The sequence below is a fragment of the Methanolobus sediminis genome, from assembly GCF_031312595.1.
Classification (GTDB): domain Archaea; phylum Halobacteriota; class Methanosarcinia; order Methanosarcinales; family Methanosarcinaceae; genus Methanolobus; species Methanolobus sediminis.
In genome coordinates this window covers 1,672,474-1,787,816 of record NZ_CP133592.1, presented here as the reverse complement: position 1 = coordinate 1,787,816, position 115,343 = coordinate 1,672,474, and the positions used below count along the sequence as shown (strand labels likewise).

Here is a 115,343-nt window from a genome sequence, read left to right as displayed (position 1 = left end):
TCCTAAAAAGATCACAAGTAGTGTGATCCACATTTTCAAAGAGGTTATCAATGAATATGCCAGCATGGCACCTGTTGATGCTGACTACAAGATAATATTCATTGACAATGCAGAATCACTTAACTCTGATTCCCAGCATGCACTGAGGAGAATAATGGAGAAATACACGACTACCTGCCGTTTCATCCTCTCTACCACGCAGCCTTCTAAACTCATTACTCCTTTGAGATCCAGAGGATTGCAATTGTTCTTCACGCACATATCGGATGATAAGATGACAAAGTTCATCTCAGAAGTTGTGGAGAACGAAGGACTAACTATCAGTACGGATGGAATAGCAGCACTTGTATATCATGCAAAGGGCAATGTTGCCAGAGCACTGAATACATTGCAGACAGCATCCATACTACCCGATTGCAGTGAGATAGGCACCCAGCAGATATTTGAGGCAACTCTGGGCGAGCAATCAGAAAATATAAACAAGCTCTTTGAATCCATGATTGCAAAAGACATCCTTGAAGCCAGGAAGTATATTGACGAACTTATTCTCGGCGAGGGATTATCCGGCCAGGAAATCCTGTTGCAACTACACCAGGCTACTGTAAATTCCAACGAACCGGACGATATTATTGCCGATTGGGTCACAAAGATAGCGAATACTGACCTCTATCTTACAGAGAGTGCGAACGAGAGAATACAGCTGGAGGCACTGGTTGCAGGATTCTGCCAGAAGTGCTAAAGATATAGCCTGATTGTTCATGACTGACAACGATAATACTAACTTTAAAGCAGCATGTCGTATGATACTTGACATGGTGCTGGATGGCAGCATCAAAGATGAGAAAGAGCTCAATAATACCAAGAAAAAAATAGCAAAGGATTTTCGTCTTTCTACCCTGCCCAAGAATGCTGACATCATTATATCAGGAAACGATGAAGAGCAGGAAATTGTCAGGGCCGTTCTGCAGCGCAAACCTGTTCGCACAATTTCAGGTGTAGCGGTTATCGCTGCAATGACTTCACCTGCACCATGCCCTCACGGAATATGCGTCCCATGTCCCGGAGGACCTAATTCTGAATTCCATTCACCCCAGAGCTACATGGGGAGAGAACCCTCCACCATGAGAGCTATACAGTTCGAATACGACCCTTATAAGATCGTAACAAACAGACTGACCCAGTTAAAGCAGATAGGGCATGAGGTTAAAAAAGCCGAACTGATAGTCATGGGAGGTACTTTTTCCGCCAGGTCAATAGACTATCAGGAATGGTATACAAAACGCTGCCTTGAAGCTATGAACGACTTTTATGGAGATTCATGGAGACTGGATGCAACCCCGATTGGCAGGACAATTCCATATTACACTATTGAAGACGTGCAGAAAGCCAATGAGACTGCAGAGGTGAGAAATACCGGAATTACCTTTGAAACACGACCAGACTGGGCTAAAACACACCATATTGACAAGATGCTTGAACTTGGTGCCACCAAGGTAGAGATAGGTGTCCAGAGTACCTATGATTTCATACTTGAAAGGATGAAACGTGGACACACTGTTGCTGAAAGCATTGAAGCTAACAGAATACTGAGAGACAGTGCCCTAAAAGTAGGTTTCCATATGATGCCGGGACTTCCCGGAACCGATATGGAAATGGATATCAGAAATTTTAAACGCCTTTTTGAGGAAACTGGATTCAGACCCGATTACCTGAAGATATATCCTACACTGGTCACCGAAGGTACTGAGCTTCACCAGATGTGGAAGGAAGGAAAATATCAGGCTATCGGAGACGACGAAGCAACACTGCTGCTTTCTGAAATTAAATCCTTCATCCCAAAATGGGTCAGGTTACAGCGCATACAGAGAGATATTCCTTCCCCCCAAATACTTGCAGGTGTCAGGAAAAGCAACATACGACAGCTTGCACATGAACATCTGGAAGAACATGGTGGTAAATGCCGTTGTATCAGATGCCGGGAAGTTGGACACAATTTACTAAAAGGAAATGAACCTGACACAGACAACATAGAGCTAACTGTTGAGTCATACGAGTGTTGTGAAGGGCAGGAACACTTCGTTGCCTTTGAAGACGTTAAAAAGGATATACTGATAGGATTTTTAAGGTTGAGGTTCCCGGCAAGACCCCACCGTGAAGAACTTTCTGGTGCAGCTCTTGTCAGAGAGCTACATATATATGGTTCAACCGTAGCTGTAGGAAAGGAAGCCGGCAGGAATGACTGGCAACACAAGGGTTATGGAAGAGAATTGATTATGCGTGCAGAAGAACTTGCAAGTGATGCAGGCTGCACTAAACTTGCCATAATAAGTGGTATCGGAGTTCGTGGCTACTATAGGAAGATGGGGTACGAACTGGAAAAAGCATACATGGTAAAAAACTTGTAATATAACTTGACCAGAAAGTTTTATTAGTGAGTATGACGGTTAGTTGTATATACAAACAGATATAGAATATGCTGAGATTTCTGATGATGAAATACAGGAGACAAAATATTGGACTCTGAACTCCTTGAACAAATTGTCACCAATTTAAAAGAGATAAATTCCAAACTTGACAAGCTTATAGTGCAGGTTGAGAACAGGGACGAACAGATCAGTGAAAAAGAAAGGATTATGGCTGATTCACTTGATGTTATCACATTATTATCCCTTCCTGACCATTTGAGGACAACTGCAACAACACTATTTGAGATTGGGCCTGCAACGGCAGATGAGATTTCAAAGATCACAAATAAAGAGAGAGCAGTTGAAAGTAATTATCTTAACCAACTCGTCAGGATGAACCATGTCCGGAAATACAGAGAAGGACGGAAAGTCTATTTCCGTATTAACGACAGCTTAAAGAAAAAATAATATATGATGACATAGATGCTTCTTTCTACTATTTGAAACATAGACATACCCTAATTGAACTAATCAATGATTGAACATGACACTCACATTAGCAATCCATTCTTCTAAAGGCGGTACAGGGAAAACCAGCATTGCGATGAACCTGGCAGTCGCTTTTGCATCTGCCGGGAAAAACACGTGTCTTATAGATCTTGATCTAAGAGGACCGTCACTCCACTCTATGTTTGAGCCTAAAAGCCATTTCTGGATAAATGACTTTCTTTCAGGTAAATGCAGCATAAAGGATACACTTACCGATTTCAAGAAAGAAATGAACACAAAAGCTCACCTATACATGAGTTTTTCAAACCCGGATATTCGAGAAATACGGGATCTTGTAAGCAAAGATCGCGACTGGCAAGCCAGTGCCCTGAAAGCCCTCATGAACGGAAAGAGAGAGCTCTCTGAAAAGGACCTGGATGTAATTATATTCGACACCAGCCCGGGAGTGGAATACGAGTCAATTAATGCAGTAGCAGCATCCGACATGGTAATCATAGTACACAACGATACAAATGCATGTAACAGTTGTACAGAGCAGTTGATCAACGGTGTTTATTCCCTTCTTGATAAGAAATGTGGTATTATTGAAAATATGTCCCATAATAACTGTCTTGACATAATTGACAAAAAAAGATATGGTGTTCCTGTTCTTTCAACAATTCCATGTATGTGCGAGATAGCAACCAGAGGTAAGGATGAAATCCTTGTCCATACAGACCCTGAACATCTTTTCTCCAAGAGCATAGTATCCATCAAAGAAAAGATCGAAGCAATGAAGTAATCATTACTTAATATCTTTATGTCTCTTCTTTTTTCAGAATATCAAGGACATCATTTTTGATATATTCATCCAGATCGCGAGACTTACGACTACTAATGTCTTGTTCAATACTCTCTGATGAAAGAATTATGTCTTTGAAAACAACTACCAGTACATACATCAGAAAGGCCGGGAAAAATGCAAGAATAGTTCGTTCCACCGGATACACCAATATTACGGATTCATATGCACTGGCAGGAAGATTATACAATAGATAGTATGCTATACTTCCAGCCATATGATCGGTCAGAACCCCTAATAACGATGCAAAAAACAATGAGATGAATATATATAATTTTGATGTGAGACTTTTTTTAATGATCAAACTGTGGAAATAAATGAATGCACCCAGAACCAGCAAGTGATACCATGGATATAAATATGCAGTCCTGCCCACATCTAATAAGTACCAGATACAAATAAGAGAAAAGAAAATTGTCTTTGTAGCTTTATACTCCCTGTTAACAACCAGACCTGAAACTATTGAAGTCATAGCATTGAAAATAAGAGAGAGTAATGAAAAGGCACTCATTGTAAAAAAAGTCCCTGCACTTAGTTTGTATAAAGAGACACCAGATAAAGTTATTATAGATCCCCAAAATGGACCGAATAGCATACCATTCAGTGCACTAAAAGACACTGTGGAACTTATCTGGACATTATCAATACCAGCCACGTTCATAAAGTCAGGCATATATACCGAAAAATAAGTTAAAACTATGCCAAATGCGATGTAAACTGCTTTTACATCATTTTTCACCCTTAATTTTGGCAACAGTTTCGGATACACGTCTCTTAAAAGGGATGCGTATTTATATAAACGTTTACATCCGAATAAAACTGAGCAATTAAAAAGAAGTCGATTCGTGTTTCTTTTTGATGTATGGAAAAATAAATAGGAATGCGAGTTGTATATACATCGAAAAAGAACCACATATGTATCTGTATAATACATATACACATATTACTGATTGTCCATGGACAAAACAAATTTTTATAACGGGCAACTGAATAATAGCCATATTAAGTGCAAAATATAAAAAAGCTATTTTTTGATGTGCCATAAAAAAATGCAGATTAAATATTAAAAAAACAATAATAAACAATAATCAAAAAAGAGATAAGAATCTAAGCATAGTGTTTTTGAACTGCCCCCCACAGTAGAAATAAATACAAACATTATACTATTAAACTACTTTAGATTAGTAATATAACATTATATCAGCAACCTTTAAATAAAAGTTTGTATATACACTAATTTTTAGAGAGTAAAATTCTCAGATATCAGCAATAAAATTTGCTAAAAACGCAAAAAAAAGGAAGGTAAAACATGAAAATCAGAGTTGTAAGTTCAAAGGAAGAGATCAATTCACTTGGTCCAAACGAAGAGATAATTCACCTCGCATTCAGACCATCAAACACGGATATCTTTTCACTTATTATGAAATGTCCAAACGTAAAAGCACTCCATATCCCAAGCTCATACAAGAGGACCATTTCAAACTCCGCAAAGATGTACCTTGAGATGCAGGGAATCGAGCTCCTTGAAGGAGACGTATGGGGACACAGAAAAGATATCAATGAGTACTCTGAAGTTTCACAGAGCGTATATGACCGTATTGCACAGTACAAGCAGGACGGAATGTCAGACGAAGAAGTAGAAGACAAGATGATCAGGGAAACAAGACTCAGCCCGGACTTTGTCAAGTTCCTCGTAAAACAGGGATAAATACTCACTTACTTCCGGCAATAGCCGGAAAAACTCTTTTCTTTATTCTTCTTAATACACATAACATCGCAGTAATGAACTGTTAGCTGTAACTTTATTCACCAACAATCTGAACAAATACTTTTCTGGAACGGGGTCTGTTATCCATATCCACAAGAATCACCTGTTGCCAGGTTCCAAGAAGCAGCTTCCCGTCCATCAAAGGGAATGACTCACCCTGACCAATAAAAGAAGCACGGATGTGAGAATGACCGTTTCCATCATGCCACTTCTCATTATGCTGATAAACCAATCCCTCGGGAGCCAGCCTTTCAAGAGCTGCCTTCAGGTCATGGATAAGTCCGGGTTCATATTCTATTGTAGTTATAGCAGAAGTAGAGCCAGGAACGTAAACAAGGACAATGCCATCGCTGAGACCCGATGAAACTACAAGCTCTGATACCTCGGGCGTAATATCGATTATATCTGCATTCCCTTTTGTGTCAATACCAAAGCTTCCGCTGTAAACTGCCACCTACCAAGCCTCAATTCATTTCGTTCAGCTTTAAGCCAATAACGGACATGACAAGTATGAACACCACAAGCGATACGATAAATCCATATTCCTGATTGATGGAATTCCTCATCATGTGTGAAAGAGCAAACATTATGATCAATAGTATTACTGAGCCTATTGAAGATATGATTTCCAGGTTTTTCTTAGTCATCATTGCTAATTGAGTTAAGATATACATGAATCTATCGAACAAAGGAAATTTCATTTGACATGGCATAATGCAACGTGAATACTTTCACCCTACAGTGCAATATTAAATATAACATTAAAAATAATATAATTCAAAAACGTGATCAACCAATGACAGAATTTGAAAGGGAACTTGTCAAGTCATTCAACACATTCTTTGAAGAGAAGAAAATGAAAGGTATAGCCTACCGCCTGAAACAACACAGGTTCACTTCACAATTCCTGGACGTTCTTGTAGATTCGCTTGATCCTGACCATTACATGGGAATCGAATGCAAAAGCATATCAGTGGACAAAGGAGCGAAAGCACTCTATTTCACACAGCATTTCACAACAGATAAGAACGGTGTGCACCAGATAGACAGAATATCAGATTTCCTGTTAAAATCCGGGAGAACAGGATTCCTTGCAGTTGAACTTAGAATGGGTGTGGGACGTACACGAGAAGCATATATGGTCCCGTGGACAGAATTATGCCGTAGATATCATGAAGAAGGAACTGCAAAAGTTACAGTCGAAGAAATACAGGGATACCCACGGATAGAGAGAGAGAGCAATAAATACCTGATAGATCCGAAAGGATGGAAGAAACTCAGGTTGATACAATAAGAGGATAAAATGTCTGAAACCATGGTGATGATGGCGGAAAGAGCCAGGGAATGTGCTGAAGAGATAAAAAAATATGACGAGGTACAACTGGTATCACATATTGATGCTGACGGCATTACCTCAGGAGCCATCATTGCAAAAGCCCTGGAACGAGCAGGCATCGGATATGAAATGATGTTTGTCAAACAGCTTGATGAGGCTATTGTAAAAGACATTGCAGATATTAATCCGGAACTTACCATATTCACAGACCTTGGAAGCGGTCAACTGGAACACATCACGAACTACGGAGTTCATGCAATCGTTTCAGACCACCACAGACCTCAGGGAGATACAAAATTCCACCTCAACCCTCATCTTTTCGGAGCCAACGGCTCATATGAGATCAGTGGCTCAGGTACTACATTCATACTTGCAACCCAACTTGGAAATAACCGTGACCTTGCAGACCTTGCCATAGTAGGATGTGTTGGAGATATGCAATACAGAAAGTATGGCAAACTTGTGAGCCTTAACAGAATGATACTGGATGCAAATCCCAGAGTTATCTCATCTGTGAAGGATATTTCCCTTTTTGGAAAACAGACAAGGCCGGTATATAAGATGCTGCAATTCTCGTCCGACCCATTCATCCCGGGACTAACAGGCAACGAAGATGCATGTATTGACTTCCTGGCAAGAGTAGGGCTGCAGTTCTCAAATGATGAGAAGTGGAGGCGATGGATAGACCTCTCAGAAGATGAGAAGAAAAAAGTTACATCGTCCCTCCTGCAGCATGCAATGCAAAGTGGAATGTCTTCTTATAATATTGGAAGACTTGTATCAGAAGGATATATTCTGCTTTCAGAACAGGAAGGCACTGAGATGAGAGATGCAACAGAGTATTCAACACTCCTGAATGCCACGGGAAGATACATGCAGGCTGAGATCGGAATGCAGGTCTGCATGGGAGACAGAGCCGAAGCTTACGGAGAAGCACAGGACTTGCTACATAACCACCGTAAGAACCTGGTTGACGGACTTAATTTTGTCAAGGATAACGGAATAATTGAACTCTCACATCTCCAGTACTTTGATGCCGGAAGCACAATCCCTGAGACGATCGTAGGAATTGTGGCAGGAATGAGTCATTCTTCTGCAGGTAACCGAAAACTTCCGATAATAGCATTTGCAGATAAGGATGATGGCTACAAGGTTTCAGCAAGAGGTACCCAGGAACTCGTTAACAGAGGACTTAATCTTGCAGAAGCGCTGAGTGTCGTTTGCCAGGAACTTGGCGGAGCAGGTGGCGGACATGATATTGCTGCCGGAGCTACAGTCCCATTTGGCAAAAAAGAAGAGTTCATTCAGAAACTTAACTCAGCAATCGCCACCCAGTTAAGCTAAAATTATGAATGCAAACTGTAATTAAAACTATTTTTTAAACCACATCAAACAAAGTCGTTGATGTGGGACAACTTGTTAATGTCGATAAGAGTGGACATTGCATTTGTCGTGATAGGAATTCCGTGCTCCTGCACAATAGCCATCGGATTAGTACCGCCTATTACCACGATACCCAGGTGGTCACGCTCAACCGGAACGTCAAGAATTCTGGTATTTGGTTCTCCTACCTCCAAGATTCCATTGATTCCGGCATCTACCATGTCAGCCAGTGTACTGTCTATGATATCCCTTGCAACCATGGGCGCCTCACGCAGGTTTGCAAGAATCTTACCGGAACCGGTCTTGAGCATACTCATCACAGAGGTCAGTTCCTGTGACATGAGAACCTCAAGAGGGTCTATTGTAGTACTCTTATATGTTAACACATTTGTAAAACGTACAGGCTCACCATCGCGTATCTCAACAAGACCTCCAAAGCGTGGCTTTACCATAACACCGGCTTTGAGGAGAAGACCATCGATAGTAATGCTGCATACAGTTGCAAAACCAATTTCGCCTTCACCGATTTTCCTGTCACCTATTGAATCACCTTCGTGAAGAATCTTAAGCAACGGACTTACGGCAAGCCCGCTATTAATGGCCATGCTGAAGATCTTGAGAACATCATCATAGTCCTGTTTATTAATAAGTGAAAGGTTCACGATAACGTCACCCTCCATTGTTTTAGGATTGAAGGTGGTCCTGAACATCAGGTCTTCTATTTTAGACGATGTGAACTGAATGCGCTGGTTCCTTTGCAAAGACATACCTCTACCGTTTTGTAACTGCTTTATTTCTAAGACTAGTACCTGCCAGACATTTATAGTTTCGCATAAAGAGCAATAAAAAATAGAGATTCAGACAGATGCCATACGTCCGAATACCTCTGGATGATCCTGTGGATGCACAAGGAAATCAAGTTTTTCAATCTCCTTTACCATGACGTACATATCAGTTCCACAGAACAAATTGACCTCCGGATAATCATGTGGTTTCTCATACCTTATCTCAGGCACCGATGGATAATCCGGATTCTTTACAAAACCACCTTTTAACAGATAGTAAGCTCCACCCGACATTTTTTTAACAGGCTCATACTGGGAGGAGAAATCCCGGCACACCCAGTTAGCCATTTTAAGTGTTTCCTGTGAAGCATTGATAGTTATATGCCCATAGTCAGGGGGCACCAGAACAAGATCTCCTGCCGTTGCCTCACAGACAATTACATCAACAACCTTTCCATTTTCAGCTTTCTGGAGAAAATAAGTTGCTTTGCCTTCAAGCACCTGATAAATTTCAGCGTACGAAAGGTGATGACCTTCCACTGCAGGATGATAATGACCTGCTGTCTTGACATACTCATCACCCAACATTGCAGGTGGAATTATTGTGATGTCATACCTGAGCCTATTATCGACTATTCTTTTGTGGTCTTTTTCATCTGCCGAGAGATCACGATACATGTAATAAAGTTCAATATTGTCCTGTGAACGCAGCCACGGCTGATCGTGTACTACCTCATCCATATCATGCAACATCCTGATATCAGGACTATATGTTTTCCCGTAAAACTCCAATTCATTTCCCATTTAATCACACTATACTGTTTACCAAAATTATTCCAAACCAATATTGGAACCCACAGTATTTATTTTTGCCGCAAATAATTCAATTAGATTTAATTATTTGTTTAGATGATCCAGTATCTTCCGGGCAAGATTTTTGCTTATCCCATCAAGAGACGAAAGTTCATCTACGGATGACATTTTTATCCTGTCTATTGAATCGAAATTCTCAAGCAGAATTTTCTTTCGTGAAGAACCAACACCTGGAATAGAATCCAGCTCTGAATGAGTCAGGCTTGCAGAACGTCTGCGGCGATGGGAACTCACCGCAAACCTGTGGGCTTCATCGCGAATATGCATCAGCATTTTTAATGCAGGTGAACTGTGAGGGAGAATTATAACCTCATCCGGTCCTTTCTTTGTGGTGATTATATGTTCAAACCTCTTGGCTAAACCAATCATAGGAATTTCAAGTCCCAGAGCATCAAGAGAGGATTTTGCAGCACCAACCTGCCCCGGACCTCCATCTATGAGAATCAAATCCGGCAGAGGTTCTTTATTCTTCAGTAACCGTGAATATCTTCTGTGAACCACTTCAGCCATCATGGCAAAATCATCAATTCCCTTTACAGTCTTGATATTATGCTGTCTGTATTTGCTGTTTGCAGGTCTTCCGTTTTCAAAATAAACCATTGAACCTACAGGATTTGTTCCGGAAATATTGGAAATATCAAATCCTTCTATATGTAGAGGAAGCGTTTCCAAAGAAAGAACATCCTTCAATGATTCCAGCGCTTCTATAGCAGATTCTGATGGTGTTGATTTCAAACCGGCCATCCTTTTTGACATCTCAGCATTCCTTGCAGCCATTTCCACCAGTTTTTTCTTGTCCCCCCGCTGTGGAACATTAACACGCACATCCCTTCCGGAACGCTGGCAGAGCCATTTTACTATGAGTTCAATATCGGGAAGCTCATACTGCACAAGGATCTCAGGCGGGATCGGCGAATCCTGATAATATTGCTTGACAAACTGAGCCATGGATTCCTCAATACTTTCAGAAGTATTGGCACCCAGAAGAGTAAAATCAGCTTTTCCAACCATGCTTCCCTGACGAACATAGAATACCTGAATGTAGATGGCATTCTCACCTGCAACTGCTGCAATAACATCACGGTCATCCATCCCTGATGTTGCTATCTGCTGCTCGGAGATGGATTTAACAGATTCTATCTGGTCCCTGATAATTGCGGCAGATTCATAGTCCTGCTGTTCTGCAAAGGAACGCATCTTTTTGTCCAGTTCCTTTAAAAGACCTGAAGTCTCACCTTTCAGAAGCCTGACAGCTTCCATGACCCTACCACGATATTCCTCCTTATCAAGACCTTCTTTACATGGAGCCATACATCGTTTAATATGGTAGTTAAGACATGGCCGTGTTTTTCCGGGCTCTATTTTCTTTTTGCATTGCCTGAGCATGAAGATTCGGGAAATTATGTCAAGAGTAGTTCGGATGGCTTTTGCATTAGTGTATGGACCAAAGTAGATTGCTCCATCCATAAGTCGCCTTCTGGTCAGGAATATACGAGGAAATTCCGAATTTATAGTGACCTTGACATAAGGATAGCGTTTGTCATCCTTCAGGCGGACATTGTAACGCGGCTTGTACTTTTTGATGAGATTTGCTTCAAGTACAAGGGCATCTATTTCAGAATCAGTTACAATGTACTCTATGTCATCTATGTGTGTTACAAGAGTGACAGTTTTAGGAGAGAGATTTCTCTTTGACTGAAAGTACTGACGCACCCTTTTATCCAGGGATTTGGCCTTACCCACATAGATCACATCCCCGGAAGCATCTTTCATAAGATACACACCGGGAAGTGCAGGAAGTGTCTTCAGGTCGAACTTCATGTGAAACTTATTCAGAGAACTTGTTTTCTATAAAGCGTGAAAGTGTCATATCAATGATGGTTTTGAGGTTAATGATATCCTCACGGTTGTATTTCAGGAGAAGGTCAAGGGCTTCTTCATCGCCACGCTCGTACTGGTGCCAGAGACGCACAGCATCAAACCCACTGATACCTACGGTTTCCTCTGCCCTTGAAATACCCAGGTCGCATTCAATCTTTTTCAGGCCGCCTGTTAGTTTTATACGGCGCAGCGGATACATCAGGTCAGCATGTAGCTGGTTGAACTTAATCTCAGGGAACTCACGCTTAATGAAAGGTAGATCGAATCTTGCACCGTTGAAGGTTACGAGAAACTCATATTTAGGGAATACGTCCACAATATCGTCAAGATCAATGCCTTTTACAAATGTCCTGGCTTCTTTTCCGTCATATATCCCGACAACTGTGATTGACGAACTTCCGGGAGAAAGGCCAGTGGTTTCTATATCTACATAAGCCACTTTGCCAGAGAATTCCCTGAAAGCTCTCCATTGTTCGGATGAAGGCAGTGATCTTGCAAAGAACTCGAAATCCCGGGCCTCAAGATGTTCTACAGAATCCCGGATTCCTGTTATTATCATGTCTTTTTTGGAAGACGGTATCAAAAGACAATCATGATTATCCATGAATTCTTCCCAGGTTCTGATCCCGTTGGACCATATCTTTTTTTCCACGGTTGCACCGATCCGCGGCATGTGAATGTAAGTACTTGTAAGCATGATGTATTCCCTTTTTCAGTTATAACAGAAGGTATTGATAACTATGATTGCTAGCTGCAAGTGCTAAATAAAATAAGCTCCGATATATACATATTGAATTCAATCCCCACATTTGACGAAGTAATTATACTGTATATACCATACATATATATACATAAATTCAAGCCCATCAGGAGATTTACATGAACAAAGTTGCAGTTATCGGTTCAGGCAATGTAGGTGCCACCACAGTCCAGAGACTTGCAGAACTTAACATCGCAGATGTTGTCATGGTTGACATTGTTGAGGGACTACCACAGGGAAAAGCGCTTGACATACTCCAGGCAGCTCCGCTTATGGGTTACGATGTTGATGTTACAGGGACGAATGACTATGCAGACATCGCGGATTCAGATATTGTCGTGGTAACAGCGGGAATTGCACGCAAGCCAGGGATGGACAGGAGTGACCTGCTGGCAACTAATATCAAGATCACACAGCAGGTCTGTGAGAATATCCAGAAATATGCACCAGATTCTATTATAATGACCGTGACAAATCCCCTTGATATCATTACCTACGCAGCACTTCGCTGCACCCAGTTTGACAGGAACAGAGTGTTCGGAATGAGCGGTCTTCTTGATTCAAGCCGTTTTGCATCCTTCATTGCAAAGGAAATGAACTGTTCAGTCAGGGACGTTGATGCCATGGTACTGGGTGGGCATGGAGATTCAATGGTTCCGCTCCCGGAGTATTCAACTGTTTCGGGAATACCTCTGAGCAAGCTCATGGATAATGAAACCATCAACAGAATAATTGACAGGACTATAAATGCCGGTGCTGAGATCGTGGGTCACCTAAAAAACGGAAGTGCATTCTACGCACCTTCTGCTGCCATCACAATAATGGTTGAAGCCATACTTAAAGATACAAAGAAAATAGTCCCAGCATCTGCATTCCTTAATGGTGAATACGGGCAGCATGATATCTGTCTTGGTGTGCCTGTCAAACTTGGAAGATGCGGAGTTGAAGAAATCATCGAACTGGAGCTCACTGAGAGGGAAGCAAGTGCTCTGCAAAGGTCGGCTGAAGCAGTAAAGAATGGTATTGCAACCATAAGGACATAAGTAAGAGATCAAAAAAAATGTCCTCAAAACAGGACATAAGACACGAAATTTCCGACTTACATACAAATATTCATATATAAGTAAAATAAAAGAGGGTAGGGATATCATGCGTGCAGACATAACTTCACTTTTTGGATTGAACATTTATACCGAAACAGGTACATATGTAGGTAAGGTCGCTGACCTTGTGTTAGATGTTGACGAGAGAAAAGTAAGAGGAATTGCTGTTTCTGACATCAACAGAGATATTTTTGACGTAACTTCAAGAGGAGTTATAATTCCTTACAGGTGGGTTATCACCGCAGGAGATATCGTACTTGTGAGAAATGTTGTAAACAAGTTCAGAAAAGCCAATAAAGTGGTAGAAGAAGACTGAGCCATGAAAAGGCGAGAGATCTATTCGGATCTGCGTTGTATACCGCCTGTAGTCGTGCGCATTGATGGAAGGAATTTTAAGAATGCGCTGTCACGCATGGGTTTTGAGAAACCTTATGATGAAAGGTTCACATCCGCTATTGTAGAGGCAATAGAGGCCTTTTTTAAGAAAAGCGGATTGAGCCCTGTTTTTGCTTATACTTTTTCTGACGAGATTAGTTTCTTTTTCAGGGATGAGGCCTTTGACGGCAGAATCGAGAAAATGGACTCGATAATTCCGTCTTATATCAGCAGTGCTTTTAGCATGGCACTAAATCCTGAAGAACCAGTTTCCTTTGATTCGAGAATTATACCAGTCCATGAAGAAGATGTTCGTGAATATCTCATCTGGAGACAGGATGAAGCATGGCGCAATTGTATCAATTCCTACGCATACTATACCCTGATTTCAGAGGGTATGCAGGAACATGAAGCTGCAAAGATGCTTAAGAACAAGGGAGCATCTGACATGCATGAGTTGCTTTTTGAAAGAGGGATAAACATCTCTAAAGTTCCCACATGGCAAAGGCGTGGGATAATGGTGATGAAAAAAGAGAACGAGATAGAAGGATTCAACCCTCAGCTTAATGTCAAGACCACCAGCATAAGGTCAAAAGTGTTTACGGATTATGACATTCCTTTATTCTCTTCTGAAGAAGGAGAGGCTTTTCTTGAGAAACTCCTTGCTAAAAACGCAGACGAGTAAAAGAAGAAAAAGCATTTAAAGAGAGATGTGTTTATACATTCCACGATTTATAAGGTGAACCTATGGATAAACTTGAGCTTATAAAAAGAAATGTGCAGGAAATAGTGACTGAGGACGAACTTAAACAGCTTCTGGAAACAAAGGAACATCCTACAGCCTATGTCGGATATGAGCCAAGCGGTAAGATCCATATGGGACACGTTCTTACTGTGAACAAGCTTCTCGACCTTCAGAAAGCCGGTTTTAAGATCACTGTACTTCTTGCAGACGTACATGCATACCTCAACAAGAAGGGAACACTTGAAGAGGTACGTGAGATTGCAGATTACAACAAAAGATGCTTCATTGCGCTGGGACTTGATGAGGAGAACACAAGGTTCGTCTATGGTTCCGATTACCAGCTCGGACAGGAGTACATCCTTAACGTGCTGAAACTTACACGTAGCACAACCCTGAACAGGGCAACAAGGAGTATGGATGAAGTCGGAAGAAAGATGGATGACCCGGCAGTATCCCAGATGGTCTACCCAATCATGCAGGCAGTTGACATCGCAATGCTTGGTGTTGACGTTGCAGTTGGTGGAATTGACCAGAGGAAGATCCACATGCTTGGAAGGGAAGGGCTTCCAGGACTTGGTTTTAAAGCACCTCTCTGTATCCACACACCAATACTTCTCGGTCTTGACGGGGAGAAGATGTCCTCATCAAATAACAACTTCATATCAGTGGACGATACTGAAGCTGACCTGACGAAAAAGATGAAGAAAGCATTCTGTCCTATCGGACAGGTTGAAGATAATCCTGTAATGGAGCTTTTCAAATACCATATTTGCCCAAGATATGAAAAAGTTGTCTTTGAAAGACCTGAAAAGTTCGGTGGCAACCTCGTATGCAAGGGTTATGAGGAACTGGAGAGAGTATTCGCATCCGAGGAACTTCATCCAATGGACCTGAAGAACGGTGCTACAAAATACATGAACATGATACTTGAAGTGGTCAGAAGCGTAATTTAAAATATGCTTCATCCCCTGAGTAGTAATTTATATATTATGTCTGCAAGAATATAAGATTAAAAGATTAAAAACAATACGGGGATTAGGATGAAATACACATTTCAGGACTCTACCGAATTACCTTTACAAAGAGATTTTATTCAGGACCTTAACAACTTCATAGAAATGGCAAAGAAGGTCCTGCCACTTGAAAATTCTGCTATTGAGCTCAGCGAGGAGGAAACTGAAGAAATATCCTCCCTTGAAGCAAGGATCAGAGCCATTGGAGAATTCAGCAAGGACATCCAGCAGTATGTTGATGACCGTTCAAAAGGTGCAGAAGATAAGGAAATTCTGGAATGCAGAAACTCAGTTATCGATGCATGTGTTGAGACCGCAGACAAAGGACTCAAGGAACTGAACCTGAAGTTGGAACAGATCAAGAGACAATCCGAAAGCGGCATCTACAAGATAGAGATGGACCTGCTGAACAATCTGAATCCTCTTTTTGAATCCGGCATCTACGGAGCGAACAAAGCATACTCGGTGTCTTCTAAAGAAGGAGCCTTAAAAGGTATTCTTAAAGCATCGTTCTCAGGGATGGAATATTCCTGTGACCTTGTTTATGCTCATGATATACTTATTATCAGGGACGTTTATGGTGAATTATCCCTGCCAACCTGGACAAAAGCAGGTATTTTTTCCAAAGAAAATAAGGTTAAAATGATCGATGTTTCTGATTACGCCGTAACTTCAATGAACTTCGATGGTGACAAACACGTTGATCTGAGCTTTGAAAACAAGAAAGGTGACCAGAAATTCAAGATTATTTCTGATAATGACACATACCAGATATACCAAGGTGAATTTGAAATCACTGGTGATGAAAAACTCTTACAGTCATTGGACATCAATAAAATTGCAGGCATTGTGAACGATGTCAGAAAGTACATGGAACTTTTCATCAAGCACCAGAAACTAACCCAGATACTTCTTGATGGCCAGGATGCTGTTCGCAACAATGAAGTTTTTGACTGCCTGAAGCTCATTGCCGAGCAGTATGGTGAAATTGTAACCGAATCTCTGGAAAAAGGTTATGTCAAGAATGAGATCACGATCAAGATCGAAGCTTCTGACGGAACCAGGACCGAGAAATACATCACCAAGGAAGAGGCATTCGACCAGCTTGCAGAACTAGGAAGCGAAGGCCTGGAACTTGCCAGCATACTTGGCGTAGATTAATGCAGCAATTGCTGCAACCTTTTTTTACTTTTAGCTCATATTTACCTATGCTGGATTGATATTTGCTCTGGCTCTTAGAGTGGGCCATGTTCCAGATATCAATTGAAGCACAACATAATAACCATTTACGAGGGATACTTTTGGAACGTTCAGTAGCTGATATCAGGGAGAAATTAGAGAAGAAAGAAGCTGTTGTTATGACAGCTCAGGAGATATCCGAACTTGTGGACAAAGGAGAAGATGTCCGTAGCATGGATGTGGATGTTGTTACAACTGCAACAAGAGCCATTATGAGCGGGACTTATGCTGTCCTGTCCTTTCCTATTAACTCCCCGATATGCTTCAAGAAAGCATCAAAGGTGTTCTTAAACGGTGTACCTGCCCATGTAGGACCCTGCCCAAATGAAAGCCTTGGAATCCTTGATGTTATTGTTTTTGGAACTGCACATTCGATCCTTATACATAATTATGGTGCAGGCCACCTTTTCAGGGAACTTGCAGAAGGAAAGGAAATTGATGTGGATGTTGTTACAACTGAAGATGAAGCAATTGAAAGTAAGATTAAGCTGGAGGACATGCCTTATGCAAAACTCTACGCTACAAGACATACATTCAAGAATTATGCAGCTTTTGTGAACAGTTCCGATAAACCTGTAAACACGATCTTCCATGCAACCCAGTTCAGTCCTGACATGCACAGTGCAACCCTTTCCGGTTGCGGAGAAATAAATCCGGTGCAGAATGACCCTAAAATGGATACTATCGGAATTGGCACACGCGTACTCATGAACGGAGCAGAAGGCTTTGTTATCGGAGAAGGAACACGCAGCAGTCCAGGAAAACCAAATCTTACAGGAGTTGCCGATATGCACAAGATGGATGCAGCTCTTATGGGTGGATTCAAGACATCTGCCGGACCGGAGTGTATTGCATCATGGGCAGTTGCAATACCAGTCACAAGCCAGTCCGTACTTGATGCTATCCTGCAAACTGACAGCGATATCCCAATGGTTGTGAACGATGTGGATAAAAGGGTCATGATTGGCAGCAGCACCTACGCAGACGCATGGAAGAGTACCGACCGTGCAATAAATTTCAATCCTGATGCATGTCTTGATTGTGAGGTCTGCAAACCTATCAGGGATTGCCCCATGGAAGCAATTCAGCGCAAAGACGATAGAATATTGCTTAACAGATACAAGTGCTTCAATTGCGGTTTCTGCTCAACTGTCTGCCCTGGCGGTGTTTTCACTGCCGAACTTGGAACCCTTCACTTTGAAATTGAAGGAAAACACCAGGATGTTCCTATTGTCCTGCGCCAGTCAGACCGCAAGAGAGCGGAAGAAATGGCAGAAAAATTAAAAGAAAAGATACTGAGCGGAGAATTCAAGCTCAATGAGATGGTTGAGAGGATATATCCTTAACTCAACTTTTTTAGTGACAAGCTTTTTTCGACATGGTAAACATCTATAATAAAAATGTCAGATTAGCTGTAATTCTGCAAGCCTCTGACATATCCATTTTTATTTATCATTGAGTATTCCTTTGAAATCAGTTTTTTAATTGTTTCATTTTGTTCGTCGATTGGTTTTCCATTTGTGCCATAATATATCACATAATACTCGCTTTGATTCTGCATAAATGGCTCAATGATGACTGCAAAATAGCCTGATGTTTCATTACTTTCATAGATGCTTACATTAAGCTCAGTTGGACCATATATGGTATTATCATTACCCACTTCTTCAAGCGTCTCGGTAATGTCTACTGTTCCATCTTGTAAGTTTCCATGTTCTTCCAGATAATTGTATAACTCCTGCTCACCAATTTTCAAATCGACATAATTATCAAAGTACCATACTGTCATCATAGTTCTTCTGGTATAGTTTACCGAACCTGAGTATCTGGAGATTGAAGGGAAATATGGTGATTGGTTTACAGCTTTATTTACTAAATCAGGAGGCATGTACCAGGAAAGCATAACTTCTGGAGGAGTTGGGTCATTAGCAGCGTCTTTTAAATGGACTTCAATATAGACATTAATTTCATCTGATTTTAAATATAGAGCTGTGAGTAAAGTCAAAAGTAATATGCTCAGCAAAATTATTGTTTTACCTTGTTTTGTCAATGACATAATAGACTGAACACCCATCCTAATAATTTCAATACATTATCATAATTTTATTTGCAATGCCATTTAATTATTATGGCCATTAATCAAACTGTACACAAAAAGTGAAATTTGTGGATTCTAGTAATCCAAAATTATCTTTCATGACTACGTAGAAAATCTACTAAAAACAGAACCAATAGCCAATATTCGGAAAAAATATTTATTATCCATGCCAACATAAGAATGTTTTATTGACCTGAATAATCACTGAATTCAGATGAAGCTTACAGAACCGATTTCTCCATAAACCTCTTAATTATTCCCTCAGGTGTCATTTCAATTACCGGTGCATCAGTATTCCCAGGTTCTGCTTTTGCAACAATGATACCTTTGTCCGTGCTTTTCAGCACATCCCTAAGTTCTTCTGGAGTAGAAACCTCAAAAACATCCTTATTACCAGCACCTCTTGCAACTGCTGCAAGGTCAGTGACAATTGAAGTGGCAGTTGGCTGGTTTCCTGTTGAACCGTAAGCACCGTTATCAACTATTACCAGCAGGTAATTTTCAGGACTCTGTGTAGCTATGGTTGCAAGGGTTCCCATATTCATGAGAATGGAGCCGTCACCATCTATTGCGACAACTTTTTTATCAGGTCGTGCAAGTGCAAGACCGAGCCCTATTGAAGATGCAAGTCCCATGGAGCCAAGCATGTAAAAATTCGTCGGAACGTCACATACATGATGGATCTCCTTACATGGGATGCCGATATTGCCTATGAGCAGAGCGCTGCTTTCCTTTACTTTTGCCGCAATCTCATTGATAGCATCTATGCGCTTCATGCCTGTTTCCTCCAGAATGGAATTGGTAACAGTACAGCAACTGGTTTTTTCATCTCCACTGCCGTATTCCATGCTTTTGCAATAAGGTCTGCCGGGTCAACACCACTTTCCGGCATAAAATAGGGAATCTCCATAGTATCAAGTAATTTGGGAGTGAGTTCACCCATTGGAACCTGAGCTACAATTGGTTCGCCTTCAACGCCTCTGTGGCTCATTATCATCAAAAGTGGGATATCATAAAGCTGATTAAGCGATGCTAGAGCATTAATGGAATTTCCAAGACCGGAATTCTGCATAAGCATAGCAGGTTTTTTCCCACCCATATAAGCTCCTGCACAGATTCCCACGCCTTCTTCCTCACGGGTTACCGGAAGATGGAGAATTTCAGGAGCTTTATCAACCATTGGAATGAGTTCCTTGAGATTGGCACAGGGAACACTCACAATGAAATCAATTCCTGCATCTTTTATTCCTTTGAATACAGCCTCGGAAGGAGTGAGGACTTTTGGTAAACCTGTCATAAGAATCACTATTCTTTACCATACTTTAAGATCAATAGCTTCAATACGCACGTTCTTTCCTTCAACTCCGACAACCATGCCGGAGTGGACTTTCTGCATCATGCAGTACTCGGGTATGAAACGTACTGTCTGGCCTACTTTAGGGATCATTCCCTTTGCCACTTTACCGTCAAAGGCCAGTATCATACAGAGACCAACATCCTTGAACTTGAAATCATCATTCCCAAGCCTGTGAAGTGGTCCTACCATGTGAACCGTATATATCCCCGGTATTTTGTCAATGACCTTTGCAAAGTGGGTTACAGGACATCCCAGTGGCCTATAACGAAGTATGTCACCAACCTCTATTTCAATGGAACCGTCAAATGGATGGATATCTTCCCTGCATGAACATTCATCCCTGAGAGGTGCAAGTGTAAAATCAGCTTCATGACCATCAATAATGCCGACGATCATTTCGGCCATCGGGACATCTTTTCCAAGAAGAACAAGGATCTTATCCACATTATCCTTGAAATTGTCACGGGCAAGGAATGGACATTTATGAAGGTCTTCAGCATTTTTCTTCTCCGAAAGTTCCGATGCAAAGTCCCTGCACTGACGGAAGCCACAACTTCCACAGTTGTAACCCGGAAGCAGTTTTTCAATTTCGCTCAAGGGTTATTCCCCCTTGTATTCCATGAAACCGTCAAGGTTTCTCAGGACTCCCATGTGATGCTTTCTTGCAACTCTGGTCTCACCTGTGCAGAGAGAGCATATTGCAAGTGGTGGATTGTAACGCAGAAGCATATTGTCAACAGCATCAGGACCGGAGCGGATAAGTTCTGCAAGTTCGAAAGCACCTTTGCCGGTCAGTCCGTTGGCTTCAACAATGTTACAGCCAGGATTTACCTCAAGTACACGTTCCCTGAATACTTCACGCTCTGCCTGTGAAACAAGGTCGCCTTTTGTCATGACAACTATGTCGGCAGTTGTGAGTAGTGGTCCAACCTTTAGTGGAGTGTTAGGACCTGTTGTAACATCAATTACACATACAGCAAGACATTCGTCAGGATATGGAGCACAGCGCAGGCAAAGCCCGGCGGTTTCACTCAACAGAACATCAGCACCCTCTGCCTCAGCCCATCTGAGCATTTCTTCTGTGTTGTAAATAGTAAAATGGTCAGGACACATATCCCTGGCAAGTCCTACATGCACAGGGATGTCCAGCCTCTTGAAACGCTGGTCATCATCGGTCCAGAGACAGTCTACCTTGACAACTGCAGGACGTTTCTCATTTCTCATGAGAGCTTTTATGGTGTGTAAGAGAACAGAGGTCTTTCCTGAACCCGGCGTACCTGCAAGTACTACCAGTTTCATGCAACCTGCTCCACAATATCGCCGCGCCTGATGGTTTCCCTCAGGGACATGAGCCAGTTATCAACTTCGCTTATCTTACAGCAGACATCCTGCTCTTCCTGGCTTGTGGTAATAATGTCAACCATACCACCGTTCCTGATAACTATCCTGCGTGAGGACATCAGGGCAAGTACCGGGTCGTGTGTGACAACAACAACGATCTTGCCCTCACCCGCAAGTAACTGGAGAGCTTCCTGCTTCTTGATACCTGCATTTTCAACCTCATCAATGAGAACCACAGGTGAATCGCTTATTACTGCAATATCCGCTGTCATAAGTGACCTGGACTGGCCACCGCTGAGAGCTGTGAGGTGATGGTGTGGAGCAATTGGCTCACCTGTGAGCGTATTCGCAAGTTCTATAACCCTTGAGACAAGGCTTTCATCCTTCCCCCTGCTGCGTGCGTGCATCTGCAGAAATTCCTCAACGGTCATATCCGCAAGGAAATGCATGTTCTGGGATAACTGAGCAACAAGTTTCTTACGTGGGTCCACACGGATGTTTGCAGCAGGCTTTTCCCCGTTGACAAGAATTGTCCTTCCTGTTGGGGTGTCACCCTGAGCAAGCTGTTCGATATCATCGATAAGAGTACTCTTCCCGGAGCCTGTGGGACCTACAATGCCCACGATCTCACCACGGGATATCTCGACTGATCTTATAGGCTCGTCAACTCCTTCCTTGTTGACTCCGCCCAGTATAGTAAGATTCATTATTTCACTCATATTGCAACACCAATCATCAAATTCCAAATACTTCTGCTACCTTTTTTACTACCCTGTCTTCGGCATCTTCATCTTCTGCCGACACTTCGAGTGAAACAGGTAATTGTTTTAATTCATAATCTTGAGCCAGGCGTTTTTGTCCGCCGCCTGTTATGTTCAGGACTATTTTTTCATCCGGTTTTACAGTTCCAGCTTCGATAGCCTTCACAAGTGTTGCAACTGCAACCGCAGCAGCAGGGATAAGATCTATTCCCTCTGACCTTTCAAAAAGTTCCTGAGCAGCCGACGCATCCTCATTAGTTACAGCATAGATATTGCCGCCACTTGCTTCAAGTACATCTTTCACGCCGCCTTTCAGAGAATAAGGTGGTTTCCTGTTGAACAGGACATCATCATACATCCTGTCCGGACATGCAGCATCTACTGCATCAACACCTTTCCATAGCGAATACAAAGGCGCACATGGCAGACTCTGACCTAAATGAAGCTTTGGAAGTGTTTCTCCAAACCTGCCGTCATCAAGTAATTTCAGGGATGCTTCCCATACGGATATTCCACCGGTTCCGCTTCCTACAGCCTGGAAATAGTGGTCCGGGATCTTGCCGGATGTCAGTACTGCATCAAGCATTACGGTGCCCATACCATCACGTCTGGCTACGTTCTTGGCACCGCCTTCATTAACAAATCCATCCCTGGCAGCGATCTTGCCTGCAAGGGAAATCGCATTAAAATAATCACCTTCAACTGTTACAAGGCAAATTGAATGATTATCATCACGTATGGTCCATAACCTGTGAACACTTTCCTTAGGGACAAAAAGAAGAAGATGCTGCCCTGTTATACTGCAAACATTGGCAAATGCCCTTGCAGTGTTTCCTGCGGATGCCACAACCATTACTCTCTGCTCATCCTGTTCCTTAAGTCTCTGCATTGTCGGAAATGATTCAAGGTCCTTGAAAGTGCAGGTCATAAGATCTGCCCCTTTTTCCGGCCAGTAGCCATTGAAGGCAATCCACAGATCATCAAGTCCGAGTTCGGAGGCTAAAGCTTCGCTTTTATAAGTTACTGTTCTGCCGGAGCCTTCCTCAATAATACCGTTAACCGGAAGCCAGTTGTAATATTTCCAGATACCTGGCATGTCAGTTGGAATTAACTGTTTTGCTGTGTAATATGTACGAAGAAGAGATTCATCCCCGTTTTTACAATTCAGTGAGTACGGGTCGTGAACTTCGCCACACAGCAGGCATTTCACATTATACTTGTCCATATGACAAATGTGGAAAAAGCAATTATAAACATTACCCTTTTGAGAACTTTGTTGCCCACCATGGGAAAAAATATCAAAACAAATGACACATAAAGGATAATAAAAACCAATGAAACTAATAAAAAAACAGAAGACATAGGCATATTATATGCCTTATTCCTCTTTGTGCAAAATTTCATGGAATATTTCTGTTCCTGCAAAATTGCCCATCATGTAGAAATTGCTGACTTCTGGCCCAAGACCACCCATTATATGATGTATTGAATCAAAGCTTTTGGATAACTTCTCTGCCTGCCCTTCAGTAATCGATTTACCTTTCTCATGGTCAAAATAGTCTTTGAGAAGACCATCTATGACACCTTTGAAATGCCAGTCCTGAGGTGATGAAGGAGTTATGGAAATTGAAGTTTTATATATCTTAAGTACTTCACCATTCCTTCCAAGTCCTATTAGAGCTATCAGTTTCCCGGAAAGTGATTCCAGGGATTTAGGGCTGCTTTCCAGTAATCCATCGTAGATCAAAAGAGCGTCCTCAAACTTTGAACTCTTATTTAAGAGCATACCATGATGGTTCTTTACCTGTGTATCTTCAGGATATTTATCCATAGCCTCTGTAAGATAAGAGAGAGCTTCTTCATTGAGATCCACCATCTCAAAGATCATGGATGTCTGAAGCAGCCTTTCCTTTTCATCCTCTATCTGCATAAGGAAAGCTTCTGCAAAACCAACTCCACGTTCGGTCATTTCAAGTCCATGGTAGGTGGCAACTATCTGGAGTAGATATTCCATGCTGGGAGTTTCATGGAAACTTTCTTTCAGACTTTGCAGGTTATCCTTCATTACAGTTTTCATGTCCTGTTCGCTTTTATCTTCCATGCTAAATAATATAGAACAATGTATTTTAAAAACTTACGAACAGCTTCCAATCTTAGTGTTTTCAGAAATAAAAAAACTATAAAAGAACAAGAATCAGGAATATTATTGTGAACAATTATTGAGATGATTATAGAGATAATCTGTTAATGAGGCATGATCCTTCAACACAATATCTGCCTGTGAAAGTTTATCCGGGGAAATATATGTGGGCACACCCACACAATAAAGACCTGCCCTCTTTGCGGATTCAACACCCATGGGAGCATTTTCAACCACAATGCATTCTTCTTTTTCAATACCAAGCAACTCAACAGCCTTAAGATATGGTTCTGGATATGGTTTTCCGTAATGGACATCCTCACCGGAAACGATCACATCAAAAATCCCGGGGAAGAACTGATCCATAAAGGATTCAACGGTCACACGCTCAGAACCTGTAACCACCGCAAGCCTGAAATTATTTTTCATTGCCTTCAGGCAATCTGCCATTCCATTGAATGGTTTGACATCGGCAATACTGGTGAATATCTCTACCTTCCTCTGCAAAATATTATCATATTGAGCGGGATCGATATTTCCACCTGCTTTCTCAAAAAGCCATTGTAAGCCCAGTCTGTGATTGGCGCCTTCAATTTCATATATGTCCTCAGAAGTAACATTGGCACCTACCTCGCGGGAGACCTGCAGCCATGCCTCGGCATGATAGGGCATGGAATCCACAAGCACACCATCCATATCAAAAATAAGGGAACTGAGCATGGGCTGTAATTGGCTTTATGTACAATAAAGTTTGTGTGATAAGGTCAGACACGGATCATGTACTTGCAGTCGTATTAGCTACTGTACTGCCCGCGGTATCAAAATACCATCGGGACGGCAGTTCATAATCCAGACTATCACTATATGACGTTGGCAGGAAGAACTTAGTACCTCTGTCATCAAGGGCTGCTGTAAAGCCAGGATCTATTGCCTCCAGTTTTACTTTCGTTTCGTCGGCAGATACTGATTTACCGATACGATAGAGAGCAAACTGTTTGTTATACAGAGCTGATGTCGAGTCTGGATCAATTGCCAGTATCCTGTCATAACATTCCACTGCAGCATCTACCTCACCCATTATGTTCAATATAAAGCCCTTGTTATACAATGCAGTAATGCATAAAGGATCAAGTTCCAGGGCTTTATCATAATAGTAGACAGAACCCTTATAGCTACTTCTCATATACGATAGCATGCCCAGATGATACCATGCAGATACACTTGCCGGATCTTCTGCTGCTGCCGCTTCGAAACATATTGTAGCAACATCAAGATCACCCATCAGATAATAAGTGAAACCTTTGCTGTTCAGTGCTTTCACATTGGTAGGCTCAAGTTCCAGTATTGAATCGTAAGTTGCAATTGCTTCATCATATCTTTCAAGGAGAGTATAGATGGAAGCTTTTCCAAAGAGTGTGATTGAATCAGCCGGTGTTACATCAAGTATCCTGTCATAATACTCCAGTGCAGTATCATACTCACCAAGACTTACTGCTGCATTGCTTTGCATCTTAAGCACGGATACGTTGCCAGGATCATACATAAGCACACGGTTGAAAGAATCTATAGAATTTTCATAGAGTCCAAGATTATATGCTGCTGAACCTGCCTTGTACCAGACATCTGTATTCTGGGCGTCATTTTTGAGGATAGACTCATAGGATTTGAGAGATTCAGTGTACATTCCCAGATTATCATAAGCCATTGCCTCATAATAAAGTGCATCCTGATTATCAGGATCCTGCTGAAGCACCCTGGAGAATGATTCCACAGCTAACTGGTTGTCACCATTATTAAAGTGAGACAGACCTTTACTGTACCACGCATCTTTGTCAGATGGATTAAGTAACACTGCCTGTTCATAGCAGGTGACGGCATTTGAATATTCACCCAATTGTTCGTAAGAAGATGCAAGGCTTACCCATGCTTTGGACGAGGACGGATTAAGAAGTAAAGCTGTAGTGTATGATTCTACTGCCTGGTTGTTCATGGATAAACGTTCAAGAGTCAAACCTCTGGAAACCCACACATTATCATACGTGACTACATCACCTAATATCTCAGCATCATTTAAATTGGTGGAGTAAGAGCCTTCAAAGGGATTTGATGAATACCATATAAAGATGTCAGAACTGAAAATATTATTGTCCATAACACCAAAAACCGTTGAAGGAACAACATAAGAAGAACTCTTATTCGCACTATCAAGAATCTCTCTGTTCACTTCAAGCTGGAATTTTGCCACGGCGTTAGTCGGGGCGATCTGCAGTATCTGTTCATAACAGCTTATAGCTTCTTCATATTCACCAATCTTATTCAATGCATTTCCTTTCCTGAGTAATGTATCAATGGAAGCGGGCTGCAGTTCAAGAACCTTTGAATATACGTCTACAGATTCATCATACTTTTCCAGATTATCAAGGTCAAGAGCTTTGTTATAATAGGCTGCTGTGAAGTTAGGTTCCAGTTGCACCGCTTTAGTGTAAGCCTTTTGAGCAGAGCTGTACTCACCCAAACGATCATAATCCAGTGCAAGATCATAATATACTCTTGGACATGAGTCGTCTACCTTAACTGCTTTTTCATATGAACTTACAGCTTCATCATACATTCCGAGGTTCTCATAAGAAACTGCCATATAATACCATAATTGAGGATGATCGTATTCAGTTGCAGCCGCATTATCTAATGCTTCAATTGCACTTTCATAGTTGCCCATCTTGTAGAAAGCAAGACCCTTATTATACCAGATAAGTGCGGAATTAGATTTGATATCCGACGTTTCTGAAAAACAGTCCGATACTTCTACAGGCATTCCAAAAAGTCCGGCTCCTGCACCATAAGTACCTGAAGCCTTTTTATCAGTGCCCGCCAGAAGTGCTTTATCATATGCATCAATGGCTTCCTGGTATCTTCCCAGGATGTCGAGAACAGCACCTTTTCGGGTCCATACCTCACCATTTTCAGGCTCATAAACAAGAACCTGATTATAAGCTTTAAGTGCAGATGCATAATCTCCAAGCTCTTCATAGGTAGTCCCCATCTTGTACCATATATCGACAGCATACGGATCCAGTGCCAGGTAAGCATTATATTGTAGTACCGCAAGATCGGACTGGCCCATTTTGTCAAGGTCAACTGCCTTGTTATAGATAGCATTGATATTTTCAGAATCGTAATAGATTGCCTCATCATAAGCAGAGATGGCAGCATTGTAGTCATCCAGTCCGTCATATGCCATTCCTTTTCCATACCAGTACTTTGAGTTATCAGGTTCAATCTCAAGTGCCCTGTTATAATAATCAATCGAATCGTTGTACTTGTTCAGTTTATAAAGACTGGCTGCCTTCATTGAGAATTTTGAAGATTGAGACTCTGCAAGATCAATAACCTGATCATAATAATACATGGATTCATTATATCGTCCAAGGTCTTCAAGAGAAACTGCTTTTTGGTACCAGACGCTTGGCAACCTTGGGTCAAATGATATGTCAGGAGTTTTACTGTCATCTGAAATATCGACCAACGAAAAAATACCAATGTCAAAGACTGTTTCATAATCGAGTGTGCTTTCATTGACAATCAGCACAAGTGATCTGTTGTAATATTCAATGGCTTCTTCATCCTGACCCAGACTGGAAAGGACCATACCTTTTTTGAAAAGGGCTGCAGGTGAATCAGGATAAATGGAAAGTATACGGTCAAATACTTTTGAAGCCTCATTGTAATCACCCGCCAGATAAAGCGTGGAGCCTTTGTTATCAAGGGCCTGAATGTAATCAGGTTCTGCCTCAAGTGCTTTATTATAATAGGCAATAGCCTCATCATACGATCCGTTTTCAGCCATAGAAACTGCAATTGAGTTGAAATCCCTGGCTTCCTGACCCAGACTGTTAGCTAAAGGACAAAAAAAGATCAAAGCCAACAGGAGTATTATGCCGAGGACAGAGTTTTTAAAGACCATAACATTACCTGACTAATGAGATGTTTTACTAATAATTGTAATCCGATATAGTAATCAAAAGTATTTACATATATCTAATTTAAATTGTCGCTCGTAACTGATTATCATGGCGTGAAGAATATATTAAGAGGGATGAAGAAAAGGAGATCAAACATTGGCAGGCATTAAAACTTTGAGAGAATCAGGACAAGCACAGAAAGAGATAAAGAACTCCATATTTATTGCCTATGCCATTCCAGTGGAGACCGAAGAAGAGGCGAAATCATTTGTATCTTCCATCAAAGAACGCCACCATGATGCAAACCACAACGTTTCAGCATACCTGATAAACAGGGACAACATGCTTGCAATGAAGTATGATGATGATGGTGAACCTGCCGGAAGTTCAGGAAAACCTGTTTTCAAGATCCTTGAGATGAAGGAACTAAGCAACGTTGCAGTCGTTGTAACCCGGTATTTTGGAGGGGTCAAACTTGGATTCGGAGGACTTGCCAGAGCTTACAGGGAGGCGGCCATTGAAGCCATTGAAAATGCAGGTATCATCGAAGTTACTGAAAAGTCTGTAGTGAAAATCGAATCAGATTATTCTGATATGGATACTGTTTCCAGGTTTGCAGAACAGTACGGCACGATATTAAAAACAGATTTCTCAGAAGTTGTTTCTTTTACAGTGGAAGTAGATTCAGATTACAAAGATAGTTTTCAGGAAAAGCTTATTAACATAACCAAGAACAGGGTTACTATTATATAGATACTTCCACCTAAAAAGCAGGGTCAATAAAATCATTAAATATTATTTTTCTTGGAAAAATAAATAGGAAGATTTATTTGTTTACTTTATCATCATTAAATAAACCGAGAGCAACATGTCCAAAAGAGCAAGAGATATGGCATACAGGCACTTCAACAAAGGAGTAAGCCTTATTGAGAAGGGACAGCATGAAGATGCACTGGAAATTTTAAAACAGGCAGCTGAGCAGGCAAAACATGCCGATTCACCGCAGATTGAGGTTGCAGTGTTGCAGACATATGCAGACCTGCTATTCTCACAGGGGAAAAAAGAGGAAGCTCTGGAAAGATACGTAAAAGCTGCAAATATTGTTGAAAGTGAGCCAGATTACCTTTTGCCGGAGCAGAGAGCTAATATGTTCAGTAACATGGCACTTGCACTTGAGAATGCAGGAAGGAAAATGGAAGCTGGGGACAGGTATGCTATTGCTGCGCAGAACTATCGGGACCTTGTGCAGAAAGATCCTTCAAACCAGTCACATATCACCAACATGATATCCACTCTGAATAATATGGGTGCCCTGTTTGCTGAAACCGGAAAATATGAGAGGGCATTTGATGCTTTTGAAGAGGCTCTTGAACTTCAGGAAGGATCTGATGCAGAAAAACACGATGATAACAGCAATCTGCAAAAGAAAAAAATCATTCGTGAGAACCTATTGAACATTCCTCTGGAAAATGCATCCGAAATGGAGAAAGAAAAATACGAAAAACTGCTGCAGTTGTATATGGAAGAAGCGGAAGATGAAGGGAGTAACTCCCTGAAAGTTGCTGCCATCCTGCAAAACAGCGCCCATATACTTGAAAATGAAGGCCGGGAAGATGCTGCACTCTCTAAATTGAAAGAGGCACTGGAAATTGCTTCTGCATTCATTGACAATGAAAAAGAGGATGACTCTGGCAGGAAGATAAGCATCGGTATCCTGAGAGATATGAACAGGCTTCTGGAAGCAGAGGAAGATACTCAGAAACTGATGGAAAAATACGGACTAATACTTGATGCATCAAGAAAAATACTTGCCTCTGAACCTGAAAATACTTCATACCAGCTTAATGTGGCATTCTCACTTGATATTATTGGAAATCTCCTGAAAGATTCAGATGATATAGAAGGTGCGATTCGAAATATAGAAGAAGCAGTAGATATTGTTGTAAATATCCTTCAAAGAGAAGGTGATGACAATAATACAATCCATGCTGCAGTAGCTATTATTGAAGACATGCTGGCTTTTGCAGAGCTTAAAAAAGAAAACGAATCTAAACTTGATCTATACAGACAACTTGGAGATAAAATAGGAAAAACTGGCCAGGACAACCTTGAACTCGGACTCATCAGTGCAGATATGTGCAAAGAAACAGGACTGATACTTGCTGAAGAAAAACGATATTCTGAAGCCCTTGAGAATTTCAGGAAGGCCTTATCCATATATGAGACCGTGAAGCATGCAACTGGAGATGATTCTAAGATGAATGAGGTTCTGAAGAACACAGCAAAGGTACAATTTGATCTTGGGCGCTATGATGAAGCTTTGATCAGCTATATGGAACTTATAAAGAGTGGTGAAACAGACAGGGACATTAAAGACAATATAGACATCATTCTTTTAGAGCTTGAGAAGAAAGCAGACCATACCGGTGATGTTGATTTCATCGCAAAGGAATATGACCGTATTCTTGAGATCAGAGCAGAACTGCTTGGTATTATCCCTGACCTGGAAGGAAGGAACGCAGGAAGAATGAAAGAGATACAGGGAAAGAAAGCAGACATAATGGTTGCAATGGGACAGTTAATGGACGCACTGAAGCTTTATGAGCAAATTCAGGAGGATGAAGATTCAGGCAGATACATTCCTAAGATCATAAAACTGCTTGAGAAGATGGAAATGTCTGCCTCAAATAAGCAGATCGACAAGAAACTTGAGACCCTGGAATTCCTGCTATCAAAATACAATGCCCTTGCAGAAAAATATCCTGACAACATCCAGATACTTGTAAACAAAGCATCTGTCATCGATGGAATTGCATATACTCTTTCAGAGAAGGGAGAAACAGAAGAATCCGGTTACATGTGTAATTATGCACTTGAAGCATATTCAGAACTTGCTGCTCTGGAACCTGAAAATATGTATCCGGTTGAAAGGATTGCAGCACTAAACACAAGACTTGCCGAGCTGGCAGTAGGGGCTGGAATTGCGAACGAGGCAGAAAAGAGATTCCTTACTTCCCTGGAAACCTACAGGAATCTTATGAATGCTGACCCTTCAAATGTTGAATATGAACTTGACCATGCAGGTGTACTTGATGGCATGGGTGCCTTTTTCCTGAATGCAGGAATGTATGGTGAAGCAAAGAAAAGTTATGAGAACGCACTGCGATCATACGCTGCCATCATGGACCAGAATCCTGAAAATAAAACATACCGATCCTATGTGACAATAACCCTTGAGAATCTGGGCTACGTGCTTGAGCTCATGGGAAGAAAAGATGATGCAAACTGGATGTATGAAAGTGCAAAAAGAATAGAAGAAGGTAACTAAGGCATTGAGTAAATGAAATGACAATAACTCCGCATTCTGTAGAATGCTATTTTACTCCCTGCCTTTGCTCATACTCATGATTGACGGAGGGAATGTGGGTAGTGCAACTTGAAAATATTGAGGGGAATATCTCCATCCCACATTCCTATGCAATCCAATCCGTTTTTTTGGCGGGTTTGATGATGTCCATATCGTACCATTTTGGGACATTTCTCTGTCACATGCCTGCGTTTTGGCTGTGACTGCATATTCTACAAATATAACATACTATATAAATATATCTATACAATGGTATATAGTGATTATCATTATGATGATGTATTTGGCATATTTACAAACATCATACATACAGAAAAAAAGTTATGTAAGGCCACCAGAATCCTGCAGGAACCGAAGCCATCTTCGCGCTTCAGCCACACGTTCCTTAAAAAAGATATTATGAAACTCTTTTTCTTTCATTTTTACAGTCCCGTCCTCTACTTCCCTGAGATCCATAATGGCTCTTAAAATTCCTCCGGTTTCATTGAAAATAGCCTTTGCTTCTTTTCTTGTGAGTTTCTCAGTCTTGAGCTTTGTTTCGTCTTCCTGCTCTTTTTCCCGGAGATAACTTATATACTCCTCAATATGCTTTCTGTCTTCATCGGTAATATTGTCTTTATTTATCAGTTCCCATACACGTTCGTGCAAATTACATTTTTTGTCTTTAATTTCAATAGAGTATGGAATTTCTTCTCCTACCCAGAAAAGCCTGGAATGCAAGGCTGTAAGAAGTTGTTTCCTTTCCCATTCTGATAATGTATCATCCTTCACTGACATATTGACATTTCCATAGATTTATACAGATTAACACTGCTGACTTTGAATAAGTTATAAAAATACAGCTTCTGAGATATACATCCAAGTATCTTTAAATAAAAATAAGTTTTGTTATCTTACAATATTATGGAGAACTAAGGTAACGAGATAAAATGGATATAACAATTCCTGAAGAACTACCGGATAATGCTACTACTGAACAGCAGCCCAATTATGAGGAAATGCAGAGTAACAGAAACCTTTCATGGCTTAAGGTCTTCACCGGAGGATTACTTCTCTATATATTCGGAGTTTTTGCACTTGCTGCTACCCGTAATACCAATATATTCCCCACTGTTGTAATGCTTGGGAATTTTCTAGTACCTATTACTTATGTTGCTTTCTTCTACCAGAGAAGGCACCTTAGCAAACTGGACATGCCAACAACCGCATGGGCTTTTTTCTACGGAGGGATGCTGGGAGTACTGGCAGCAGCTACTCTTGAACCGATATTCCTGTCACAAAAGTCATTATTTTACTCATTCGAAGTGGGACTTATCGAAGAGTTTGCCAAAATAATCGGAGTACTTATTATTGCTAAACGCTGCTTCCATGATTCCGAAATGGACGGACTTATCCTCGGAGCCGCTTCAGGAATGGGGTTTGCAGCTCTTGAAAGTACAGGATACGCGTTTACAGCGTTCCTAAATAGCGGAGGAAGCCTTTCGCAAACAGTCCTGATCACTCTTGTAAGAGGACTTATCGCACCTATCGGACATGGTACATGGACAGCAATTCTTGTCAGTACCATGTTCAGAGAGAGCGGACCCCGCAAATTCCATATTAACCTCAAAGTTATTGGAGGATACATTACAGTAGCTGCCCTACATGGATTATGGAACGGACTACCTGAAGTACTATCATTGTTCCCTCAGACCGCATTCAATGTATTCACCGGTCAGATATCTGTCGCTATTGTAGGATTCTACCTGCTGTGGAGGCACTACCGTGAAGCCAAAAGACTCCAAACAGAACGTCTCAGACAGGGAATCCAACAGTCCGGATGCTGGAAATAAGTTTAACAATTATATTGGTAGAGGCTGAATTAAAAAAGAGTTCCCAGAAAAAGATAGAATGGGACATTGATGTTTCAATACTAACTAACAGGTTCATTCTCAATGAGCTACTGAGAGTGCTTGGAATTGCCACACTGATCACAGCAGCTATTGTAGCACTTACCATACTTCCATCAATCCTTAGTGGAAGCGCATATTCCACAAGCGGCAATTTAAGAGATATGAATTATGCACTTATGTTGATAGGGATATTGTTCCTGTTTACAGCACTATTTATTATTGCAGATTACGGCAACAAATACAGGCTATCCTAAAATCTTGACAGCGAATCAGTAAGTACCATCACCAGAGAGAAACAGAAAGCAAACAACAGTAAAATCAATTTCCTGCTCATATTCGCGAGACTACTTCCCGGAAATCCAACTGTGTCTGGCACAGGATTCTTGGCAGCTTCGCATCAGAACCAGGAATTGAAATGGAAGAATATATCCAAAATTACCTTTTATCCTAAATCTAAGACAATTGCCCTGAAAGCAGGATTTGCTGAAAAGAGTATTGTGTTCTGAACACTTGAAAATTACGATTTTGTGGAGAAATTTATCAGAAACATGTGCAAAGATGATTGCAGGATACGGGAAAAATAAGACGGATCAATCGTCCTCATATTCATTTTCTTCAGGCATGGAATCTTCCTCGCCCCACACTTCATTCCATGCATCTTGTATATGCATTGCCTGCATTCCAAGTTCCAGTGGAGGTATAATGTCATTTTTGGGAGTATCACCAATTGATATCACTTCACTGGCTTCAAGCCCCAGAAGTTCCAGAGCTTTCTCAAAGAGACGTTTATCAGGTTTTTTATAACCAAGGTCTGATGAGAAGATAATATGGTCAAAATACTGATGAAAACCCAGAAAACGCAGTTCGGGCTCTGAAAATACGCGCTGTCCGTTGGAAACTATGCATTTTGGAATATCCTGGTATTTCTCCAGCAGCATAATACTTTGGTTGTATGCTTCCAGTTTGCGTAAAGAAGCCGACCTGAAAAGACGGGAAGCTGCTACTGCCAGTTCTTCCTCATCGATATCCCATATCGAAAAATCCCTGCATATGGACTCAAAGACCTTCTCAACTTTAATTTCCGGGTAAGCCTCACCTGAACTTTCTGCCATGGCTACTGCCCTGTTTTTGTATTCATCTTTCAGTCTGAGAGCATCAATGACCACGCCTTCATACTTCAGCCACTTGCTCACCGTATCGTACGTATCAAAACTGTTTTCATCCGTGATGATATTGATTAATGTGTGGTAACAATCGAATACCATTCCCTTTACTTGAGGGCTTTCAGACATTCTAAGGCCTCCTTTAAAAGATAGTTGTAATGAGGATAACGGCGATGCAACCTTGCAGACCTCAGCAGGCCCAGGCTCATGAAGAAAGGAAGGGTACGTGTCACATAATGAAAATCCTCTTCATTCCTGCTATAATGCCAGAGGAAATGACCGATATATGGCTCTGCATTGTTTCCCGACCCTTTATTGAGTTCAAAATAATTCTTCAGTTCCGAGCACATTATCCCAAGGTCCCTTACAGCATTGCCGTTCTCCCAGGAACTTTCAAAATCCAGGGCATAAGGTACTCCATGCCTGAATATATAATTACATGGCGTTGCGTCCCTGTGTACCATGCATCCTGAATATCGATCTATAAGGGAGCTGTGCCACCATTTTCCCAGTAGTTCATTGAAACGCTGCCTTGTGGAATGGTCCAGACGAAGCTGGTCGAGCACATGATGAAAATTCGCAAATTCACGTTCCTTGTTGTAATACCCTTCAGTATTGTCATGGAGCCTGCGAAGCATATGTGCAACTGATGTCAAACGGTCATAAAGATGCTTTTCACTTTCCATATAGGTGAAAAGGGACTTACCTGATATGTATTCCGTCACAAGTACATAATTCATGTCGCTGTTTATGGCTATTGGTCTTGCAACATTGATGAATTGTTCCACTCTTTTGAGGTTATTGAATTCATTTGTCATTGCCTCATAAGCATTGTACCTTTTCATCTTACCACATGGTTCACCGAAGAATTTCGCAATCACACTGTAATGCTCATCCCTGAACTTATATCTGCAAACAGTATGCGAGGATGGGGAATACTTGAATACGTCAACTGCACAGTTCTTATTGCGTATCCTGTCACCAAGTATCCAGACGAGCCAGTCCCTGAAATAGTCTCCCGGATAAAGAGTATTAACATAGGTCTTCAAAGCCGCGATTCTCCATAATTAATAAGGAGGACCTCACGACTATATGTACTTGTCCTTTATATTTTCAGAGTGAAGAAGAGCATCTTTTGTATGGATTTTAAAAAGGAATATTGACAACATATCCAGCTCCCCGAAAGGGACAAGCATCTCATTCCGTCATCCAGGTCGAACATGTATATCCCATCGACACTATCGGACAGAGAAGAGAAAGAGAAGGGCAAAACTGCCCTTTGTTATGAAACGTTCACAAGAGACTCAGTCAAAACATGGGTGTTGAAGGCATTCTTTAAGGAGAGAGAACCTGTCCACCATGCCCACAAGACACTTATCCTTTGTGACGCATATGCGCCCAATATCATAATCGATAAGGGCTTCGATCGCCTTGGACACCGTTATTCCGGGACTTATCGAGTAAAGCGGAGTTATCATCAGTTTTTCCACCTTTGGAGAGTCCACAGCCACGCTGTCGTGGGCTTCGCTCGAATGGTCGATGGTTCGGGCAAAACCGGCCTTCAGTATCGCACCTCTTGTGATGATTCCCATTACCTCATCCTCGTGTGATATTACAGGAATTCCAGTGTAATCCCATTCAAGCATGTTACCCCATATCTTTGCAATGCTGTCATCAGGATAAGCTGTTATAATCCTGGTATTCATGACATCAGCTACTGCTTTCGGCTCCATTTTTGATATGTGAGCATTCCTCAGTATGTTCTTATCGCTTATTATACCCATAATGGTTCTGTCAGTTGAGGATCTTACAACTGCACAGCGGTGCTGCCTTGCCTGAAGAAGAAGTTTTGCAGCTTCTCGCACATCAGTATCTGGAGTAATAAGAGGAGTCTCACGTATGTAACCCCCTACAGTTACATCTGATTTGTTTGACTTTACTCTCAATATATCCTGATCATCTAGCATTCCAAGTACAGAACCGTTACCATTCAATACCGGAAGTCCATGCAGATTGTTATCACGCAATACCTGCCGGGCATGTGTCATGAGATCGCTCTCTTTCACACAGACCGGGTCTGTGGTCATTATATCTCCGACTTTCATTGATTCACTCCCTGAATGTGAACTTATCTTATGCTGAACTGTGGCTTCCCCTGCGCACAGACAGCCATTCACTCCATAATATAATATGCTTCACAAGTATTTGAAACTAGAGACTGGATGCAAGGTGGGGATATATCATCCGTTAACTATTAAGTAAAAGGAAACAAAGCAGGATTATGAGCTATTCAATTCCTATGATCATTATCCTTGTAATACTTCTTGCAGGACTTGTAATGTCGTATTTTGCTTTCAAGCTCAAGAAAGAAGAGTACAAGCGTACAGGAAAATATCCCAGAGGCCATTATATGGGTTATGGACTTGCAGCTGGCATTGCAATTGCTATCCCGATTGCATTGCTTCTGAATAACATATTCCTGGGGTATATGATAGGTCTTGTAATTGGAACTATTATAGGAAACCATTATGAGAACAAACATGAGCATGAATTAAGACCTCTTACACCAAAGGAAAGAGAACTCAGAAAGAAAATAGTCCTTATATTCGGAGCCCTGTTAATACTCGGAATTATTATGTTTGTAGCAATGGTGCGTTTTGGTATCTAAATGCCACCTGCACCAAATACTTTTTTCAGTTTTATTCAATCCATACCCTTGTATTCATGCAGCAGTTTGACGTAAACAGCTGCATTCTCTTTTATACCAACGACCTCATCGTCTGAAAGCTGCCTGACAACCTTTGCAGGAACCCCCATGACCATACTCCTCGCAGGAATTTTCTTCCCCGGCGGCACAAGTGCATTTGCACCGATGATGCAGTTCTCTCCAATCTCCGCACCGTCCAGTATTGTTGAGTTCATCCCAATGAGAACATTGCTGGCAATCTTACAGCCATGAACCACGGCACAGTGACCAATTGTCACATCATCTGCAATCTCAACACCAAATTTTTCGGACGTGTGAATGACAACATTATCCTGAACATTTGACCTTTTTCCAACGCGAATGGAGCTAACATCACCACGTATTACCGCGCCGAACCACACGCTGGAATCTTCTTCCAGAACAACATCGCCAATCACAGTTGCGTTGTCAGCTACAAAAGAAGAATCAGAGATATCAGGACTTGAGGATTTGAATTTAAGGATCATTTGAATCACGTTTTGCAAGAGAGATTAGCAAAAATGATTTTAAAATCATTTATGAGTATCAGAGTTTTGAGAATCTTCCTTGTTCTTAGGACTTTCTTCTTCCCTTTCTCCAAAATCAATTATCAGATGATTACATCGTCCGCTTTTTGCTCCACATATCTTACAGTATCTTGGCATGGAATTCTCCTCCTCAAGTAATTAGGACTTGTAAGTAAAATAAAGCTGTGGGTGTTTTTAGAAAAGATTATTCCAATGAACCGAAGAACAAAATCATACCATAATCTCAGTAAAGGTCAGTTCTTAGATTCTGTAGAATAGAACCTTTTTGTTTGATCTCTTTTGCCTTATCAAGGTCAATTTCCCCTATAAGAACTGTTTCCTCACTTCCTGCTTCCTCCAGGATACGACCCCAGCCATCTGCTATCAAAGAGCCGCCGGGATAGATTGTGCGCTTTCCTCTTCCAACCCTGTTGCAAGCGACATGAGGAAGTTGATTTTCAATTGCCCTGGAAATTGACATGATTCGCCAGGGATGAGCATAAAAGTCCGGGATCTCGGCTGATGATACAAAAATATCTGCACCTTCAACTGCCAGTTTTCGTGCAATTTCAGGGTAGCGAAGTTCATTACATACGATGAGTCCGACTGAAAGGTCGTGCTTTTTCAGTTTGATGGGACCGATACTGCCCCCGGATGCAAAATATTCTTTTTCCGGTCCGTAAAGCTGAACCTTGCGGTGTGAGCCTGCCAGTTTTCCTGACTCGATGCAGAAACCCAGATTGTATTGAGATGGAGTCTGATCTTTTTTGTTTGTTGTATCCTTTTCTCTTCGTTCTATGATTGAACCTGCAAGGATACAGCCATGTTCCTTTGAAAAGTCACAGAGGGCATCAATTGTCGGACCCGGAACATCTTCTGCAAGCTCTTCGATCCGTTCATAGCAAAAACCGGTGGAGAACACTTCAGGGAAAACAAGCAATTCGGCTTCCCTGGAAACTGCTTTTTCTGCCATCTGAAGAGCACGCTGAATATTATCATGCTTTAAGCAAACTGAGACATTCATCTGGATGCAGGCAACTTTCACTGTTTCACTCACCTTTCAGAGAGGTATAAAGAGAGTTCACATGATAAAGATAACCTGTAGTTAGTGCTATTTTTGGTTATCACAAAGAAGTTTTAAAATCAGTTGCATCAGCAACTATATATCGGTTGGTGGGATATACAGCCGCAAATCGTTGTGTCTGCAACTAATTGACCCGACACTATAGAGAATCAAAACAGGTGTACAAATAATGCATGATAATGATTTCAGTGGAAAGTTCATCTCATATCTCCACCGATATGGACAGATCTATATTGATAAAAAAATGGAACCATATGGCATAGGAAGTGGACAATTCTCTTTTCTTGTGCAATTGTATCATGAAGATGGTGTCAATCAGGAATGTCTTTCAAACTACCTGAAGATCGATAAAGCCACAACTACGAGGGCCATAAAAAAACTTGTTGATGAAGGTTATGTTTTCAAAAAGATCGATGAGAAAGACAGGCGATCATACCGGATATTTCTTACAGATAAAGGGAAAAGGCTGGAACCTGATATGAAAAAGATAGCCACTGAGTGGGAAAATATCCTTTTTTCTAATCTGGATAGAACTCAAAGAGAAGATATCATTAGCTCACTTGAAACTATGTTCAAAAACGTATCCGAAAGACTGCAGGATAAATAGGCAATATTATGCAATTTAAAAAAACTCACCTTTTAATGCTTTGTGTCACTGCTTTTTTTGCAATGGCAGGTAGTGCTATTTTAGCACCGGTGTTGCCAGATATGGTGACACCTCTGAATACAACATCCCACGAGATCGGGCTGATGATCTCGGTATATACCATTTCAACAGCCATTTTTACATTGGTCATCGGACATTTCATTGACCGTGTGAAACGTAAGAGTATACTTGCCCCATGCCTCATACTCTATGGCCTGATGGGGCTTATCAGTTATTTTGTAGCTGATCTGCAAGCACTTCTTGTAATGAGGTTTATACAGGGAATAGGTGTCGCAGGAATGATGTCTTTGTCTATGCTAATCGTAGGAGATGTGTACAAAGGCCATGATAGTTTACATGCAATGAGTAGAGTTAGTATGGCTATTGCCATTGGTACAGTATCTGCCCCTCTCATAGGCGGAGGGCTGGCAATTATGGGATGGAACTACCCGTTCCTTTTCTATGCACTTGCACTGCCATTCGCTGTTCTTGTGATTTTTTTCCTTCCGGAAACAAGTGTAAAGAAAGAAACTGATAGCCATAGCGGCATAATCAATGTATTTCCAGCACTTAAAGATCTGCGAATACTATACACAGTCTTCCTGAGCTTTGCTATTTTCTTCCTATTGTTCTCAGTGATCATCTACATGCCATTCATGCTCAAGGCTGTGTTCGGTTATACGGCAAAACAAGCAGGATATGTGTTGGCTTTCGAGGGAACGGCCGTCATTATAATGGCATCCCGTGTAAAGGTCCTGGTCACAAAGTATTCGATGATACAGGTTATTACCGCTGGTTTTGCACTTGTCGGATTGGCAATATTATCTATTCCATTTGCGAATTCAATTGTAACAATTCTTCTTTTAATGTTGGTATTTGGTGCAGGTTATGGGCTTGCCCAAACCACGAATGATGCACAGATCATTCGTATCTCACCCTCTGAATCAAGAGGAGGAGTGTTATCTATGCACAACACTATGAAGTACACCGGCCAGAGTCTTTCACCTATAGTGCTTGGTATAGTCCTGCTGCATTCTGACATCAACACGGTCTTTACGATATCAGGAATACTGGGGTTGCTTATTGCTCTGACAACCTACCTGATGAGGAATAATTTTGATAAAACAGGTGACGTACATGTCAAAAATAGAAGGGCATCACTGCCGTATTCAGTCTCTCCTGAGCCTTTGGATGATAGGTAGATTCCAATAGGAAATTTGATTGAAACTTTCTCCAATAGTTGTTGATTAATGGTTGGGTAACTTATCTACTCAACCATACATAGTATTTATAAGTAAGGGTGATTGCTCAGTTTCTTGTTGGGAAAAAGAAAACTCTTGATTTTAGCAAACCTGCTTATAGTGTTGAAAGGCAGGATTCAGATGACATCAGGCAGAAGATACTGAGTATATCTTACTCTGAATGGAGGAAAGTGGATTTTCAAAAAGATGCAAAAGGCTTCAGTAATCACTTCTTTTTCTCTAAAATTTCCTCCATCATCTCGATCTGAATTTCCTGAATTTCCATGAACCTCTTGAATTGGTACATAAGAAGATGGTCCATTTTTTCATGCAGGGTGCGGATTTCCAGCTCTGATTTAAGATTTACACGATAATCATATTCAGCCTGCAGACGATCCTTTGATTCCTGCCGGTTCTGGCTCATGAGAATAAATGGTGCCTGTATTGCAGCAAGACAGGAGAGCATCAGGTTCAGAAGAATGTAAGGATAGGGATCAAAAGGTTTTGTAATTAGCAGGAAGGAGTTTATAGCTATCCAGGAAAGCGTCAGTAATGTGAACGAGCAGATAAAGAACCAGCTTCCTGCAAAATCCGCAAGCCTGTCCGAGAGTCGTTCCCCAAAGGTCAGTTTCCGGTCAAATTCGAGATTGATGTTCTTTGAGAGAAATTCCTGTTCCCTGAGACTTTTCACAACCTCCTCTTCCAGCTTAGAAAGCTCACCTTTTTCAGTTTCAAGAAGATCGTTGATGTATAACTGCCTGAAATGATTAAGATCAGATATACATATGTGACCACCTGGTGAACATTCCGGATGTTCCTTAAGAATTATATCCAGAACTGACTTGCTCACAAGTTCCAGAGGAATTGTATCGGACATCTGCTTAGACTGACCGCATATCTCACAAGTTGCCATTTTCTGCTTCATCTGGCCACTCCACTCACCTTCTTAATTATCAGCAGTTTTGTCATTGAAGCTATTTCAAAACTTCCTTTCATCTATGAATGAATACTTAAAAACGATTACCCTTTAAGCAAAAATACCAATGCGGCTGCCGGGATTCGAACCCGGGTTAAAGGCTTGGGAAGCCTCTGTCATACCGCTAAACCACAGCCGCACATGAAAATAATACAATAAGTTGTATTGAATTTGCATCTATTAATTATTATTGATATCTGCAAAAAATACGGACAGGATTTCTTTATATATACATTCAGAGCCATAAAAAGAAAAAATACCACTTTTCAATTAATTATAAGGCAAAATAGCACAAAAGTATATGAGAAAATCAGATGAAAAAAAATGAACAGCTTATGACGCTTGGATGGAGGGAATGGGTCGCATTGCCTGAACTTGGACTTCCTGCCATAAAAGCAAAGGTTGACACCGGTGCAAGAACATCAGCATTACATGCTTTTGAGATCGATCGATACACAGAAAACAGTGTTGACATGGTCCGTTTTCTGTTACATCCAATACAGAAAAATCAGGATTTTGTAATTGAATGCACTGCTCCTCTAAAAGATAAACGTCTGGTGAGCGACTCCGGTGGGCATCGGGAAATGCGTTTTGTCATCGAAACCCTTATTGTAATTGGTACATATTCCTATCCTATAGAGCTAACACTTACTGACCGCGATACAATGCGTTTTAAAATGCTGCTTGGGAGAACTGCACTGGAAAACAGGGCAGTTGTTGATCCTGCTGCATCTTTTAAATGTGGAAAAAAGAACGCAAAACTTGTTTACGGATTAAAATAGAGGATAACAATGAAAATTGCTTTACTTTCAAGAAACAGTAAACTTTACTCAACAAGAAGATTAATTGAAGCGGCTGAAGAGAGAGGACACGAAGTTCATGTAATAGACGTATTAAGAGCTTACATGAACGTTACTTCACATAATCCATCCATTCACTACAAAGGAGAAGACCTCAAAGATTTTGATGCTGTAATACCACGCATCGGAGCATCAGTTACATCTTATGGTGCAGCCGTCCTTAGACAGTTTGAAATGATGGGCGTTTTCCCGCTAAATGAATCAGTAGCAATCACACGGTCCAGAGATAAACTACGCTCATTACAACTACTCTCCCGTCAGGGTATCGGCCTGCCTGTCACAGTATATGCCAACAAGCCAGATGATGTAAAAGATATGATAGAAATGGTAGGAGGAGCACCTCTTGTTGTAAAGCTCCTTGAAGGCACACAGGGAATAGGAGTTGTGCTTGCAGAAACACAGAAAGCTGCAGAAAGCATCATCGAAGGATTCATGGGTGTAAAAGCGAACATCTTAGTGCAGGAATACATAAAAGAAGCAAATGGAGCAGATATCCGTTGCTTTGTAATTGGAGGAAAAGTTGTAGCTTCCATGAAAAGACAGGGACCGGAAGGGGAATTCAGATCGAACATCCATCGTGGCGGAACTGCAACAACTATCAGAATAACACCGGAAGAGCGTTCAACAGCAGTCAGAGCTGCAAAAATAATGGGACTTAATGTTGCAGGTGTTGATCTTTTGCGCTCAAATCATGGACCTGTTGTAATGGAAGTGAATTCCAGTCCGGGACTTCAGGGAATAGAAAACGCAACTGGAAAAGATATTGCAGGCATGATTATCGAGTATATCGAAAAAAACAGCAAATTCGGTAAAACCGCAACCAAAGGACAAGGTTGATAATGCAGCCACCCATCACCATAGCAGGCACGACCATACAACCGGGAACAAGAAAATCTATCGAATTACCGATTCCCAGTTTTTATACTCATAAGGCGGCATCAATGCCTGTTCATGTAATACATGGAAAACGTGCCGGCCCATGCCTTTTAGTTTGTGCTGCAATACATGGTGATGAGATCAACGGCGTGGAAATAATCCGCCGTCTATTGAAACATAAAACAATAAACAATCTGAAAGGTACTCTTATTGCCATTCCGGTTGTGAATGTTTTTGGTTTCGTATCCCAGTCCCGCTATTTGCCTGACAGAAGAGATCTGAACAGATCATTCCCTGGCTCAAAAAAAGGTTCAATGGCATCCCGCCTTGCAAATATCCTGATAGAGGAAATTGTGGATAAATGCACCCATATAATAGACCTGCATACCGGAGCAACAGGCAAGGACAACCTGCCTCAGATACGTGCATTCCTTGAAGAAGATGAAGATATCGAAAAGTTAGCCCGTGCCTTTGGAGTACCGGTTATTATCCATACCGACATGCGTGACGGTTCATTGCGTGAAGCTTCAAAGAAAAGAAATATACCTGTATTGTTATACGAAGCAGGCGAAGCCCTGCGTTTTGATGAAGTAGCTATCAGGGCAGGTGTAAGGGGCGTACTTGGAGTAATGTCATGTCTGGAAATGAGGAGACCGGTAAACAAAAAGAAAAATTATAATACAGTTATATCACGGGAAACAACCTGGATACGTGCAAATGATAGTGGAATTTTTCGTTCAATTGTTCCTCTTGGAGCTTCAATTAAGAAAGGAGAGCTGCTTGGCTACATAAGTGACCCTCTTGGCGAAATCGAAACAAAAGTTACAAGTTCTGTTTTTGGAATAGTCATTGGAAAAACAAACATGCCGCTTGTACATGAAGGAGATGCCACATTCCACATAGCCAGATACCAGGAAGCAGAAGAAGTCTCTGGCTACATTGAAACATACAATGAAGAACTGGATTCACCTATAGAATGAAAAGGAAAGAAGAGAAAAAATAGCATTAAAAAAGTAATTCTAGAATGTGGATGTGAAGTGAGATTATGTCAATTCTCTCTTCAATATCTTATGAGCAATGTTGAGCTGCTTGAATTTCTCAACGTCCCCGGTTGGCTTGTCCGGGTGCAACTCTCTTGCCAGTATTTTGTACTTTTCATTTATGACTGTAAAGTCGGTCTCATCATGGTCACAGCCGAAAAACTCTCGTGCTTCCTGACGCCTCTCATAAATATCGGAATCCTCTCTGAACTCTGAAATGAACTCGGATAATGTGTTTTCCTCGGAAAGAACCCTGTTAGCCTCAAGCTCAATCACTCTGGACAGAACATAGAGATTCTCAACGTAGTTCTTTTGCATATTATGGCTATAATGCATGCGTTCATCTGCTATCCACCATGTAGCAGATGCCTTTACCTTTTTCATTGCCATACGTTCAAGAGGGATATCAATGTCATTTTCATTAACACCAATCTTTCTTAGAATAGTAATAATATTGTTCTGAAATTGGACAGCCCTTCTGGTACTGGCACCCTTTACAGACACAGAACCAATTTCATGTCCTTTAATTTTAAGCATTTTATTCACTCATTTTCGTTTTTGAAGTCTCCACTAGTCCATGCTCCTTTATATAACTATACGTATGATCTTAAATGACCATTCTTATCAATACACCACTAAAGCACATGCAGACACAAAAAAGAGATGAGTATCTCATTTTTGAATAAGAACAACACATTGAGATGAGGGAAGGTCGTATGAGAATATCCTATGGACCTGTGTGAGTGAAAGGAGAGGGGGTTAAAAATCCGATATTCTCATACTTCATCATCAAAAAAATTAGTAGAGGAATTTTACTCTGACGTTTATTCCTTTGAGTTCAGGAAGCCGGTTATAGCTTTACCAAGTTGCTTTGCTCCCTCAAAAGAGACTTCTTGGTCCTCCAGCTTGTTGATGCCTACGGAATCCACCGTTGCTTCGGGTCCGTAGATCATAGAGATGCCGCTAAGCTCGCACTCGTCACCATAACCGCAACTTACACATGGGACATTTCCGAGAATCTTCACATCGCCCACGATTTCCATGCCCTCTTCCTGCATATATGCAGCAACTGCATTCACAGCGGTCTCAGCAACCGGCGGTGCTTCAGGCATACATGGAACTGCCGAGGTGATGATGATACCTCCGGGCTTTCCTCTCATGTAACCATTCTTATGCCTGATGGCATAGAGACGCTCAAGCATTGCCTTGGTCCCGGAATCGATTGATGAGTAAGGCGTGTATCCTGCAACGATGAGGGCATCAGCATCCTTTATCTTCTCTGCGATCACATTACCGTCATCACCGATGATACAAACATTGGTATTTAGACATTTCAGGCATGCCTGACATGGTTTGATGGTATACTCACTGAGCTTGATGAATTCTGTATCCATACCGGTTGCTTCCAGTGCAACCTTAAGTGCCCTGTCTGTGTTACTGTCAGGTCTTGGTGATCCTGATATTCCTATTACTTTCATTTTTTAGCTCCCTTGATAGATGTCTGTCCGCTGCTGTCTGTCCAGACATTTTTGCTATACTTGCATTTTAGGAGTATACTCTAATATACTTAATCGGCACTGGAATGTACAAGAATGTGCTCATGTATACTGGAGTGACCTCAGACAATCACACAATTATACATCACCTATGGAATTGAACCCTATTTATATCTGAAAAAATAAATTGATGAATATGGCACCCAGAAGTTTCAAAGACGAGATATTGCGCAAGGCCTTTCACCTTGCATCCGTTGCTATCGTTCTGGTCTACTACTTTTTCGGAAAAACAATTGTTCTCTACTTCATGGCATCCTATCTTGTCATCGTCCTAATCATCGAGCACCTGCGCCTGGACCGTGGATGCAAATTACCCTTCGTGAATCACCTCCTACGTAGGGAGGAAGAGACATCAATTGCAGGACACATTTACTTCACACTCGGTGCTATCGTAGCAGTCTCCATCTTCAGTGAGAATGTTGCCTATGCAGCCCTACTCATGGCAACCTTTGGAGACATGAGTGCAGCACTGATTGGCAAAAAGTTTGGCAGGAGAAGAATATTCAGAAATAGTAAATCCCTTGAAGGATGCATTGCCGAATTCATTGTAGACCTTGTTATTGGCTACGTCTTACTTTCAAACCCGGGAATTGCACTTATTATGGCATTTGTTGCCACTGCTGTGGAAACCGGCTTTGAGAAAATAGATGATAACCTTGCAATTCCCGTGTTCTCGGGCTTTGCAGGAGAATTAATGGTGATGCTTACAGCCTATATGAACCTGTAGAGTTAAATTAAAGAGTTTTGTGAAAAATAAGGTTATTTACAGATACATTAACGAGTAATAATGGAGAAACGATGAAAAAACACGACCTACTAATCGACAACATCCCGGCTGTTTTATGGGGAAAAGACAGCTCAAAGCTGTTTGTTGCGGTCCATGGGAACATGTCACACAAAAAAGACACTCCTATTTCTATTCTTTCTGAAGAAGCAGTTCCCTTAGGTTATCAGGTACTTAGTTTTGACCTGCCACAGCATGGAGACAGAATAGATGAAACGACACCTTGCAAAGTTCAGAACTGTGTCAGTAACCTTTGTAAAATCATGGACTATGCACAAGCAAATGCTAACGAAATTAGCTTGTTTGCTTGCAGTATAGGAGCATATTTCAGTCTGCTTGCCTGTAAGGAGATTTCCTTGCACCAGTGCCTGTTCCTTTCTCCGGTTGTCAACATGGAACGTATAATTGAAAATATGATGACATGGTTCAATATCAGCGAAGAACAATTGAAGACTGAGGAGGAAATCCCCACGCCAGCGGGACAAACACTGTACTGGGATTACTATTGCTATGTAAAAGAGAATCCAGTTCTTCGATGGAATAGTCCTACTGCACTCCTTTATGGAAAAGAAGATAACATTTGCGAATACGATATTGTGAGTTCCTTTTCAAATAAATTCAATTGCAATCTGGAAGTAATGGAAAACGGCGAACATTACTTTCATACACCAGATCAGCTCAGCTATTACAGACAATGGTTATCAGAACATCTTTGCAAGTTGTGAATAATTGTCTGCAATCCAGTAGTAAAAAACAAATAAAAAACAAAAACAAAAGGAAGAGAATAGCAATCAAATGCTATTCTTCACAACACTTGCAATTGCATTTTCCATTATCTGCAAGCCTTCCATAATCTCATCTTCAGTTATATTCAAAGCCGGGAATATCCTTATTCCAATGCCCTGAGTCTGTGTTACAAGCAAACCTTTTTCCTGGCATTCATCCTTGACCTTCGTACAGACATCCTGATCCTTGAAATCGATCATTATAAGAAGACCTTTTCCACGGACATCGATAACTACATCTCCATATGAATCCTGCCATTCTTTCATATGACTCAAAGCCAACTTACCCAGTTTCTCCACATTCTCAGAGATATTGTTGTCAAGAAGGTATTTCACAACCGCATAGGAAACAGCACAACCAAGAGGATTTCCACAGTAAGTACCACCATGGTCGCCAATCTCAAGTTTCTCTGCAACCTCTTCGGACATTGCAAAAGCACCGAATGGGAAGCCGCCTGCAATTCCCTTTGCCATTGTCAGGAAATCAGCTTTTACGTTGTATCCGCCTGTGACAAAAGCAGGCCCTGTCCTGAAAAAACCAGTCTGTATCTCATCCATGATAAGCAGAATGCCATTCTTTTTACACAGGTCACTGACACCTGCCAGATACTCTTCGGAAGGTATACGAATACCACCCTCACCCTGGATCGGCTCGATAATAACTGCTGCAACACTCTCATCAAGAGCTTCCTCCATTGCACTCAGGTCATTGTATGGAACAAAGCGGTAATTGGGCATCAGAGGATTATACCTGTCCCTGTTCTTAGCCTGGCCTGTGGCTGATGCGGTACTAATTGTACGTCCGTGGAAACTCTGGTAAGTTGATACTATCTCCGGCCTGCCTGTCACCTTTCGGGCAAGCTTGATTGCAGCATCGTTAGTCTCAGCTCCGCTATTTGTGAAAAATATCCTTGTCAGGTGAGAAGGAAGAACTTCTGTAAGAAGTGACAGCAAACGTGCTCGTGCCGGTGAATATGTAAGTCCTGAATTGGGATTCTGGATAATCTTGCTTCCCTGATCTACCAGAGCATTAGTGATTACCGGATTTGCATGACCTATACATGTCACACCCCAGCCGGCTGTGAAGTCAAGATATCTTCTTCCTTCTTCGTCCCATACATAAACTCCCTCACCCATCTCGATGGAGATTTTCTGTTTCACGAAGAATGGTGCAAAATACTTGTCTTCTATTTCAATTGTGTCTTTGCTAGACATTGTTCATCACTTTCCTGTATAGATTTCAGGTCTATCCACAACAATCCCACTATTATCAGGGATGCGTTGTAATTATCTGTAGAAGATATTCAACCTTAATCAAGCTGTTGACCTTTGGGTTGAATTGTAAATACGAACATATAAACTCAGAATAAGATATAAACGACCTGCACTAAGAACATTAATTCGTTAATTACCAACTGGCATGAGCTCATTAAGCATCATACTTGTAATCTGGTGTCTTATCTGCTCCTTGCGATCAAAAGTGGACTTATAGTATACGGTAATCTTCACACCGTCGCGGTCTGCACCAAGGAAAAAGTTCACGCTTATATCAAGGCTATTCCACACTTTTTCTTTAAGGAACTCGATCTTTGCAGGCAGATTTTCCGGAACCTCATCCATACCAAAGTACATATCAAATTCATTTCTGAATTTGCCCCTGCCATAATTCTTAATGGGTTTTTCAAGGAAAACCTTGTTTGGTATCTTGAAATAATCTTCAGACATTTCCGGCATCGGACTCATAACCACATAGAAAAGTCCAATGTGTTTCACCTGCCCCTCAAGATAATCGTCTTCGCCTACCCTTATGTAATCACCTATCTTGAATGGCTTTTTGGTCAGCAGAATGAACCAGATGAAATATGAGAGAATGATATCCCTGATAGCGAACGCAAAACCCGTGGTAATCAGACCAAGGAAGAGAGCGATGTTACTCACTGTGCCACCGAAATATGAAAAAACCACCAGTGTCGCAATAAGATATACAAACCACAGGTACATCTTACCCATGAGTATACGCTCTTCAATTTCTCCTAATTCCTCAAAGTAATTAAGGAAACGATTCACGGTAATTTTTGTAAAAAGGGTTGCAATGGCATATGAAAGGAAAATTACCACAAGTGCCGTCAGAACCCCGATCAACACATCAGGAACATCAAATATCTGATGTTCATCAACAGCAATAATTCCCAGAGCAACGGCTGTGAGAAACACAAAGAACATAAAAAAAGTGTTCAATGATTTGTGAACCAGTTTTGATTTCACATAAATCAGTCCAGTTCGTGGTGTCTTTTTAGCCATGTATATCTTGCTCCTGTTACAGAGATTATTGTTTTTTTATACTCAATGGTTCAGGTATATCATTCTATCGACATATTTTGATTAAAAATAGCTGCTAGATGAAATAAAGAATAATGATAGGAAATTAGAATGTAATTAATGCATATACTATGCACATATTATTAAGTATTATGGTAATTTTATTACGCAGTTATAAGTAACATCGAGGTGATATATGAAGGGGAATTTACATGAAAACAAAGAATAAAATAATTATATTATTAGTCATCCTGCTTTCGGTTATTTCTGCCAGTGCATTTTTACATTCCAGAACACTCGAAAATCATGAAAATACCATTAATAAGACAAATGATGCAAATACCAGCAAAGAACAGAACCTAAGTACTTTATCAGAAGAACAGGAAAATATCACCTATCAAACAAGTGCTGTAAACCCTAAAATAGAACAAAGCACAGGAATTGTTTCTAAGGTTGACGTTGGTGCAGTTTCCCTTAAACTACCTGAAGACTGGGATTACAATGAAACTGTCACAATAGACACAGAAAAATTGAATTCTTTCGCAAGAAATGGAACTTTGAACATTGTCCTGATGAATGAAGACATTGATATTGTAATCCAAGTAGTCGATGACAGTGACCAGGATGTCATCCGGTACAAAGGTTTTGCACAAGAAAATCCCGATTACAACGTAGACATGTCACTCAGAGGGGAGGAAGTATATGCATCCATAACAACCTATGACAAAATGTACAATATCTTCCCTACTGATGTTGTAACTAACGGAAAAACTGTCCACTATGTGGCTGTTTACGACATAATTGATTCAAGGTCTGAGATGGAAAAGTATCCGATAGACCCTCTTACATTTGATATAATCAACGAAGACAGTCTGAATCATGAATTTGCTGTAGAGGTCTTTGATCCATATAACAAATCCATATTCAATGAAACTTATTTGCTAAACCCTGGTGAAACAATTCAATCACCGGAAATAAGCGAACAACTTGGATTGCATCATTATGTGTACTCACTGGATAATGGAGAAGCATTTGTGTTGTATGTAAGAGTTGAACGTGCAACAAATCTAGGTTCTTCTGAAAAGGTCTCATTTGAAATAACAAATGATCCTGCAAATCCATTGTTGGTTAGTACCACAATTGCATAATCTAACTTTTACAGATGGGAAAAACAGAAGAATAGAAACAAAAGTACCAGAAGTTCATTTCTGGTACTTATCGATAATTTCCTGGAAAGAATCTGCAACATATGATAGATTCTCCCTGCCAACTTGGAAAGTACTGAGCTTGAAGTACTTGGTAAGTCCTGACTTGATACCATGGATATTACGCTGCTTCAACTCCTTGTAAAGGAAATACCTGCCCTTCTTTGCTGTCTGTGAAATATCATAGAACACAGGAGCCTCGAAGAACATAAGGTCATGGTTGTGTGGTTTGTCACCCATCTGCATGATGCCCATATCCTCAAGCTTGGCTGAGAACCAGCGTGCATCTGCAACCTCATTGTCCCAGTTCTGTGTCCTGCGTACAACATCTGGGAAAGATGCAATCATTGTCATCACGGTTGCACCTCTTGCAGTACATCCGAGAAGCTCGACCTCTTTTACTTTATGAGTCGGGGATTTTCTGAAAACTATGTCAGCATAGTCTTCCTTTACACCAAGCACACCTATGGGACCGGATGAAGCCATTGACTTATGACCGCTTCCAACTACGAAATCAACACCCATCTTCTTAGCATGGATAGGCATCCTGCCCACAGAATAAGCTCCGTTGAGCATAAGAGGCACATCATAGCTGTGGCAGATATCGGAAATTCTCTTCACATCTGCAAGGTTACCGTAACTTCCGTCAGGATATGTGACCTGAGCCAGTGCAGGAGCTTTACCAGTTTCACTTATGACCTCTTCAATAGCAGTAGCATAAGCTTCAACATCTGTTTTGTATTCAGGACTTCCACTGTGCGGAACGGTCTTTATATTCAGCCTTGCACGCTGCGCAGCAACAAATGATGAGTAGTGAGCAAGCCCGTCAAGTACAACATAATCGCCTTCCTGAGCAATGGAATGCATGACTGCAAACTTGGATTCCCTTGCACCGTGGGTTATCCTCACGGCATCCGTATCAAGAAATGCAGGCAATGCGGTATGAACAAACTCCTCAATTGGAGGTTTTTTGATAAGGTCAAGGACACCACCACAGAAATCACAGACCGAGTATCCGTCCCCCCATTCAACAAGTGCCTTGCGGGCGTCTTCTGTGAGTTTTCCGCCTGTCTGCAACGGATCAATATTTATCGCGTCTTTCGGACCACGTGCGATAAACCCGAATTTACTAAGAATAGAATCATCAAGTTCCATAATATTACCCTGTAAATCTGTGAATTATAGTTGATAGTGAACTTTCCAATACTAGTTAAAAATGTTCGTTGTAAAATTCTTTGATACTATGTAATTCAGAAAAATGGCATAGTTCCAACTAGAAGAAAAGTATAATAAAAGAAAAAGAGCACCGAAGTGCAATTTAAAACAAATTAAATATCAATAGCTGTCTTGAAAACATCAAGGAACTCGTCACAATCATTTACGATATTGTTAGCAGCATCCTTCACGACCTCAATAGGATCTGCACCATCTGTCTTTACAAAAAGGATAGGATCACTAATTGATACGTGTTTCATGTCGTATGTTGCTATCTGAACTCTCTTGTCATCGAGCAGAGCGGACTTGAGCATATTGAGAAGGGTGTGGTTCTCACCAATGATCTCAAGATGCATTTCATCTTCTGTTTTGTCAATGATCTTCAATTCCATCTTTATCTCACCATAAGTAATGTGTAATTATTAAACTGTAAGTTTAAACTATATATAAACGATAATCAAACGGGAATCGATTAAACGATTCCGGTTCCGTAGTCTGCAGAGAGCTTTCTTGTCTCTGTGCGGCCACATTCAGGACATTTCAGTTTCTTACTGTCCTTTACCAGTGGGCTGTGGCACCTTGAACAATATGCCTTCATAACTCCGAGGGACTTGTCATCTGTGCTCAGACGCATGTTCTGAGTATTAATGACCTTTGCCTTCACAACATCAGAAAGTGAAAACTCGTAGCCAAGGTTTTTGACATAGGAATCCTTCACGTTGGATACATGGATTGCTGCAGCACCATTAGTCTGGAACTCACGCTCTCCCTTTCCTTTGATTGCACCGATCTCGACAAGAGCCACTGAATCACGCATATTGACAACGCTTCCGATAACAATATCGCCTTCCTTGATCTCAGGAGGAATGCTTGTCTGAGGTACTATAGAGATTGTTCTTGATTTTCTGTCAACTTTTACATATCCTGTGTTAAGTGAGTGAATATCTGCAACGTTGACATAAGTTCCTGCGCCTGCCCTGAACTCTTCAGTGGTTCCTACAAAATCACCAGGCATTACAAATACAGATTCTTCTGTACTAAGTTCCTCTTCATCATCCATATCATCATCTTCTGTTGATCCTTCATCGGGCTTATTATCTCTCTTTCCTGACCTTCTTTTACGGCCCTGTCCTTTCTCTTCAACAGAGTCATCCACAACTTCTTCTGCTTCGATTACTTCTGCTTCTGAAGAAAGAACCTCTTCTTCACTTACCTGCTGGTCTTCAGAATCAGATGATTTGATCTTCCTGCGTGAAGTCTTACGTCTATTTCTTATCCTAATTAGAATCCCTTCTTATAATCTGAAACTATATAAAAATGCACAAATCCATGAATTCCTTCAAGTAAGAACCGCATTTCTTAAAATATTATCGTACTATACGATAAATCTCTACTTTTACCATTTCTACTTCTTTTTTATGGAATTTAAATGTTCGTTTCATTGGAAATGCCGTTGAGTACCAGTCTGTTATTCTGGCATCACCTATGAACTTACTTATAAAATCATGGCTCCCGCAATTATGAATGGAATATATAACATCACTGGTTTTCAACGCACTTAAAAGAAACGGTCGATCATTACCCTTGGTCTGAGCACCAAACGGTGGGTTCATGACAACGGTATCAGCGTGCCCTTCAACCTCAAAAATATCAGCATGGATGAACTCAACATCAACTCCAAGCTTCTCGGCATTTCTGCGGGCAACTTCCAGAGCCTTGTTATCAATGTCAAAACCAACAACCTTCTCAGCTCCAAGAAGCTTTGCACCAATGGCAAGCATACCTGTTCCGCATCCAAGGTCAAAAACCGTCCCTTCAAGGTCACCCTGCATAAATGCAAAATGAAGCATTTCAGCAGCAAGCAATGCAGGAGTAGCATACTGCTCCAGGTTCACATTGGGAGAATCGAAACCTTCCACCTGCTCCAGCAACATCTCAAGCTTACGCTGCTTCAATCTTATTCACCTGTGATCTCATCAAAGTAAAGGTCTTCCCATTCCCTTTCACCAAGCACTATCTCAAATTCCAGTGGAGTAAGCATTGGAGCATTGAACCTTCCAACCTCATCAATTGCCAGACGGGGACATGCAGTATTAACAAAAGCATCAACCCTGAACTGCAATAACTGGTCTGGCGTTACTAGATCCATTGTAAAAACATGAGCACTTTTGCCATGCTTTTTTGCCATCCTTTTAAGATCCATGGCAAGTTCCATACGCTCCTGTCCCGGTTTAGATGATACAACAATACCAAAGACCTCTGCATCAAGGGACTTTGCAATGACAGCACTTCTCTGTCTCAGAACTTTAGAATAATCCGCTTCCCTGAGTTCATTGACAAAAGGATCAGCTATAAGAACACGTTTCTTCATGGCAAGTGAAACACCAAGCGGATGGAATTGTCCGCTTCCAATGAAAAGATATTCATCACAATCTGCATTACGGGCGGCTGAGAAATTACAACCAAGCACCTGACCCGGATATGCAATCTTGCTGTCACCCTGACATATCACGCATTCCTTTCCATGCTTTTCCAGAACCTTTACAGCATCATCCAGTTTATGTACATGCTGTACCGTTGTGATAAGACCGATACGTTTCCCTTCCAGTCTGGAAGCTGCAAGTTCCACAACATCCGTTACATCGACAGCCGACCTTGTCTCTATGAAATATACTTTCTGTGAGAGTTTGTTATCATCAAGATGAGCATGTCCAAAATGGAAAAGAATATCAACATCATTGAGCAGAGCTACATCAAGGTCGCAGGCTCCAAAGCATGGATTCCCGGAGACGAATACTGTTACACCTGTTTCATCCTCAATACGTGAAGCTATTCCCGGGGAACGTCTCTTGAAACCTTCCGGGAACTGCAATCCCACTACTTTTGCACCTGTATCATTAATTACAGAAATTATGTATTCAATCCTGAAATCGAAAGCTTCACCGTCACTCATGTATATCCTCAATGGAAACGCCTTTCTCTGTCACATCGATACGGACAAGTGTTTTCACATCAATGTCCATTTCCTTCAATCTGGAAACACCGTCACCACGTTCAATAACTACAATAGTATCGGTTACAGTGGCACCAACTCTTTTAAGAGCACTCATCAGTGCCACAAGGGTTCCCCCGGTGCTGATGACATCATCCACAATAAGAACCCTGTCACCTTCAGAGATGTCATTTATGTAAAGCTCACCCTTGGAGTAACCGGTTTCCTGTGACAGTTTTATCTCGCCTTCAAGACCATACGGTCTCTTTCTTATAATACAGAATGGAACTCCGGTCTTCATGGATATTGCAGTTGCCAGAGGTATTCCCATAGCCTCAATGGCAATTATCTTGTCAAAATCCCTGCTGACCATTCCCAGAATATGTTCCGTTACCTCTTCCAGAAGTTCCGGCTCGAGCCTTGGAACTCCGTCCGATATCGGATGAATAAAATAATGGTATTTTCCCCTGTGAACGATTGGCGCATTCAGCAGGGATTCACGTAGTATCTTTAGCATAGTTACCGCCTTACTACCTGCCAGTATATAAAAGGAGACCGTTGAAGTAAAACTTCACGGTCATTAAGCAGCGAAAGCCGTTACCTGGTCCCTTTCCTGCTTAATAGCAGAATAAAGGGCTTCCTTGCTCAGTGACATAGGATGATAATAACTTCCATTGCTTTTCATTGCAACCTCTTTTGCAAGCATTGAACCGGTTGCACTTATGTCAACAACAAGAATATTGACGCGGTGGTCAGCTACCTGCTTGCAGACCTGCATGATCTCCCTCTTGATATTGCCACCAAGATGCAGCGGAGAATTAGCAGTGCCATCTGTTACAAGTATCATAATAGGAACAGCTGATGGCTCTTTCTTCACTTCACGGACAAGAGTATCCAGACCTCTCAGCAGCCCGGAGGCCATAGGAGTTGTCCCCCCGAAAGGAACCTTCTCAAGATACCTTTTTGCAGCTTCCACCGATGAAGTGAACGGCAGCACCAGTTCCCCTGTACGACCACTGTATGTTACCAGTGAAACCCTGTCCCTGCGCTGGTAAGCGTCTTTCAGCAGTGCAAGAACAACGCTTGTGGTTATCTGAACCTTGTCGCTCTCATCCATTGAACCGGATGTGTCAAAAACAATATTGATCAGGCTGGAAATACGTCTTCTTCGTACTTTCTCCCTGATGTCACCTTTCTTGATCTCTATCTTACCATCCTTTGCGTGATGAGCAGCAGCTCTTACAGTTGGAGCAATAGCAATATCAGTGATCCTCTCCCCTGGCATCCTGTACCTTACATAACGTCCGCGCTTGCTCTTGGTAAGCACCTCTGCACGCCTTCCGGATTTCAGCCTGCCTGCTGCAAGCCTCTTCTTCTGGGAGTTGCGGGCAAAGTCATTGAGGATCTTACCAACTGTCCTGTCCTCTTTCAGGTCATCAAACAATTTACCGGATTCTGATTTCGAAACTCTTGACTCAACCTCTAACTCTTCCTCAAGTTCGTCATGGCTGAGAATGGGAACGTATTCCTTTGGAGTAAGGTCTACACATACTTCAGGTTCATAAATACATATTTCCTCGGACTCACTGTACTCAGCTTCAAGAAGAACTTCATCGAGAAGAGAAGCAGGGGCTTCAAAGGATAGCTCCTCAACAGGATAATCTTCCTCAGGAGCTTCCATACTATACTGAACTTCCAGATTAACATTTACTTCCAAATTTTTCTGCTCAGCCTTTACTTCAGCTTCAGAAATGTCATCTTCAACAGGTTCAAGAATATCAGCAAATATCGACCTTTCAGGGTCAATTTCCTGATGGTCTGAGGATTCAGTACCCACAAAAGAATCTTCAGGAATTATATCCTCTACAAGAGAACTATCCGGTTCTGAAATATCAGGAGGAAGGATGATAGCATCATCGATAGCTACACTGTCCTGAGCATACCGGAATACATCTGCAAGAGCTGAATCTGATGTTCCTATAAGAGGCTTGAAAAAGGTTTCAGCTTCTATTGACATATAGTCTGAATCTGCAACTATGCAGACATCCCCTATTTCACCCGGTCTTATCTGCTCCATATTTGCATACAGGTTCTCGTAGAGAATATCCGTATCCTGTTTGGAAAATTCTGAAACGGAATTTCGGGGAATACGCAGACCAAGCACAGGATAACCTAAGTACAACACTTTAATGCCATAATTGCGAGGAAGATTCCTGCGCAGGCGTTGAACAAGTTCGTCGTCCATCCCCGCACCTCATTCAAACCTTGCCGTCAACCACCGCTCTTAGCTGGTCAACACTGAACTCTTCTTCTTCAAATGGCTTCTTACGCATCCTGTGAGGAAGCACCATTTCAGAAGCTTCAATGATATCATCGTTGGTGATGCGCTCCCTGCCCTCATAAGCAGCATTTGTCCTGGCGGCACGCTCTATCATGATATCCGCACGGTGTCCGTCCACATTAAAAGCAATGCAGATCTCGGCAATTGTACGCAGGTTGTCCCTTGTTGTAGTGACACGTGGAAGCATTTGCATGGCTTTTACAATCTTTGAACGCAGTTTTTCCTGCTCGGACTCGAACTCACGGATGAACTGTTTAGGTTCATCGTTGAACCTGTTACGTCTTTCAACAATCTCAATACGCTGCTCTACATCATAGATACCTGTGACCTCAACCTGCAATGCTATCCTGTCAAGCAGTTGCGGACGTAGCTCACCCTCTTCAGGGTTCATACTTCCCACAATAATGAAATTTGCAGGATGGCTTACGCTTACTCCTTCACGTTCAACGGTGTTTACACCCATTGCAGCCGCGTCCAGAAGTGCATCGACTACAAAATCGTCAAGCAGGTTTATTTCATCAACATAAAGAATACCACGGTTTGCCTGGGCAAGAATTCCAGGGTCAAATGCCTGTACACCCTGGCGTACAGCCTTTTCGATATCAAGACTGCCGACAACCCTGTCTTCTGTTGCGCCCACAGGAAGGTCCACGACCCTCATCTGGCGCCTGCCAATGTACATTGTACCTTTGCGTTTCTTCTCCTGGCATTCCCAGCAGAACTTTGCAGGATCGTTTGGATCACAATTGAACTTACAACCTTCGACCATTTCGATCTCAGGTAATATTTCAGCAATGCCCCTTACTGCAGTTGATTTTGCAGTGCCTTTCTGACCGCGTATAAGAACACCGCCAATAGATGGATTGATAGTGTTAAGAATGAGTGCGCGGAGCATTTTCTCCTGTCCGACAATTCCAGCAATCGGATAAAGCACTCTTTCTGTCTTTGTAGCCTGTCTGGCAATATCCTCCAGATATTGTGACGGAGACTCGTTTTCTACTACTTTAGGAACCTCTGTAATTGTCCCGATGATACTTGAACTCATATTATCGCCTTCCCAGCATGAAATCTTGACTTTTGTTTGTTGCGTTTGTTGTTGCTTTTAGTGTTCCTGAACTTTACAGATACCTCAGAATAATTGCAGAGATAAGTGCCATGAATAGGAGAATTAGTCCACCTATGAAGAATCCGAACACAACTTTTGTGTGTACTTTCTTTTCTGCATTTTTTGCCAGTCCGTTGAGCTCATAGAGAGAGAATGTGGAACTTAAAAGAAAAAGGATGGCTGAAAGAAGTAACAGTGATCCTGCAACCAGAATATATTCTGCTGTCCATGTCAACGCCTTGGCGTTCAGAAGATCTATGAAAAAGTCTTTTCCGTGCCTCACATATGAAGCTGTGATCCACAGCATAGTGTAAGCGATCTCTGCCGCGCCCATTATCACTGAGCACAAAGCAGATGTCATAAGCGTGACCATCATCCCTATATCAGGGATTTTCAAATCTATTTTCCATTCATCACCCACAATTTCACCTTAGGAGTATGTTTTGTTGGTATGCCCTCAAATTGGAGATACGGGATATATGCATTATAATAATAAAAATATACTTATTAAAATAGTTAGTGAGCCACATTAAATAAAAATGAATGTATGCAGAGCAAAAGACTGTTTCTGCATTATTTAGAACTGTTTTAATACTGTTTCAGCAAGATTTCTACTGATTCCCACAGTCTTCATCAAAGTATCAGTTCTTGAAACACTGCACCCCAGTTCACTGAAACGTCCAACGTCAATCGGGTCACGCTCATCGATTATCAGATGGTCAAGGAAATCAGAATAGTATGAAGCAACGCCATAAGATGAAACTTCAATCCCCCTTGCAGTCATAAGTTTACCTGCCGGTCCGCTTACAGGTTCGGTTCCGATTATCGGACTGACTGCGATCACCTTTTTCTCTTTCAGAATATCCCTCATTCCCGGAAGCTCGATTATTGGTCCGATACTTGTTATAGGATTGCTCGGGCCTATCAGAACATTATCTTCCCTTTCCAGAGCCTCCACAACAGCCGGAGAGATACTTGCCTTTTCAATACCTTCCTGGCATACTTCAAGAACCTCAGGCTCACCATGTTTGCCAACCCAGAAATCCTGGAAATGCATCTTTTCTTCCGGTGTATTTATCATGCTTGAAACCGGGTCATCAGACATTGGGAACACATTGGCCTTTACACCGAATGATTTTGAAAGACCTATCGTTGCCTCTGTAAGTGTAAGGCCACTCCTTATCAGGTCTGAACGCATTATGTGGGTTGCACGGTCAATATCACCAAGCATCATAACCTCATCATATCCCAGTTCCTTCATGGCACCGTGAGTTCGATATGTATCATCTTTCACACCCCACCACTTTGAAGTGTCAAGCCTGCCTGAAAGCAGGTAGAGCACAGTGTCAATATCAGGTGTGATCAGGTTTCCTGAAACCCATATGTCTTCCGCAGTGTTAACCACAACTGTGATCTTTTCTTCGGGGTAAACTTCGCGAAGGCCGTTCAGTAATTTGGGTGTGCCGGTGCCGCCTGAAAAGATAATCATCTTAGTACATCTCCTTGCCAGTTTTGCTTCGTTATACGGTTCAAGCTATATAAGTAAAGACCTCGTAAAATAATATAAGTTTATTTCAGAGAAATCAGGAGAAGGAATTTTGGAGAAATCAAGAAGAATACTGGCCTATGGCATTCTGGCCATAGTCATTCTAATACTTGCGCTCACAGGGATTATTGTAGCTATTATGCATATTCCAATAGAGGGATCATCAGGAGATATCGCTGTTATAGACCTTGATGGAACAATATATTCCAGAGGTACAGAAGAAGGTCTTTTCAGTGATTATCAACCCGGAGTTGAGGACTATATAGAATGGATAGAAGATGCGCAGGAAGATGACGGAACAAAAGCTATCATCATCAGGATTAATTCTCCCGGCGGCGAAGCCATTGCCAGTGAGAAACTTGCAAAGGCAATAAAGGAAGCATCTGAAAAGAAAGTTGTTGTGGCATACGTTGAATCAATGGCAGCTTCCGCAGCTTATCAGGCGGCATCATCTACTGATTATATTGTGGCTGAAAAACAGTCGCTTGTTGGTAATATAGGAGTAAGAATGGAAATTATCCATTACTATGGCCTGATGGATGACCTTGGTATAAACGTTACAACTATCAAAAGCGGTGAATACAAGGACATAGGTTCCCCCACAAGACCCATGACAGAAGAAGAAAAGGAAATGCTTGGGTCCATTGTTAACGAAAGCTATGATGACTTTGTCTCATGGGTAGCAGAGAACAGGAACATGACCCTGGAGGAAACCTACAAGGTTGCAGACGGCAGGATATACAGTGGTTCCCAGGCAAAGAAAGCAGGACTTGTTGATATGGTAGGAACCGAGGAAGATGCAATAGATATTGCCGCAGAGATGGCAGGCATATCAGGTGAACCGGAACTATATGAATACGGAGGGAAATCTTCCGGCTTTCTGGGGATGAAATTCAATGATGCATTGTATTCTTTCGGGTACGGTCTTGGAAAAGGTCTGGCAGAAACATCTGTTGAAGAAACGTCCCCATCCTATGGGATGTATTTTTGAGATTACTGACATTGACAGGTGAGCAGAAACAGAAACGAGTGCAAAATCATTATAAGATGAAGTATATGTAGGTTGTATGAAAGTCATCCGTGACCCTATACATGGATATATTGAGCTTGACCCGCTCACGTTATCGATAATCGATTCACCGCAGATGCAGCGACTTAGAAGACTGAGCCAGCTTGGCCTGTCAAACCTTGTTTATCCCGGAGCTAACCATTCACGTTTTGAGCACTCTCTGGGTGTCATGCATCTTGCCACCATGCTAACCGGAAAGATAGATTCAGTCACAGATGATGAAAAAGAAGAACTCAGGGTTGCTGCTCTTCTCCATGATGTAGGACACGGACCATACTCACACGTAACAGAAAACCTTACAAAACTTTACACAAGACAGCACCATGAGGATGTTCGTGAGATTCTTAAAAAAGGTGAACTTGGTGACATTCTCAGTGATAACGGCCTGAATCCGGCAGCCATTGAAGACCACATACAGGGAAAAACAGACATCGGAAAGATACTCAACAGTGAGATAGATGTTGACAGAATGGACTATCTTGTGAGAGATTCTCATTATACTGGAGTCGCTTTTGGTCTTGTTGACCATGTAAGGCTCATCAATGAGATGAAGTTCTATGAGAACAATCTTGTAGTGAACGCTGGCGGTGTCAAGGCAGCAGAATCACTTCTGGTTTCCAGATTCCTGATGCATCCGTCAGTTTACTATCATCATGTATCAAGAATTGCTGAAACGATGTTTACAAGAGCAGTTGATGATCTTATCCAGAAAAGGTCACTTAATCCTTTTGACCTCAGGAAGATGGATGACTCCAGACTGCTGGAAATGATACGCAACGATGATGGTTATGCAGGTGAGCTTGCACAGAGACTTGACAACAGGAAACTCTACAAGAGGGCGATGTATGTTGGGTTTGAGGAAGTCGGCGAGGGAGTACTTAAACATCGCAAGAACATCAAAAGAGTGGAAGCTGAAATTGCATCTGAAGTTGGGATTGAGCCTGAAGCTGTGCTTATCGATATTCCCAGAAATCCGGAAATAGCTGAAATGAAAGCTCTTGTGAAAGTAAATAACAGAATGCTTAGACTTGATGAGGCATCTCATGTTGTTGCCACCCTGGAGCAGGCACACCGGGATAACTGGAAAATGGGAGTTTATACTCCAACCGAATACAGGGAAGCTGTCGGAAAGGCGGCAAAGAACTTCTTTGAAGTCAAAAGGACCACGAAACAGTTCCGTCTGACAGAAATCGAGGAATAATATGCTGGAGATCAGGAAGATTGCGGCGGGTATCAGCCTTGTGCTTGAATGGAAAAAGACAGGTAAGGATTATGTTGCCAGCCTTACCGGTGGTGATGAACACGTAGGAGCTGTTGGAGTCGGGTTCTATGACCATGAATCAAAAAGAGCATCTTCATCTGTGGTTACAACACCAGGACACAGGGAAACTGAAATCGCACTGAATGGTGCAAAGGCATTCAGCAAAGCCTGCAAAGCGACATCCGTATTCATAGTTGGCATTCATCTGGACAATATTACACTCAATGAAATAAATGAAATCATTGCTGCATCAGAGGAAATGATCAGTGAACTTGCTGTAATTATAGAAAAGTAGGAGAGGGATTTTAATGGAAGTAGTAATAGGTATCAGCGGGGCTTCGGGTTCTGCTTACGGAATACGTTTACTGGAAATTCTTGCAAAAACAGACATTTTTACCCATCTTGTCATGACAAAGGCTGCAAAGCAGATACTTGAGATAGAGACTGATTACGAGTTACCCTATGTCGAAGGGCTGGCAGATGCTGTCTATGATGAAAGCGACTTTACAGCGCCAATTGCAAGTGGTTCTCACAGGTTCTACGGGATGATCATTGCCCCATGCAGCATGAAAACACTTGGTGAGATTGCAGGCGGAATGTCTGACAACCTGCTAGGAAGGGTCGCTGATGTTTGCCTCAAGGAGAGACGAAAACTGGTGCTTATGCCACGTGAAACTCCTCTGAACCAGATTCACCTTGAGAATATGCTGCGACTTGAGAGAGCCGGCGGAATAATTCTGCCAGCATGCCCGGGTTTTTATTCCAAACCAAAGACAATCGATGATCTTGTAAATTCAATGGCAGGTCGGGCACTTGACCTGATGGATATTGAAAACGACGTTTACAAACGCTGGGAGTGAGATGGCACTTTCAGGAAAAAGACTCTGCCTGAACACAGTGTTCACCCTGTGGCTGCGTGAAATGCTGCGATATAAACGCTCACGTTCAAGGATAATAGGTTCCCTTGCAACGCCACTTTTTTTTCTTGTGATTATGGGTTCTGCACTGGGAAGTACCATGACCCTTCGCAGCGGCAGGTATATTGATTACATGGCTCCGGGAATCATAGGCATGTCAATTCTCTTCGCATCGCTTATGGGAGGAATTTCTATCATATGGGACAGGGAATTCGGCTTCCTGAAAGAGATTCTAGTGGCGCCTGTAAGCCGCTTTTACACTGCTCTTGGAAAAGCTGCTGGTGGAGTCACAACCGCAATGGTGCAGGGCACACTGCTCATGATCATCAGCGGAGTTATTGGAATAGAATATGTTTCCATATGGAGAGAGCTCCTGTGCATTCCGATAATGTTCACGATGGGACTGGGGTTCATTGGTCTTGGCATTACATTAGCCTCTAAAATAGAATCACATGAAGGTTTCCAGATGATGATGACTTTCATCACGTTTCCAACCATTATGACAAGCACTGCATTTTACCCGATGGAGAATCTCCCAGGCTGGCTGAGCATACCTGTTCACCTGAATCCACTAACGTATGGTGTGGAAGCACTGAGATGGATGCTGCTGGACGCTTCCGATGTGCCTATCACCCTGTCACTTGGAGTTATCACAGCTTTTGCACTTATTATGATGACAATTGGAAGCAGGGCTTTTGACAGCGCAGTTGACCAGTGAGAAATAATTAGATCAATGAATCTAAATCGTCATCAAATGTTCTGATAATAGGATTTGGTTAAAAAGGAAGAAAGAAAGGAGAAAAAATATTCATCCTTTCTTAAATTGTGTTTTACTTTTTGCGATATAAAAATGCAGCAATCAGCCCTGTTGTTCCGCATACTATTCCAAATCCAGGGGATTGTGAACTTTCAGCATTTTCATCTGTTTCGATATCTGTTGCAGCATCTTCTACAGAAGTGTCACTAATAGACTCTGCTACAGTATTTTCGGAGTTATCCTCGTCGTTTACATTTTGTTCAATTGCCTGACTGCTCACTGCGAATTTCTGTATTCGTGCATTTCCACTATCAACAACATATACGTTTCCAGAAGAATCGACTGCAATTCCAGATGGATTACTGAATTCTCCTTTTCCGTCACCCTTAGAACCCCATTCAGTTATGATATTGCCATCACTATCATATTTCTGAACAAGATTATTGTTGCAGGCTGCAAAAATATTATCCGACGAATCAATAGCAATCTTCCATATAACTGCATAGGAACCACAATCCCATCTGGTTATGAAAGTTCCTTTGTTATCGAATTTTTGGATATATTTTCCGTCAGCAACATAGATATTATCTGAAGAATCAACAGCAACATCATTTATGGATGAAAATTCACCATCATCTGCACCCTGTGAACCCCATATAGCTATGGAATTGCCATCGCTATCAAACTCTTGAACACGATAGTTCCCTGAATCTGCAACGTAAATATTACTGGAAGAATCGACAGCAATTCCACCAAGATTATCAAATTCTCCTTTTCCATGACCGGAAGAACCCCACTCCAATATGAAATTACCATTACTATCAAATTTCTGAATGCGTGCATTGTCATGATCCACAACATAGACATTACCTGATGAATCAACGGCAACATCCGTTGGATTGCTAAATTGTCCCTCGCCTGCCCCATTAAAACCCCATTTAAAAATGAAGTTACCGTTACTATCAAATTTCTGAATACGGGAATTGATACCTTTTGTACTTGCAGTGGAAGGCATGCCGGAATCAACGACATAAACAGAACCAGAAGCATCAACAGCTATGCCATTCGGGAGATTGAATTTCCCGCCTTTTGTACCTTCATAACTCCATTTTCTCAGGAAGCTGCCAGCATCATCAAATACTTTTACGCAAAGGTTCCCGTAGTCAGCGACATAGACATTACCCGATGAATCGGTAGCAAGATCATAAATGTAATCGAGTTCTTCATTACTATTCCCGGCGGAACCCCATGAATTAATAACCGTACCATCTGAACCTAATTCCTGAATTAAGTTGTGATTTGCAATGAAAACATTATCTGAACTATCAACTGCAATATTAACGAAGTTATAAGCTGTCCATTCATCGATTAAGTTTCCTTCTCCATCATACTTTTGGATGTTGTTACTTGAAGCGGCATAAACATATCCGGATGAATCGACAGCTATATCCAGTACATTGCATTTCCATTTTGTAATGAAGTTGCCCTCGCTATCGAACTTCTGAATACGCTGGTTTTGAGAATCAACGACATAAATATTGCCTGACGAATCAACGGCAATACTGCGGATATAATTAAATTCGCCATCGTCGCTGCCCTGATAACCAAATTTAAGAATAAAATTACCATCGCTATCAAATTTCTGTATACGATTTCTTTCTGCAACATAGAGGTTATTTGATGAGTCCAGAGCAAGACCGTTTGCAACAGCCAGTTCACCGTCTCCATTCCCTGAAGGACCCCATTCAGCAATTTTGTTGCCTGATGAGTCGAACTTCTTAATCATGTTTATGTCTGAATCATATGCCACGGCATAACTGTCAATTGTATAAACATTTCCAGAAGAATCAACGACAACACTGGTCGGATGATATTCATAATAACCGTTATTAGCACTTGAACCCCATTCTGTCACAAATGAATAAGTTTCAGCATGCGTTACAGAAACACTGGCCAGTATAGAAATCAGTAAAAGAAGAATTAATGACGTTTTTTTCCAAATAAGATTATTTATCATATTCACTCCTCAATTAGTTTAATATAAATATTTGAAAAAGTAAAGATATGAGACTTAAGTTCTCATATCTTCGAGCTGCTATCTGCAATTTTATCTTCTATTGTACAAAACCGCAGCAAACAAGCATACAATTCCGCAAACGATTCCAAAACCAGGTGATTTTGCATTATCTGTATCTTCAGTTGTAGCAGCCTCGGTTTCCGCGACACCATCTTCACTTTCCACGCTGCTCATTTGAGTTTGTTCAGTTACAGAATCAGAAGTGATCTCACTTGCATAATCTGAATCTTGTGATTGTTCTGTCGATTGATCAGCATCTTCACTTTGCCCAACATCCTGAGTATTTAAAACAAATTTTTTAATTACTGAGTAGCCACTGGTATAAAGATTGCCAGATGAATCAACTTCAACATCCATGATGCCTATGCCGTTGCCTTTAATATCACATTCGGCAATTAAGTTACCAGTACTATCATACTTCCTTATAGAATCATCAGCCTTGACAACATAAAGATTATCGGACGAATCAACAGCAATTCCAGCCATGTTATGGCAGTCTTCAAAAACTAACTTAGATATAAAATTGCCATTGCTGTCAAATTTTTGAATGCGCATGTTACTATAATCAGTAACATAAACATTATCTGATGAATCGACTGCAATGTAGTCTCCTGAAGTTCTGGGAATAATTTGTCCGTCCTCGCTACCTTCTGAATACCACTCAGAAATTAAGTTACCATTGCTATCATATTTCTTTATTCCGTTATACTCTGTATGAAGGGAATTCAGATAGTAAGTATAAACATTACCCAAAGAATCAACAGCAAAGTGGCTACCACTGGGCTTCCATTTAGTAATTAAGTCACCATTGCTATCGTACTTGTAAATAAAATAGCTAGCTCGAAGGTACACATTGTTGGAGGAATCACAGGCAATAGAACCTACATGATCATTGATTTCAACATCCATTATGAGATTCCCATTGCTATCATACTTGTAGTATTCAACGGTTTGAGAAGACCCGACATAAACATTATCAAAAGAATCTATGGCAACACAACTACCTTCTATAGATAAGTCATCCCACTGTTCGTCCAAAGTATAGGTTTCAGCACATGCTACCTGAGCGCTCATCAAGCCAAGGCTCAATAAGATAAAGCAAATTGATACTTTTTTGTAAATTGATTTTTGTTGTTCTTTCATTTTTACCACCAATTAATCGAAACTGTGATAGGACATTTTTGACCACCCGATTTATCCATTGACAGCTTTAATAACAATTCAATATTTTAAAACCACATCAAATGGGAAAGAGGACATACATATATAATTTTTACTATTTATACCGATGAGAATTATTATTTATATTATAGTTTCATAAACTGTTTTGCAGAAACGAATTAAATAAGAATCGGCCTAACTGCAATTATTTTATGTAGTGTATATAGTCAGCACTTATGTTGACAGAGCATGACATTGACTACCTGTTATGTCCAAGTTCTCGAATCGTTTACGTGCTCTAGTCCAGATTTCTTTCCAGCTTTCATTGTAGAGATTTCCAAGTGAATGGTTTCTCATTGTTGTGCAGGGAGAAACACTGCCATCTGGATATACACCAGCCCTGGTTAGGCCTGCAAGACATGTTTTAAAGTTGTAAGTATTGATTAATGGAAGAGCATCAATCGCTTCGCCACAATCGGTAACGCCTGAAATAGTTACATCACTTCGCCCAGCGTCCAGGATAATGTCTGCTACTTCATTACGGATTTTTCTCATTTGTTCTGATGCAAGACAATACGAGGAGTATGTTTTATCACTCGGAGAAAAGGGCTGTAGCGGCATTAAGTTAATATGAGATAATTGAGAATAATCTGTTAGCAATTGAGTGATACTATTTGTAATATCGGAATAGTTATGTGAAGTCAGGCACATGCCAATAACAAAAGGAATATCCTCTTTTTCAAAGGTATTTAATCCTGCAAGGGTATCCTTTCCTTTTCCTCTTAAGATGTCATGTATCTCTGGATTTGTACTGTCTAATGTGATCTGAAATGAAAGGCCACGTTCTGACAACGTTTTTAATCTTGTCAAATCATCTGTTGTTAATTTGTGGATTAACGTACCGTTAGTACTGACACCAATTTTTTGGATTTTAAAGATACCCTGAGCAAGTTCAAGAATGGAAATAATATCTTTTCGGATGAAAGGTTCTCCTCCAAGTATGATTACTTCAAAAGGATCAGCTTCTTCTTTTGTTTTATTGAAGAGGAAGCAAAGTTGATCAACTGTTGGAGTAAGTGAACTTAGTGGTCTGGCATAGCAATATTTACAGTCAATATTACAAAGGCCAGTAACCTCAAACTCTATCCGGAAAGGAAAACTTGGTAGTGGTCTTTCACTCATATTTTCAGATCCAGCACATTTATTAGATCATCAGCGCTTTGATAACTTCAGGGTTCTGAACTCTGATTTGCCCAATGGTCTTTTCTTTTATTCCATTTAATAGAGTTAGTCCGTTTTCGTTAGCAAAGAAGATTCCTTGATTGGCAAAGTTGTGTATAAAACCATCAGCTCGTATTTGCAGTAGGTTTTTTAGAGGAATTGATTCAAAGGTCATTTTGTCGTTTTCACTTTGTTCTTCACAAGAAGCTCCGTTTGAGTAAAAATTGCCATATGTTCCATCAGAATAGCCTTGATTGTAGACATTCTCATAGCTATGTTGATCATATCGATGCGTGTCGTTCCACTCGTTCCCATATGATGAATTTTCTTTTGTCTGATTTTGCCTCAAGAATGCAAATTCCTGGTCTGTTCTAGCTGCAAAGAGAACGATACCTAGATCGCTGGTTTTTGTTTTATGGGCAGTTGTATTTTTAATCATCATAAGTACACCATAAAAAAAAGAGATACAGTTTTTGTATAAATATCCTGCGGAACATTGACAAATATTCCCAAATGTATATATTAATTATATTAATAGAGGACAGCAGATTGTGATTGATTGAATGTATATGACTACAGACAATGATTTAGTCTTAAATTACAATATTATAATAATGGATTCCATCAAAATATTGAGACTTCTCAATGATACTTTACAATGTCCCCTCCACATTATATATATTTAAAAATTGATATACACACTTTACGTGATGAAAATACAAATATATCACCTCCTTTTTAAGCTCAAACCTAGCCACTCGAAACCTTTTTATACAATATATGATATGTAAGGGCTACCCTTCTGAATCTGATTGGGATAGTAGGGTAGCTTGGTCCATCCTCGAGCGTTTGGGACGCTTGGACTGCGGTTCAAATCCGCGCTATCCCACCAGAACTTTTTACAACTTTTCTACTATTGTTTTATGACCATTAGCTTGGTTTTTGCCTTACAGGATTAGTTTTATAACATATCCGTCAGGAATAATGTCCCCATGGCAAACATTAAAGTGAAACTATTTGCAAATCTCAGGGAGATTGCACAAACTTCGTCATTATCACTCACTGGAGACTCTGTTAAAGAGGTACTCTTTTCACTTACAGAACAATATCCTGCTCTTAAAGAACTTGTATTCGAGGTAGGAGACGATGTAAAACTTTGTGGTTACATCAATGTATTTCTGAATGGAAACAACATCAAACACATGGAAGGACTGGATACTATCCTGAACGATGACGATGAGCTGGGAATATTCCCACCGGTATCCGGCGGTTAAACTGACAACTGAGGAACTTGAATGATATTCAGAGAACGCACAGATGTCGGAAAGGCAAAGGAGATGTTCCTTGCCGGGATAAATTGTATTGACAGAACGGAAGTACTGCCTGTAAGGTCTGCAATCGGAAGAGTGCTCTCAATAAGCATACTTGCGCCACGCAATGTTCCTCATTACAGACGTTCAGCAATGGATGGATTTGCAGTAAGGTCTGTGGACCTTATAGGTGCATCTCCAACAAACCCTGTTATGCTCCAGATATCCGATGAGATCATGGAAGGAACCTGCACCCCGGTCAATACAGGAGATTACGTACCTGATGATGCGGATGCAGTCTTGATGATGGAAGATACCATTTCCATTGGAGATATGATCGAGATCAGGGCGCAGGTACATCCCGGAAAGAACGTTGGTGAGATTGGCGAGGATGTCAGGAAGAATGAGATCATTTTCAACAAAAGCCACATCCTCAGGCCATGTGATATTGCAGTGCTGGCATCGCTTGGAATCAGTGAAGTCAAAGTATATTCAAAACCTGTTGTTGCAATCATCCCTACCGGCAATGACCTGCTCCCGCTTCCCGGAGATGAAGAACCCGCACCCGGTAAAACACTTGACATTAACAGCCTCATGATAGGAGAGTATGTAGAGAAATGGGGCGGAACTGCCGTGTATTGCGATATCGTTCCTGAAGATGCGAATCTCATTGAAGAAGCAATCAAAGCAAACCTCGACACTGACATGATCGTAGTTTCCGGGGGAACCTCGGTTGGAGACAGGGATTTTGTCCCGGCTGTGGTGGAGAAACTGGGCAGGAAACTGGTTCATGGAGTGGGACTCAGTCCTGGAAAACCTACTGCACTTGGAATTGTTGAAAATGTGCCAGTACTCTGTATGCCCGGATATCCGGCAGCAGGACTTGTAGCACTCTTTGCTTTTGGTAAACCTGCACTTAGAAAAGCCGGAAATATACCGGATATACCGGACACAACAGTAAAAGCCACATTAAGCGGGAAAATACTCTCAAGGGAAGGATATCTCAGCTATGCAAGGGTAATACTCGAAGGTGGCATTGCTCATCCGCTAATGACAGCTGGTGCAGGAATACTGAGTTCCATTGCAAAATCCGACGGGTTTGTTATAATCCCGGAAAATGTTGAAGGGTGCGAAGAAGGAAGCGAAGTGGACGTAGTGTTAATTGAATAGTGATTATCTGAAAAACCAGGGTTCAGAACTTCTCACCATTGGCATGGGAGGGTTCTTCGGAGCAATATCAAGGTTCCTTATTGCAGGATACTTTACTTCTGCATCCGGAACACTTGTGGTAAATGTGCTTGGGAGCATACTGCTTGGTATCCTCATGTACAGCTCCGAGTACCTTGGAATTATATCACCAAGGACACGTTTGTTTTTCGGAATTGGATTTTGCGGGTCACTCACAACCTTTTCTACGTTCACGGTTCAGACATTCCAGATGCAGCTGGCTGAAGCTGCATTCAACATTCTTGCCAGTCTTGTATTAACGCTTGCTGGAATTTTCACCGGCAGGGCACTGGTTATCTACCTAGTAAGAAGGAGGGAAGAAGCTGGCATATGAAATCCTTCTTGTAGGAATCGGAGGTTTCATTGGTGCTAACCTCAGATACCTTGTTTCAGGTGCAATCCCCAGAATAAATGAGATTCCTGCCGGGACACTTGCAGTGAACACCATTGGCAGCTTTGTGCTCGCGGTGCTGACATTCACTTCGTTAGAGGGAACACTGCGTTATATGATAAGTATAGGAATGCTTGGATCTTTTACAACATTCTCTACATTCGCGTATGAAAGCTTCAGGCTTCTGGATGAGGGAGAGAACAAGCATTTTCTGATGAATATCGGACTTAATCTTTTGTTGTGCCTTTTTGCAGTGTTTTTAGCACATGTTCTTGTCAGATGATGTTCAACTGCAAGAGCAGTGCCAGCAAGATCAATATAATTCCGGTAATCAGGCGCACTTCCACACGCTTTTTTTCCCTGAATTCGTTGACTTTTTTTGGGTCCAGGCCAAAAGCAAGAAGTGCACCAAGTATCAGAATTGGCAGGACAACTGCAAAATTATAGATACCCATATACAGCACAGCATTAACAGTGTTGCCACCGGACAGGAGCATTTCAAGGATCATCAGGTAAACAGCACCTACACATGGGGCTTTTACGAGAGAGAATATCCCTCCGCCAACGAAAGAGATGAGAAGTATATTCTTGCCTCTTGCATGGTTCATCATATCCACAAATGAATGAGGGGTTTTGAATGATGATTTTGAATGTTTGCTTATGTAATATGCATCATAAATATGCCAGACTCCAAGAATAGCTACAAGGAATATCATGAATGCTGTTATTGCATCTTTGAGTCCGGGAAAAGATGTAATTGTGTTCAGTATCCCAAACCCTACAACCATGTAAGTTGCAAATATCCCGGCACAGAATCCGATAACCAGAACAAGCATGTCCTTGCGGGAACCTCCGGAGGATACAATTGCTGAGGCAAGGAAAGCCATAACAGCAATAAGACACGGATTGAAACCTGCCAGAAGACCTGCAATGAAAATCACAGCAGGAGTATGATCATCTAATGATTCATCAGATATAGCTTCTACTTTTGATGAATCGCTTTCATAATCCATAACAGGAGCTCTTTCTATTGCTTCAGAAAGCATAGAACGGAGTATCTCAGTGTCACCTTCATAGTCGTTGTAACCAATGACAGTACTTCCATTTACGACAACAGCAGGAACGGTTGTCACCCCATAACTTTTAGCCAGACTGAAAGCGGATTTTATCTCATATGAAGTGAAGTTAATATCAGGATAAACGGAGACCACATCTTCGATCACAGGTGATGCCTGTGCACATTTCAGGCAGCCATCTTCATAGAAATATTCTACAGAAACTGTAGCCTGAGCTAAACCAGTGAGAAAGATAAAGGTAAATAAAAATGCAAGCAAAAACCTGCATTTATTTCGTTCAGTGACAGGATGTCGATGAACAGGTCTTTTTATCATACTCGCTTTCCAGAACGGATTTGGTTTCAATGCTCAGGAGTTCGCCTGTGCTGGAAGAGACAAAGCCTTCGATCACGTATAGATCCTTGATACCGGAACATGCACAACTGCGTTCCATTATCCTGACCCTCCAGACACTATTCTCTTCAACGGTGCCGTTAGGAACGGAGTCTACAAGCTCAGTATTTGCCACCCTCCATTCTTCCACATGGAAATATTCTCCGGAATAATTAATCGCTATTGGATTACTTTCAACAATCGCTATAGCCTCTGAAGAACTTACGTCAGTATCCACACTATCCGAACCCAGGTACGTGTAGGCACCTGCTATCCCCACTAGTATCAGAACAGCCAGAACTGTAATGACATTATGATTGTTTTTTTCCATAAGTATTGGTATTAGCATTTAAGCTATAAAGTTTACTAAACCTAATCATGCAACCTAATCATATAATCTATATAGCAGAGTGAACAACTTTTACATTGGAGATAACCAGAAAAAAGATGTAACATTACCTCATTTGCATTAACAAGCAAGGTATTCAGGGGAAAATATGAGAACATTATTTTTAAGAATATATCTGAGCGAGAATGACAAGTATAAAGGCAAAACGGCACACCATGCAGTCATTGAGTTCTTGAAAGACAAAGGTATTGCAGGAGCCACAGTCCACCATTGCATGGAAGGATACGGAGTGCACCACAAGATACACACTGCAAGTGTCATGAGACTTGGAACAGACCTGCCGGTAATTGTTCAGGCAGTGGATAAGGAAGAAAAGATAAGAAAACTTATTCCTGAGCTAAAGGAAATGCTTCCCACTGAGCTTATGATAGTGCAGGAAGTGGAAGTGGTTTCTGGAGAAGGATTTAAAGAAGAGTGAAGAGACTGGAAGTCTCTTATCACCTGTAGAGAACAACTGTGCTTCCCCTTACGTCAATAAGGGTAGTCTTGGTTGCTTCTGCAAGTTTCTCAGCAGATGTTTTGATGTCCTCTCCTTCTGCGCTGGTCTTGAGCATCTTTATTTTAATAAGACGATTAGCTTTTACCTGCTTTTTTATTTCTTCTACTACAGAATCAGTGATTCCGTTCTTTCCTATATTGATTATAGGTTTGATCTTTGTTGCTTCATTTTTTAATTGATATAATTTATCTTTATCCATAATGATACTCCGATAATTTGCATTAAATATTGATTATATGTCATAAGTTGATTATTGAATATTTGAAACTGACCATTGGATATCTTCAAGTTTGTAAAACACATGCAAAAGTAGTACAAGAGAATATGACTGCCTTACGTGGCAGTTTTATGTTTTCTTGAGAACGATATCTTTTCCCTCGATAGCGTACTCAAACCATGGAGTAGGCTTTGAGGTCATTCCCACTACCCTCATGGCATAGGCATCTCCGACAGCTTTTATTTCGATCATTCCGTCAAAGAGCTGTTTCAGGGTAGCTATTGTCTGTGCATCATGCATCTCATCTTCAACCACATACAAGCCAAAACCGTTAGCGGCTTTAACACGTCCGGTGAAGACGTGCAGGAACCTGAAAACTGTCTGTATGTTAGAATACATGAGAATAGTTGACAGTGAGTTGATACACAAATGAACCTGTTGTTTCTTCTTTCTTACCAGCATCTCTTCAAAGAACTGGCTGATCTTCACACCGATACCGGTGAGATCTACAGGACTTGATGCCCTCTTTATCTTTTCAGTATCTGATGCACCCAGCCCAAGTGTCTTGGTCACACAGTCAACAATGCCAATATCAGCAGTTGATGTGTCCAAACCATTATCTTCGAACCATCCGAGAACACGTTCCCCTGGCTCACGTGTAGATACTATTATAGCAGATCCGGCCGGACTCTGGCTGTTAAAAACAATGGCATCCAGCAGGTCATCTTTTCGGCTCATAGGAGGACCTATCATCATAAGATTAGTTCCTTCCCGGATGTCGCCCAAAAGCTCATCCAGTTCCTTGATGCCTAAAGAGTAGCCGGACATGTTTCCCTCTTCATTGGGATTGTATATAGGATTTGCCCTTTAGAGAGTAATCATTCCTCCTTAAAGGGATTCTACAACATTAACTTTTAATACAATTATAAATATTAACGTATATAAATGTGCCTTTTGACACACTTTAATAAAGTAAAATATACAATATAAACCTTTTTTGGTTACTGCCGAGCATGTTTCACAAGATGACCTGTTTCCGGAAGAATAATCTCTCGCAACGCAAGTTCCACAGCATTCGGAGATCCGGGAACACAGAATATTACTTTCCCTTTCAACAAACCTGCTGCTGCACGTGAAAGAATAACAGAACTGCCTATCTGCCCTATACTCTTGAATCGGAAAAGTTCACCGAATCCCGGAATATCTTTGTCAAACAGAGGAGCTACGGATTCAATGGTAACGTCCTTTGAAGCAAGTCCTGTTCCTCCACTTGTGATGACAACATCAGCATCAGATTCAAGAGCCCGGTGTATGACACCTTTGATCAATGCAGGATCATCAGGGATCAGTTCATATTTCGTAACTTTATGACCACTGGAAATAACAAGTTCATGCATTAGTTTCCCGGAACCGTCGTTGGCTTCTTCCGGTGAGGAAACTGCTCCGAATTCACTGAATCTGGAACTGGAAATGGTGACCAGGTAAAAAGAATATTCTTTTTCTGTGCCTTCCTTGTGTTCTTTTGTAGACTGACTGCTCATACGAAGTATTTATACCTGAAAAAGTATAAGAAACACTCGATTTGACCATGAGGATTCTTTCTATAGATGTCGGGACCGGTACGCAGGATATACTGCTTTATGATACTGAGCGTGAGATAGAGAACAGTCTTGTGATGATCATGCCATCGCCGACAGTAATTGTTGCAGAAAGGATCAGAAAGGCAACTCTACGAGGACACAATATAGTTCTGACCGGAGATGTCATGGGAGGAGGGCCTTCTGTAAGAGCCATTAAAGCCCATATGGAAAATGGATTTAAGGTATATGCAACTGAGAGAGCGGCCCTTACCATAAAAGATGATATTGAAAGGGTCAGATCTATGGGTATCAATATAATTACCAGTGATGAACTGGGAAATCTTCCCGAAGGAACAGAAGAGATCGTTCTTCAGGACATTGATGTTGACGCTTTCAGTAATGCCCTTGCCAGTTTTGGAGTTAATATGCCTGAAATGATCGCTGTGGCAGTACAGGATCATGGAAACTCACCACAGGAAAGTAACCGGATATACCGTTTTAGGATATTTGAAAGGCTTATTGATGAAGGAGGAAGCTTTGAACACTTTGCCTACAACGCAGATACTGTTCCTGAAGATTTTACCCGCATGGCAGCAGTTGCAAGAACCCTGAAAAAACAGGAGTTCATCAAAGATACTATTATTATGGATACCGGGCCAGCAGCAATATTTGGTGCTTTGATTGACGAAAATGCATTACAACCTGCAATTGTTGTAAACATAGGTAACGGACATACTCTTGCTGCTATTGTGGACAATAATCGTGTTATAGCCTTGTTCGAACATCATAGCTCAGCCCTTGATGGTGAAAAGTTACAGAAATATATAATGGACTTTGCCAGTGGAAAACTTAGTTTCGAGGATATCTTTGATGATGGAGGGCATGGCTGCTATATCCGTGAAACTCCGGGATCTGATGCCATCAGGTCAATAATGATCACCGGACCCCGACGTAATATACTCATGGATATGGAGATTAATAAAAGGGACAGTGCTGTATGGGAAAAGCTTCATTTTGCATCCCCATATGGAAATATGATGTTGTCTGGTTGTTTTGGTCTTCTTACAGTCCAGCTGAGCAGAGAGCTCTGAACCTGTGACAAGACTTATAAACTCCTAGGTAGTATGAGGACAGCCATCGAGATTAATCCATATTGTTGAGAGCAACATCAACAAATACAAATATATACATATCAATTAGGGTACAAATCCAGAGGCAAAAGACAACGGTACTATCATAGTTACGTACCGCTCTTTATTACAATAATTAATTCAAGGAGATTTTATTCATGGTAAGAAAACCAGCAAGTATGTACAGGAACGTCAGACAACGCTCATTCACCAGAAGGAAATACATGGGTGGTGTGCCAGGTAGCCACATCATTCACTACGACATGGGTAACAAGAGTGCTGAGTTCCCGGTAAAGGTCACACTTATAGTAAAGGAAAGATGCCAGCTACGTCACACTGCTCTTGAAGCTGCACGTATCACCGCCAACAGGGCAATGGTAAACGCAGCAGGCCGTGCAGGATACCACATCAAGCTCAGAGTATACCCACACGAAGTACTCAGAGAGAACAAGCAGGCTACCGGAGCAGGTGCAGACCGTGTATCCAGTGGTATGCGTGGTGCATTCGGAAAGAACGTAGGAACAGCAGCAAGAGTTTCAGCCGAGCAGAAGATCTTCACAATATCTGTTAACAAAGAACACTTTGTAGCAGCAAAGGAAGCACTCAGAAAGGCTGGCCAGAAACTGCCAACCCCAGTCAGAATTGTAGTTGACCAGGGTATGGAACTTGTACAGTAAACAAAATTACAAAGAGGGATTAAATATGGAAGATTACGAAGCGCTTCTGGATCGTGCGATAGCTAACTTACCCGACATGGAGACTACGGATGCCCGTTTCGTAATCCCTGAGCCAAAGATCATGGTAGAGGGTAAGACCACGATCCTTGACAACTTCAACAATATCGCCGATGTTCTTAACAGGGAACCTGATCATTTGATGAAATATCTCACACGTGAAATGGGAACTGCTGGAAAGATCGAGGGACTCAGGGCAGTGTTCCAGGGTAGGTTCTCCAAGGACCAGATCCAGTCCAATATCGAGGCGTATGTTGAAGAATTCGTTATGTGTTCCGAATGTGGAAGACCTGACACTCAGCTTACCAAAATGGACCGCGTAATGGTGCTTAAATGTGCAGCTTGTGGAGCTCACAGGCCTGTGAAAAAGAGACGTGCAAGTGCACCTGTTAAGCAGGATTCCATTGAAGAAGGCAAGGAATACGATGTTCGCATCGATGCAGTCGGTTCCAAGGGCGACGGAATTGCAAAGGTTGACAAGTTCACGATCTTTGTACCGGGTGCTGCAAAGGGCGAAACCCTCAAGGTAAGGATAAAGAGAATCAGTGGAACCCTCGCGTTCTCTGAAAAGGTATGATACCTGAATACAGGTATCAATATTCTTCTTTTTTTGATAACTTTTTTTAAAAGCAATCGTTATATAATATTCGTGCGCTAAATATATAAATTACTCGAAAATAATTACTCGAGGAGAGATATGGCACGAGTACCAACAGGAATTCCAGGATTTGACGAACTTATAGAAGGCGGGTTCATTGAAAACGATGTTATCCTCCTGACCGGAGGACCCGGTGCAGGCAAATCTACTTTCGGATCACAGTATCTGTATGCTGGCACTACACTATACAATGAACCTGGAGTTTACGTTACTTTTGAAGAAACACCTGCCCGCATCATGAGAAACATGTGGAGATACGGCTGGGACATGGAACGTCTCATCAAAGAGAACAGGCTCCGCATAATCAGAGCAGACCCCATAGCATATGGACGTTACATCAAGACACTGGAACCTGAACAAGATCATGACAATGCAACGCTTGAGACCGTGCTGAGGCAGATTTATGCAAGTGTGAAAGAAATTAATGCTAAGCGACTTTTCATTGATTCGCTGACCTCTCTTAAAATATCCCCTGATCCGGTAGACGTCAGACATATTATACTTGAATTCATCAAGAATATCGAAAGCTTTGACTGCACTACACTAATTACAAGTGAAATGAACATGAACCCCGACCATTTCAGTGTCGAAGAATACCTTGCCGAAGGAGTTATCTGTCTTAAAGTCAACAGGATTGCCGGAGAAAGGATCAGATCCCTTGAGATATTAAAAATGCGGGGTGTAAAGCATGACGAGGTGCTTCGCCCATACATGATTACTGATAATGGCATTTTTGTCTATTCATCCGATTCTGTTATAGGCAAGGAAGCTGATGTGTTCTCCTTACAGCGATCTTCGATTCTAGGGGAATAATGTAAATGAAAGCCGATCAGAAAGATTCAGATAACAAAGATATTGCATTGGTTTCAATACCCGGACTTTCAATCAAAATGGATAAAAAAGCTGATTTTGTTCAGCTTAAAGCACATGGCCCGTTGAGGAAAGCCTGTTCACCTTTTTTAAAGAAGATAAACCAGCGATTAAAAGAAGAAAAGCCTGCTTTGATTGATGATGATAAGGTTATAGCCTCAACATGGCTGCCACCAATCCCAAGTAAAGCATTTAACCGTCTGCTGCTGGCTGAAACCCAGATAGCACTTGGCAGATACATACCTGAAACGGTTTCCTTTGAGATTACGCGAAACTGTAAATGCAATTGTGAGCACTGCGTGGTCAGCGGAGGAGAAGGGGATCTTGACATAGAAACTATCAAACAGGCTATCGATGATGTGCTTGACATGGGTGCAATGGTGATCGTATTCACAGAAGGGGACCCGATGCTGCGTGAAGACATCTATGAGCTTATCGATTATGTGGACAAGGAACGTGCCATCGTCAATATGTACACCCCGGGAACAGAGATGACACCTGAGAATGCAAGGAGGCTTAAGGAAGCAGGACTGCATAACCTGTTAGTCAGTATCTATTCCACAGAGGCCGAAAAGCATGATTCTGTCAGAAAGCTTGACGGTGCTTTTGAGATTGCAACAGGTGCCATGAAAACCGGGCTGGAAGCAGGTCTTCTTGTTACAATGGCAACCCACGTTTCCCCGAAGAACATTGATGAACTGCCTGCAATGTATGAACTTGCAAGGAACATTGGCGTTCATGAATTTTCCTTATGGGAATCGGTCCCGAAAAAGAAAGATGATCCTATAATCTCAGACGGTGACAGGCAGAAAGTACTTGAAATGTACCATCGCATAAACTCTACCAAAGGTGGACCACGTATCTTTGCCAACACCTACTTTGAAGGAGAGATGCTCGGATGCATGGCAGGCCAGAGATGGATGCACGTCTGTGTTGACGGCCTTGTAAAAGGATGCCCGTATATCCCGTTCCATTATGGAAACATACAGGACAATTCTATAAAGGATATCTGGACAAAGATACGCAAAGACAAAGCTTTTAGAGGCCAGCGTAGTACATGCCTGATGCAGGAGAAAGAGTATCTTCAGCTTGTGGACAAGATACCTGATGATGCATCAAAACCTTATGATATTGATAAGATTCAGGCCTGATTTTGTTTTCTTTTTTTTATTCATTTGCCAGGTTACCGTTTTCAAGGCCCTCCAGCAGTCTTTTGTTCTGCCAGTAAAAGCCAACTATAACCACCGTTATACTAATGATAATACTATAGCGCATATTCACAAACGTATCCGGCCAGATATATATAAGCAATAACGTAAAAACGATACCAAATACCCACATAATCGCCGAATTAATAAAAGAAGCCTTTTTCGGACCATATTTTTTATTCCAGCGATGAAGCAGCTTCCATCCTGTAAAATAATCAATAAGTTTTAGAGAATCATTATCTTTTGAATCTCTTACAAAGCGCTCCATTTTCTCTTTGTGCATATCACAGGATTTCCTGTAAATTGTCACAGAGAATATTGCAGTTAGCAGGAAAGCAACATAACCATATTGCCATGGAAGAAAGATGAACAAAACCAGTGAGAACAGCATCATTGTACCTACTAGCACGGGAAGATAGCTTTCCCCATACTTTCGAGCAGAATACAAATTATATAATGTCAGCAAACCAAAAAACAGTGCTGCAAGATGAAAGAAGGTTATCTCCATTGACATTTCCCCGTGAACTTTACTCTAACTGCATAAAGGATAGTATTATATAATAAATTTACTGCATGTTCAATTTACTTTAATATGTTTGTGCCGAAATGCAATAAGAACCTTTACATATCACAACGTATTTTTACTAACAATTTTAAGTGCAGGACACTAAATCAAAAATCCGAGAAACAGGAGATTAAGAGGCAACATATGAACATGAAGATCGACCCCTGGAGCGCATTGAACATTGATGATTATTCCAAATTATTCGATGAATTTGGTATTCAGCCATTTGATGACATGGTCCGGGAGATTGAGAATCCTCACAAGTTCATGAGCCGAAAGATAATCTTTGGTCACAGGAACTATGACCGCATCACTGATGCAATGAACAACAACAAACCGTTCTCAGTTATGAGCGGGTTCATGCCTTCCGGGAAAATACACCTTGGACACAAGATGGTAATGGAAGAAATTATCTGGCACCAGCAGCAGGGTGCTGATGCTTTTGTCGGAATTGCAGACCGTGAAGCTCATGCAGTCAGGGGCATGTCATGGGAAAGATGCAGTGACATTGGTATTAATGAATACATCATCAGCCTGATTGCTCTTGGATTTGAACCAAACGGACATATCTACTTCCAGTCTAAATCCGAGCAGGTCAAAGACCTTGCATTCGAACTAAGTTCAAAGGCAAACTACTCAGAACTCAGTGCAATCTACGGTTTTACAGGTGAGACTAATGTCGCACACATGCTGAGTGCTGTAACCCAGAGCGCAGACATTCTTCATCCGCAGCTTGAGGAATACGGTGGACCGAAACCAACCGTCATTCCTGTTGGTTCTGACCAGGACCCACATATCAGGCTTACAAGAGGACTTGGACATAAGATGAATATGTTCAAAATCGAAGGCAGAGAAGATAAGAAAGGTAACCATTATTTGAGCATTCGCAGCAAGGCGGCACCGGAAGAAGCCCTTAAGGAAATTGCAGAACGTATTCCTGGTCAGACCAAACTCTTTGAAGGACATGTTGACGTATTAGATGCAACGGATTTCGATACACTCATGAAGATCGTACAGGACGTTGAACTGGAATTCGGAGGTTATGCCTTTGTCCCACCGTCATCAACATATCACAGGTTCATGTCCGGACTTCAGGGCGGAAAGATGTCAAGCAGTGTGCCTGAAAGTTATATCTCGCTTACAGAAGACCCCAAGGGTGCTGGAAAGAAAGTCAAAAGGGCAAAGACAGGCGGCAGAATGACCCTTGAGGAACAGAAGAAACTTGGCGGTGAACCTGAAAAGTGCTCTGTCTATGAGATGTTCCTGTTCCACCTTGTAGATGATGACGAAGAACTTGCACAGATATACACTGAATGTCGTGACGGAACCAGAATGTGCGGTCACTGTAAAGCACTTGCAGCCGAGAGAACAGAAAAGTTCCTGAAAGAACATCAGGAACTACGTGAAGTCGCAAAGGACAGGCTTGACGAATATGGACTGTAAGAATAGAATTGTCGATAGTCAATTACCGATAATCGGTTATTATTTACAAATTACAGGATTTACTAACTCTATATAACAGGTGTGATAATGAGCTCCCAGTACAACCTTACATCCAATGAGAAAAATGTATTGATCGCATTGGAGACTTTAAAAGATGCAAGTCCGGATGAACTTGCAGAGAAGTCTGAAATGAAAATGGAAACTTCAATGCAGGCTGCTTTTTTACTTGAAGAGAAAGGGCTTACCAAAGTAGATGAAACGATTACCGAGATCTTTGAGCTTACTGATGAAGGAAAGAAGTATGCTCAGGAAGGACTGCCTGAAAGACAGATAATCGATGCAATTTCAGGGCCAACCTCAATGGATGATCTTAAGGATAAATTCAATCCTGCTGTTGCCGGTATTGCTACCGGTTGGCTGCGTCGCAAGGGTTGGGCAGGAATTGAGAAAGGAATGATAGTTCCAACAGGCAATGCTGAAAAAGGAGAAGATGAAAAGGCTCTGGAAGCATTTGCAGGTGAAACAAAGACATTCGAGGAACTTGGAGCAGACAGGAATATCATTAATGACCTTATAAAGCGTAAGCTTGTAGCTAAAACCGAAGACAAGAAGAGAAAGATCTGCATCACATCTGAAGGTAAGGAACTTGTTGCAGCAGGTATCACTGTTGAAGAAGAGGTTGCACAGCTCACATCCGAACTCCTGAAAAGCGGAGATTGGAAAGACAAGAAGTTCAGACCATATAATATTCACACAGCTCCAAGACCAGTATACGGAGCAAAGATTCACCCATACCAGCGCCTCATTGATGAAATGAGACGTATTTTCCTTGACATGGGATTCACAGAGATCAAGGGAGAAGCAGTACAAAGCTCATTCTGGAACTTCGATTCACTGTTCCAGCCACAGGACCACCCTGCAAGAGAGATGCAGGATACTTTCCACCTTTCCAGCACATCAGAACTTCCTGTTGAATATAAGGATAAGGTATGTGCAGCCCACGAGAACGGAGGCGAAACCGGCTCAACAGGATGGGGAGGAAAGTGGAGCGAAGAGATCGCATGTAAGAATGTACTCAGAACCCACACAACAGCACTGACAATCAAATACCTTGCAGACAACCCGGATGCACCTGTGAAAGCATTCTCAATTGACAGAGCATACCGCAGAGAGACAATTGACCCTACCCACACACCGGAATTCGAACAGCTTGAAGGTGTTGTTATGGACAAGGACATGTCATTCTCAAACCTTCTTGGATGCCTTGCTGAGTTCTATCACAGGATGGGATTTGAGGACGTAAGATTCAGACCAGGGTATTTCCCATACACAGAACCGAGTGTCGAGCCGGAAGTCTATGTTGACGGACTTGGATGGGTTGAGCTTGGCGGAGCAGGCGTATTCAGGAAAGAGGTCACTGCACCTCTTGGAATCAAATACCCGGTACTTGCATGGGGACTTGGAGTCAGCAGGCTTGCAATGCTGAAACTCGGACTCAAGGACCTTCGCCAGTTGTACCACTCTGACATTGACTGGCTGCGCAAGAGTGAAGTATGTCAGCTTTAAGCTGAACATACAATCCTATTTTTATCATTTTTTATTTTTAAATTCATCTCAAAAGCCTAGTGGTTGAACTTATCTTTTGATGGTTGTGATGATCTTTGCAACTAAGGACATGTCAATATCGACTGCATTTGCAGGACATAGTTCCCGACAGCAATAACACATAATGCATTTTTCTTTATTGACCTTTAAATGGTCATCAATTTCATCAATTGCCTTCACAGAGCAATTCATTGCACAGACACCGCAAAGCACGCACTTTGAAGTATTGATCTTTGGCTTCATTTCGAACTGCTTACCAAAGAACCGCATAACATAAGGTGGAAGACTAAAAAGAATACCACCACCGGAAGGTTTGTACTTCTGTGTAACTGTTTTTGGATCGATACCTACTACATCAGGATTCCTGCTTCCAAATCCACGTTCAATGGCTGCAACTGTTGTCGGAACGTGCATAGGATCAACACCTATTATTCCTGAAGCGATAACATCCAGTGAAACGCAATCATAAGATGCCATGATGGCACCCGTCTTGATAGGTGTTCCATGAGCAGGACCGTTACCCTCCATACCTACAACTGCGTCCATTACAGCAAGGTGAGGTTTTGCAATTGAATATAAATCAATGACACCCTCACCAAAGAGTTTCCTGTCACCCAGAAGGTGCATTTCTTTTCTTGTTTTAAGTGGCAATGCACCGAACATATTTTTGACAGCACCTGTATAATATGTCAGTTCATGAGTTTTCATCTTAGGAAGAGAGATGATGACATCTGCATCCATGATTGCTTTTGAGATATAAAGCTTCGAAAAATGCATTGCATCAGGAATCTCTACTTCAACATAACCTTCAGTCTGGAAATTAAGAAGCTGAACTCCATAAGATTTAGCCACATCCTCCATGCCTGATACCCTGAATGCATGGGCTGTTGCGCCAGGTCTGGTGATTCCTGCACTATCTCCAATTACAGGGATACCTCCCACGTCCTTCACAAGCTCACACATTGCGGCAACTATGGAAGGATGGGTTGTTACAGCATCATCTGGTTTGCGTGCGGCAAGAACGTTTGGTTTTAGAAGGACACGGTCGCCCTTGGAAATTATGGACCTCAAGCCACCAATAAGAGAAAGCGCTTCGATGATGCATTCTTTTGAATGAGAGTAATCATCACATTTTACAATGGAAACTTTGTCGACCATTATGGACTATATTAGGAAAGTAACTTGAAATAGGTAGTGAATGGGTTATTGCACACAATACCAAATTATTCAACAGTAAATTGCAGACACTCGTCATCATTATTATGATAACTTGGTGTACAAATTCGAAAAGTATATAACAAAAGATGAAGAGATAGCACCCATCAATTTATGGTGAGTCAAAAACTTACAATAAAGTGGTGGTGCGCAATGAAAAAAACAATACTAGCAATACTAATAGGGATAAGCATACTGCTATCCGTAGGAGTAGCAAGTTCAATGACTTGTTACATAAATGACGTTCAAGATGACCTAGACTACCTATACCAAGGTTACTTGAATGCAACTCTAGTTACAGATAACACAACAAATCCAGGTACAATAGAAGTAGAACTTACCGATGAAACCAAAGCACTTTACCCAAATTCTACAATCACAACAATTCTCCTCAATGTTCCTGAATCAGATGTCGTAAGTGTTACGGATAATTATGGGAATGAATGGCTTGTAGGAGATGCCGCAGGAAACCCATTTGGAACATTCCTCACCAAAACTACGACAAATGATGCAGAACTAAAAGGTACGGATCCTATTACAATATATGTCACCATAACAAGCTGGGACGGAACGTTGCCAGCAAATGATGATGAAAATGTAATATCAATCCACATCCAGAGGATTGGTCCCGGTGATGAAGATAGTGCATGGGTCACTGTAGGATACTGTGAAGAAGACGATGGTAACGGTGGAACTCAGGAAATCCCAGAATTCCCAACAATTGCTCTACCAATTGCAGCAATAATCGGACTGGCATTCATATTCCAGCGCAGAAAGGAGTAAAACTACTCCTTAAACCTTTCTTTTTTGCTGCAAACTAATACTGGTTTCTTTATCATATATCATAAAATACATCTTCACTACTGCCACATCATCATCATCATCATCATTACCTCGGACATTTATTCGGAAAGTATAAAAGCAATAAGATGAGAGTTATTATTAAGCATAGAAATGACCAAATATCTATGTTGATGGTGGGATCATGAAAAGAACAATACTAGTAATGCTAATAGCGGCAAGCATGCTGCTATCCATTGGAGTGGCAAGTTCGATGACTTGCTACATAAATGACGTACAAGATGACCTAGACTACCTATATGATGGTAAGTTGAATGCAACTCTAAATACAGATAACACATCGGATCCAGGTACAATAGTAGTAACGCTGACCGATGACACCAAACTGCTTTATCCAAATTCTACGATTACAACGATTCTCCTCAACGTTCCTGAATCAGATATCGTAAATGTTACGGATAATTTTGGAAATGAATGGACTGTGACAGCGGCAGCAGGAAACCCATTTGGAACATTCCTCACCAAAACTACGACAAATGAAGCAAACCTGAAAAGTACGGATCCTATTACAATATATGTCACCATAAATGGTTGGGACGGAACATTGCCAGCAAATGCTGATGGTAATGTGATATCTATCCATATCCAGAGAATTGATGAGTATGTAGTAGGTGATGAGGAAGGTAGTGCATGGGTCACTGTAGGATACTGTGAAGAAGACGATGGTAACGGTGGAACTCAGGAAATCCCAGAATTCCCAACAATTGCTCTGCCAATTGCAGCAATAATCGGACTGGCATTCATCTTCCAGAGCAGAAAGGAGTAAAATTACTCCTTTAACTTTCTTTTTTAAAATTAATTCTCCATTGCTTCTTCTACACTTTTTCTGATAATATAACCGGCTTCATGTAGAATAGTGTCGCCGATCTGCGCATCTTTCTCCATACTTGCAGTACATGGATATGAATGATGAGCACCTGAAATGGTTTCCTTGTAATCCTTTACATCTGACCACTTCAGTTTCTTGGCAACAAACCAGGTTGCACCGCAGGGAGCATCCCTGACAACCTCAACATGAGTGAAAATGCCATTAGTATTGTCCACTTCAATTTTAAGCAGAGGCCTGCCGAATCCCATTTTTACGAATTCATCAATCGTGGTTTTTCCTGTCAGCTCCAGTGAACAGAAAGGTTTGGGACACTCAAACTCAATACCTACCGATTCCAGCTTTTTTCTTATCTGTTCAGTAAGACCTGCCGGAACAAGACGCGAGTCATCAACCGGAATAATCACAGCCTTTGCATTGCTTGAAAGAGCAATATCAGGTACTGACATCATAAGATCAGGATGAAGATCGATGGCGATAATCAAATCGGCTATTGGGAGATTAGAGGGAATATACTCATCCGTATCCTCAACAAAATCAGGAAGATCGGTCCGAAGTTCAAAAAGACCTACGATCATAGGTGCAAAACTCATTCTTGGTTCGCGGCAATGGTCACAGAGGTCACCACATGAAGCGCAAAAACGGTCTGAATTGACAAGGTTACCTACAACTTTTTTTCCAAACTCACCTGAATAAAAAATGCTCAGACGCATGCAACTAGTATATAATTGATACTAGATAAAGACCCCTGCTTACTTTACTGAACTCTTCGTGCGGACAATACCCATAACATAAGATGGAATGCAGCCGATTGCCGTACACGTTTCAAGTGAAACTCCCTGGGAAGTTATGTCGAGATGATACCTTGCAAGGTTGAAAAGATCCTTCGGAAGCCCTTTGCGACCAAGTCCAACAAGCACAAGGAATGACTTGTTATGCATAATCTCATCTGCAAAGGTTTCCGGAGTAATGGCAAATTTTGATTCCGGCTTTGAAGTTGTCACAACCACAGAACCAAACTGCGGCTGAAAACCTTTCTTTGGAAGGTCAAAAACAAAAAGATGCTTTTTCTCATGAAGCAACTTCAGGTATTTCCCGGATTCACCGATAGTTGTTTTATCCGCAACAAATTCCACAAGCTCATCTGCATCCATCTTAAAAGGGAAGTCATACAGAGCAAGAGAGAAACCGTATGCATAACATATAGGTGCAGCTCTTGCGATTGCCCTGTAATGAGCATCCAGCACTTTGATCTTATCATATGTGTTAACTATACCCAATGTCAGCAATCTTGTCACCTTTTGTTAGTATTATCCAGATGCAAGACAGATTACTTACAGGTATTAAACCTGTTGCACTCCAATAATTATCCTGCAATTCTTTCTTTTCAAACTATTATATTATACAATAAACAAGAACAAAAATCATAGCACCTCATCCATGCTTCCACTTCGGAATCCTTCAAGATCAAGTGTAACGTAAGTAAAACCCAGTTCCTTAAAATAGGATACGACCTCAACTCTTATTTCCAGCAGCATAGCCATATCTTCCTTCTGAAGCTCAATGCGTGCAATTCCTTTGTGGTCCCTGACCCTGAACCCTTCAAATCCTCTGTTAAAAAGGAAATTTTCTGCCTTTTCCACCCTCCTGAGATTTTCCTCTGTGAGGATATCACCATATGGAAAACGCGAAGCAAGACAGGGCGCCGGGCTTTTAGCCGCAACAGAAAGACCGAGTTCTTTTGCAATAGCCCTGATCTCATCCTTTGTCACATCAAATTCCAGAAAGGGAGAGTAAACAATTTCCCCGGCTTCTTCTATTGCTCTTTTTCCCGGGCGGTAAGAGCTGGAATCCGAAGCATTGCTACCTTCAATAATAACATTAAATCCGAGTTCATCCTTAACAGAGCTTAAAACCCCGATGATCTCTTTTTTGCAGTAATAACATCTTTCAGGGCTGTTGGCTGAAATAAGAGGGACTTCAAGTTCATTGAGATAAACTATCCTTTGCTCAAGACCTATTTCCGAAGCTACCTTTTTTGCACATTCCAGTTCCCTCTGAGGTAATGACTGGTTTTTAATGGTTACAGCAACTGCCTTTTCTTTAAGGACATCAAAAGCTATCGATGCAAGAACGGAACTGTCCACTCCTCCTGAAAAAGCAAGAACGGCACTTCCCTTTTCTGAAATGCCTTTTTTCAATAATTCCAGTTTTTCATTGACCATTTGTTGATAATATGCAGAATACCCTATTAAGTGTATTCTCACAAAACATAAAATAGGATTTTGACGTATAATGGCAATACTTTTAATATTGGTGATAATTGATGGCATTTTTTGGAACTAATGGTGTAAGGGGAATAGCAAACGAATACATAACTCCACAACTGGCAATTGATGTTGCAAGGAGTCTTGGAACTTATATGGGTTCTAAAGGCGTTGTGGCTATTGGAAGAGACACAAGAGCTTCAGGTGAGATGTTAAAATCCGCTGCTATTGCCGGCGCACTTTCAGCAGGACTTACAGTCATTGATGTTGGGATCTGCCCTACCCCTTCTGTTCAGTATTATGTAAAAAAGTATGCAGATGCAGGAATTGTTGTAACAGCATCTCATAATCCAAGGGAATACAACGGAATAAAACTCATCGCAAGTGACGGAAGTGAAATGTCACGTGAAGGGGAAAGGGAGATCGAGAAAATATACTACTCCAAAGAGTTCAGCGCTGCATCGTGGGAAAAGACAGGAGATCTGCGCCATGACAGTAATGCCAATGAATTCTATGTTAATGGTATAATCAATTCAGTTGACCATGAACTCATACGTGAGAAAAGGCTCAAGGTTGTCGTAGATACAGGATGCGGAGCAGGTTCTGTAACATTACCATTCCTTCTCCAGAAACTGGGATGTGAAGTAATCACCCTTAATGGACAGGTGGACGGAACTTTCCCCTGGAGAAATCCGGAACCTACACCTGATGTACTCACAGAACTTGCAGATATTGTGAAGCTGGCCGGTGCAAACATGGGAGTTGCGCAGGACGGAGATGCAGACCGTGCGGTATTCTTTGATGAGAATGGAGATTTCATCGAGGAAGAGATACAGCTTGCAATGATGGCAAAATATGTCCTTGCAAGGAAAAAGGGACCGATAGTCACACCGGTTAGTTCCTCATCAAGAATGCTTGATGTTGCCAGAGAAGCAGGCGTTGACCTTTCATGGACAGCAGTTGGCTCAATCAATGTGGCACGTAAGATGATGGAGATCGATGCAGTGTTTGGAGGAGAGGGTAACGGAGGACTTATCTTCCCTGAGCACCAGTACTGCCGTGACGGTGCCATGGCTTGTGCTAAATTCCTTGAGATAATTGCAAACGGACAGAAGATCTCAGAGCTCGCTCAGAGTGTGCCTGAATACTTTAATTCCAAGACAAAAATTAAGATACAGGATTCACCTGCGACTATGGAGAAAGTAAAGAAGGAAGTCCTTGCCGGAGATAATGAGGTCGACACCACAGATGGTGTGAAAGTCTGGTATGATGACGGATGGGTACTTATCAGGCCTTCAGGAACAGAACCTATCATCAGGATATTTGCCGAATCAAAGACCAAGGAAAGAGCAGATGAACTGATGAATGAGGGAGTTGAACTGGTCAACAAGTCAAAGTAAGATTCACAGGCAGGAAAATGGCTTGCTGTTGAAGAGCAAGATCATGCCTTTCCTCTTGATTCACCAAGGACGATTCCCGTAGCAATCAAATGAGCAACTCTGAGCGGCTCTGGGATATTGCTCCTTGTTGAAGTTATTTTTATTATTTTTGCGGCAATATCATAAGCAATTCCGCAACACTGGAAGAAAACAGGATTATCGTTATCTTTTGTTATCGCGCTGCTGATATTTCCGGCTTTTTTTATAATTTGCATCCTGGTTTCTGATTCTGGCAAAAATGAAAGAGCCTTTTCTATATTCCCAAAATCCGGCAGGTCACGCATAAGGACTATCACCGGAACGCCGGTTCTTTCATATAGATCGACAATATCCACCGGATTAAAACCGCCATAAGTAACTCCATCCAGCATTATGGCACGTATCTGCGGCAAATGTTTGCTGTTATTCACCATTGAAACTATGCTGTCAGTTGCATCCATGCCGTCCCTTGTAATCTCTGACCGAAGTACACCGTCAAGCCATTTACCACCGCGAAAGAAGGCTCCGACTATTATGATCTTATCGCTGATAAGCGCAGAATCATCTATACCAAGTATGCGGATCTCATCTTTAATGTGAAAACTATGTTGTGCACTATTCACTAAAAATAGTATGAAAAAAGGTAGTGAAGTAACTTACCAGCAGGAATGTCAGATAAACATTCCTTCCGGAAGAACTTCCTTTTCAGTTTCTTTCTTTGACATGACCTTCTGCACAGACTCGAGGAAATCATCCATGGAGATCGTTTTCTTGTCAAGTCTTACAGCAAGCATACCTGCTTCCATGGCAATGGCATTCAAATCTGCACCACTTGCCTTCTCGGTGAGTTTTGCCAGCTTCTTAAAGTCAATATCCTTTGCAACAGACATGAAACGTGTGTGTATCCTGAAGATATTTGCACGTGCTTCTTCATCCGGCATTGGTACGTTGACTATCCTGTCAAACCTTCCAGGTCTAAGAATTGCAGGGTCAAGAACATCCAGCCTGTTTGTAGCTGCGATAATCCTCACATCTCCCCTGTTATCAAAACCATCCATTTCCGCAAGCAGTTGCATAAGTGTCCTCTGGACTTCACGGTCTGCACCGTTGGTGTCATTGAGACGCCTTGAAGCAATTGCATCCAGCTCATCGATGAAGATGATACTCGGGGATTTTTTCCTTGCCATATCGAAGAGTTCCCTGACAAGTTTTGAACCGTCACCAATGTATTTCTGTATCAGTTCAGAACCTACCACTCTGATGTAAGTGGCTTCTGTCCTGTGTGCAACGGCCTTTGCCAGTAAGGTCTTACCGGTACCTGGCTCACCGTACAGGAGAACACCTTTTGGCGGAGTGATGCCTATACGCTGGAAAGCCTCCGGTTTTGTCAGTGGTAATTCTACAGATTCTATAAGTTCCTGTATCTGTGAATCTAATCCACCTATATCTTCGTAGTCCACATCCTGTGACTCTATTACCTCCATTGCTGAAACTGCAGGGTCTTCACTTGTTGGGATTACTTCCACGATCGCAAGTGTCTGCTGGTTCAATGCAACTTTTGCACCCGGAACTAAAGACTCTTCACTAAGGTACTGGGATACATTGACCATGAACTGCGGTCCCGTGGAACTTCTGACAAGCACTTTTTCCTCTGATATGACATCCATGATTGTTGCCACTACAAGAGGAACTGTTTTCAGACGGTCAACTTCCGCCTGCAGTCTGCGCACCTCACGTTCGTATTTGAGCTTCTGGCTCTCAACAAAACGTTTTTCCGACTCGATCTGGTCGCATTGTTCCTTCAGGAGAGTATTCCTGGACTCTAACTGTCGCATTCGGTCTAACAGATATTTGGAAAAATCTTCCTCGTTATCTGTACCGACATAGTCATAGTCGGCTTTGTTCACAGAGGTAAAATCATACCTGCCGTGTTCAAAGTCACTGTCGCTGGTCTCGCTCATGTGCCTCCGAATATTATTTAAGTGCGAAGGGTATATAGCCCTTTCGTAAAGAAGAGATTAGACACTTTATGAGTTGAAGATCTATGCAGTGTGAAATATGTGGCGCCGAGATCAGAGGCGATTCTTTTAAAGTAAATATTGACGGCAGTGAACTTACAGTATGTGGAAGATGCTCACAATATGGTACTGCAGCAGGAAAGCGCAGTCCAGTGTCCAAGAAAGTTGCACCTGTAAGCCGTCGGCCAGCTCCGGCAACCGGAAGCAGCAGACCACCAAGGAAAGCCCCTGGAATGATAGTTGATGAACTAATTGATGAGTACGGACAGGCAATAAAAGAAGCAAGAGAACGAAAGAAGTGGTCACATGACCAGCTGGCTTCAAAGATCAAGGAAAAAGCAACACTTCTTAAAAAGATAGAGCGTGAAGAGATCGTACCTGAGGATGATGTTCGTCAGAAGATAGAGAAAGCCCTCGATATCAAACTCACGGAAAGGACCGGCGAGAATGATTGGAGTGGTGAAAGACTAAATCGTGGAACTACTCTTGGGGACATAGTGACCATCAAGAGAAAATAAATAATCAATATTACCGAGTGATAAAATGAGCCTTGAAGGTAAAAAACTGGGATTTATCGGAACAGGAAAAATGGGCAGTGCATTAATTAAAGGGATATGTAGTGCAGGACTTTTTTCTTCATCCGATGTATATGCAAGTGATCTCTACGAGCCATCCCTTGATGAACTTAAGCAGGATGTAGGGGTTAACGTATCTACAGACAATACAACTACTGTAAATAATTCCGACATTATTGTACTTGCAGTAAAACCTCAGATACTTAAGAAGGTAATTGCAGGCATAAAGGAGGACATCGGTTCTGACAAACTTGTAATATCCATTGCAGCAGGTGTCAAACTTGCAGATATTGAAAGTGAATTCAATGAAGGAACCAGAGTCATAAGAGTTATGCCAAACATTGCAGCAACCGTTGCTGAAGCTGCTTCTGCTATAACTCAGGGAAGCAATGCTTCAAAAGATGATGCAGAGGATGCTCTTGAGATATTCGGTGCAGTTGGCAGTGCCATTCAGGTTCCTGAAAATCTCATGGATGCAGTGACAGGTCTTTCAGGAAGTGGACCTGCATACATATTCCCCGTTATTGAAGCAATGGCAGATGGGGCTGTGTACGAAGGACTTGACAGGAAGAGTGCACTTGTACTTGCAGCCCAGACAGTTCTTGGTGCTGCAAAAATGGCACTTGAAACCGAAGCTCATCCGGGAGAACTGAAGGACATGGTTACATCCCCTGCAGGAACAACCATCCGAGGAATTAAAGTCCTGGAAGAATACGGCATAAGGTCAGCTTTCATGCAGGCTGTTATTGAATCATCCAACCGTTCAAAAGAACTTGGAAAATAATAAATACCAGAAAATAATAATTTCTATTATTGTTCAAGTCCTGTGTTTTCTAGAATAGAAAGGTTTATTACCGTAAAAAGTTTTAATTATATCTAGGCTAGGAAATCCAGGCATATTAGGTGCGGGAGCCTAAAAAACGCAAGCAATGAGAGAAACATATGAAAAAATTACACAAGGGGATTTTCTGGAATGGGGATTGGAGTTAAATCTTTTGCTGTAATCCGGGGTGACAATGCAGACAAAGTCAATGTCGCATTACATGACCTTGAGCATTACGGAAGAATGAGGTTTGTATCAAAACCAAAACGTATTGAGCCTGTTTATGCAGATAACCTTCTGGTTAGTGTTGCAGGTGTGCCACTAAAAGCCAGATGCAATTCTGCTGCACTGGTGGAACTTGACAACAATGCAGGTGCTGCGATCAGTAAATTGAGAAAGATACACCCTCCTGCCCATGTAGTTATAGTTAGTCCAAGACACGATGTCTATGACGAGCTAATGGACAAATCTGAACTATATCCGGAATTTGAGCGTAGTTTTGAACCCCAACACCACTAAAAAGGTGTAATGTAGTTAAAGCGAATCTGTTGCATCTGTACCTGTGGTTATTTGTCTTAGTTTTCCTACGTACCCAGGCAGGCTTTCAATATCCTTTATCTCTTTTTGTACCAGAGATACAACAAGATCCCTTATTCTTGTGTCAGGGTTGACCCCAAGAGCATGCAGATTCTCCACAAGTTTATCAGCAAGTATATTGCCTCTGCGATCCCAGTCAGTGAGAATCACTATTTGCTTCCCGGTCTTTGCAAGTTCTTCACAGAAATTGACAAGTGAATGGTGCGTAGCCAGCCGGAATTCACCACGAATCCCAAGAGACTTTAATGCAACTACATCCCTTTTTCCTTCCACGACAATAATTGAACCCTGGTTGACAAAATCCTGTAACTCATCCAGTAATTTATCCATTTGTTCCATCCTCTTTTCATATACGATCAAAGGAGCTTTCAAATATCTTTTAGAACCAGGTTTTCTTGGTCGCATGACAATCATCCAGAATTTAAAAGTATTGTTAAACAGGATTTAAATTACCTTTCATTTGATTAAAGAATGACCTTTGAAAACATGAAACAAAACAGAATTTAAAAAGAGATAACTATTACAAGTAAAGACCTGTCGCAATCGAAAGCAAACATTTTGGGATTGGGAGGGAATCGTTACGACAGGACATGATAAATTTACTTGTAATAGCGAACGAATTGATCAAACTGTTCATAGTAGTATGCTCTTTCTACCAGGTTGTCGAAATATTCATCCATGTATTTCACCTCAGATACTAGATTGTCCTCTGCATATATTAAGGGGAGGCAAGCGAGGTGAAAGTATTCCGAGAACTGAAATACAATGCAGGAACATTAATATTAAACAGCATCATCCGGCAGTTTATCCTTAAGAACTGCAATGATATGAGAATACTCAGCATTCTGCAAAAGAAGAGATTTCTTGGAATTATGCATTCCATTTACAAAACAGATCTCAGAACTTCGCATTCCGAAAAGATCTGCCAGAGCAGATATTAGTTGTTCATTGGCCTTGCCTTTCTGGGCATTCTGGGATAAACGCACCTCAATACGTTTTCTCCAGATATTATAGCCACTTGGCACACAAAGCACCTTTGAACCGGGAGTTACTTCAATATCAATAATAATCCCGGAATCTACCTCATTTAAAGCATCCTCAAAAGACATTGTGCCAATTCCCCATATCCAGATAAACATCGAATGAACAAAACAAATGTTTGTATGAAAAGAAGGATAATGCTGTCGTCTGGCGCACTAACTCCGGGAGATCATCCTATTGGATTTTCCGCTGTCCTTCCCAGTTTCCCTCGTGACAGGCTTTATCGCACTATCCAGTGTGTTACGTATTGAGGTTGTCTGTACAATCACAGATAGGCTCTGCCATGCTCTCATGCAAGGACCTAACAATACGCATGTTTATCTACTACAGGTGAGACATATAAATATAGCGTCTAAAAAGGCACCTAAAAGGTTAACTGGAAACATATACTTGATAAGTGCTTATAAAGGATAAAAGCCATTAATGAATGTTCATGTCATGGGAACAAACAATATCCGGGAAAATAATATACGGACCAGAGGCAGAGGTCATTGAAGGTTACATTGTCGTAGAGGATGGCATCATTAAGGAAGTGCATGAAAAAAAGAATGATTCCCAAATAATCATTGCTCCCTGTTTTGTAAATGCACATACACACATAGGTGACTCAGTCTGCAAGGATCCTGTTCTTGGCGAAACCGTTGGACACTTCGTAAAAAGAGATCTGGACCAGCTAGTCAAACCACCTGATGGCCTGAAACACCGCATATTGAACAGTACACCTCGTGATGAAATGATCGGAGCGATGAAAAACTCAATCTGCGATATGAATTACACGGGAACCTGTGCATTTGCAGATTTCAGGGAAGGAGGACTAAATGGAATCAACGTTCTCAAAGAAGCCCTAAGTTCATCAGATATAGAAGGAACAATATTTGCCAGACCAGTACAAACCGCAGATGCAGATAAATTCTGCACAGAGCTGGATGAAATACTGGAAAATGCTGACGGACTGGGGATGAGCGGTGCTAATGATATAGACATGAACATACTTGAAACTGCAAGGGAAAAGGCGGCAAAATACGGCGCATCATTTGCCATTCACTCTGGAGAGAATGACCGAAGTGATATAGACAAGGCACTATCGCTTGATCCGGACATATTGATACACATGACACATGCGGAAGAAAAGGACTTAAAACGAGTTGCAGAGAGCGATACGCCAGTAGTCGTTTGTCCGCGATCTAATTTTATCACAGGCGTAGGAATGGCACCTGTTGCAAAAATGCTGGATCAAGGCATAAAAGTGGCGATAGGAACCGATAATATAATGTTAAACTCGGCCAATATGTTCTCTGAAATGGAGATTTTATCTAAAATATTTGGCATAGAGGACAGACAAGTATTTATGATGTGTACGCTTATGGGAGCAACAATATTAGGGCTTGAGAACACCGGTTCTATCCTGGAAGGAAATAAAGCCAAAATTATGATCATTAATGGGAATTCAAGCAATCTCACGGGTACAAGGGAAGTGATCAGCGGGATTGTGAGAAGAGCGCGACCCGATGATATACTATCAGTAATAATTTAAACAGGGATATATTTACGAAGGAGAGGGAAAATGACAAGTACTCTGTACAAAAATATATTTATTGCAACCGATGGATCCAAACAAAACCAGAAAGCAGTTATGCACAGCATCGAACTCGCTAAAATAAGTGGTGCGAAATTATATGCAGGATATGTTGTCGATACTGCAGCTTTTGCATCTATCCCTATGGATGCCGGATGGGAAATGATGTACGAACTCCTGGAAAATGAAGCAAACGGAGCTACGGAGTCAGTTGAAGAACTGGCAAAAAAGGAAGGCGTTACCGTTGAAACCGTGGTCCTTGAAGGTCACCCCAGTCACGAGATCATCGAATTTGCTGATAATAACAACATTGACCTCATTGTAATGGGAACACTCGGAAAGAGCGGATTTGATAGGTTCCTGCTTGGAAGTGTTGCTGAAAAAGTAACAAGAAACTCAAAAGTACCCGTACTTGTAGTGCGAGGCGACTCTGAAGAGGAAGAGTAAGGAGTATCATTATGCCAAAAAACATTAAAATCTCTGATATAATGAGAACAGAAGTTGCATACGCAACCCTTCCTGGATCAAGAGATGAAGTTCACACCCTGCTCAAAGAAAAAAGAGTATCAGGTGTACCTGTATTAAAAGATGGTAAGATCGTAGGTGTTGTGAGCAGGGCTAACCTCCTGAAAAATCCGGAAGAAGAACAGCTTGCACTTTTAATGACACGCAACCCCGTAGTTATAGATCCTGACGGAACCATCGTAGATGCTGCAAAGATACTTCTGGAGCATAACATCAGAAGACTTCCTGTTGTAAAGGAAGAAAAGCTTGTAGGAATCATATCTGTTGCTGATATTGTTGCATCAATTGCAGAACTTAACATAACCGACCATGTTGGACAATACATGAACACAACCGTAGTTCCAATATGGACTGACACGCCTCTCAACGTTGCTGCAAGAGTAATGGAACTTTCAAAAGTAAAGGCATCCCCTGTAATTGATAACAACCTTGAAGTCGTAGGTATTATCACAGATCGTGACATCATAAGTGCCAGTGTTATTGAGGATACTGTAGAGATGTCAGACATGTCCGCAGGTTCAGATGACGATGAATGGACATGGGAATCCATGAGAGATACCATGAGCATTTACTACAGCGTTTCCAGAGTAAAGGTACCTGACATACCAGTAAAGGATGTAATGGTCAGTGACCTTGTGAAAGCTGCATACATATCAGGTGTCAGCGAATGTGCATTGAAGATGAAGAGGAACAAGATAGACCAGATTCCTGTTGTCAATGCTAACCAGAGATTCCTGGGACTCCTGCGTGACCGCAACCTTATGAAAGCGATTGTCGAAAACTAATCATTTAATGGGTAGTAATACCCAAACAATCTTTTTTTATAGTGATTCCAATGGAACGCCCATTTACATTTATAAATTCAGCAATGTCTGCCGATGGTAAGATATCCACAAAAGAGAGAAAGCAGGTAAGGATTTCCGGCCAGATAGATTTCAACCGCATGGACCAGCTGCGTGCAGGATCTGATGCAGTGATGGTAGGTATCGGAACAGTACTCGCTGATGACCCCAGCCTAACAGTGAAATCTGCTGAACTCAAAGAAAGAAGGATTGCAGCAGGCAAGGATGAGAATCCCGCAAGAATTATTGTAGATAGCAAAGCAAGGACGCCTGTTGATGCTGACATCTTTAAAAAGGGTGAAGGAAAACGCATTATAATTGTTTCTGAATCAGCCCCTGCGGCTAAAGTAAACCTTCTGAGAGAGCAGGCAACAATTGTTGTTGCAGGTAAAGAAAAAGTGGACCTTAAACAAGCAATGTCAGAACTCAAGGCCCAGGGAATTGAACGCTTAATGGTTGAAGGTGGCGCAACGCTTAACTGGGGAATGATCTCAAACGGGCTTGTTGATGAGATATATACTTTTGTGGGAAATCTGATAATCGGTGGAAAGACTGCACCAACATTTACAGATGGTGACGGTTTTACTGAAAAAGACATACAGAAACTCGAACTAATTGATGCTGAAAAAATGGAAGAAGGAATTCTTCTCAAATGGAAAGTTCCTGCTAATTCAGAGCAATGATACTTTCTTTTTTTTGAAATACGGTTTTGCTCTTTTTTGTCAATACCGTGCACAAATTATAAATCATCATAATTTAAATATAAGCCAGACAAAGTGCTAACAAAACTAAGCCATGAAAATGTGATATTATGAATAAATTAATCCTGCCGATAATTGTCTTGATTTCAGTGTTCTTCATAGTCGCAGGAATGACAGGTGACAATAGAGAAGCGATGGAAAACAGTGCGATAATAGAGATTACAAGCTCACAGGAGCTTAATGATTTAGTAGCACAGAGACCTGTACTGGTAGAGATCGGGGCAGACTGGTGTCCTGCTTGTAGTTCACAAAAACCTATAATGGCAGATATATCACTGGAATACGAAGGAAAAGCAGCCGTAGTATATATCAATACAGATAATGCAGGATCGCTTGCATCCAGTTTTAACATTTACTCAATCCCGGACTCGTTCGTCATTGTTGAAAACAGTGAAAATGGCTACGTCTACATGGGAGTGGACGGACAGGTCACAACCGACAGGAACTATGCAAGATACATTGGCCTGACAACTAAAAACAAGTTTACAGATTTGCTCGATAACGCAATCGAATACAGGAAATCAGTTGATTAAATGGTCGATGCAAGTACATTAACTCCACTGGCATCTTTTTTTGCAGGTATCGTGAGCGTGCTCTCTCCCTGTGTATTGCCATTGCTTCCCATCGTACTTGCATATTCAACAGGAAACAGCAAGCTACGCCCACTTGCTATAATTGCAGGACTTACTTTATCGTTCACTATAATGGGTGTTGCAGCATCTGCATTCGGAGAATATTTTCTACCATACCTTGGTGAACTCAGGATAATTGCTGAACTCATCATAATTTTCATGGGTATATCGATGCTCATGCAAAAGGATGTGTTTGCATCCCTATCTCAATACACCGGAAAGATCCATGCTGAAGGAAAAGGACTCATAGGAGGTCTTGTTATCGGTGTGTCGCTTGGAATAGTATGGATTCCATGTGTGGGACCAATACTGGCATCAATACTCACCCTTGTGGCACTTGAAGGAGACGTGTTTTATGGTGCAGGACTTCTCTTCATATACGCTATGGGGTTTGCAATACCAATGCTGATTATTGCCTATTCTGCAAAACTGTCCGGTGACAGGCTCAGTAAAATATCTGAATATGATATTGAGCTCAAAAAGGGAGCAGGGATTGTGCTTATTATTGTGGGACTGTGGATGGTTTACACTAACCATCTGTAAGGTAATCTAATTTAAAATAAAAATAAGAACAGATGAATGTGTTCATTCAGGAACACATTACTCTTCATTTGCTATTGTAACAAGTTCATTGATACAGGCAACTGCCATTGGTGTTCCGCCACGTGTACCTACACATGTTATGGAAGGAACCGGTGCGCCCCTGACAACTTCTTTTGATTCTGCGGCGTTGACAAAGCCTACAGGAGTGCCTACAATGATAGCTGGCTTGATGCCGTGCTCGATCATCCTGCATACTGCAAATGCAGCGGATGGTGCATTGCCTATTGCGACAATTGAACCTTCAAGAATGTCCTTGCATTTCAGGAATCCTGCTGCAGTTCTTGTTATGCCATACTTCTTGGCAAGTTCTGCATCCTCGTCCTTGTCAAGTACACAGATAATCTCACAGTTGTGGCCTCTCTTGGTTATTCCTGATTTGACCATGTTAATGTCAACAAGAATAGGAGCTCCTTTTCTGATTGCCTCAACACCTGCTGGAATAGGATCATTAACAAAACGCATGAGGTCTGCTACTGCAGGGTCACCTGTTGAGGTTACACAACGCTGTTTCACGCGGTCTTCAGGAGTTTCATCACCTACAAGTTTGCGGGCGATGTTGCGGCTTGTCATGTAGATTGCCTTGGCTTCATCAGTCTGTGATCCAAGGTCATTGCAGATAGCAACGAGATCAGGATCGATCTCAGTTGTCATCTCCACAAGCTCTTCAATGCTTGTGTCATTCTTTTTGGACTCAGTAGTCATATTTCCGATGATACCCCCTTGGAGTGATTATTCTCTTACCGTATGGTGAATCCCATATGCGGGAATCATTTGTTGTGATAAGGATTGTTGTGCTCATGTCGACCCAGTCGTTGTAGTCCATAACCTCACCAAGGGTTGTGACAACGTAATCCTGGTCGGCATCTCTCAGAGCATTCTTGACAAGAGCTACAGGAACTGAATCTTCCTTGTACTTTCTGATAATTTCAATAGCCTTTGAGAAATTGGATTTGCGCTGGCGGCTCTTTGGATTGTAGAGTGACATCACAAAGTCTGCTGATGCTGCTGCATCAAGTCTTTTCTCGATGACTTCCCATGGCGTAAGAAGGTCACTGAGACTTACGGTACACATATCATTGACAATAGGTGCTCCGACAACACTTGCAGCTGCTGTAATTGCAGTTACACCAGGCAGGACCTCTACTTCAACATCAAGACCTGCGTGTTCTGCAACTTCAAGGACAAGACCTGCCATGCCGTAAACGTTTGCATCGCCGCCACTTATCATGGAAACAACTTTATCCTGCGCAAGCTCTACTGCCTTGCGTGAGCGGTCAACTTCCTTACCCATGGCACTGCGGACTATCTCCTGTTTGTCCAGCAGACTTGCCATCTGGTCAAGATAGGTACCATTTCCGACAATGTAATCTGATGTCATGATTACATCCCTTGCTTTCACTGTCAGCTGTTCGACTGAACCCGGACCTATTCCGATGATGTAGAGTTTACCTTTACTCTGCGATTGCGATTGTGACCCTTCCATATACCTTCTTCCTTAGTATCAATTGTTTTTTTTCAGACAACGCCAATGCAGCAGGTTCTGCCACACCTGTAAGCCCGAAGCGTTTTGCCTGCGAAGCCGACGGCGCATCATAGTTATTCAATTCGTCGTGATCTATGAACGTTATTGTGAGCCCGAAGAACTTAGCTGCTTCATGCAGACCGGTCTCGTTCTCTTTTAATTTTGCTGATGCCAGCCCTTCCACATCATCGATGCTCCTGCCTACCTCCATAAGCGCATTGTTTATCGCATCGATGGCTTCCTGACTGTCAATACCCCTTCGGGCCCCCATACCTATAATCATTTGTCCTCAGCCTTTACTTCATCTCGTTTCAGGACCGAAACATCGTCCCCGACAATGACTATCTTTGGACCTTTAATTTCGAGGACTTCAACATCCTCATCAAGCAGAGCGCAATTTACCTGTACAGTGGACGGCTTATTGACAATATCACATCCAAGTGCCTTTGCAATGCCTTCCACTGAATTCCTGTTGTGAACTTCAGTGGCTGTAGTGACAACCGGGATCGGACCTATCTCTGCGATCTTCCTGACAACCTCGTTGCCCCCGTGATGACCACCAAGCAAAGGAATTGCGAAATTCATATTGGAATCAACCACTATGACTGCAGGATCCTTCCACTTATCCACTATCAAGGGTGCAATCTCACGGACAACAATGCCGGTGGCAAATACTGCCACGATAGCATCGTATTCCTCAAATGCCTTTCTGAAGATTGTTTTGTTAAACAGCAGGATGTCAGCATCCAGATGTTCTGCCAGGCGCTCTGCAACCTCAAGATTTCTCTCAAAGGTTATGACAGCGGTTCTTGTGCCACTCCGTATAAGTAAGACCTCCCGAAGTTACCATATTCCACAGGCTCTACAACTCCACCGATAAGGATCATTGCGGAGCGCTTAATGCCTGCTTCCTTGACCTTACTGGCAATGTCTGCAACAGTGCCCTTAATGATCTTCTGGTCAGGCCATGATGCATGGAAGACAACTGCCACAGGAGTGTCGTCCGGATATTCTACTTTCTCCATGATCTGCTCGATCTTCTGTGTTCCCAGGAAAACCGCCATTGTTGCACCATGTCTTGAAAGCTCTGTTATCTGGTCCTTCTCAAGTGTCTTACCTGCAGGACGTGTTATAATAAGAGTCTCTGAGACATCGTTCAGTGTAAGCTGGGTCTTCAGTGCTGCCGCTGTTGCGAATACTGAGGACACACCAGGAATGATCTCAACCTCTACATCGAACTTCTTGAGTTCTTCGATCTGCTCTACGATAGAACCGTAGAGTGATGGGTCGCCACTGTGTAATCTTACAACCTTCTTACCTGCTTCGAGATTGTCAACTATAAGCTGGTTAGTCTCATCAAGGGTAAGTCCGTAACTGTCGATCTTTTCACCTTTACAGTAATTGACAACTTCAGGATTTACAAGGGAACCTGCATAGATTACAAGGTCAGCCCCTTCAAGAAGCTCTTTGCCCATTACGGTAATGTATTTTGCATTTCCCGGGCCGGACCCTACAAAATAGACTTTTTTATCTGTCATTAGATTCACCTTGTGTTATTCCTTCTGGGCATAGATTATACTGAAATAGTTTCCTTTTTCAGGAATCTGATCCCTTTCTGTGATAATTACTTCTTTGTCACTGAAAAGGCGCTCACAGAAAGTGAACTTGTTAAAGCCTTCCTTTTCATATGATTCAATTATTTCAAGTGGCCTGCTTGCCTTGAGCCTTATCCTGTACTTGCTGTCTGAACCATCGCTTACCTCAAAGGATGAGTCAACCTCAGCACCGGTCTGTGCAGCGAATGATGTGATTGAGCTGATTCCCGGAATTGTTGCAGTTTCAACATCAGGATAGAATTTTTTCATCACACGTTTTAAGTGAGTGAAGGTTGAGAAGAAATTCGGATCGCCAATCAGACCAAAGACAACCAGATTGTCCTTTGATTCCTCTGCAATCATATCAGCATTCTTTTTCCAGACATCATTGAGTACCTCATAATCAGTCAGCATTGGGAAATCAAGAATCTCTGATTCTGCATAAGGTGCCACAAGGTCGGCTGCCATTCGACCAGGAACGTATACCTTATATGCATTTTTCAGGCTTTCTACAGCTTTCAATGTCAGAAGCTCCGGATCACCCGGACCAAGTCCTACTCCTACAAGCATTTTTTATCACCATTAATAAAGATAAGTTACATAAATTAACATCAATTTTTACCGGACTTGCCGACAACAATGTATATCGGATTTTCCGGCTTGAACATGGTTTCGCCAGTTATCGGGGCGCTGCGAGACACTATAATATGCAGTGCCTCTTCGAATAAGTCAAGTTCTTTCATCTTGTTTATTACATTTACGACAGTCTCAATCCTGACCGCATTCAATACAATGCTTTTTGCCTTTTTCTCGGCAAGCACTTCAAGCACACGGGAAATATTCTTTGTGCCACCAATGAATGCACAATCTATTGAACCAACTTCCTGTTTTTCAAGGATATCGGATGATTCACCGGAAAACACTTGTGCATTGTTAATCTTAAATGCTTCGAAATTTTTCTTCGTCACACTAATGGCTTCTTCCCTTGCATCAATAGCGCATATACTGATGTCACGTACCATTTTAGAAGCTTCTATTGACACGGCTCCTGTACCACAACCAATATCAAAAAATCTGCAACCGTCTGCTAAATCAAGTTTAGATAACGAAACTGCGATTATTTCAGGTTTTGTGGGGCCGCCACTTACATGCAAAAGTTCAGTCATATTCCACCTAACTAAGATAAACTGGAGTTAAGTAGATATAAGTTGCCCTTCATAAAACTGTTGCATTATTACGAAATAGTATGAAAATCCAAAAATATTATTAGGGCGGTTGCAATGGAAAACAAGAAAAATGCAAAGAAATTACTGGTACTTGGCACTGCATCAGACGTCGGCAAGAGCATAATGGTCACGGGACTCTGCAGGATACTCTCCAGAAAATATAATGTTGCACCATTTAAGGCCCAGAATATGAGCCTGAATTCATGGATAACAAAAGATGGAAAGGAAATTGGAATTGCCCAGGCCATCCAGGCTAAAGCTGCCGGAGTCGAGCCCACAGCAGATATGAACCCGGTGCTTCTAAAACCAAAAGGGGACAGGACATCACAGGTCATCGTACTCGGGGAACCATATGCAGACAAATCCGCTGGAAATTACTACGATTCAATCGAGGAAATGCACGATGTATTAAGAGGCGCCCTTGAAAGACTTGAATCAGAATATGACCTCATAGTTATGGAAGGAGCAGGAGGAGCTGCAGAGATAAACCTCTACGACCGCGATATAGTCAACGTGGGAACTGCACGCATCACACAGGCACCAATCATCCTCGTAGGAGATATCGAATCAGGCGGAGTGTTTGCAAGCCTTTACGGTACAAAGGCACTGTTGCCTGAAGATGTCGCTAAGAATCTCAAAGGGTTTGTAATCAACAAATTCAGAGGCGACCCCGCAATTCTGGAACCAGGACTCAAGCAGCTTGAGGATCTCACCGGAGTTCCGGTTCTTGGAGTTCTTCCCTATTACAAGCTCAAGATCCCATCCGAAGACTCCATGGCAATCAGAAAGAAGAAAAAAGGACGTGAAGAAAGCGAAGATATCAATGACATCGATATCGCAGTGATCCGCCTGCCAAGGATATCAAATTTCACTGATTTCGAGCCACTTGAGAGAATAGCTAAAGTCAGATACGTAGACCTTGATGAAAATCTGGGGAACCCTGATTGTGTTATCATTCCGGGTACAAAGAACACAGTAAGTGACCTACTTGATCTACAATCCAGCGGTATGGATGTACAGATCAAGAACCTCAAAGACAAAGCAGTTATCTTTGGAATTTGCGGCGGTTACCAGATGCTTGGAAAAGTCATCCACGACTCAGGTGTTGAAAACGGAGTTGAGGCAGATTATGAAGGTCTTGGACTTCTTGAAACTGAAACATCATTCGGAGAATACAAGAAGAAAACCATCCAGGTCAAAAAGGAAATTGTTGCCGACGGACCTATATTCAACCACATTAAAGGTGATGAAATATGGGGATACGAGATCCATATGGGCGCCACAAAAACTCCAAGAACTGTTTTTGGTGATGACGGCAGCATCGATGAAAGCGGAACCGTAGTGGGCACATACCTACATGGGCTTTTCGAGAACGAAAACATCCGTCATGCCCTCATGATATATCTAACAGAAAAGAAAGGTGTGGAGTATCACCCTGAAACTGTGACCACAGAAGATGAGGCTTATGAGGAACTTGCCCGGGTAGTTGAAAGCTGCCTTGACATGGAAAAGATATACGAACTTATAGAAGGCCAGGATTAAGTGAATGGGGGTCATGCCCTTACACTTAATTTTCCATTATACTCGTTTTTACTCACCTGCTCCCTTTCTAACCTTACATATATACTATCAGCTATTTCCGTGTCGACGGCATACCTTGTATGGTTCAGGTCAAAGACATAGGAAGGGTATGATTGCACAAGACTCACAGGTACGCCGGGAAGCACACCCATTGCAAGCATCTTCTGCATTTTGTGTTCCTCCCTCATATCAAAGTAAGCGATCTTCCCGCCCTGACCATTCTTCAGTGCGGAAAGAGGAGCAACAACATGTTCAAGATCCTCCCTGGCCTTTATACAGCATTCACCCTCAGGTATCAACTTCCCATGGGGGCAGGTACGAGGATGGCCAAGCAATATGCATACATTCTCATCAATACCCCTGTGAAGTATGTGCTCGAACTCACACGCAGAACTGCGCACATGTCTTTCCTTTGTGTTCAGCACGTCAACAAGAAGCCGTTCTGCAAGCCTGCGCCTTCTGACAACAGTCTTCCCGTTGGCATCCCCTTCAGGCGAAAGTGTTGCAAGAGTACCGGACAGCAGTATGTTGCCAGTTTCAAGCAGTTCAATAACCTCCGGTGAAGTCCCATCCAGATCAAATGATGAGAGGTCTACCGAATCACTCATTTCTTCATTGATGCAAACCCACATTCTTTCAAGTATGTTCTCTGCATCTTCACTTATCTTCATTTGAATATCCCTCTGATGAATTTTTCCAGTTTTGTTTCCGGTGCTATCTCATACCCACATCCGGGACAACGCTGCATATTACATGAACTGAACCTGCCGCAGCCAGAGCATTTTGATCTATCCGGTTCATCGAATTCCTTGCCGCAAAGGGGACACTTCATAGTACCACTCCGAATGTTGTAAGAAGGTAGTTCACAATGAACCCTACCGCAAAGGCACTTGGGAAGATGAAGGTCGCCATTGCTACAGCGGTTTTGATACCTCTTTCCTTTACTGTCACAAGGAACTGTGCAATACATGGCATGAACAATGTCAGTGTGATAGATGCGACCACAATGTTAACTCCGGTCAGCATACCTGCATTATACATGTCGAACAGGCCGGCTGCACCGAAATCCCTCCTGAAGAAACCATAGAAGAACATGAGTCCTGCTTCAGCAGGGAGACCTATCCACTGTGAGGGATAGCCCATGATCCTGACCGCTATGTCAAACAAACCGGTGAGTCTACCGATCCATATCAATACACTTGCAATGACAAACAGAGGAAGGACCTCAAAGAAATACCACTGCATCCTCGAATATGTCTTTACGAGAACATTCGAGAGTTTCGGAAGCCTGAGAGGAGGCATTTCAATGAAGAAGCTGGGCTTTTCCCCGGGTATTACAAGTGATGAGAGGTAACCTATCAGCATAAGTTCAAAGCCAATAACAACCGCCCATATTGCCAGTGCTTTACTGCTGAACGAGAGAATACCCAGTATGACACCCAGCTGCGCAGAGCATGGAATTGCCAGCGCCAGGAGCATACTCGCAATGACCTTTTCCCTCTTTGTCTCAAGAGTACGCGTGACCATGGTCGCCATAGTGGCACACCCGAAACCAAGTACCATTGGGATTACAGCCCTGCCGCTCATACCCATTTTTTTGAATGCACGGTCAATAAGCATTGCAAGTCGGGGCAGGTATCCGGTATCCTCGATAATGGAGAATACTATAAAGAATGCCCCTACAAGAGGCATGATAAGTGCTATTGCGTATGTCACCGCCTGGGTGAATATTCCATACTCCCCTACAAAGAGGTCCTGTACTACAGGATAGGGTACAAAGGAATTGAACGTCTCAATAACCCAGGGATTGATATGCTCACCAAACAAAGTGCTTTCAAGATAATCCACGACAGTGCCCGCTGCAAAACCGCCCACGAACTTATAAAGGCCAAAGTACAGCACCAACAGCAATATCGGAATTCCGGTCAAAGGCTGTATGAGAAGTTTGTCTATGCGCTCACTGAAAGAATGCCCGGATTCCTTGCGCATGCTTTCCTGGCCAGTTCCTGCCATTGGATTCTCGGTCATGACAGAACTGACGATCTCGTTGACATATTCCTGCCTTTCTATTGTCATTACATAATTAAGAGGATCTGAATACTCCTTTTCGGTCCCTTCAGTAACCTTACCAATAGCTTCAATGTCCTCGTTGTTCTTTTTCACCTCTTCAAGCGCGACAACGTCATTAAGAAGAAGCAATTCTGCAACCGCTTCCTTCGATATTGCATACTCTGATCCGAGAAGTGAGGATATCATGCCAATAGCATGATCTATTCCTCTGCTGTACTTTACATTGTTCTCAGCAGGCTGGTAGCTGTAAGATGAGATGGTATCCTCAAGACGGTCCAGACCTTCTCCTTTAATTGAAGTTGTACATATGACCGGAATCCCGAGTTTCTTTTCAAGCTTTGATTCGTTGATCCTGATACCTCTAACAGAAGCTTCATCCATCATATTGAGGACAAGTATGAGAGGAACCCGTGCCTCGATGAGCTGGAGTGTGAGAGGAAGCATGCGCTGAAGATTCTTGGCGTCGACCACATGCAGGTAAACAAAAGGTTTACTGTTGAAGAGATATTTCTGCGATACCCGTTCTTCGTCGGTTATCGGCTGCAGGGAATACATACCCGGAGTGTCGACTATCTCATACTCCTTTCCACCGATCAGCCCCTTTCCCTTACTCACGGCTACTGTGGTTCCCGGATAATTAGAAACTACTGCATAACTGTCTGAAAAATGATTGAAGATTACGCTTTTACCGACATTGGGATTCCCTACAAGGATTATCCTGTCAAGATCACTATGAGTGTCATCTTCAACACAACAGCAACTTTGTTTTTTAAGAATATGTAACATATTTTCCTATACCTCATGAAAGTAGGTAAGCCTAATTTTAGAAGCCATTGGTACATATGATATATAAACGTTTGCATACCTACCAATTTTAGCCGCAATAATATACCCGGAGAAAATCGGAAAATCACATGTATGGATACATAAAAAAGTCCGTATTCATCGTTCAGGAGGAGCAGGCATTTCATTCAACTTGCAGCTTTGTGTGAAAAGTAAAGGTTGTGTAAAAAAAGTTAATCATAAAAGGAGTAATGCAGAGACCACCGTTCGCATTATTAAGCCTAAGTTTGGAGATTCTGTCAAAGCTAAATCATGGAGTGCACAAGTCAATGAGGTTCTATGCAAAATAGTATGCCATAAGATGTGTATTTTCATTCAAAAAATGTATGAATTGGATATTAACGTGAATTTTGCATCTCAGACTTTTTTGTAAAAAGAATATGGGTATTAAATCACCCATCAAATAACTATTACTTTCTGTTTTTAAGCAAGAACCTAATCAAATCTGTGCTCATATGCAATTCTCTTTCCATCTTTGCTGCAATTTCTTCATCAGAAAGACCATCTGCTCTGTACTGGTCAAAGCGCTCATATACACTTTCTGAAACTTCAGAGTATTCATTGATGTCTTTCCTGTGACCCCATACATCACCTTCGATCAATGCAATACCTTTCATCTCCAAAAACATCTGAGTGGATTTGGAAATTGTTCTTATATAGGAACTTGGTATGTGGAGTGCTTTCACATCAGGGCATTTAGTTATGAGGTTGAATATGTCTGTGTTTGATGGTCTGAATGCAAGATGAATCATTTCTTCATTAGAACCGAGGTTATTGATTTCTTCTTTTGAACTTACAACTCTTATTTTCATCATTTATCTCCAATATTTGAATTAAATGGGATTTATTGTCCAAAAGTATACAAATTACTTAAAAATTACTGTATATACAGAATGAGTTTGAAATTACTATCTTTTTTGAAGGCATATATTTCGGGATGTAGACTAAACTACTTATGAAAATACAAAAAAAGCAAATTTTGAAATTTAGATTCTGTGTAAGAAGTCAAACAAAAATGGGATTTTTACACAAAGCCCACAAAGCCATAATCCTTAAATACAATTAGGCATCTTTAACCACTATTGTACAAAAATATACATTAATGCGTTCAAAGGTGCTAACATGAAGGACTACATCAAGAAGGTAAGTGAAAAGCAGGACCTCTCTATAACAGAAGCAGAGGATGCAATCACCAAAATATTCACAGAGGCCACAGACGCACAGATAGGCGGCCTCCTCATTGCCCTTAAAATGAAGGGAGAGACCCCGGATGAGATTGCGGGTTTTGCAACCGGTATGAAGAAAGCTGCAAACACAATTGTTCCTAAAGTTGAAGGTGCACTTGTGGATGTTGTGGGAACCGGCGGAGACAAACGCAACACGATCAATATCTCAACCGCCTCTGCAATCGTTACCGCAGCAACCGGTGTAGCTGTTGCAAAGCACGGTAACCGCTCCATAACTTCACTTTCCGGTAGTGCCGATGTCCTTAGAGAACTCGGGATAAAAGTGGACAAAGCACCTGAAGAAGTAACCGAATCCATAGAAAAGAACGGAATCGGATTCATGTTCGCACCAATCTTCCATCCTGCAATGAAAAGGGTCGGACCCATAAGACAGGAAATGGGAGTCAGGACAGTTTTCAACATTCTGGGACCACTCACCAACCCTGCAAACGCAAAAGTACAGCTTGTTGGAGTATTTGACAAGAGTCTCTGCGAGCCTTTTGCCCAGGTAATGAAAAAGCTTGGAGTTGACAGGGCAATGGTAGTTCACGGTGACGGCATGGATGAGATATCCAATTTCTCTGAAACTTACGTTGCTGAGCTAAAAGGCGGAAATATCACTACCTACACACTAACACCTGAAGAACTTGGAATCAACAGAGCAACTCCTGAGGATATTGCAGGCGGCACACCTAAGGAGAATGCAATAGATATCATAAGAATACTAAAGGGTGAGAAGGGTCCAAAGAGAGACATTATTGTAATGAACTCAGCAGCAGCCCTATATGTTGCCGGAAAAGCATCCTCTATCAAAGAAGCAATTCCTATGGTAGAGGAAGTTCTTGACAGCGGCAAAGCACTGGCGAAACTCATAGAATTCAGCGATGACGACAACATTCAGGGAGTCATAGATGAAGCATCTGCCCAGAGTTAAGATATGCGGAATGAAAACTGCCGAGGACATTGAACTGGCAGTAAGCTGCGGAGCCGATGCTGTAGGTTTCATCACAGAGGTTCCTGTGAACACCCCCAGGAAACTGGATGCTCAGACCGCCGCAGACCTTGTCAGGAAAGTGCCTTTTTTTGTGGACTCCGTGCTTGTGATAATGCCATCAAGCGGACAGGAAGCACTGGAACTAATTGAGAAGGTCAGGCCGGATGTAGTTCAGCTTCATAACGAGCTCAGCGCAGATGAAGTCGCGATCATACGTAACAACACACACCAGAAGATGATCAGGACATTTGTCGTGCCGGTGGAATGCAGGGAACTGCCATCTGAGATGATGTCAGAGATGGATTCCCTCTATGAGAGTGACCTGATAGACGGCATTCTCCTTGATTCCGGCAAGGCAGGATCAAGTGGTGGCACAGGACTTGTGCACGACTGGTCAGTAAGCAGAAAAGTAGTAGAGAACACGGAAGCTCCGGTGATACTTGCCGGAGGGCTTAAGCCTGACAATATTAGAGATGCGGTTAGCAAAGTAATGCCCTTTGCCGTGGATACCGCTTCCGGTGTGGAAACAGATGGAAAGAAAGACCCTGCAAAGGTATGCAGGTTTATAGAAGAAGCAAGGTGTATCAATGGTTGATTTTGATCTTAATAAAGAGGATTTCAAAACCCTCGTTGAAAATTCACAGAAGCCTGCCATAGTGCAGCTCATGACAAAAGTGGATAGCATTTGCAGCCCACTGCAACTCTATGCAACCCTGCAGAATGCAGGACACTCCTATCTGCTTGAATCAGTAGAGAAAGAAAAAAGACATGCAAGGTATTCATTCGTAGGTTACGAACCTGAAATGGTTGTAGCTATCAAGGACAGATACATTACAATTGAATGCCAGATGAACTCCGAACTTACAAAACACATCTACAACAAACTCAAGGCAATGGGAGATGTGGAATCACTTATAGGTGGTAAGTTCAGGGTAAAGGTCAACGAAGGTGACGATGCCCTTGCAGCTTTCAGGAAGATTTATCCTACAAGCACCGGAACTCAGATGTTGAACCAGAAGCGCTTTGACAGGCAGACATTCCTCGGCGGAGCTATCGGCTATAACAGCTACGATCTCGTTTATGATTCATGGTTAGACCGGGACAAGAAACCTGATGCCGATGTACCTGACATGCACTTTGCCATCATGTCAAAGACCTTTGTCTTCGACCACATAACAAATGAGACATACATTGTTATCACACCATTTGTAACTGAATCAAGTGACCTGAATGATGTTTATGAGCATGCTGTGTCTGAAGCTCAACTCATGGAAAGATCACTTCAGATGGCTTCAGTCATTAGCATCAGTGAGGACATTCCTGCAGCAGATACCGAGGAACCGGTTGCCAATATGGATCAGGCAGCCTATGAAGAAGCAGTGAGAATTGCAAAACACCACATCATTGATGGTGATATTTTCCAGGTAGTTCCTTCCCGCAGGTACACTGTGAAAATGAAGCAGACACCACTGCAACTCTACATCAGGCTCAGGAACATCAATCCAAGTCCTTACATGTACATTTTCAACTTCAAGGATATTGGCATCGTAGGTGCAAGTCCTGAAACCCTTATGACAGTCTTTGACAGGAAAGTTATCACAAACCCTATCGCAGGAACATGCCCCCGCGGCAATAATGACGAAGAGGACAGGGAACTGGCACAGGAGATGCTCAATGACAAGAAAGAGCGTGCAGAACATGTAATGCTTGTTGACCTTGGCCGCAATGATGTCAGAATGGTCTCAAAAGGCGGAACCGTCAAGGTTGATGACCTTATGAGCGTGGTGAAATACTCTCACTTACAGCACATCGAAAGTACCGTAAGTGGCGAGCTCAGGGATGAGTGTGACCAGTTTGATGCCACACGTGCCATATTCCCGGCAGGCACACTTTCAGGTGCTCCAAAAATAAGGGCTATGGAAATTATAGATGACCTTGAACCAGAGTCAAGAGGAATCTATGGCGGCGGTGTTGGTTACTATTCATGGAATGGTGACGCTGACTTTGCAATTGTCATAAGGACAGTTCTTATCAAGAACAACACAGCTTATGTGCAGGCAGGAGCCGGTATTGTAGCTGACTCTGACCCGACTTACGAATACAAAGAAACCGAAAGGAAAATGGCTGCAATGATAAAGGCCATAGGAGGAAAACAATGAAGGTATTGTTCATAAACAACAAGGATTCCTTTGTCTGGAATCTCGTGGACTATGTTTCCATATACGAACCTGATACCATGGTCGTTCCTAACACCATTTCCCTTGAAGAAGTAAAGGAAATTAACCCTGATGCTATCGTGATCTCCCCTGGTCCGGGCACACCTCATAAAGCAGAGGACATTGGATCATGTCTTGATGTTATCAGGGAATTCGGACCGGAAAAACCCGTGCTTGGAGTTTGTCTTGGACACCAGGCAATTAATACTGCATTCGGCGGAACCATCGGACATGCAAAGGGTGGCCCGATTCATGGAAAAACATCTGATATCAACCATGAGGACACTCCACTTTTTGAAGGACTTGGAGACAAGTTCAAAGGCGGAAGATATCATTCACTTGCCATTGAGAAACTGGCAGATGATCTAAAGGTCACTGCAAAGACAGATGATGACATAATCATGGCAGTTGAGCACAAGGAATATCCCGTATATGGCTTGCAGTTCCATCCGGAATCCATTCTTACTGAAGAAGGACTGTGGATAATCAAGAATTTCCTGAAAATCGCTGAGCAAAGGAACAGGAACTAACTGATAGACTGATTTAATATTTACAGAGTAGTCCCTCTGTAACTTATTTTTAGATCAAACAGAGGAATCTCTGCAATTTTAGTAAAAACAAAATGAAATAATGGAAGGATAGATTTGGGAAAATATGGAATCAACCCGAAAACAAAACCATGGGAACCATCATGGAGAAAACGCTGGACTGGAACACGAAAGTCAGTTGATTCTGCAAGAAGCCATGAGTTTTGGATAGAACCTTCCAGGATTTCAGACTGAGTTGGAACCATCACAATAATTAAGCACTTG

Annotated in this window: 129 protein-coding genes and 2 tRNA genes (1 of these 131 running past the window's edge); 62 read left to right on the top strand and 69 right to left on the bottom strand. The window is 41.8% G+C overall.

Going from position 1 to position 115,343, the window contains the following annotated elements; genetic code table 11:
- The 4 genes from RE474_RS08765 to RE474_RS08750 form a co-directional block, all read left to right on the top strand.
- Positions 1-739: the 3' portion of an AAA family ATPase gene (locus RE474_RS08765; RefSeq protein WP_309310003.1), read on the top strand. It extends 296 nt beyond the left edge of the window; only the last 739 of its 1,035 coding nucleotides appear in the window; the start codon falls outside the window, past its left edge; it ends in the stop codon at positions 737-739.
- A 19-nt stretch (positions 740-758) separates the two neighbouring features.
- Positions 759-2,405 (top strand): tRNA uridine(34) 5-carboxymethylaminomethyl modification radical SAM/GNAT enzyme Elp3, encoded by a 1,647-nt coding sequence (locus tag RE474_RS08760; RefSeq protein ID WP_309310002.1) that lies wholly within the window; start codon positions 759-761, stop codon positions 2,403-2,405.
- A gap of 108 nt (positions 2,406-2,513) precedes the next feature.
- Positions 2,514-2,873, top strand: coding sequence for a helix-turn-helix domain-containing protein (locus tag RE474_RS08755; protein ID WP_309310001.1), 360 nt, complete (start codon positions 2,514-2,516; stop codon positions 2,871-2,873).
- A gap of 76 nt (positions 2,874-2,949) precedes the next feature.
- On the top strand, positions 2,950-3,696 hold the full coding sequence (locus RE474_RS08750) for a MinD/ParA family ATP-binding protein (protein WP_309310000.1): 747 nt from the start codon (positions 2,950-2,952) through the stop codon (positions 3,694-3,696).
- A gap of 16 nt (positions 3,697-3,712) precedes the next feature.
- Here RE474_RS08750 and RE474_RS08745 read toward each other — a convergent pair whose 3' ends face one another.
- Positions 3,713-4,495: a hypothetical protein gene (locus RE474_RS08745; protein ID WP_309309999.1), complete on the bottom strand. Its 783-nt coding sequence runs from the start codon at positions 4,493-4,495 to the stop codon at positions 3,713-3,715.
- Between the two features lie 570 nt (positions 4,496-5,065).
- On the opposite strand from RE474_RS08745, the gene RE474_RS08740 reads away from it, so the two are divergent.
- Positions 5,066-5,464: a DUF1699 family protein gene (locus RE474_RS08740; RefSeq protein WP_309309998.1), complete on the top strand. Its 399-nt coding sequence runs from the start codon at positions 5,066-5,068 to the stop codon at positions 5,462-5,464.
- A gap of 94 nt (positions 5,465-5,558) precedes the next feature.
- Here the strand turns inward: RE474_RS08740 and RE474_RS08735 are convergent, their stop codons facing one another.
- Positions 5,559-5,978 (bottom strand): secondary thiamine-phosphate synthase enzyme YjbQ, encoded by a 420-nt coding sequence (locus RE474_RS08735; RefSeq protein WP_309309997.1) that lies wholly within the window; start codon positions 5,976-5,978, stop codon positions 5,559-5,561.
- Between the two features lie 10 nt (positions 5,979-5,988).
- Positions 5,989-6,174 carry a hypothetical protein gene (locus tag RE474_RS08730; protein WP_309309996.1) on the bottom strand — a complete coding sequence of 62 codons (186 nt, stop codon included), beginning with the start codon at positions 6,172-6,174 and terminating at the stop codon, positions 5,989-5,991.
- Positions 6,175-6,320: 146 nt separating this feature from the next.
- On the opposite strand from RE474_RS08730, the gene RE474_RS08725 reads away from it, so the two are divergent.
- Together RE474_RS08725 and recJ are read left to right on the top strand one after the other, a co-directional pair.
- The gene (locus RE474_RS08725; RefSeq protein ID WP_309309995.1) at positions 6,321-6,818 is read left to right on the top strand and encodes a hypothetical protein; all 498 of its coding nucleotides are present in this window, start codon (positions 6,321-6,323) and stop codon (positions 6,816-6,818) included.
- A 9-nt stretch (positions 6,819-6,827) separates the two neighbouring features.
- Positions 6,828-8,204, top strand: coding sequence for a RecJ family nuclease (gene recJ, locus RE474_RS08720; RefSeq protein WP_309309994.1), 1,377 nt, complete (start codon positions 6,828-6,830; stop codon positions 8,202-8,204).
- A 44-nt stretch (positions 8,205-8,248) separates the two neighbouring features.
- Here recJ and RE474_RS08715 read toward each other — a convergent pair whose 3' ends face one another.
- From RE474_RS08715 to RE474_RS08700, 4 genes are all read right to left on the bottom strand, one after another.
- Positions 8,249-9,004: a DUF128 domain-containing protein gene (locus RE474_RS08715; protein WP_438861589.1), complete on the bottom strand. Its 756-nt coding sequence runs from the start codon at positions 9,002-9,004 to the stop codon at positions 8,249-8,251.
- 96 nt (positions 9,005-9,100) lie between these two features.
- Positions 9,101-9,832, bottom strand: a complete 732-nt coding sequence (locus RE474_RS08710) for a glucose-6-phosphate isomerase family protein (protein ID WP_309309992.1) — start codon at positions 9,830-9,832, stop codon at positions 9,101-9,103.
- Positions 9,833-9,925: 93 nt separating this feature from the next.
- On the bottom strand, positions 9,926-11,722 hold the full coding sequence (uvrC, locus tag RE474_RS08705; RefSeq protein WP_309309991.1) for an excinuclease ABC subunit UvrC: 1,797 nt from the start codon (positions 11,720-11,722) through the stop codon (positions 9,926-9,928).
- Between the two features lie 7 nt (positions 11,723-11,729).
- Entirely contained in the window at positions 11,730-12,479 is a 750-nt protein-coding gene (locus RE474_RS08700) for a ribonuclease H-like domain-containing protein (RefSeq protein ID WP_309309990.1), read from the bottom strand.
- Positions 12,480-12,661: 182 nt separating this feature from the next.
- On the opposite strand from RE474_RS08700, the gene mdh reads away from it, so the two are divergent.
- The 6 genes from mdh (at position 12,662) to RE474_RS08670 (ending at position 18,363) form a co-directional block, all read left to right on the top strand.
- Complete coding sequence (gene mdh / locus RE474_RS08695) at positions 12,662-13,585, top strand: malate dehydrogenase (RefSeq protein WP_309309989.1); 924 nt, start codon at positions 12,662-12,664, stop codon at positions 13,583-13,585.
- A gap of 106 nt (positions 13,586-13,691) precedes the next feature.
- Positions 13,692-13,961 carry a PRC-barrel domain-containing protein gene (locus RE474_RS08690; RefSeq protein WP_309309988.1) on the top strand — a complete coding sequence of 90 codons (270 nt, stop codon included), beginning with the start codon at positions 13,692-13,694 and terminating at the stop codon, positions 13,959-13,961.
- A gap of 3 nt (positions 13,962-13,964) precedes the next feature.
- Positions 13,965-14,705: a tRNA(His) guanylyltransferase Thg1 family protein gene (locus RE474_RS08685; RefSeq protein WP_309309987.1), complete on the top strand. Its 741-nt coding sequence runs from the start codon at positions 13,965-13,967 to the stop codon at positions 14,703-14,705.
- 62 nt (positions 14,706-14,767) lie between these two features.
- Entirely contained in the window at positions 14,768-15,718 is a 951-nt protein-coding gene (locus RE474_RS08680; RefSeq protein ID WP_309309986.1) for a tyrosine--tRNA ligase, read from the top strand.
- Positions 15,719-15,805: 87 nt separating this feature from the next.
- Positions 15,806-16,939 carry a hypothetical protein gene (locus tag RE474_RS08675; protein WP_309309985.1) on the top strand — a complete coding sequence of 378 codons (1,134 nt, stop codon included), beginning with the start codon at positions 15,806-15,808 and terminating at the stop codon, positions 16,937-16,939.
- A 140-nt stretch (positions 16,940-17,079) separates the two neighbouring features.
- Positions 17,080-18,363 carry a methanogenesis marker 16 metalloprotein gene (locus RE474_RS08670; protein ID WP_309309984.1) on the top strand — a complete coding sequence of 428 codons (1,284 nt, stop codon included), beginning with the start codon at positions 17,080-17,082 and terminating at the stop codon, positions 18,361-18,363.
- Between the two features lie 62 nt (positions 18,364-18,425).
- Here RE474_RS08670 and RE474_RS08665 read toward each other — a convergent pair whose 3' ends face one another.
- The 10 genes from RE474_RS08665 to RE474_RS08620 form a co-directional block, all read right to left on the bottom strand.
- On the bottom strand, positions 18,426-19,073 hold the full coding sequence (locus RE474_RS08665) for a hypothetical protein (protein WP_309309983.1): 648 nt from the start codon (positions 19,071-19,073) through the stop codon (positions 18,426-18,428).
- Between the two features lie 263 nt (positions 19,074-19,336).
- Entirely contained in the window at positions 19,337-19,891 is a 555-nt protein-coding gene (gene comE, locus RE474_RS08660) for a sulfopyruvate decarboxylase subunit beta (protein WP_309309982.1), read from the bottom strand.
- Positions 19,888-20,412, bottom strand: a complete 525-nt coding sequence (gene comD, locus RE474_RS08655) for a sulfopyruvate decarboxylase subunit alpha (protein ID WP_309309981.1) — start codon at positions 20,410-20,412, stop codon at positions 19,888-19,890. Before comD ends, comE begins: the two co-directional genes overlap by 4 nt.
- A gap of 15 nt (positions 20,413-20,427) precedes the next feature.
- Positions 20,428-21,069 carry a (Fe-S)-binding protein gene (locus tag RE474_RS08650; RefSeq protein WP_309309980.1) on the bottom strand — a complete coding sequence of 214 codons (642 nt, stop codon included), beginning with the start codon at positions 21,067-21,069 and terminating at the stop codon, positions 20,428-20,430.
- A gap of 3 nt (positions 21,070-21,072) precedes the next feature.
- Positions 21,073-21,771 carry a GTP-binding protein gene (locus RE474_RS08645; RefSeq protein ID WP_309309979.1) on the bottom strand — a complete coding sequence of 233 codons (699 nt, stop codon included), beginning with the start codon at positions 21,769-21,771 and terminating at the stop codon, positions 21,073-21,075.
- Positions 21,768-22,532 (bottom strand): ATP-binding cassette domain-containing protein, encoded by a 765-nt coding sequence (locus RE474_RS08640; protein ID WP_309309978.1) that lies wholly within the window; start codon positions 22,530-22,532, stop codon positions 21,768-21,770. Before RE474_RS08640 ends, RE474_RS08645 begins: the two co-directional genes overlap by 4 nt.
- Before the next feature lie 16 nt (positions 22,533-22,548).
- On the bottom strand, positions 22,549-23,799 hold the full coding sequence (locus RE474_RS08635; protein WP_309309977.1) for a cysteate synthase: 1,251 nt from the start codon (positions 23,797-23,799) through the stop codon (positions 22,549-22,551).
- 153 nt (positions 23,800-23,952) lie between these two features.
- Positions 23,953-24,675, bottom strand: a complete 723-nt coding sequence (locus RE474_RS08630) for a tetratricopeptide repeat protein (protein ID WP_309309976.1) — start codon at positions 24,673-24,675, stop codon at positions 23,953-23,955.
- A gap of 102 nt (positions 24,676-24,777) precedes the next feature.
- The gene (locus RE474_RS08625; protein ID WP_309309975.1) at positions 24,778-25,434 is read right to left on the bottom strand and encodes an HAD family hydrolase; all 657 of its coding nucleotides are present in this window, start codon (positions 25,432-25,434) and stop codon (positions 24,778-24,780) included.
- Between the two features lie 55 nt (positions 25,435-25,489).
- On the bottom strand, positions 25,490-28,678 hold the full coding sequence (locus RE474_RS08620; protein ID WP_309309974.1) for a tetratricopeptide repeat protein: 3,189 nt from the start codon (positions 28,676-28,678) through the stop codon (positions 25,490-25,492).
- Positions 28,679-28,832: 154 nt separating this feature from the next.
- Here RE474_RS08620 and RE474_RS08615 point away from each other — a divergent pair, with 154 nt between their 5' ends.
- On the top strand, positions 28,833-29,429 hold the full coding sequence (locus RE474_RS08615) for a YigZ family protein (RefSeq protein ID WP_309309973.1): 597 nt from the start codon (positions 28,833-28,835) through the stop codon (positions 29,427-29,429).
- A 115-nt stretch (positions 29,430-29,544) separates the two neighbouring features.
- Positions 29,545-32,004 carry a tetratricopeptide repeat protein gene (locus RE474_RS08610; protein ID WP_309309972.1) on the top strand — a complete coding sequence of 820 codons (2,460 nt, stop codon included), beginning with the start codon at positions 29,545-29,547 and terminating at the stop codon, positions 32,002-32,004.
- A gap of 360 nt (positions 32,005-32,364) precedes the next feature.
- On the opposite strand, the gene RE474_RS08605 is transcribed toward RE474_RS08610, so the two are convergent.
- Entirely contained in the window at positions 32,365-32,814 is a 450-nt protein-coding gene (locus RE474_RS08605) for a DUF5788 family protein (RefSeq protein ID WP_438861571.1), read from the bottom strand.
- A 158-nt stretch (positions 32,815-32,972) separates the two neighbouring features.
- Between RE474_RS08605 and RE474_RS08600 the strand changes: the two genes are divergently transcribed.
- Both RE474_RS08600 and RE474_RS08595 read left to right on the top strand, forming a co-directional pair.
- Positions 32,973-33,875 (top strand): PrsW family intramembrane metalloprotease, encoded by a 903-nt coding sequence (locus RE474_RS08600; RefSeq protein WP_309309970.1) that lies wholly within the window; start codon positions 32,973-32,975, stop codon positions 33,873-33,875.
- Positions 33,876-33,889: 14 nt separating this feature from the next.
- A complete protein-coding gene (locus RE474_RS08595) occupies positions 33,890-34,189 on the top strand; it encodes a hypothetical protein (RefSeq protein ID WP_309309969.1) in 300 nt (99 codons plus the stop codon).
- Between the two features lie 336 nt (positions 34,190-34,525).
- Here the strand turns inward: RE474_RS08595 and RE474_RS08590 are convergent, their stop codons facing one another.
- The 3 genes from RE474_RS08590 to RE474_RS08580 all read right to left on the bottom strand — a co-directional run bounded on the left by RE474_RS08590 (position 34,526) and on the right by RE474_RS08580 (position 37,203).
- On the bottom strand, positions 34,526-35,227 hold the full coding sequence (locus RE474_RS08590; RefSeq protein WP_309309968.1) for an HAD family hydrolase: 702 nt from the start codon (positions 35,225-35,227) through the stop codon (positions 34,526-34,528).
- Complete coding sequence (locus RE474_RS08585) at positions 35,206-36,147, bottom strand: phosphotransferase (protein ID WP_309309967.1); 942 nt, start codon at positions 36,145-36,147, stop codon at positions 35,206-35,208. Before RE474_RS08585 ends, RE474_RS08590 begins: the two co-directional genes overlap by 22 nt.
- 255 nt (positions 36,148-36,402) lie before the next feature.
- On the bottom strand, positions 36,403-37,203 hold the full coding sequence (locus tag RE474_RS08580; protein ID WP_309309966.1) for a CBS domain-containing protein: 801 nt from the start codon (positions 37,201-37,203) through the stop codon (positions 36,403-36,405).
- A 176-nt stretch (positions 37,204-37,379) separates the two neighbouring features.
- Between RE474_RS08580 and RE474_RS08575 the strand changes: the two genes are divergently transcribed.
- Positions 37,380-37,766, top strand: a complete 387-nt coding sequence (locus tag RE474_RS08575) for a hypothetical protein (protein ID WP_309309965.1) — start codon at positions 37,380-37,382, stop codon at positions 37,764-37,766.
- A 35-nt stretch (positions 37,767-37,801) separates the two neighbouring features.
- Here RE474_RS08575 and RE474_RS08570 read toward each other — a convergent pair whose 3' ends face one another.
- From RE474_RS08570 to RE474_RS08560, 3 genes are all read right to left on the bottom strand, one after another.
- A complete protein-coding gene (locus RE474_RS08570) occupies positions 37,802-38,311 on the bottom strand; it encodes a gamma carbonic anhydrase family protein (RefSeq protein ID WP_309309964.1) in 510 nt (169 codons plus the stop codon).
- Between the two features lie 45 nt (positions 38,312-38,356).
- On the bottom strand, positions 38,357-38,488 hold the full coding sequence (locus RE474_RS08565; RefSeq protein WP_309309963.1) for a hypothetical protein: 132 nt from the start codon (positions 38,486-38,488) through the stop codon (positions 38,357-38,359).
- 106 nt (positions 38,489-38,594) lie between these two features.
- Positions 38,595-39,407 (bottom strand): carbon-nitrogen hydrolase family protein, encoded by an 813-nt coding sequence (locus tag RE474_RS08560; RefSeq protein ID WP_309309962.1) that lies wholly within the window; start codon positions 39,405-39,407, stop codon positions 38,595-38,597.
- A gap of 196 nt (positions 39,408-39,603) precedes the next feature.
- Here RE474_RS08560 and RE474_RS08555 point away from each other — a divergent pair, with 196 nt between their 5' ends.
- Positions 39,604-40,041 carry a MarR family winged helix-turn-helix transcriptional regulator gene (locus RE474_RS08555; protein WP_309309961.1) on the top strand — a complete coding sequence of 146 codons (438 nt, stop codon included), beginning with the start codon at positions 39,604-39,606 and terminating at the stop codon, positions 40,039-40,041.
- A gap of 62 nt (positions 40,042-40,103) precedes the next feature.
- Entirely contained in the window at positions 40,104-41,282 is a 1,179-nt protein-coding gene (locus tag RE474_RS08550) for an MFS transporter (protein WP_309309960.1), read from the top strand.
- Positions 41,283-41,547: 265 nt separating this feature from the next.
- On the opposite strand, the gene RE474_RS08545 is transcribed toward RE474_RS08550, so the two are convergent.
- Positions 41,548-42,246 carry a DUF1003 domain-containing protein gene (locus tag RE474_RS08545; protein ID WP_309309959.1) on the bottom strand — a complete coding sequence of 233 codons (699 nt, stop codon included), beginning with the start codon at positions 42,244-42,246 and terminating at the stop codon, positions 41,548-41,550.
- A 119-nt stretch (positions 42,247-42,365) separates the two neighbouring features.
- Positions 42,366-42,436, bottom strand: a tRNA-Gly gene (locus tag RE474_RS08540).
- 175 nt (positions 42,437-42,611) lie between these two features.
- Between RE474_RS08540 and RE474_RS08535 the strand changes: the two genes are divergently transcribed.
- From RE474_RS08535 to RE474_RS08525, 3 genes are read left to right on the top strand one after another with little or no spacing between them, the layout of a single operon-like run.
- Complete coding sequence (locus RE474_RS08535; protein ID WP_309309958.1) at positions 42,612-43,079, top strand: ATP-dependent zinc protease family protein; 468 nt, start codon at positions 42,612-42,614, stop codon at positions 43,077-43,079.
- Positions 43,080-43,088: 9 nt separating this feature from the next.
- The gene (rimK, locus tag RE474_RS08530) at positions 43,089-43,994 is read left to right on the top strand and encodes a 30S ribosomal protein S6--L-glutamate ligase (RefSeq protein WP_309309957.1); all 906 of its coding nucleotides are present in this window, start codon (positions 43,089-43,091) and stop codon (positions 43,992-43,994) included.
- 2 nt (positions 43,995-43,996) lie between these two features.
- Positions 43,997-45,013, top strand: a complete 1,017-nt coding sequence (locus tag RE474_RS08525) for a succinylglutamate desuccinylase/aspartoacylase family protein (protein ID WP_309309956.1) — start codon at positions 43,997-43,999, stop codon at positions 45,011-45,013.
- A gap of 63 nt (positions 45,014-45,076) precedes the next feature.
- Here RE474_RS08525 and RE474_RS08520 read toward each other — a convergent pair whose 3' ends face one another.
- Positions 45,077-45,610, bottom strand: a complete 534-nt coding sequence (locus tag RE474_RS08520) for a J domain-containing protein (protein ID WP_309309955.1) — start codon at positions 45,608-45,610, stop codon at positions 45,077-45,079.
- A 287-nt stretch (positions 45,611-45,897) separates the two neighbouring features.
- Positions 45,898-46,551, bottom strand: coding sequence for a flavodoxin family protein (locus RE474_RS08515; protein ID WP_309309954.1), 654 nt, complete (start codon positions 46,549-46,551; stop codon positions 45,898-45,900).
- Between the two features lie 214 nt (positions 46,552-46,765).
- Between RE474_RS08515 and RE474_RS08510 the strand changes: the two genes are divergently transcribed.
- Together RE474_RS08510 and RE474_RS08505 are read left to right on the top strand one after the other, a co-directional pair.
- Positions 46,766-47,356, top strand: coding sequence for a diacylglycerol/polyprenol kinase family protein (locus RE474_RS08510; protein ID WP_309309953.1), 591 nt, complete (start codon positions 46,766-46,768; stop codon positions 47,354-47,356).
- 71 nt (positions 47,357-47,427) lie between these two features.
- Positions 47,428-48,138: an alpha/beta hydrolase gene (locus tag RE474_RS08505; protein ID WP_309309952.1), complete on the top strand. Its 711-nt coding sequence runs from the start codon at positions 47,428-47,430 to the stop codon at positions 48,136-48,138.
- Positions 48,139-48,204: 66 nt separating this feature from the next.
- Here the strand turns inward: RE474_RS08505 and RE474_RS08500 are convergent, their stop codons facing one another.
- Positions 48,205-49,413: an aspartate aminotransferase family protein gene (locus RE474_RS08500; RefSeq protein WP_309309951.1), complete on the bottom strand. Its 1,209-nt coding sequence runs from the start codon at positions 49,411-49,413 to the stop codon at positions 48,205-48,207.
- 189 nt (positions 49,414-49,602) lie between these two features.
- Complete coding sequence (locus RE474_RS08495; protein ID WP_309309950.1) at positions 49,603-50,499, bottom strand: mechanosensitive ion channel family protein; 897 nt, start codon at positions 50,497-50,499, stop codon at positions 49,603-49,605.
- 230 nt (positions 50,500-50,729) lie between these two features.
- Between RE474_RS08495 and RE474_RS08490 the strand changes: the two genes are divergently transcribed.
- Positions 50,730-51,665, top strand: coding sequence for a hypothetical protein (locus RE474_RS08490; protein ID WP_309309948.1), 936 nt, complete (start codon positions 50,730-50,732; stop codon positions 51,663-51,665).
- A 54-nt stretch (positions 51,666-51,719) separates the two neighbouring features.
- Here the strand turns inward: RE474_RS08490 and pscS are convergent, their stop codons facing one another.
- The 10 genes from pscS to cofD form a co-directional block, all read right to left on the bottom strand.
- Positions 51,720-52,877 carry an O-phospho-L-seryl-tRNA:Cys-tRNA synthase gene (gene pscS / locus RE474_RS08485; protein WP_309309947.1) on the bottom strand — a complete coding sequence of 386 codons (1,158 nt, stop codon included), beginning with the start codon at positions 52,875-52,877 and terminating at the stop codon, positions 51,720-51,722.
- Positions 52,878-53,050: 173 nt separating this feature from the next.
- On the bottom strand, positions 53,051-53,329 hold the full coding sequence (locus RE474_RS08480) for a DNA-directed RNA polymerase subunit L (protein ID WP_309309946.1): 279 nt from the start codon (positions 53,327-53,329) through the stop codon (positions 53,051-53,053).
- Between the two features lie 80 nt (positions 53,330-53,409).
- Entirely contained in the window at positions 53,410-54,093 is a 684-nt protein-coding gene (locus RE474_RS08475; protein ID WP_309309945.1) for an exosome complex RNA-binding protein Csl4, read from the bottom strand.
- A 211-nt stretch (positions 54,094-54,304) separates the two neighbouring features.
- Positions 54,305-54,892 (bottom strand): METTL5 family protein, encoded by a 588-nt coding sequence (locus RE474_RS08470; RefSeq protein ID WP_309309944.1) that lies wholly within the window; start codon positions 54,890-54,892, stop codon positions 54,305-54,307.
- Between the two features lie 2 nt (positions 54,893-54,894).
- Positions 54,895-55,890 carry a diphthamide biosynthesis enzyme Dph2 gene (gene dph2, locus RE474_RS08465; protein WP_309309943.1) on the bottom strand — a complete coding sequence of 332 codons (996 nt, stop codon included), beginning with the start codon at positions 55,888-55,890 and terminating at the stop codon, positions 54,895-54,897.
- Positions 55,883-56,446, bottom strand: coding sequence for a hypoxanthine/guanine phosphoribosyltransferase (gene hpt, locus RE474_RS08460; protein ID WP_309309942.1), 564 nt, complete (start codon positions 56,444-56,446; stop codon positions 55,883-55,885). Before hpt ends, dph2 begins: the two co-directional genes overlap by 8 nt.
- Positions 56,447-56,509: 63 nt before the next feature.
- Positions 56,510-58,174, bottom strand: a complete 1,665-nt coding sequence (locus RE474_RS08455) for a VWA domain-containing protein (protein WP_309309941.1) — start codon at positions 58,172-58,174, stop codon at positions 56,510-56,512.
- A 13-nt stretch (positions 58,175-58,187) separates the two neighbouring features.
- Complete coding sequence (locus RE474_RS08450) at positions 58,188-59,315, bottom strand: magnesium chelatase ATPase subunit I (RefSeq protein ID WP_309309940.1); 1,128 nt, start codon at positions 59,313-59,315, stop codon at positions 58,188-58,190.
- Between the two features lie 73 nt (positions 59,316-59,388).
- On the bottom strand, positions 59,389-59,796 hold the full coding sequence (locus RE474_RS08445; protein WP_309309939.1) for a hypothetical protein: 408 nt from the start codon (positions 59,794-59,796) through the stop codon (positions 59,389-59,391).
- A 156-nt stretch (positions 59,797-59,952) separates the two neighbouring features.
- Complete coding sequence (cofD, locus tag RE474_RS08440; protein ID WP_309309938.1) at positions 59,953-60,864, bottom strand: 2-phospho-L-lactate transferase; 912 nt, start codon at positions 60,862-60,864, stop codon at positions 59,953-59,955.
- Positions 60,865-60,973: 109 nt separating this feature from the next.
- Here cofD and sppA point away from each other — a divergent pair, with 109 nt between their 5' ends.
- The 5 genes from sppA (at position 60,974) to RE474_RS08415 (ending at position 64,886) form a co-directional block, all read left to right on the top strand.
- Positions 60,974-61,912: a signal peptide peptidase SppA gene (gene sppA, locus RE474_RS08435; protein ID WP_309309937.1), complete on the top strand. Its 939-nt coding sequence runs from the start codon at positions 60,974-60,976 to the stop codon at positions 61,910-61,912.
- Positions 61,913-61,988: 76 nt separating this feature from the next.
- Positions 61,989-63,191: an HD domain-containing protein gene (locus RE474_RS08430; protein WP_309309936.1), complete on the top strand. Its 1,203-nt coding sequence runs from the start codon at positions 61,989-61,991 to the stop codon at positions 63,189-63,191.
- Between the two features lies 1 nt (position 63,192).
- The gene (lpdD, locus tag RE474_RS08425; RefSeq protein ID WP_309309935.1) at positions 63,193-63,546 is read left to right on the top strand and encodes a prenylated flavin chaperone LpdD; all 354 of its coding nucleotides are present in this window, start codon (positions 63,193-63,195) and stop codon (positions 63,544-63,546) included.
- 13 nt (positions 63,547-63,559) lie between these two features.
- On the top strand, positions 63,560-64,111 hold the full coding sequence (locus RE474_RS08420) for a UbiX family flavin prenyltransferase (RefSeq protein ID WP_309309934.1): 552 nt from the start codon (positions 63,560-63,562) through the stop codon (positions 64,109-64,111).
- Position 64,112: 1 nt separating this feature from the next.
- A complete protein-coding gene (locus RE474_RS08415; RefSeq protein ID WP_309309933.1) occupies positions 64,113-64,886 on the top strand; it encodes an ABC transporter permease in 774 nt (257 codons plus the stop codon).
- Between the two features lie 112 nt (positions 64,887-64,998).
- On the opposite strand, the gene RE474_RS08410 is transcribed toward RE474_RS08415, so the two are convergent.
- From RE474_RS08410 to RE474_RS08395, 4 genes are all read right to left on the bottom strand, one after another.
- The gene (locus tag RE474_RS08410) at positions 64,999-66,942 is read right to left on the bottom strand and encodes a 6-bladed beta-propeller (RefSeq protein ID WP_309309932.1); all 1,944 of its coding nucleotides are present in this window, start codon (positions 66,940-66,942) and stop codon (positions 64,999-65,001) included.
- 90 nt (positions 66,943-67,032) lie between these two features.
- A complete protein-coding gene (locus RE474_RS08405; RefSeq protein WP_309309931.1) occupies positions 67,033-68,145 on the bottom strand; it encodes an NHL repeat-containing protein in 1,113 nt (370 codons plus the stop codon).
- Positions 68,146-68,397: 252 nt separating this feature from the next.
- Positions 68,398-69,345 carry a radical SAM protein gene (locus RE474_RS08400; protein ID WP_309309930.1) on the bottom strand — a complete coding sequence of 316 codons (948 nt, stop codon included), beginning with the start codon at positions 69,343-69,345 and terminating at the stop codon, positions 68,398-68,400.
- 22 nt (positions 69,346-69,367) lie between these two features.
- Positions 69,368-69,826 (bottom strand): hypothetical protein, encoded by a 459-nt coding sequence (locus RE474_RS08395; protein WP_309309929.1) that lies wholly within the window; start codon positions 69,824-69,826, stop codon positions 69,368-69,370.
- Positions 69,827-70,198: 372 nt separating this feature from the next.
- Here RE474_RS08395 and RE474_RS08390 point away from each other — a divergent pair.
- From RE474_RS08390 to crcB (RE474_RS08370), 5 genes are all read left to right on the top strand, one after another.
- A tRNA-Pro gene (locus tag RE474_RS08390) sits at positions 70,199-70,276 on the top strand.
- Between the two features lie 100 nt (positions 70,277-70,376).
- Positions 70,377-70,658, top strand: a complete 282-nt coding sequence (locus RE474_RS08385; protein WP_309309928.1) for a ubiquitin-like small modifier protein 1 — start codon at positions 70,377-70,379, stop codon at positions 70,656-70,658.
- A 21-nt stretch (positions 70,659-70,679) separates the two neighbouring features.
- Entirely contained in the window at positions 70,680-71,864 is a 1,185-nt protein-coding gene (locus RE474_RS08380) for a molybdopterin molybdotransferase MoeA (protein ID WP_309309927.1), read from the top strand.
- A 43-nt stretch (positions 71,865-71,907) separates the two neighbouring features.
- Complete coding sequence (crcB, locus tag RE474_RS08375) at positions 71,908-72,255, top strand: fluoride efflux transporter CrcB (RefSeq protein ID WP_309312231.1); 348 nt, start codon at positions 71,908-71,910, stop codon at positions 72,253-72,255.
- Positions 72,245-72,595: a fluoride efflux transporter CrcB gene (gene crcB / locus RE474_RS08370; RefSeq protein WP_309312230.1), complete on the top strand. Its 351-nt coding sequence runs from the start codon at positions 72,245-72,247 to the stop codon at positions 72,593-72,595. The genes crcB (RE474_RS08375) and crcB (RE474_RS08370) overlap by 11 nt, the downstream gene beginning before the upstream one ends.
- On the opposite strand, the gene RE474_RS08365 is transcribed toward crcB (RE474_RS08370), so the two are convergent.
- On the bottom strand, positions 72,588-73,703 hold the full coding sequence (locus RE474_RS08365; RefSeq protein WP_309309926.1) for a thioredoxin family protein: 1,116 nt from the start codon (positions 73,701-73,703) through the stop codon (positions 72,588-72,590). The genes crcB (RE474_RS08370) and RE474_RS08365 overlap by 8 nt on opposite strands.
- Positions 73,666-74,091: a hypothetical protein gene (locus RE474_RS08360; protein ID WP_309309925.1), complete on the bottom strand. Its 426-nt coding sequence runs from the start codon at positions 74,089-74,091 to the stop codon at positions 73,666-73,668. The genes RE474_RS08365 and RE474_RS08360 overlap by 38 nt, the downstream gene beginning before the upstream one ends.
- Positions 74,092-74,257: 166 nt before the next feature.
- On the opposite strand from RE474_RS08360, the gene RE474_RS08355 reads away from it, so the two are divergent.
- Positions 74,258-74,587: a DUF190 domain-containing protein gene (locus tag RE474_RS08355; RefSeq protein WP_309309924.1), complete on the top strand. Its 330-nt coding sequence runs from the start codon at positions 74,258-74,260 to the stop codon at positions 74,585-74,587.
- A 19-nt stretch (positions 74,588-74,606) separates the two neighbouring features.
- On the opposite strand, the gene RE474_RS08350 is transcribed toward RE474_RS08355, so the two are convergent.
- The 3 genes from RE474_RS08350 to RE474_RS08340 form a co-directional block, all read right to left on the bottom strand.
- Positions 74,607-74,867, bottom strand: coding sequence for a YhbY family RNA-binding protein (locus tag RE474_RS08350; protein ID WP_309309923.1), 261 nt, complete (start codon positions 74,865-74,867; stop codon positions 74,607-74,609).
- Positions 74,868-75,014: 147 nt separating this feature from the next.
- The gene (locus tag RE474_RS08345) at positions 75,015-75,713 is read right to left on the bottom strand and encodes an RAD55 family ATPase (protein ID WP_309309922.1); all 699 of its coding nucleotides are present in this window, start codon (positions 75,711-75,713) and stop codon (positions 75,015-75,017) included.
- 173 nt (positions 75,714-75,886) lie between these two features.
- Entirely contained in the window at positions 75,887-76,426 is a 540-nt protein-coding gene (locus RE474_RS08340) for a MogA/MoaB family molybdenum cofactor biosynthesis protein (protein ID WP_309309921.1), read from the bottom strand.
- Positions 76,427-76,473: 47 nt separating this feature from the next.
- Here RE474_RS08340 and RE474_RS08335 point away from each other — a divergent pair, with 47 nt between their 5' ends.
- The 5 genes from RE474_RS08335 (at position 76,474) to RE474_RS08315 (ending at position 81,008) form a co-directional block, all read left to right on the top strand.
- Positions 76,474-77,556 (top strand): DUF1786 domain-containing protein, encoded by a 1,083-nt coding sequence (locus RE474_RS08335; protein WP_309309920.1) that lies wholly within the window; start codon positions 76,474-76,476, stop codon positions 77,554-77,556.
- A gap of 197 nt (positions 77,557-77,753) precedes the next feature.
- Positions 77,754-78,272 carry a 50S ribosomal protein L16 gene (locus tag RE474_RS08330; RefSeq protein ID WP_309309919.1) on the top strand — a complete coding sequence of 173 codons (519 nt, stop codon included), beginning with the start codon at positions 77,754-77,756 and terminating at the stop codon, positions 78,270-78,272.
- A gap of 25 nt (positions 78,273-78,297) precedes the next feature.
- A complete protein-coding gene (locus tag RE474_RS08325) occupies positions 78,298-78,906 on the top strand; it encodes a translation initiation factor IF-2 subunit beta (RefSeq protein WP_309309918.1) in 609 nt (202 codons plus the stop codon).
- A gap of 120 nt (positions 78,907-79,026) precedes the next feature.
- Positions 79,027-79,800 (top strand): RAD55 family ATPase, encoded by a 774-nt coding sequence (locus RE474_RS08320; protein WP_309309917.1) that lies wholly within the window; start codon positions 79,027-79,029, stop codon positions 79,798-79,800.
- 5 nt (positions 79,801-79,805) lie between these two features.
- Positions 79,806-81,008 carry a radical SAM/SPASM domain-containing protein gene (locus tag RE474_RS08315; protein WP_309309916.1) on the top strand — a complete coding sequence of 401 codons (1,203 nt, stop codon included), beginning with the start codon at positions 79,806-79,808 and terminating at the stop codon, positions 81,006-81,008.
- A 16-nt stretch (positions 81,009-81,024) separates the two neighbouring features.
- Here RE474_RS08315 and RE474_RS08310 read toward each other — a convergent pair whose 3' ends face one another.
- The gene (locus tag RE474_RS08310; RefSeq protein WP_309309915.1) at positions 81,025-81,573 is read right to left on the bottom strand and encodes a hypothetical protein; all 549 of its coding nucleotides are present in this window, start codon (positions 81,571-81,573) and stop codon (positions 81,025-81,027) included.
- Positions 81,574-81,774: 201 nt separating this feature from the next.
- On the opposite strand from RE474_RS08310, the gene RE474_RS08305 reads away from it, so the two are divergent.
- Positions 81,775-83,073, top strand: a complete 1,299-nt coding sequence (locus RE474_RS08305; protein ID WP_309309914.1) for a tryptophan--tRNA ligase — start codon at positions 81,775-81,777, stop codon at positions 83,071-83,073.
- Positions 83,074-83,160: 87 nt separating this feature from the next.
- On the top strand, positions 83,161-84,639 hold the full coding sequence (gene pheS, locus RE474_RS08300) for a phenylalanine--tRNA ligase subunit alpha (RefSeq protein ID WP_309309913.1): 1,479 nt from the start codon (positions 83,161-83,163) through the stop codon (positions 84,637-84,639).
- A gap of 69 nt (positions 84,640-84,708) precedes the next feature.
- Here the strand turns inward: pheS and RE474_RS08295 are convergent, their stop codons facing one another.
- The gene (locus tag RE474_RS08295; protein ID WP_309309912.1) at positions 84,709-85,836 is read right to left on the bottom strand and encodes a DUF362 domain-containing protein; all 1,128 of its coding nucleotides are present in this window, start codon (positions 85,834-85,836) and stop codon (positions 84,709-84,711) included.
- Between the two features lie 336 nt (positions 85,837-86,172).
- Between RE474_RS08295 and RE474_RS08290 the strand changes: the two genes are divergently transcribed.
- Complete coding sequence (locus tag RE474_RS08290; protein WP_309309911.1) at positions 86,173-86,676, top strand: PEF-CTERM sorting domain-containing protein; 504 nt, start codon at positions 86,173-86,175, stop codon at positions 86,674-86,676.
- Positions 86,677-86,878: 202 nt separating this feature from the next.
- Entirely contained in the window at positions 86,879-87,520 is a 642-nt protein-coding gene (locus RE474_RS08285; protein WP_309309910.1) for a PEF-CTERM sorting domain-containing protein, read from the top strand.
- 29 nt (positions 87,521-87,549) lie between these two features.
- On the opposite strand, the gene RE474_RS08280 is transcribed toward RE474_RS08285, so the two are convergent.
- From RE474_RS08280 to larE, 3 genes are all read right to left on the bottom strand, one after another.
- Positions 87,550-88,293, bottom strand: coding sequence for a DUF166 domain-containing protein (locus RE474_RS08280; protein WP_309309909.1), 744 nt, complete (start codon positions 88,291-88,293; stop codon positions 87,550-87,552).
- A gap of 39 nt (positions 88,294-88,332) precedes the next feature.
- Positions 88,333-88,869 carry a DUF531 domain-containing protein gene (locus RE474_RS08275; protein WP_309309908.1) on the bottom strand — a complete coding sequence of 179 codons (537 nt, stop codon included), beginning with the start codon at positions 88,867-88,869 and terminating at the stop codon, positions 88,333-88,335.
- A gap of 135 nt (positions 88,870-89,004) precedes the next feature.
- Positions 89,005-89,805 (bottom strand): ATP-dependent sacrificial sulfur transferase LarE, encoded by an 801-nt coding sequence (gene larE, locus RE474_RS08270; RefSeq protein ID WP_309309907.1) that lies wholly within the window; start codon positions 89,803-89,805, stop codon positions 89,005-89,007.
- A gap of 101 nt (positions 89,806-89,906) precedes the next feature.
- On the opposite strand from larE, the gene glmM reads away from it, so the two are divergent.
- The gene (gene glmM / locus RE474_RS08265) at positions 89,907-91,247 is read left to right on the top strand and encodes a phosphoglucosamine mutase (protein ID WP_309309906.1); all 1,341 of its coding nucleotides are present in this window, start codon (positions 89,907-89,909) and stop codon (positions 91,245-91,247) included.
- Positions 91,248-91,288: 41 nt separating this feature from the next.
- Here glmM and RE474_RS08260 read toward each other — a convergent pair whose 3' ends face one another.
- Both RE474_RS08260 and RE474_RS08255 read right to left on the bottom strand, forming a co-directional pair.
- On the bottom strand, positions 91,289-91,888 hold the full coding sequence (locus RE474_RS08260) for an endonuclease dU (RefSeq protein WP_309309905.1): 600 nt from the start codon (positions 91,886-91,888) through the stop codon (positions 91,289-91,291).
- 48 nt (positions 91,889-91,936) lie between these two features.
- Positions 91,937-93,226, bottom strand: coding sequence for a proteasome-activating nucleotidase (locus RE474_RS08255; protein ID WP_309309904.1), 1,290 nt, complete (start codon positions 93,224-93,226; stop codon positions 91,937-91,939).
- Between the two features lie 83 nt (positions 93,227-93,309).
- Here RE474_RS08255 and RE474_RS08250 point away from each other — a divergent pair, with 83 nt between their 5' ends.
- The 3 genes from RE474_RS08250 (at position 93,310) to RE474_RS08240 (ending at position 95,200) form a co-directional block, all read left to right on the top strand.
- Positions 93,310-93,801 (top strand): multiprotein bridging factor aMBF1, encoded by a 492-nt coding sequence (locus tag RE474_RS08250; RefSeq protein ID WP_309309903.1) that lies wholly within the window; start codon positions 93,310-93,312, stop codon positions 93,799-93,801.
- Positions 93,802-93,826: 25 nt separating this feature from the next.
- Positions 93,827-94,642, top strand: coding sequence for a pyrroline-5-carboxylate reductase (gene proC / locus RE474_RS08245; protein WP_309309902.1), 816 nt, complete (start codon positions 93,827-93,829; stop codon positions 94,640-94,642).
- A gap of 189 nt (positions 94,643-94,831) precedes the next feature.
- Positions 94,832-95,200, top strand: coding sequence for a DUF356 domain-containing protein (locus RE474_RS08240; protein ID WP_091708732.1), 369 nt, complete (start codon positions 94,832-94,834; stop codon positions 95,198-95,200).
- Positions 95,201-95,215: 15 nt separating this feature from the next.
- Here the strand turns inward: RE474_RS08240 and RE474_RS08235 are convergent, their stop codons facing one another.
- Both RE474_RS08235 and RE474_RS08230 read right to left on the bottom strand, forming a co-directional pair.
- Positions 95,216-95,683 (bottom strand): toprim domain-containing protein, encoded by a 468-nt coding sequence (locus tag RE474_RS08235; RefSeq protein WP_309309901.1) that lies wholly within the window; start codon positions 95,681-95,683, stop codon positions 95,216-95,218.
- Positions 95,684-96,060: 377 nt separating this feature from the next.
- On the bottom strand, positions 96,061-96,417 hold the full coding sequence (locus RE474_RS08230; RefSeq protein ID WP_438861570.1) for a DUF167 domain-containing protein: 357 nt from the start codon (positions 96,415-96,417) through the stop codon (positions 96,061-96,063).
- Between the two features lie 335 nt (positions 96,418-96,752).
- Between RE474_RS08230 and RE474_RS08225 the strand changes: the two genes are divergently transcribed.
- The 6 genes from RE474_RS08225 (at position 96,753) to RE474_RS08200 (ending at position 101,198) form a co-directional block, all read left to right on the top strand.
- Positions 96,753-97,853, top strand: a complete 1,101-nt coding sequence (locus RE474_RS08225) for an amidohydrolase family protein (protein WP_309309900.1) — start codon at positions 96,753-96,755, stop codon at positions 97,851-97,853.
- Positions 97,854-97,883: 30 nt separating this feature from the next.
- Positions 97,884-98,342, top strand: a complete 459-nt coding sequence (locus RE474_RS08220) for a universal stress protein (protein ID WP_309309899.1) — start codon at positions 97,884-97,886, stop codon at positions 98,340-98,342.
- Positions 98,343-98,353: 11 nt separating this feature from the next.
- Entirely contained in the window at positions 98,354-99,205 is an 852-nt protein-coding gene (locus RE474_RS08215; protein WP_309309898.1) for a CBS domain-containing protein, read from the top strand.
- A 50-nt stretch (positions 99,206-99,255) separates the two neighbouring features.
- The gene (locus RE474_RS08210; RefSeq protein ID WP_309309897.1) at positions 99,256-99,945 is read left to right on the top strand and encodes a 2,5-diamino-6-(ribosylamino)-4(3H)-pyrimidinone 5'-phosphate reductase; all 690 of its coding nucleotides are present in this window, start codon (positions 99,256-99,258) and stop codon (positions 99,943-99,945) included.
- 128 nt (positions 99,946-100,073) lie between these two features.
- Positions 100,074-100,556, top strand: coding sequence for a thioredoxin family protein (locus tag RE474_RS08205; RefSeq protein WP_309309896.1), 483 nt, complete (start codon positions 100,074-100,076; stop codon positions 100,554-100,556).
- Positions 100,557-101,198, top strand: coding sequence for a cytochrome c biogenesis CcdA family protein (locus RE474_RS08200; RefSeq protein ID WP_309309895.1), 642 nt, complete (start codon positions 100,557-100,559; stop codon positions 101,196-101,198). It abuts the gene before it with no gap.
- A 57-nt stretch (positions 101,199-101,255) separates the two neighbouring features.
- On the opposite strand, the gene RE474_RS08195 is transcribed toward RE474_RS08200, so the two are convergent.
- The 7 genes from RE474_RS08195 to cbiT form a co-directional block, all read right to left on the bottom strand.
- On the bottom strand, positions 101,256-101,960 hold the full coding sequence (locus RE474_RS08195; RefSeq protein ID WP_309309894.1) for a precorrin-8X methylmutase: 705 nt from the start codon (positions 101,958-101,960) through the stop codon (positions 101,256-101,258).
- The gene (gene cobJ / locus RE474_RS08190) at positions 101,950-102,741 is read right to left on the bottom strand and encodes a precorrin-3B C(17)-methyltransferase (RefSeq protein WP_309309893.1); all 792 of its coding nucleotides are present in this window, start codon (positions 102,739-102,741) and stop codon (positions 101,950-101,952) included. Before cobJ ends, RE474_RS08195 begins: the two co-directional genes overlap by 11 nt.
- A complete protein-coding gene (locus tag RE474_RS08185; RefSeq protein WP_309309892.1) occupies positions 102,710-103,051 on the bottom strand; it encodes a cobalamin biosynthesis protein in 342 nt (113 codons plus the stop codon). Before RE474_RS08185 ends, cobJ begins: the two co-directional genes overlap by 32 nt.
- An 8-nt stretch (positions 103,052-103,059) precedes the next feature.
- Positions 103,060-103,461, bottom strand: coding sequence for a cobalamin biosynthesis protein CbiG (locus RE474_RS08180; RefSeq protein WP_309309891.1), 402 nt, complete (start codon positions 103,459-103,461; stop codon positions 103,060-103,062).
- A gap of 113 nt (positions 103,462-103,574) precedes the next feature.
- Positions 103,575-104,318: a precorrin-4 C(11)-methyltransferase gene (cobM, locus tag RE474_RS08175; protein WP_309309890.1), complete on the bottom strand. Its 744-nt coding sequence runs from the start codon at positions 104,316-104,318 to the stop codon at positions 103,575-103,577.
- 15 nt (positions 104,319-104,333) lie between these two features.
- Positions 104,334-104,945 (bottom strand): cobalt-factor II C(20)-methyltransferase, encoded by a 612-nt coding sequence (locus RE474_RS08170; RefSeq protein WP_309309889.1) that lies wholly within the window; start codon positions 104,943-104,945, stop codon positions 104,334-104,336.
- A gap of 41 nt (positions 104,946-104,986) precedes the next feature.
- Positions 104,987-105,541 carry a precorrin-6Y C5,15-methyltransferase (decarboxylating) subunit CbiT gene (gene cbiT, locus RE474_RS08165; RefSeq protein ID WP_309309888.1) on the bottom strand — a complete coding sequence of 185 codons (555 nt, stop codon included), beginning with the start codon at positions 105,539-105,541 and terminating at the stop codon, positions 104,987-104,989.
- Between the two features lie 114 nt (positions 105,542-105,655).
- Between cbiT and RE474_RS08160 the strand changes: the two genes are divergently transcribed.
- Positions 105,656-107,143, top strand: coding sequence for a cobyric acid synthase (locus tag RE474_RS08160; protein WP_309309887.1), 1,488 nt, complete (start codon positions 105,656-105,658; stop codon positions 107,141-107,143).
- Between the two features lie 11 nt (positions 107,144-107,154).
- Here the strand turns inward: RE474_RS08160 and RE474_RS08155 are convergent, their stop codons facing one another.
- The 4 genes from RE474_RS08155 to RE474_RS08140 all read right to left on the bottom strand — a co-directional run bounded on the left by RE474_RS08155 (position 107,155) and on the right by RE474_RS08140 (position 110,907).
- Positions 107,155-107,853: a metal-dependent transcriptional regulator gene (locus RE474_RS08155; RefSeq protein ID WP_309309886.1), complete on the bottom strand. Its 699-nt coding sequence runs from the start codon at positions 107,851-107,853 to the stop codon at positions 107,155-107,157.
- Positions 107,850-108,014, bottom strand: a complete 165-nt coding sequence (locus RE474_RS08150; protein WP_309309885.1) for a hypothetical protein — start codon at positions 108,012-108,014, stop codon at positions 107,850-107,852. Before RE474_RS08150 ends, RE474_RS08155 begins: the two co-directional genes overlap by 4 nt.
- Entirely contained in the window at positions 108,011-110,038 is a 2,028-nt protein-coding gene (feoB, locus tag RE474_RS08145; protein WP_309309884.1) for a ferrous iron transport protein B, read from the bottom strand. Before feoB ends, RE474_RS08150 begins: the two co-directional genes overlap by 4 nt.
- Before the next feature lie 467 nt (positions 110,039-110,505).
- Positions 110,506-110,907 carry a DUF1699 family protein gene (locus tag RE474_RS08140; protein WP_309312228.1) on the bottom strand — a complete coding sequence of 134 codons (402 nt, stop codon included), beginning with the start codon at positions 110,905-110,907 and terminating at the stop codon, positions 110,506-110,508.
- Positions 110,908-111,217: 310 nt separating this feature from the next.
- Between RE474_RS08140 and trpD the strand changes: the two genes are divergently transcribed.
- From trpD to RE474_RS08115, 5 genes are all read left to right on the top strand, one after another.
- Entirely contained in the window at positions 111,218-112,255 is a 1,038-nt protein-coding gene (gene trpD / locus RE474_RS08135) for an anthranilate phosphoribosyltransferase (RefSeq protein WP_309309883.1), read from the top strand.
- The gene (locus RE474_RS08130; protein WP_309309882.1) at positions 112,233-112,910 is read left to right on the top strand and encodes a phosphoribosylanthranilate isomerase; all 678 of its coding nucleotides are present in this window, start codon (positions 112,233-112,235) and stop codon (positions 112,908-112,910) included. Before trpD ends, RE474_RS08130 begins: the two co-directional genes overlap by 23 nt.
- Positions 112,903-114,474, top strand: a complete 1,572-nt coding sequence (trpE, locus tag RE474_RS08125) for an anthranilate synthase component I (protein ID WP_309309881.1) — start codon at positions 112,903-112,905, stop codon at positions 114,472-114,474. The genes RE474_RS08130 and trpE overlap by 8 nt, the downstream gene beginning before the upstream one ends.
- Positions 114,471-115,061, top strand: coding sequence for an anthranilate synthase component II (locus tag RE474_RS08120; RefSeq protein WP_309309880.1), 591 nt, complete (start codon positions 114,471-114,473; stop codon positions 115,059-115,061). The genes trpE and RE474_RS08120 overlap by 4 nt, the downstream gene beginning before the upstream one ends.
- Positions 115,062-115,175: 114 nt before the next feature.
- Entirely contained in the window at positions 115,176-115,313 is a 138-nt protein-coding gene (locus RE474_RS08115; protein WP_309309879.1) for a hypothetical protein, read from the top strand.
- Positions 115,314-115,343: the final 30 nt, after the last annotated feature.

Bases quoted from the DNA above. Each gene is read 5' to 3' on its own strand.
- RE474_RS08760 (WP_309310002.1), top strand. From the start codon at position 759: ATGACTGACAACGATAATACTAACTTTAAAGCAGCATGTCGTATGATA.
- RE474_RS08750 (WP_309310000.1), top strand. From the start codon at position 2,950: ATGACACTCACATTAGCAATCCATTCTTCTAAAGGCGGTACAGGGAAA.
- RE474_RS08740 (WP_309309998.1), top strand. From the start codon at position 5,066: ATGAAAATCAGAGTTGTAAGTTCAAAGGAAGAGATCAATTCACTTGGT.
- RE474_RS08730 (WP_309309996.1), bottom strand. From the start codon at position 6,174: ATGATGACTAAGAAAAACCTGGAAATCATATCTTCAATAGGCTCAGTA.
- RE474_RS08725 (WP_309309995.1), top strand. From the start codon at position 6,321: ATGACAGAATTTGAAAGGGAACTTGTCAAGTCATTCAACACATTCTTT.
- recJ (WP_309309994.1), top strand. From the start codon at position 6,828: ATGTCTGAAACCATGGTGATGATGGCGGAAAGAGCCAGGGAATGTGCT.
- RE474_RS08710 (WP_309309992.1), bottom strand. From the start codon at position 9,832: ATGGGAAATGAATTGGAGTTTTACGGGAAAACATATAGTCCTGATATC.
- uvrC (WP_309309991.1), bottom strand. From the start codon at position 11,722: ATGAAGTTCGACCTGAAGACACTTCCTGCACTTCCCGGTGTGTATCTT.
- RE474_RS08700 (WP_309309990.1), bottom strand. From the start codon at position 12,479: ATGCTTACAAGTACTTACATTCACATGCCGCGGATCGGTGCAACCGTG.
- mdh (WP_309309989.1), top strand. From the start codon at position 12,662: ATGAACAAAGTTGCAGTTATCGGTTCAGGCAATGTAGGTGCCACCACA.
- RE474_RS08690 (WP_309309988.1), top strand. From the start codon at position 13,692: ATGCGTGCAGACATAACTTCACTTTTTGGATTGAACATTTATACCGAA.
- RE474_RS08685 (WP_309309987.1), top strand. From the start codon at position 13,965: ATGAAAAGGCGAGAGATCTATTCGGATCTGCGTTGTATACCGCCTGTA.
- RE474_RS08680 (WP_309309986.1), top strand. From the start codon at position 14,768: ATGGATAAACTTGAGCTTATAAAAAGAAATGTGCAGGAAATAGTGACT.
- RE474_RS08675 (WP_309309985.1), top strand. From the start codon at position 15,806: ATGAAATACACATTTCAGGACTCTACCGAATTACCTTTACAAAGAGAT.
- RE474_RS08665 (WP_309309983.1), bottom strand. From the start codon at position 19,073: ATGTCATTGACAAAACAAGGTAAAACAATAATTTTGCTGAGCATATTA.
- comE (WP_309309982.1), bottom strand. From the start codon at position 19,891: ATGAAGCGCATAGATGCTATCAATGAGATTGCGGCAAAAGTAAAGGAA.
- comD (WP_309309981.1), bottom strand. From the start codon at position 20,412: ATGACAGGTTTACCAAAAGTCCTCACTCCTTCCGAGGCTGTATTCAAA.
- RE474_RS08645 (WP_309309979.1), bottom strand. From the start codon at position 21,771: ATGAAACTGGTAGTACTTGCAGGTACGCCGGGTTCAGGAAAGACCTCT.
- RE474_RS08640 (WP_309309978.1), bottom strand. From the start codon at position 22,532: ATGAGTGAAATAATGAATCTTACTATACTGGGCGGAGTCAACAAGGAA.
- RE474_RS08635 (WP_309309977.1), bottom strand. From the start codon at position 23,799: ATGGACAAGTATAATGTGAAATGCCTGCTGTGTGGCGAAGTTCACGAC.
- RE474_RS08630 (WP_309309976.1), bottom strand. From the start codon at position 24,675: ATGGAAGATAAAAGCGAACAGGACATGAAAACTGTAATGAAGGATAAC.
- RE474_RS08625 (WP_309309975.1), bottom strand. From the start codon at position 25,434: ATGCTCAGTTCCCTTATTTTTGATATGGATGGTGTGCTTGTGGATTCC.
- RE474_RS08620 (WP_309309974.1), bottom strand. From the start codon at position 28,678: ATGGTCTTTAAAAACTCTGTCCTCGGCATAATACTCCTGTTGGCTTTG.
- RE474_RS08610 (WP_309309972.1), top strand. From the start codon at position 29,545: ATGTCCAAAAGAGCAAGAGATATGGCATACAGGCACTTCAACAAAGGA.
- RE474_RS08600 (WP_309309970.1), top strand. From the start codon at position 32,973: ATGGATATAACAATTCCTGAAGAACTACCGGATAATGCTACTACTGAA.
- RE474_RS08590 (WP_309309968.1), bottom strand. From the start codon at position 35,227: ATGTCTGAAAGCCCTCAAGTAAAGGGAATGGTATTCGATTGTTACCAC.
- RE474_RS08580 (WP_309309966.1), bottom strand. From the start codon at position 37,203: ATGAAAGTCGGAGATATAATGACCACAGACCCGGTCTGTGTGAAAGAG.
- RE474_RS08575 (WP_309309965.1), top strand. From the start codon at position 37,380: ATGAGCTATTCAATTCCTATGATCATTATCCTTGTAATACTTCTTGCA.
- RE474_RS08570 (WP_309309964.1), bottom strand. From the start codon at position 38,311: ATGATCCTTAAATTCAAATCCTCAAGTCCTGATATCTCTGATTCTTCT.
- RE474_RS08565 (WP_309309963.1), bottom strand. From the start codon at position 38,488: ATGCCAAGATACTGTAAGATATGTGGAGCAAAAAGCGGACGATGTAAT.
- RE474_RS08555 (WP_309309961.1), top strand. From the start codon at position 39,604: ATGCATGATAATGATTTCAGTGGAAAGTTCATCTCATATCTCCACCGA.
- RE474_RS08550 (WP_309309960.1), top strand. From the start codon at position 40,104: ATGGCAGGTAGTGCTATTTTAGCACCGGTGTTGCCAGATATGGTGACA.
- RE474_RS08545 (WP_309309959.1), bottom strand. From the start codon at position 42,246: ATGAAGCAGAAAATGGCAACTTGTGAGATATGCGGTCAGTCTAAGCAG.
- RE474_RS08535 (WP_309309958.1), top strand. From the start codon at position 42,612: ATGAAAAAAAATGAACAGCTTATGACGCTTGGATGGAGGGAATGGGTC.
- rimK (WP_309309957.1), top strand. From the start codon at position 43,089: ATGAAAATTGCTTTACTTTCAAGAAACAGTAAACTTTACTCAACAAGA.
- RE474_RS08525 (WP_309309956.1), top strand. From the start codon at position 43,997: ATGCAGCCACCCATCACCATAGCAGGCACGACCATACAACCGGGAACA.
- RE474_RS08520 (WP_309309955.1), bottom strand. From the start codon at position 45,610: ATGCTTAAAATTAAAGGACATGAAATTGGTTCTGTGTCTGTAAAGGGT.
- RE474_RS08515 (WP_309309954.1), bottom strand. From the start codon at position 46,551: ATGAAAGTAATAGGAATATCAGGATCACCAAGACCTGACAGTAACACA.
- RE474_RS08510 (WP_309309953.1), top strand. From the start codon at position 46,766: ATGGCACCCAGAAGTTTCAAAGACGAGATATTGCGCAAGGCCTTTCAC.
- RE474_RS08505 (WP_309309952.1), top strand. From the start codon at position 47,428: ATGAAAAAACACGACCTACTAATCGACAACATCCCGGCTGTTTTATGG.
- RE474_RS08500 (WP_309309951.1), bottom strand. From the start codon at position 49,413: ATGTCTAGCAAAGACACAATTGAAATAGAAGACAAGTATTTTGCACCA.
- RE474_RS08495 (WP_309309950.1), bottom strand. From the start codon at position 50,499: ATGGCTAAAAAGACACCACGAACTGGACTGATTTATGTGAAATCAAAA.
- RE474_RS08490 (WP_309309948.1), top strand. From the start codon at position 50,730: ATGAAAACAAAGAATAAAATAATTATATTATTAGTCATCCTGCTTTCG.
- pscS (WP_309309947.1), bottom strand. From the start codon at position 52,877: ATGGAACTTGATGATTCTATTCTTAGTAAATTCGGGTTTATCGCACGT.
- RE474_RS08480 (WP_309309946.1), bottom strand. From the start codon at position 53,329: ATGGAATTGAAGATCATTGACAAAACAGAAGATGAAATGCATCTTGAG.
- dph2 (WP_309309943.1), bottom strand. From the start codon at position 55,890: ATGAGTGACGGTGAAGCTTTCGATTTCAGGATTGAATACATAATTTCT.
- hpt (WP_309309942.1), bottom strand. From the start codon at position 56,446: ATGCTAAAGATACTACGTGAATCCCTGCTGAATGCGCCAATCGTTCAC.
- RE474_RS08455 (WP_309309941.1), bottom strand. From the start codon at position 58,174: ATGGACGACGAACTTGTTCAACGCCTGCGCAGGAATCTTCCTCGCAAT.
- RE474_RS08450 (WP_309309940.1), bottom strand. From the start codon at position 59,315: ATGAGTTCAAGTATCATCGGGACAATTACAGAGGTTCCTAAAGTAGTA.
- cofD (WP_309309938.1), bottom strand. From the start codon at position 60,864: ATGATTATCTTTTCAGGCGGCACCGGCACACCCAAATTACTGAACGGC.
- RE474_RS08430 (WP_309309936.1), top strand. From the start codon at position 61,989: ATGAAAGTCATCCGTGACCCTATACATGGATATATTGAGCTTGACCCG.
- lpdD (WP_309309935.1), top strand. From the start codon at position 63,193: ATGCTGGAGATCAGGAAGATTGCGGCGGGTATCAGCCTTGTGCTTGAA.
- RE474_RS08420 (WP_309309934.1), top strand. From the start codon at position 63,560: ATGGAAGTAGTAATAGGTATCAGCGGGGCTTCGGGTTCTGCTTACGGA.
- RE474_RS08415 (WP_309309933.1), top strand. From the start codon at position 64,113: ATGGCACTTTCAGGAAAAAGACTCTGCCTGAACACAGTGTTCACCCTG.
- RE474_RS08410 (WP_309309932.1), bottom strand. From the start codon at position 66,942: ATGATAAATAATCTTATTTGGAAAAAAACGTCATTAATTCTTCTTTTA.
- RE474_RS08405 (WP_309309931.1), bottom strand. From the start codon at position 68,145: ATGAAAGAACAACAAAAATCAATTTACAAAAAAGTATCAATTTGCTTT.
- RE474_RS08400 (WP_309309930.1), bottom strand. From the start codon at position 69,345: ATGAGTGAAAGACCACTACCAAGTTTTCCTTTCCGGATAGAGTTTGAG.
- RE474_RS08395 (WP_309309929.1), bottom strand. From the start codon at position 69,826: ATGATGATTAAAAATACAACTGCCCATAAAACAAAAACCAGCGATCTA.
- RE474_RS08385 (WP_309309928.1), top strand. From the start codon at position 70,377: ATGGCAAACATTAAAGTGAAACTATTTGCAAATCTCAGGGAGATTGCA.
- RE474_RS08380 (WP_309309927.1), top strand. From the start codon at position 70,680: ATGATATTCAGAGAACGCACAGATGTCGGAAAGGCAAAGGAGATGTTC.
- crcB (WP_309312231.1), top strand. From the start codon at position 71,908: ATGGGAGGGTTCTTCGGAGCAATATCAAGGTTCCTTATTGCAGGATAC.
- RE474_RS08365 (WP_309309926.1), bottom strand. From the start codon at position 73,703: ATGATAAAAAGACCTGTTCATCGACATCCTGTCACTGAACGAAATAAA.
- RE474_RS08360 (WP_309309925.1), bottom strand. From the start codon at position 74,091: ATGGAAAAAAACAATCATAATGTCATTACAGTTCTGGCTGTTCTGATA.
- RE474_RS08355 (WP_309309924.1), top strand. From the start codon at position 74,258: ATGAGAACATTATTTTTAAGAATATATCTGAGCGAGAATGACAAGTAT.
- RE474_RS08350 (WP_309309923.1), bottom strand. From the start codon at position 74,867: ATGGATAAAGATAAATTATATCAATTAAAAAATGAAGCAACAAAGATC.
- RE474_RS08345 (WP_309309922.1), bottom strand. From the start codon at position 75,713: ATGTCCGGCTACTCTTTAGGCATCAAGGAACTGGATGAGCTTTTGGGC.
- RE474_RS08340 (WP_309309921.1), bottom strand. From the start codon at position 76,426: ATGAGCAGTCAGTCTACAAAAGAACACAAGGAAGGCACAGAAAAAGAA.
- RE474_RS08335 (WP_309309920.1), top strand. From the start codon at position 76,474: ATGAGGATTCTTTCTATAGATGTCGGGACCGGTACGCAGGATATACTG.
- RE474_RS08330 (WP_309309919.1), top strand. From the start codon at position 77,754: ATGGTAAGAAAACCAGCAAGTATGTACAGGAACGTCAGACAACGCTCA.
- RE474_RS08325 (WP_309309918.1), top strand. From the start codon at position 78,298: ATGGAAGATTACGAAGCGCTTCTGGATCGTGCGATAGCTAACTTACCC.
- RE474_RS08320 (WP_309309917.1), top strand. From the start codon at position 79,027: ATGGCACGAGTACCAACAGGAATTCCAGGATTTGACGAACTTATAGAA.
- RE474_RS08315 (WP_309309916.1), top strand. From the start codon at position 79,806: ATGAAAGCCGATCAGAAAGATTCAGATAACAAAGATATTGCATTGGTT.
- RE474_RS08310 (WP_309309915.1), bottom strand. From the start codon at position 81,573: ATGGAGATAACCTTCTTTCATCTTGCAGCACTGTTTTTTGGTTTGCTG.
- RE474_RS08305 (WP_309309914.1), top strand. From the start codon at position 81,775: ATGAACATGAAGATCGACCCCTGGAGCGCATTGAACATTGATGATTAT.
- pheS (WP_309309913.1), top strand. From the start codon at position 83,161: ATGAGCTCCCAGTACAACCTTACATCCAATGAGAAAAATGTATTGATC.
- RE474_RS08295 (WP_309309912.1), bottom strand. From the start codon at position 85,836: ATGGTCGACAAAGTTTCCATTGTAAAATGTGATGATTACTCTCATTCA.
- RE474_RS08285 (WP_309309910.1), top strand. From the start codon at position 86,879: ATGAAAAGAACAATACTAGTAATGCTAATAGCGGCAAGCATGCTGCTA.
- RE474_RS08280 (WP_309309909.1), bottom strand. From the start codon at position 88,293: ATGCGTCTGAGCATTTTTTATTCAGGTGAGTTTGGAAAAAAAGTTGTA.
- larE (WP_309309907.1), bottom strand. From the start codon at position 89,805: ATGGTCAATGAAAAACTGGAATTATTGAAAAAAGGCATTTCAGAAAAG.
- glmM (WP_309309906.1), top strand. From the start codon at position 89,907: ATGGCATTTTTTGGAACTAATGGTGTAAGGGGAATAGCAAACGAATAC.
- RE474_RS08255 (WP_309309904.1), bottom strand. From the start codon at position 93,226: ATGAGCGAGACCAGCGACAGTGACTTTGAACACGGCAGGTATGATTTT.
- RE474_RS08250 (WP_309309903.1), top strand. From the start codon at position 93,310: ATGCAGTGTGAAATATGTGGCGCCGAGATCAGAGGCGATTCTTTTAAA.
- proC (WP_309309902.1), top strand. From the start codon at position 93,827: ATGAGCCTTGAAGGTAAAAAACTGGGATTTATCGGAACAGGAAAAATG.
- RE474_RS08240 (WP_091708732.1), top strand. From the start codon at position 94,832: ATGGGGATTGGAGTTAAATCTTTTGCTGTAATCCGGGGTGACAATGCA.
- RE474_RS08235 (WP_309309901.1), bottom strand. From the start codon at position 95,683: ATGCGACCAAGAAAACCTGGTTCTAAAAGATATTTGAAAGCTCCTTTG.
- RE474_RS08230 (WP_438861570.1), bottom strand. From the start codon at position 96,417: ATGTTTATCTGGATATGGGGAATTGGCACAATGTCTTTTGAGGATGCT.
- RE474_RS08225 (WP_309309900.1), top strand. From the start codon at position 96,753: ATGTCATGGGAACAAACAATATCCGGGAAAATAATATACGGACCAGAG.
- RE474_RS08220 (WP_309309899.1), top strand. From the start codon at position 97,884: ATGACAAGTACTCTGTACAAAAATATATTTATTGCAACCGATGGATCC.
- RE474_RS08215 (WP_309309898.1), top strand. From the start codon at position 98,354: ATGCCAAAAAACATTAAAATCTCTGATATAATGAGAACAGAAGTTGCA.
- RE474_RS08210 (WP_309309897.1), top strand. From the start codon at position 99,256: ATGGAACGCCCATTTACATTTATAAATTCAGCAATGTCTGCCGATGGT.
- RE474_RS08205 (WP_309309896.1), top strand. From the start codon at position 100,074: ATGAATAAATTAATCCTGCCGATAATTGTCTTGATTTCAGTGTTCTTC.
- RE474_RS08200 (WP_309309895.1), top strand. From the start codon at position 100,557: ATGGTCGATGCAAGTACATTAACTCCACTGGCATCTTTTTTTGCAGGT.
- RE474_RS08195 (WP_309309894.1), bottom strand. From the start codon at position 101,960: ATGACTACTGAGTCCAAAAAGAATGACACAAGCATTGAAGAGCTTGTG.
- cobJ (WP_309309893.1), bottom strand. From the start codon at position 102,741: ATGGAAGGGTCACAATCGCAATCGCAGAGTAAAGGTAAACTCTACATC.
- RE474_RS08185 (WP_309309892.1), bottom strand. From the start codon at position 103,051: ATGGGGGCCCGAAGGGGTATTGACAGTCAGGAAGCCATCGATGCGATA.
- cobM (WP_309309890.1), bottom strand. From the start codon at position 104,318: ATGACAGATAAAAAAGTCTATTTTGTAGGGTCCGGCCCGGGAAATGCA.
- RE474_RS08170 (WP_309309889.1), bottom strand. From the start codon at position 104,945: ATGCTTGTAGGAGTAGGACTTGGTCCGGGTGATCCGGAGCTTCTGACA.
- cbiT (WP_309309888.1), bottom strand. From the start codon at position 105,541: ATGACTGAACTTTTGCATGTAAGTGGCGGCCCCACAAAACCTGAAATA.
- RE474_RS08160 (WP_309309887.1), top strand. From the start codon at position 105,656: ATGGAAAACAAGAAAAATGCAAAGAAATTACTGGTACTTGGCACTGCA.
- RE474_RS08155 (WP_309309886.1), bottom strand. From the start codon at position 107,853: ATGAAGATAAGTGAAGATGCAGAGAACATACTTGAAAGAATGTGGGTT.
- RE474_RS08150 (WP_309309885.1), bottom strand. From the start codon at position 108,014: ATGAAGTGTCCCCTTTGCGGCAAGGAATTCGATGAACCGGATAGATCA.
- feoB (WP_309309884.1), bottom strand. From the start codon at position 110,038: ATGTTACATATTCTTAAAAAACAAAGTTGCTGTTGTGTTGAAGATGAC.
- RE474_RS08140 (WP_309312228.1), bottom strand. From the start codon at position 110,907: ATGAAAATAAGAGTTGTAAGTTCAAAAGAAGAAATCAATAACCTCGGT.
- trpD (WP_309309883.1), top strand. From the start codon at position 111,218: ATGAAGGACTACATCAAGAAGGTAAGTGAAAAGCAGGACCTCTCTATA.
- RE474_RS08130 (WP_309309882.1), top strand. From the start codon at position 112,233: ATGAAGCATCTGCCCAGAGTTAAGATATGCGGAATGAAAACTGCCGAG.
- trpE (WP_309309881.1), top strand. From the start codon at position 112,903: ATGGTTGATTTTGATCTTAATAAAGAGGATTTCAAAACCCTCGTTGAA.
- RE474_RS08120 (WP_309309880.1), top strand. From the start codon at position 114,471: ATGAAGGTATTGTTCATAAACAACAAGGATTCCTTTGTCTGGAATCTC.